This window comes from Streptomyces vinaceus, assembly GCF_008704935.1.
GTDB lineage: Bacteria > Actinomycetota > Actinomycetes > Streptomycetales > Streptomycetaceae > Streptomyces > Streptomyces vinaceus.
The window spans coordinates 6,801,295-6,914,617 of the sequence record NZ_CP023692.1; the positions used below are offsets into that span (position 1 = coordinate 6,801,295).

Consider the following 113,323-nt stretch of genomic DNA (forward strand, 5'->3'; position numbering starts at 1 on the left):
GTCGGCGACGTGATGGGGCACGGCGTGCCCGCCGCCGCGGCCATGGGGCGGCTGCGGATCACCGCCAAGACGCTCGCCCGGCACACCGCCGAGCCCGCGGCACTCCTCGACGAGCTCGACGCCTGCGCGCAGGAGGCCGGCATCGAGTGGGCGACCTTCTTGTACCTGCTGTACGACCCCCGCACGGGGCGCGCCCGCATCGCCAACGCCGGCCATCCGCCGCCGCTGGTACGGCACCGGGACGGAAGCGTGCATTCCGTCGGCGAGGTCCTCGGGGTCCCGCTCGGGGTGGGCGGCGTACCGTACCGGTCGGTCGAGATCGAGATCCCCGAGGGCGCCGTCGTGGCCCTGTACACCGACGGGCTCATCGAGGCCCGCGGCCAGGACATCGACACCGGCATCGACGCACTGCGCGAGCAACTGCGCGCGCCGCTCGGTTCGTTGGAGGAGGGCGCCGACCGGATCCTCGCCAACCTGCTGCCCGACACGGCGACCGACGACACGGTCCTGGTCCTCGCCCGCGTCAGCGGGGCCCCCGGCCGGCCGCCGGCCCGGGGAACCGGATCACCGCGCAGGGCGTCGTCGTAACGGACGGGGCGGCAAGCGAGCGCGGCACGGGGAAGCGGGGCCGGCGGGGGAGCGGGGCGCGTGGACGAGCAGGGGGCGGGGCGGGGGGCCGGGCTACGGCGCCCGCGACGGCCGCAGCGGTGGAGGTGGCGCGGGCGCGGGTACGTCCTCGCGGGGTTCGCGGTCCTCCTCGGCTGCCTGCTCGCCTTCCACGGCGCGGTGCCCGACGCGCTGCCCGGCCGTCCCGGCAGCCTGCTCGAAACGTTCCTGCCCTGGCTGGGCCTCGCCGTCCCGCTCCTCGCCGCCCTGGCGGTGCTGCGCCGCTCGGCCGTGGCCGGCCTCGCCGCCCTGCTGCCCGCGGCCGCCTGGCTCGCCCTCTTCGGCGGCCACCTGCTGCCCGGCACCGACCGGGCGCCCGACCTCCTCGCCGTCCAGCACAACGTCAGCGACGAGAACCCCGACCCGGCCGGTACCGCGCGGGCCCTGGCCGCCACCGGCGCGGACCTGCTCGCGCTGGAGGAGCTGACGCCGGCCGCGCTGCCCGCGTACGCGGAGGTGCTCGCGCCGCAGTACCCGTACCACGCGGTGGCGGGAACGGTCGGGCTCTGGTCGAAGCACCCGCTGGCGGACGCGCGGCCGGTGGACATCCGGCCGGACGGCGTCGGGGAGGGCTGGAACCGCGGACTGCGGGCCACCGCCCGTACGCCGCGGGGGGAGGTGGCCGTGTACGTGGCCCACCTGCCCTCCGTACGTCTGGGCCCGGCGCACGGCTTCGGTTCGGTACGCCGGGACGAGAGCGCCGTACTGCTCGGCGCCGCGATCGCCGCCGAGCCGGCGGATCCGCTGATCCTGCTCGGGGACCTCAACAGCACCGTGGACGACCGCGGGCTGGCCCCGGTCACCTCGCGCATGGAGCCGCCGAGCCGGGACTTCGCCTTCAGCTGGCCCGCGTCCCTGCCGCTGGCCCGGATCGACCAGGTCCTGACCCGCTCGGCGAGCGTCACGCGGATCCGGTCACTGCCCGCGACGGGCAGCGACCACCTGCCCGTCGCCGCTCACCTCACGTGGCGCGCCCCCGCACGAGGTCGGTGAAGCGCGACAGCGCGTGCTCGCCGTGGCCCATGAAGAGGTTGGGCTCGACGAGTTCGAGCTCCATCACGACCGGCGCCCCGTCGTCCCCCGTGGCGATGTCCACCCGCGCGTGCAGCAGCTCGGGCGAACCGGGCACCGCCGCCAGCGCGGCCTCGGCCAGCGCGAGTTCGGCGGGGGAGGCCAGGTGCGGCACCAGATCCGGGTGCGGTACGCGGTCGTTGTCGACGGTCCCGATGTCGGTCAGCACCGGGCCCTTGCGTATCGCGTGGCTGAAGGAGCCGCCGAGGAAGACGAGGGCCCGTTCGCCCTCGGCCATCCGGGTCAGGTACGGCTGCACCATCGCGGTCGATCCGGCCGCGTGGAGGGCCGCGATGTGGCCGGCCGCCGTCTCGTGGTGGTCCTGCGTGTAGCGCGCGGCGCCGCGCGAGCCGGCCGACACGGTCGGCTTGACGACGAACTGGCCGTGCCCGGGCAGCGCGACGGACTCGCCCGGGGCGATGAAGCGCGTCGGCACGACGGGGACACCGCGGCCGGCGAGCTCCCCGAGATACCGCTTGTCGGTGTTCCAGCGGACCAGCCAGGCCGGATTGTCGAGCCGGGTCACGCCCTCCACCGCGTCGGCCCAGGACAGGTACTCCGCCAGGCGCCGCTCGTAACCCCAAGTGGAGCGGATGACCACCGCGGCGCAGCGCGACCAGTCGAAGTCCGGGGCGTCCCAGACCGCGGCCACGGCGTCGAGACCGCGGGCGCGCAGCGCTTCGAGCATCAGCGGCAGGTCGGTGTCCCAGGCCAGGCCCAGGTCCGAGGTGGCCAGGGCCACTCTGGCGGTAGCGGACATCGACGACTCCCCATCTCCTCGGCCGGCCGGCCATCGGCAGCTTAGGGGGTGCTCGTGGCCGGAACGGGGGCCGGGGCCAGTCCGTCGGCGACCAGCCCGGCGACGACCGCCTCGCCCAGCGCGTGCACCGCGGACTGCGGCCTGACCATCACCGTGAACTCCTTGATCCGGCCGTCCTCGGCGTAGTGGACCAGGTCGATGCCGTGGATCGCCTTGCCGTTCACCGTCGCCCGGAAGAGCAGGATCTCCGACGGCGCGACCGAGCCGTCGGCGCTCGTCTCGGCGCTGCCGTCGTACCGGCCGACGTAACGGAAGTCCTCGAAGGTGCGCAGCAGCACTCCGAAGAGCCCGAGCACCATCGGCCGGCCCTCGAACGGGGTGAACTTCACCGGGCTGTACAGGCGCACGTCCGGCGTGAACAGGTCCTCCAGGGCCCCGAGGTCCCGGCTCTCCACGGCGGCGCGGAAACGGTCTGCTGCGTTCACGGCTTCTCCCTGAGGATCTGATAATCACGAATGTGATTAGTCAGTTTCTTGAGTATCATGCCGGGGGTGTCCGTGCACAGGGGCGACACCGTGGGCAAGGGCGAGAGGGAGGCGGTCCGATGGCTTTGCGCCATGCCGTACTGGCGGCGCTGCTGGACGAGGAGCTGAGCGGGTACCAGCTGGCGAAGGCCTTCGACCTCGGCGTCGCGAACTTCTGGCACGCGCTCCCGCAGCAGCTCTACGCCGAGCTGACCCGGCTGGAGAAGGACGGGCTGATCGCGGGCCGCGAGGTGGTCCAGGACACCCGGCCCAACAAGCGCCTGTTCACCGTCACCGAGGCCGGCCTCGCCGAGCTGGAGGCGTTCACCGCCTCCGTCGCCAAGCCCTCCTCCATCCGCGACGACCTCATCGTGAAGGTCCAGGCCGCCGACCACGTGGACCCGCAGACGCTCATCGCGCAGCTGACCGAGCGCGCCGCCTTCGCGCGGGCCAAGGTCGACCTGTTCGGCGGTCTGCTGGACAGGATGCGGGGCGAGCGCTCCGAGGAGGAGTTCCTGCGGTACGGCGAGCGCATCGGCCCGTACCTGACCTGCCTGCGCGGGCTCGCCTTCGAGCGGGGCAACCGCGACTGGTGCGAGCGGACGGTCGCGGTCCTGCGAGAGCGGGAGGCGGCTCGTGCCACCCGCTGAACGCGCTGAGCCCGGCGAACGCGCTGAGCCTGCCGGGCGCGTCGGGCGCGTTGGGCACGCGTATCTGAGGTACGTGGCCCTCGGCGACAGCCAGACCGAGGGTCTGGGGGACGGAGACGACACCACCGGCCTGCGGGGTCTGGCCGACCGGCTCGCCGAGCAGCTCGCGCTCCACAGCCCGGGCCTGACCTACGCCAACCTGGCCGTCCGCGGCCGGCTCGCCGGCCAGGTCCGCGCCGAGCAGCTCGCACCCGCCCTCGCCCTGAAGCCCGACCTGGCCACCGTCGTCGCCGGGGTGAACGACGTGCTGCGGCCGCGGTTCGACGCGGACGAGGTCGCCGGCCACCTGGAGGCGATGTTCGCCGCGCTCACCGCGCACGGCGCGCAGGTCATGACGCTGACCTTCCCGGACCTCGGGCGGATCACCCCGCTCGCCCGCCCCCTCGCCGCGCGCGTGAGCGCACTGAACGACCGGATCCGGTCCGCCGGGGATCGGCACGGGGTGGTCGTCGTCGAGACGGGGCACCATCCGGTGGTCACCGACCCCCGGCTGTGGAGTGCGGACCGGCTGCACGCGAGCCCGCTCGGTCACGAGCGGATCGCCGCCTCGCTCGCGTACGCCCTCCGCCTTCCCGGCAGTGACGATTCGTGGACGCACCCGCTGCCCCCGGCCGGGATGCCCCGGACCACCCTCGCCGCCGAACTGCGCTGGGCCGCCGCGTTCCTGGGACCCTGGCTGGGCCGGCGCCTGCGCGGCCGCTCCTCGGGCGACGCCCGCACGGCCAAACGCCCGGAGCTCCTCCCGGTGCGGCCGTAGCCACCGCCCACCGCCCGTTCTAACGGGGGGTGTTGTCGTCGGCCTTGAACGGGCTGCCGTGGCCGGGCACGATCAGGTCCGCCGCGGCCAGTACGCGCACCCGGGAGGCGCGGTGCACGGCGCGGTCCGGGGCCACCGGGTCCTCCGCGGGGCCGTCCGCGTGCCACCACAGGTCCCCGGCGAAGGCGACCACGCCCGCTTCGGTGCCGGCGAGCAGGGTGATGTCCTCGGCGCTGTGGCCGGGAGTACGGATCAGGCGCAGGGACGGGGTGAGTTCGTAGCCCTCCGCGTCGCGGTTGGTCCACTGGTCGCCCCGGTACTCCACCTCGTGGTCGTGCACCCGGGCACGGCCGAAGAGGCCCGCGTTCATCGTGTTGTCCGGGTGGTGGTGGCTGAGCACCACGTCGGTGATGTCGTCGGGGCCGAGGCCCAGTTCCGCGAGCGGGGCGAGGATGTCCTCATGGCTCGCGACCATGCCCGGATCGAAGATCACGTGCCGTCCCGCGTCGTGGACGTACGAGACGGTGGCGGCGACTCCGGGGCCGGTCGAACCCACGTAGCCGGTGGTCAGGACCTCGTATACGGCGCTGCGGCCGAGCGGTGCGTCTGTCATGGCCCCATCCTGGCGAGGGCGGCGGGAGTGCACGAGTGGCACTCCTGCCCCTGATCGCAGGATTCGTGCCAGCCGTGTGCCAGACTGCGCCCGTGCCCCCGTTCAAGACCGTCGCCGCGTACGCCCCTCCCGGCGTCGGCATGCTCGCCGCCGGCATCGTCTGCGAGGTGTTCGGCCCCCACGGAGCCGCGCTGCCCGGCTTCGACTTCGCCCTGTGCACCGAGCGGCCCGGTCCGGTGGCCACGGACTGCGGCGTACCGCTCTCCGTCGCGCACGGCCTGGACCGGCTCGCCGAAGCCGATCTGCTGCTCGCCCTGCCGGGCGCGCAGTTCCGTACCCCGCCCGCTCCCGCGGTGCTCGACGCGCTCAGGGCCGCGCACGGGCGCGGGGCCGTGCTCGCGGCCCACTGCGTGGGCACGTTCACGCTCGCCGCGGCAGGACTCCTCGACGGCCGCCGGGCGACCACCCACTGGCGGTTCGCGGAACTCCTCGCCGACCGCCACCCGCGGGTCACCGTGGAACCCGACGCCCTCTACGTCGACGAAGGCGACATCGTCACGGGCGCGGGAGCAGCGGCCGGCTTCGACCTGTGCCTGCACCTGCTGCGGCGCGAACACGGCGCGGCGCTGGCCAACGCCGTCGCGCGGGACATGGTGCTGCCCTCCCACCGGGACGGCGGCCAGGCCCAGTACCTCGCCGCGCCCGTCCCCGAGGACGGACAGGACGAGCGGCTCGCCGCCGTCCTCGGCTGGGCCCGCGCACACCTCCACGAGCCACTGCCCGTCACGGAACTCGCCCGCCGCGCCATGATGAGCAAACGGTCCTTCGCCCGCCGCTTCACCGCCGCCACCGGCACCACCCCGCACGCCTGGCTGCGGAGCCTGCGCCTGAGCAGGGCCGAGGAGCTCCTGGAGACCACCGGCCTCCCCGTCGAGGAGATCGCCCGCCAGGTCGGCTACGGCAGCGCCGCCGTACTGCGCGAACAGTTCGTGCGCCGCCGCGGAATCCCACCCCGCGCCTACCGCAGCGCCTTCACCCGCACCCCCTAGCAACCGGGCCCCCGCATAGGTGCCGCTGCGGGTGGGGGTCGGTTCCGTGAAACCACGCGCCGCCGGCCCCGGAGGTCCCGGCGCCGGCGGCGGCTCGTGGTTCGCTGATGTGGGTCACCCCCAAGGGTCAGGACTCCGCGGAGCCCTCGCGCATGACGTCCTGGAAGGCCGTCATGCACGGCATGCAGTGGTGGTCCGTTTCGGCGTTGCCCCCCGGCTGGAGGGGACGGCCGCACAGAGTGGCCCGGCGGTCACGGGCGACGACGTGCCATACGAGGCCAGGCCCTGTGGCCGCCTCACCGACCTGCATTTCATACATGAGAGTGCTCCATGTGGTGGACAGCTCTGTGTACCCACCAAAGCAGTGCGCGGCGCCGAAAGCCTGACGGGTGAGCCGTCCGGGTGACATCCGCCCCTCCGCCTCGTTCACCTGTGCGATGTGTGCGGCGCGGGTCCGGGTAGGGGTCCGGGTTCGGGTCCGCGCGATACAAAAAATACCCCGGGCCAATTGACGGCCGGGGTATTCGTCTGCGTATATTTGATGTTTCACGCCATGATGACAGCAGGGCGTGAAGAAGCTTTACGAAGACATCGTATCGGGTCGGGAGTGGAATTGTCAAGCGTGGAATTCCGTAATGAGCAGCAATTCATCGACGAGCTCTATGCGCGCCTGGACGACCTGCGTGACCAGGCCGAACAGGCCGTGGGGCAGGCCCTGTCCGCTGCGGGATCCGGGTTTCAGGCGCGGCTGGAGCGCGACGTGCTCGTGGCCGAGCAGTCCGGTCTGCTTTCCGCGCTGAACGCCGGCGAGAACGGCCTGTGTTTCGGCAGGCTGGAGTTCTCCGACGGACAGGACCACCACATCGGCCGTATCGGAATCCGGCAGGACGACGCCGACCGCACCCCCCTCGTCCTGGACTGGCGGGCCGAAGTCGCGCGGCCGTTCTACCTCGCCACCGGGCATTTCCCCATGGGTCTGCGCCGGCGCCGCCACATCACCACCCGCGGCCGCGAGGTCACCGCCCTGCACGACGAGATCCTCGACCTCGCCGACACCGAGCGCACCGGCCACGAGGGGGCCGACGCCGACGCCGTGCTGCTGGCCGCGCTGGACGCCGCCCGCACCGGCCGCATGCACGACATCGTGCGGACCATCCAGGCCGAGCAGGACCGCATCATCCGCTCGCCGCACCGGGGCGTACTGGTGGTGGAGGGCGGTCCGGGCACCGGCAAGACCGCTGTCGCCCTGCACCGCGCCGCCTACCTCCTCTACGCCCACCGCGAGCTGCTCGCCAAGCGCGGTGTGCTGATCGTCGGACCCAACCCCGCGTTCCTCGGCTACATCGGGGAGGTGCTCCCCTCCCTCGGTGAGACCGGCGTCCTGCTCTCCACCCTCGGCGAGCTGTTCCCGGGCGTCCGGGCGACCGGCACCGACCGGCCCGGCGCCGCCGCGGTGAAGGGCCGCGCCGCGATGGCGGAGGTCCTCGCGCAGGTCGTACGCGACCGGCAGGCGCTCCCGGAGACCGTCCCCGCGGGCAGCGGCGAGGAGAGCGCCGTGCTGCCCGAACCGGCCCTGGAGATCGACCACGACGACTACGGCACGCTGCTGCTCGACCGGACGATGGCCCACGAGGCCCGCGACCGGGCCCGCGCCACCGGACTGCCGCACAACCTGGCCCGCCCCTACTTCGCGTTCCGCCTCATCGACTCCCTGACGCAGCAACTCGCCGACCGGCTCGGCGCGGACCCGTACGGCGGGCCCAACCTGCTGGGCGCCGACGACGTCGCGCAGCTCGGCAAGGAGATCGCGATGAGCGCCGAGGTGCACGCCGCGATCGACAGCCTCTGGCCTCCGCTCACGCCGCAGCAGCTCATCGCCGACTTCCTCGCCGACCCCACCCACCTCCCGCCGCACGAGGCCGAGTTGATCCGTCGCGCGACAGACGACTGGACGCCCGCCGACATCCCGCTGCTCGACGAGGCCGCCGAGCTCCTCGGTTTCGACGACAGCGCGCAGCGGGCCGCGCAGGAGCGCGAACGGCAGCAGCGCATCGCGTACGCGCAGGGCGTCCTGGACCTGTCCCAGGGCTCGGAGTCGTACGAGTTCGAGGACATGGAGAACGAGTTCCTCGCCGCGCACGACATCATCGACGCGGAGCGGATGGCGGAGCGGCAGGAGGAGGCCGACCACCGCGGCGCGGCCGAGCGGGCCGCCGCCGACCGCACCTGGGCCTTCGGTCACGTCATCGTCGACGAGGCGCAGGAACTGTCCGAGATGGCCTGGCGGTTGCTGATGCGGCGCTGCCCCACCCGGTCCATGACGCTGGTGGGCGACCCAGCCCAGACCGGCGACGAGGCGGGCTGCGGATCGTGGAAACGGATCCTGGAACCGTACGTCGGGGACCGCTTCGAACTGGTCCGCCTCGGCGTCAACTACCGTACGCCCGCCGAGATCATGGAGCTGGCGGCCGCGGTGCTCCGGGCCCGCCACCCCGGATTCGAGCCGCCGAGCTCGGTACGGTCCACGGGGCGGCGGCCCTGGGTGCGGGAGACGGACGACCTGGCCGCGGCGGTCGCGCAGGCGGTGCGCGAAGGCGCCCCGGCCCAGGCCGAGGGGCCGGGCGGGCGGCTGGCGGTGATCGCGCCGCGCCCGCTGCACGGGGCGCTGGCCGCCGCGCTGCCCGGCGTACGGGCGGGGGAGGAGCCGGACCTCACCCGCGCGGTCGTCCTGCTGGACCCGCGCCAGGCCAAGGGACTGGAGTTCGACTCGGTCATCGTCGTGGAGCCCGCCGACCACGAGCCGAGCGACCTGTACGTCGCCCTGACCCGGGCCACCCAGACCCTCGGGGTGCTGCACACGGGCCGGCTGCCACAGGGACTGGCCGAACGGCCGTAGGGCCGGCGGGAGGGGCGGGGTGCGTGGGGGCGTCGGACGCGTCGGGCGGCGATACGCGTCAGACCGCGGCCGGCGCGCGGTGCGCCGGCGGCTGCGCCCGCACCCGCCGGTCCGGGAGCTCCAGCTGCGCCAGCCGCTCCAGACCCGCCCGGCTCTCCTCGTCGACCGGCACCATCGCCACCAGGCGCGGGCCCGACGCCGGCCCGAGCCACAGATTGGTGTGCTCCAGGTGCAGCAGTCCGACGTGCGCATTGCGCACGTACTTCGTCTTGGCACCCAGCCCCAGCACCTCGTGACGCGCCCACAGCTCCCGGAACTCCGCCGACTCTGCCTCCAGCCGCGCCAGCAGCGCCTTCCAGGCGGGCTCGGCGAGGTGCTCCGCCATGGCCGCCCGGAACTTGGCCACGATGGTGCGGTTCACCTCGGCGACATCGGCCATCGAGGCCCGCCAGTCGGCGTTGGTGAACGCCAGCCACAGGCAGTTGCGGTCCTCGGGCGCCAGCGCGTCGAGGTCGCACAGCAGCCGTCCGTACGCGGCGTTGTATGCCAGGATGTCGTAGCGGCTGTTCTGGACGCAGGCGGGGATCGGCCCGAGCTGGTCGAGCATGGCCCGCAGGGCCGGGGTCACGCTCGGGCACGGCGCGTGCGGGGCCGGGTCGAGGCTGCCGGCCAGCGCGAACAGGTGCGTACGCTCACTGGCGTCCAGCAGCAGGGCGCGCGCCAGCGCGTCCAGGACCTGCGGGGACACCTGGATCTCGCGGGCCTGCTCCAGCCACGTGTACCAGGTGACGCCGACGGCGGAGAGCTGGGCGACCTCCTCGCGGCGCAGCCCGGGGGTGCGCCGGCGGCGGCCGCGCACCAGCCCCACCTGCTCGGGCGTGATCCGTTCCCGGCGGCTGCGCAGGAAATCGGCCAGCTCGTGCCGGCGTACGTCGCTGTCGGGGGCAACTGTGGTCATGGAACCAGGGTGCCGTACCGCTCATCCCGTTGCCAGGTATTCGTTGTACCAGGACAAGAACACTCTGGTACCAGGCTGAGCGGGCGACGATCGTTTCCGTTGTGAGCCAAGCAACCGTACGTACCACCCGCCCCTCCCCGCCGATCCCCGCCGCGCCGGCCGTGCCCCTCCCGCCGGGCCGCGCGCCCGCCGCGATCGGTCCCCTCGGGCTGTTCACCGTGCTGCTCGGCGCGGCCCTGCCCCTGATCGACTTCTTCATCGTCAACGTGGCGCTGCCCGCCATCGACAGCGACCTCGCGGCCGGTCCCGCCACGCTGGAGCTGATCGTCGGCGGCTACGGCGTCGCCTACGCCGTGCTCCTCGTCCTGGGCGGCCGCCTCGGCGACACGGCCGGGCGCCGTCGGCTCTTCCTGATCGGCATGGCCGCGTTCGGCGTCACCTCGCTCCTGTGCGGGCTGGCGCCCACCGCCTGGAGCCTGGTCGGGGCACGGGTGGCGCAGGGCGCGGCGGCCGCACTGATGCTGCCCCAGGTGCTCGCCACCATCCAGGCGACCACCCAGGGGCCGCGCCGCGCCCGGGCGATGAGCCTGTACGGGGCCACGGCCGGCCTGTCCATGGTCGCCGGGCAGATCCTGGGCGGCGTCCTGGTCGCCGCCGACGTGGCCGGCTCCGGCTGGCGCTCGGTCTTCCTGGTCAACGTCCCCGTGGTGGTCCTCGGCCTGGTCCTCGCCACCCGCGCCGTGCCCGAGACCCGCTCCGACCGGCCCGCCTCGGTCGACGTACCGGGGACGCTGCTGCTCGCCGTCTCCCTGGTCTCGCTGCTGCTCCCGCTGACCGAGGGCCGGGCGGCCGGCTGGCCGCTGTGGACGTGGGTCTCGCTCGCGGTCTTCCCGTTCGCCGCCACGGCCTTCTACCGGACCGAGCGCCGCGCCGACCGGCTCGGGCGCACGCCGCTGGTGCCGCCCAGCCTGCTGCGGCTGCAGTCGCTGCGGCGGGGACTCGCCCTGCTGGTACCGTTCTCGATCGGCTTCAGCGGCTTCATGTTCGTCATCGCGGTGGTCCTCCAGCAGGGCCTGCGGATGGGCCCGGTGGAGGCGGGGCTGGCCCTCGTCCCGATGGCGGTCGCCTTCTTCGGGGCCTCGCTCGCCGGGCCGCGGCTGGTCGGCCGGTTCGGCAGCCGCGTGGTCACGGCGGGCGGCGTCCTGCAGGCCGTCGGTGTCGTCCTGCTCGTCCTGGCGGTCCTGGGCGGCTGGCCGGACCTCGGACTGGCCGCGCTCGCCCCGGGCGTGGCCGTCGCCGGCCTCGGCCAGGGGCTCCAACTGCCCGTCCTGATGCGGCTGATGCTGTCCGACGTACCGGCCGACCGGGCGGGCGTGGGCGGCGGGGTCATGGTCACCACCCAGCAGTCCGCGCTCGCCCTCGGCGTCGCCACGCTGGGCAGCCTGTTCCTGGCCCTGGTCCCGTCGACGGGCATGCGGGACGCCCTCGTCGTCACCCTGCTCGTCCAGCTGGGCATGATCGCGCTGACGGTGCTCCTGAGCCTGCGTCTGCCGCGGGTCATGCGGTAGCGCGGCCGGCCGGGCGGGGTGTCACGAGGCGCGTCCGCTCCCGTACAGTCCGTGATGCCCGCGCTCCGCCAGGGGCAGGACCAGCGCCGAACAGGAGAAGATCCGTGGCCACTGACGCCGGCTTCGACCCCCGTCCGCCCGCTGCACCTGAGGGGGAGCCGGTCCCCGAGCTGGACCCGGCGCTCGTGGAGCGGTGGCGCTCCGGCGGGGCCGAGCTGGTCGATCTGATGGCCTTGGCGCGCGAACGGCTCGGCGGGGTCGCCGCGTTCCGCCTCGGGCCGGCCCCCACGGTCCTGGTCACCGACCCCGGGGCGGTCCAGCACGTACTGGCGCTGCGTCCCGACCGGTACGTCAAACGCTCCCACCGCGCCCGCCTGTTGATCGGCGACGGTGTACTCGCCGCGACCGGCGAGGCGTGGAGGAGCCAACGGCGTCTGCTGCAGTCCCAGTTCACGGGCACCGGCATGCGCCGCTACGAGCGGCGCATCGCGGAGGCCGCCCGGGTCACCGCCGGGCGCTGGGCGGCGTACGCCCGTACCGGGCAGCTGCTCGACGTCGGCCTGGAGATGCGCCGCTTCGCGCTGGACACCATCTGGCGCTCCCTCACCGGGCACCCCCTGGACGACGGCACCGAGCGCGAACTGAACGCCGTCGCCTCCGTGGTGGCCGCGATGCCGACCCTGCCGGCCGACACCGCCGACGCCCGCGAGGCCGTCGCCGCCGACCTCGCCAGGATCGACGCCGTCGCCCACCACGCCATCGAGGCCGCGCGGGGCGGGGCGGCCGGGCCCGACGGGCCCGGCCTGCTGCACCTCCTGCTCGGCGCGGCCGCCGAACGCCCCGAGTACACCGACCGGCTGATCCGCGACGAGCTGATCACGCTGCTCGTCGCCGGCCACGAGACCACCGCCACCACCCTGACCTGGCTCTACCTCCTGCTCGACCGGCACCCCCAGGCCCGCGACGAAGCCCTCGCGGCGGGCGCCCCCGGCTCGGCGGAACGCCGCCGCGCCGTCCAGGCCCTGGTCCACGAGACGCTCCGGCTCTACCCGTCGGCGTGGATCCTGCCCCGGTACGCCGTCGAGGCGGACGTCCTGGCCGGGCGCACCGTCGAGGCGGGCTCCGACGTGGTGGTCTGCCCGTACCTCACCCACCGCGACCCCGAACTGTGGCCGGACCCCGAGCGGTTCGACCCCCGCCGCTTCACCGCCGCGGACGGCCGCCCCGCCCACCCGGGCGCCTACTTCCCCTTCGGTATCGGCCCGCGCGCCTGCCTCGGCCTCCAGTTCGCCCTCCGCGAGTCGACCGTCCTGCTCGAACACCTGCTGCCGGCCCACGTCCCGGCCTTCCACTCCGTCCCGGCGAAGGCCGCGTACAGCATCACCGTCCGCCCCGACGGCCCCACCCCGGCGACGCTGTTGCACTGAGGCGCGTCCCCCGGATCGCGCCGGGCCCGGGGAAGGTCTGGCGTGAAGCGCTGAATCGGTGCTTCAATCCTTCCATGCCCTACCGTCGTCCGCCCTCCGTCCAGGCCCGTCTCGACGCCCGCCGGGACCAGGTGCTCGAAGCCGCCGTGCGTCTCCTCTCCCGGGAGGGGTACGGCGGCTGCTCGGTCGCCGCCATCGCGGCCGAGGCCGGGATCTCCACCGGCAGCGTGTACCAGTCCTTCGCCGGCAAGTCCGAGCTGGCCGCCGCGCTCTTCCGGACCCTGGTGGCCCGGGAGCTGGACGCGGTGGCCGCGGCGACGCGGCGCCCGGGCGGCGCGTCGCAGCGGGTGGCCGCCGCCGTCGAGACCTTCGCGTACCGGGCGCTGCAGGCCCCGCGCCGCGCCTTCGCCCTGCTGGCGGAGCCCGCCGACGCGGCCGTCGACGCCGAACGCCTGGTCTTCCGGAGGGCGTTCCGCGACGTGTACGCGCGGCAGATCGCCGCGGGCGTGGCCTCCGGGGAACTCCCCGCCCAGTCGCCCGAGTTGACGGCCGCGGCCCTCGTCGGCGCGATCGCCGAGGCACTCGTCGGACCGCTGGCCGACGGCGACGCGGCCCCGGGGGACGTCATCCCCGGCCTGATCACCTTCACCCTGCGTGCCCTTGGAGGACACGATGCCGCAGACGCATGAGGTCACCAACCAGGTGCCGCCGCACCACGGTTACGACGCGGCCGCCGACCCGGCCCTGCTGGAGGCCGTCACCCGCGAGGGCGCCGAGTGGGCGATACCCGAGCTGCACCGCCTCGGCGCCCTCGCCGGCGGCGAACAGGCCGCGGAGTGGGGCCGCGTGGTCAACGAGAACCCCCCGGTGCTGCGCACCCACGACCGCTACGGCCACCGGATCGACGAGGTGGAGTTCCACCCGTACTGGCACGAACTGATGGGCACCGCCGTCTCCCACGGGCTGCACGCCGCGCCCTGGGCGCAGGACCGGGCCGGGGCGCACGTGGCGCGGGCCGCGAAGTTCCTCGTGTGGGGCCAGGTCGAGGCGGGCCACTCCTGCCCGGTCTCCATGACGTACGCCGCCGTACCCGCCCTGCGCGCGAACCCGGAGCTCGCCGGGTGGCTGGAGCCGCTGCTCGCTTCCCGCACGTACGACTACGGCCTGCGCCGGCCGGACACCAAGCAGGGCCTGATCGCGGGCATGTCGATGACCGAGAAACAGGGCGGCTCCGACGTACGCGCCAACACCACGACCGCCGTCCCGGCCCCGGACGGCACCTACCGTCTGACCGGGCACAAGTGGTTCACCTCCGCGCCCATGTCGGACGTCTTCCTGACGCTGGCCCAGGCCCCGGGCGGACTGTCCTGCTTCCTGCTGCCGCGGGTGCTCCCCGACGGCAGCCGCAACCGGCTGCTGCTCCAGCGGCTCAAGGACAAGCTGGGCAACCGGTCCAACGCCTCCGCCGAGATCGAGTACGACGAGGCCTTCGGCTGGCTGGTGGGGGAGGAGGGGCGCGGCGTCGCGACCATCATCGAGATGGTCAACATGACCCGCCTCGACTGCGTGCTCGGCGGGGCCTCCGGCATGCGGCTCGGCACCATCCGCGCCGTCCACCACGCCACGCACCGGCGGGCGTTCGGCAAGGCGCTCGTCGACCAGCCCCTGATGCGCAACGTCCTCGCCGACCTCGCCCTCGAATCGGAGGCGGCGACCGCCGTGGCCCTGCGCCTCGCGGGCGCCACGGACCGGGTCGCGCGGGGCAGCCAGGACGAGGCACTGCTGCGCCGGCTGGGGCTGGCCGTGACCAAGTACTGGGTGTGCAAGCGGGCCCCGGGGCACGCCGCCGAAGCCCTCGAATGTCTGGGCGGCAACGGTTACATCGAGGACTCCGGCATGCCGCGCCTCTACCGGGAGGCCCCGCTGTCGTCGATCTGGGAGGGCTCCGGGAACGTGGCCGCCCTGGACTCGCTGCGGGCCATGGCCCGGCAGCCGGAGACCGTCGAGGCCTTCTTCGAGGAGGTCGGTCGGGCCGCGGGCGCCGACCGGCACCTGGACGCGGCGGTGGCCGGGCTCCACAAGCAGCTGGCCGATCCGGCCGAGGCCGAGTACCGGGCCCGGCAGCTCACCGAGACGATGGCGCTCGCCTTCCAGGCGTCGCTCCTGCTGCGCCACGCCCCGGGCGCGGTGGCGGAGGCTTTCTGCGCCTCCCGCCTGGGCGGCGAGCACGGCGGCGCGTACGGCACGCTCCCGACGGGCGTGGACACGGAAGCCATCCTGGCCCGGGCCCGTACCACGACGCCCGCCTGACGCCGCCACGCCGCCTGAGGCCGCCGGCCGCCCGCCGCGGCCGCGCGGGCCGCTCTCGCGGCGCCCGAAGCCCGGGCGCGAGGGGCGGCCCGAAGCCGTCCGGGGCACCCGTCAGGGGGTGTCCCGGGGCGGCGGTGCGGTGATGCGGCGTACGGCCTCCACCACCGCGGTACGGTGACGGGCCAGCCGCTCGGGCGTCCAGCCGGTGCCCGCGCCGCCCGCGGCCGGGCCGCCCACCGCTCCGAACCAGGCCTGGGACAGGCCCAGCACGAGCGTGAGGACGTCGGCCGGGTCCAGCGCGGGGTCGACGCGCCCCGCCCGCTGGGCCTCCTCCACCACGGCGATCTTGCCGCGGTAGGACGCCGCCTCCGTGTCCGTGGCGCCGGGCCGTTCCAGTTGCTTCCACACCACGAGCCGCATCAGGGACGGCTGCGCGACGAGGTGGTCGAAGACGGCGCCCGCGTACCCCGGCAGGTCGTCCGCGTCGAACGGGACGGACTCCGAACCCGTCTCCAGCGCCCGCTGGAGCACGGCGTCGAAGAGCTGCTCCTTGTTGCCGTAGTAGACGTAGATGAGCCGTTTGTTCGCCTGTGCGGCCTCGGCGATGCGGTCGATCCGCGCGCCGGCGATGCCGTACGCGGCGAACTCGGAGAAGGCCGCGTCGAGCAGACGTGCCTTGGTCGCGCTGGAATCCCTTGCCATGGCCGAAGCCTAGCAAGTAACTATCTGGTTATTGACATGCGGCGGGATCGAGGTGCATAGTCGAACTATCCAGTTAGTTACTTACCGAGGAGAGCACCATGATGGAGATCCGCGCACTGGGCGGTCAGGGCCTTGAGGTCGGCGCCGAAGGCCTCGGGCTGATGGGCATGAGCGCCCACTACGGAGCCACCGACGAGACCGAGTCCCTGGCCACCATCGACCGCGCGCTGGAACTGGGCGTCACCCTGCTCGACACCGCCGAGGGCTACGGCCCCTTCCTGAACGAGCAGCTCCTCGGCAAGGCGCTGGCCGGCCGCCGCGACGCCGCCGTGGTCGCCACCAAGACGGGCGTGGAGTTCACCGACGAGGGCGCCTTCCGCGGCCACAACGGGACCCCCGAGTACATCCGCCGCTCGGCCGACCGCTCCCTGCGCCACCTCGGCACGGACCACATCGACCTGTACTACCTGCACCGCGTCGACCCGGGCGTACCGATCGAGGAGAGCGTCGGGGCCATGGCCGAACTGGTCGCCGCGGGCAAGGTCCGCCACATCGGCCTGTGCGAGGCGGCCCCGGCCACCATCGCCCGCGCCCACGCCGTGCACCCGCTGGCCGCCGTGCAGACCGAGTACAGCCTCTTCGAGCGCGGCATCGAGTACGACGGCGTCCTCGACACCCTGCGCGACCTGGGGATCGGGCTGGTCGCGTACTCGCCGCTCGGCCGGGGCTTCCTGTCGGGCGCGATCACCACCCCGGACGATTTCGCGCCGGACGACTTCCGCCGTACGGACCCCCGGTTCCTGGGCGAGAACTTCGACCGCAACCTGGCCGTCGTCGACCAGGTCCGCCGCCTCGCCGCCGAGAAGGGGGTCACCCCCTCACAGCTGGCCCTCGCCTGGACCCTGAGGCAGGGCGCGGTGCCGATCCCGGGCACCAAGCGCCGCCGGTACCTGGAGGAGAACGTCGCCGCGACCGCCGTGACGATCTCGGAGGCGGACCTGGCCGCCATCGACGCGGTCGCCCCGCACGGGGTCGTCTCGGGCGACCGCTACGCCCCGGAGCTGATGAAGTCCCTGAACGGGTGAGCACCCGCCGTCACCCGCGGGGATCCGCCGGGGTGAGGACGCCCAGCGGTCCTCGACCGCCTGGGCGGCGTCCAGGCACAGGTCCTCGCGGAAGGCGCGCCCCACGAGCCGGACCCCGCAGGGGAGGCCGCCCGCCAGACCCGTCGGCACGGCCACGGCTGGCACGCCGACGAAGCTGGTCACCGCGCAACAGGCGCATCCCTGCCGCGACCCGGTCGCGGCCGGCCCCGTCTCGGGACTCCAGACCCGGCTCGACCGGCGGTTCGGTGAACACCGGGCCCAGCAACAGCGGGTACTCGTCCAGGAATTGCGCCCAGGACCGGCGGATGCCCAGCCATGTGCCCATCAGCCGGACGAGTTCCCCGGCGCTCGCCGGCGGCGTCCGCTCCATCGCCCTCGCGATGTACCGGTCCCCGCCCGGGCCGAGCAGGATGCGCACCACCGGCCGGCTCGGGGCGAACTCCGTCACGGTGATCCCGCCGTAGGCGTCGAGTGCCTCGGCCGTGCGCGGTACGTCCGCCACCTCGCGCACGTCGTACCCGGCGTCCCGGAGCGCGTCGGCCGCGGCCGCCACGGCCGCACCCACCACCGGGTGGATGCCCTGCCCGCCGGGGTCCGCCGCCACGGCGACCTTCGCCGGACCGGGCGACGGCTTCCCGTACAGGGGGGCCGGAAGGGCCCGCGGGTCACGCGGGTCGGTCCCGGCCGGTACCTCGTACGCCAGTCGCAGGTCGCCCACCGACCGCGCCGGCGGCCCGTCGGTGACGAGCATCCGGGAGGCCGGGCCGCGGTCGTCGCCTGTGGGCGCACTCCGGGTGACGGTCGTCGCGGATGCGGGAAAACGTCCGGCGCGCCGTGGCCGTGGTGCACCTTTCGCCCTCTAATGTCGCCGCATGGCTGACATGTTCGATCACAATCCGCAGGTGTGGACCGCTGGCCGGCTCCGCGAGGTGCTGGCGACGCTGCCCGACGAGACCCCGATCCACATCGGCGTCGCGGACGGCCCCGGGGACTTCGAGGGCTACGGGGACTACGTCCTCGTGGACGCCGAGCCCGTAGAGGTGGACGTCGACTGCGACGCCGAGGGCGACCACGACGGCGAGCCGGGCCACCGCGTCCAGTTCACGCTGTTCGCCGACGCCGCCGCCGGGGCCTATCACCTCGACCTGGACTGACCCTCGCGGTCGGCCCGGTCGGCCCGGTCGGCTTCGAGGAACGCGCAGACCATACGGTTCGTCTCCGCCGGCGCCGCCGTGGGCAGCGCGTAGTGGGTGAGGCGCGGGAGCACCTCGATCCGGGCGTGCGGTACGGAGGCGCGGGCGCGGGCCGCCACCTCCTCCGGATCGTGGGCGCCGCTGCGGCCCGCGAGCAGGACCAGCAGCGGGGCGCGCAGGGCCCCCGCGTCAGGGCGGCGGCCGAGGACGAGCTTGCGTCCGGCGAAGCCCGCGGCCGCCAGCGCGAAGAGCCGCTTCCAGTCCGGGTCGGTGTCGGTGCCCGCCGTCTCGCGGTCGAGGTAGGCGAGCACACGGGCCGCCCTCGGCCGCACCAGCACGGGCAGCGAGCGCAGCAGGAATCCGGGGCGGAAGCCGGCGAAGCACTGCGTCGGGTCGAGGAGCACCAGCCGGTCGACCCGGTCCGGCGCGTGCAGGGCGTACGTCAGGGCGATCCAGGCGCCGTACGAATGCCCCAGCAGTGCGGCGCTGCGGACGCCGAGCCCGTCGAGGAGCGCGTCCAGCCAGCCCATCAGGTCGGCGCTCGCGCGCAGCGGGCGACCCCCTCGCACGCTGCGGCCGGCGTCACCGAGGATGTCGGCGGCGAGCACGCGGTGGTGCGCGCCGAGCGCCGCCGCGTTGGCGAACCACACGGCGCCGGTGGAGCCGCCGCCGTGCAGGAGCAGCACCGCAGGGGCCCCGACGGGCCCGTACGCGTGGACCCGGGTCGTTCCGTACGGGGTCGGTACGTCGATCTCGGTGGTGCCGGCCGGCCAGCGCGCGAGCAGCGCGTCGTAGGCGGCGAAGAATTCTTGCGATGCGGGTGCGGATGCGGATGCGGATGCCGATGCGGATCCAGATCCGGACGCGGACTCGGTCATGGCGGCCCCCCGGATATCGTCTCGTTGACCGATTATCTCGCTCGGCGAGAGAATAGTCGAGTGAGCGATGACGACACCCCCGCCATGGGACTGGTCCACCTGCTGCGCGCGGTCACCGTGGAACTCCACCTGCGCGGCGCCGAGTTCGCGGAGCGGGGCGGCCTGCATCCGACCGATCTGCGCGCCCTGATCCGGCTGCTGGACGCGGAGCGCGCGGGCGAGGCGCTCACACCCGGGCGGCTCGGCGACGCCCTGCGGCTCAACTCGGCGGGCACCACCGCACTCCTCGACCGGCTGGAACGCAAGGGCCTGGTCCGCCGCAGCCGCGACCCGCGGGACCGGCGCCGGGTCCTGGTGGCGGTGGAGCCGAAGGCCGTGGAACTGGGCCGGTCCTTCTTCGGCCCGCTGATCGGCGGGCTGGTCGACGCGGCCGAGGAGTTCACCGCCGACGAACTGGAGGTCGTACGGCGCTACTTGGCCGCGGCCCTGCATGCCGCCGAAACCGCCGGCCCGGGTGCGTGACGGCGGCCCGAGCCCCCTGCGGGGGGCGCTGACGGCCCACGCCGCCGCGCCCCGCGTCCATGCTCCGCGTCCGCGCCCCGCGGACCCGCGCGAGCCCCTGACCGACGCCCGGGGAAAACCCGGTTGCCGGGGGCCGGGGCCGCTGGCAGGGTCTGCGGCATGCCTGCCTTCGCCGCGCCCGACGGGACCCTGCTCGCCTACCGCCTCCTCGGCGGGGACGGGCCGCCGCTCATCTGCCTGCCCGGCGGGCCGATGCGGGACTCCGCCTACCTCGGCGAGCTCGGCGGCCTCTCCGCGCGACGGCAGCTGATCATGCTCGACCTGCGCGGGACGGGCCGGTCCCACACACCCGCCGACACCGGCTCCTACCGCTGCGACCGACAGGTCGAGGACGTCGAGGCCCTGCGCGCCCACCTCGGCCTCGACCGCGTCGACCTGCTCGCGCACTCCGCCGGCGCGAACCTGGCCACCCTGTACGCGGCCCGGCACCCCGACCGCATCGGCAAGCTGGTCCTGCTCACCCCGAGCGTCTTCGGCGTCGGCATCACCATCACCGGCGAGAGCAGGCTCGCCGCCGCCCGCCTCCGGCAGGACGAGCCCTGGTACCCGGACGCTTACGAGGCCCTGGAGGACCTCGTGGCCGGCCGGGCCACCGCCGGGACATGGCAGGCGATCGCCCCCTTCCTCCACGGCCGCTGGGACGACGCCGCCCGGGCCTACGACGCCTCCGACGAGGCCCAGAAGAACGCCGGGGCAGCGGCCGCCTACGCCGCCGAAGGCGCCTTCGACCCCGAGGCCACCCGTGCGGCACTCGCGCGTCTCGACGTCCCGGTGCTCCTCCTCGCGGGCGGGTTCGACGTATCGCTGCCGCACTCCGCGGCCACCGAGTACGCCGCCCTGTTCCCGCGCGGGCGGCTCGTCGTCCAGCCCGGAGCCGGGCACGCGCCCTGGCTTGACGACCCGGAGCGGTTCACCGCGGCCGTCGCCGATTTCCTGGGCACCGCGCAGGTCCCAAACCCGGCGTAGCCTGGTCTGACCGTCGTATCCGCCTGTGACCAGGGAGGCGGCGTATGACCGACCCGTACGGGTTCCTCCGGACCCCCCGGAACCCCGTTCCGCCGCGCCCCGCGGAGCTGCGGCTCGGCGACTGGCGCGAGGTGCACGCCGGGCAGACGCTGCTGCCCCTGGTGTCCGAGCAGGCGAACCGCTGCATGGACTGCGGAGTCGCCTTCTGCCACGGCGGCTGCCCGCTCGGCAACCTCATCCCCGAGTGGAACGCGTACGCCGCGCACGGCGACTGGCGCGCCGCGGCCGAGCGGCTGCACGCCACGAACAATTTCCCCGAGTTCACCGGCCGGCTCTGCCCGGCCCCGTGCGAGGACTCCTGCGTCCTCGCGATCAACGCCGACCCGGTGACCATCAAGAACGTCGAGCAGACCATCGCCGACCAGGCCTGGGAGCTCGGCTACGCCCCGCCGGCGCCGCCCGGCCGGCTCAGCGGGCAGACCGTCGCCGTCATCGGCTCCGGCCCCGCCGGGCTCGCCACGGCCCAGCAGCTGACCCGCGCGGGCCACACCGTCGTGGTCTACGAGCGGTCCGACCGCATCGGCGGCCTGCTCCGCTACGGGATACCCGCCTTCAAGATGGAGAAGTCCCACCTGGAGCGGCGGATCGCCCAGATGCGGGCCGAGGGCACGGTCTTCCGTACGGACGCCGACATCGGCGGCCGCGTGGACGCCGCCGATCTGCGCCGGCGCCATGACGCGGTGGTCGTGGCCGTCGGGGCCGAGGAGCGCCGGGAACTGGCCGCGCCGGGCCGCGAGCTGAACGGCATCCACCAGGCCATGGAGTACCTGACCTGCGCCAACCGGGTCGGCGAGGGCGACTGCGCGGCTCCCGCGCTCACCGCCGAAGGCCGGCACGTGGTGATCGTGGGCGGCGGGGACACCGGCTCGGACTGCCTGGGTACCGCCCTGCGGCAGGGAGCGCTGTCGGTGGTGCAGCTCGACATCCGCCCGGAGCCGGGACCCGAGCGGCCCGAGGGAGAACCGTGGCCGCTGGTGCACCCGCAGGTGTACCGGATCTCCCACGCCCACGAGGAGGCGCGCGGACGCCACGGCGGAGATCCCCGCCTCTTCTCCAGCGCGACGGTGCACTTCGAAGGCGGCGCGGACGGTCGCGTACGGGCCCTGCACCTGACGGCGGTCGAGGCCGTGGGGCGCAGGCCCATGCCGGGCACCGAGCGGGTCATCGAGGCGGAGCTGGTCCTGCTGGCGCTCGGCTTCTGCGGACCCGAGCGCGCTTCCCGGCTCGGCGAACAGCTCGGCCTCACCCGGGACGACCGGGGCAACTTCGCCCGGGACGCGCAGTACGCGGCCCTGGGCGAGCCGGGTGGCCCGGGTGCGCCGGGTAGCCGCGCGCCGTCAGGAGGCCGTCCCACCGCGGCCGAGGCACCGCCCTGGGCCGCGGCCCCGGCGGCGGGCGCGCCGCCGACCTGGGGACCGCCGAGGAAGCGGCGCCACCGCCGCCCCGACGGGGTCTTCGTGGCGGGCGACGCGGGCCGCGGCCAGTCCCTCGTGGTGTGGGCCATCGCGGAGGGCCGGGCGGCGGCCGCCGCCGTGGACCGCTACCTCACCGGCTCGACCGCGCTGCCCGCCCCCGTCGGCGCCCACGACCGGCCGCTCTCCGCCTGACCGGCCGCCCCCGGAACCGGCACCCGCAGGCCCGCTCCACCCGACGCGGCTCCGGCACCTCCCGCGGGGCTGCACAATCGTGGGGTGACTGTTGAAGATCGTTTCCTGTGGCTGGAAGACGTCGAGGGCGAGGCCGCGCTGGCCTGGGTGGGGGAGCGGAACGCGGAGACGGCCGCCGCGCTCGCCGCCGACCCGCGCTTCGCGGCGCTGCGCGACGAACTGCGCGAGGTCCTCGACGACGCCGACCGCATCCCGTACACCGTCCGCCGCGGGGCGTACCTCTACAACTTCTGGCGGGACGCGGACCGCCCGAAGGGCGTGTGGCGCCGTACCACCCTGGAGCAGTACCGCAAGGACGACCCGGTCTGGGACGTGCTCCTCGACATCGACGAGCTGGCGGCGCGCGAGGGCGAGGAGTGGGTGTGGGCGGGCGCCCGGGTGCGCTACCCGGACCGTCGCCGCGCCCTGGTCCAGCTGTCCCGGGACGGCTCCGACGCCGTGGTGGTCCGCGAGTTCGACCTCGACGCCCTGGCCTTCGTACCCGGGGAGGAGGGCGGTTTCCAGGTCGCGGAGGCGAAGACCCGCATCGGCTGGATCGACGAGGACACCGTCTTCCTCGGCACCGACTCCGGACCGGGCTCGCTGACCGACTCCGGCTATCCCCGTACGGTCCGGCGCTGGCGCCGGGGCACCGCGGTGACGGACGCCGAGCTCGTCTTCGAGGCCGAGGCCGGCGACGTGTCCGCCTCCGGCTGGCACGACCCGACCCCGGGACACGAGCGCGACTTCGTCTCCCGCCACACCGACTTCTTCCACGACGAGCTCCACCTCCTCACCGACGGCGACCGGCTCGTGAAGGTCGAAGCCCCGGACGACGCGGGGAAGTACGCGTACCGGCAGTGGCTGATCGTCACCCCGAAATCGCCGTGGCTCGGACATCCGGCCGGCTCGCTCCTCGCCTTCGACTTCGACGCCTTCCTCGCCGGGGACCGCACCGCCCACGTGCTGTTCGCGCCCGACGAGCACACCGCCCTGGCCGGCCACGGCTGGACCCGCCACCACCTGATCCTGGAGACGCTGGCCGACGTCGCCACCCGTATCGAGGTCCTCACCCCCGGACCGGACGGGTGGAGCCGCCGGCCCCTCGCCGACGTGCCGCCGCTGTCCTCGGCGACCGTCACCGACACCGACCCGGACGTCAGCGACGAGTACTTCCTCAACGTCGACGGCTTCCTCCAGCCCTCCACGCTCGCGTACGGACACATCGGCGCCGACTCCGAGCCGCTCAAGCGGGCCCCCGCCCGCTTCGATGCCGGCGGTCTGTCGGTCCGCCAGTTCTTCGCGACCTCCGCGGACGGTACGCGGGTCCCGTACTTCGTCGTCGGCCCCGCGGCGCAGGAGGAGCCCGGACCCGCGCTCCTCTACGGGTACGGGGGCTTCCGCGACCAGCAGACCCCCGGCTACAGCCCGCTCACCGGCCGGGCCTGGCTCGCCCGGGGCGGTACGTACGCCGTCGCCAACATCCGCGGCGGCTCCGAGTACGGCCCGGCCTGGCACCAGGCGGCCCTCGGTGCGAACCGGGTACGAGCCTTCGAGGACTTCGCCGCCGTCGCCGCCGACCTCACCGCCCGGGGCATCACCACCCCCGCCCGGCTCGGCATCACCGGGGCCAGCAACGGAGGCCTCCTCATGGGCGCCATGCTCGTCCGGTACCCGGAGCTGTTCGGGGCGGTCGTGGCGAAGGTGCCGCTCCTGGACATGCTCCGCTACCACCGCCTGCTCGCCGGGGCCTCCTGGATCGCCGAGTACGGGGACCCCGACAGCGAGGCCGACCGCGCCCACCTCGAAGACCTCTCCCCGTACCACAACCTCCGCGCGGACCGGCCCTACCCGCCGCTGCTCCTGATGACCTCCACCCGCGACGACCGCGTCCACCCGGGCCACGCCCGCAAGGCGGCCGCCCGGCTGCGGGAACTGGGACACCGGGTCCTCTTCCACGAGAACACCGGCGGCGGCCACGGCGGAGCCAGCGACAACGAACAGGCCGCCGTCAACCACGCCCTCGCGTACACGTTCCTGTGGCAGCACCTGGGAGGCGGGGCGGGCTGAGCGCCCCGCCGGCCGGAGCTCCTGCCGGCGCTCCCGCCCGCGTGCCCGGGCCCGGAAAATCCGTTGCCCGGGCACCGGCGGTTCCCTCACGATGATCCGTCGTGAGTACCACCCGTGCGTCCAGTTTCCTGCCCGACCTCTCCCCGTGGCGGTCCAGCCGCGACTTCCGGCTGCTCTTCTTCCAGGGCGCCGTCACGTTCTTCACCTCGTTCATGGCGATGATCGCCCTCCCGCTCCAGATCAAGCACCTCACGGACTCGCCGCTCGCGGTCGGTGCGATGGGCGCGGTGGAACTCGTCCCGCTCGTGGTCTTCGGCCTCTACGGCGGGGCCCTGGCCGACGCGATCGACCGGCGGCGGATGATCCTGCTGAGCGAGGCCGGGCTCGGGGTCCTGGCCCTGGTGCTGCTCGTGAACTCCCTGCTGCCGAACCCGCTGCTGTGGCCCCTGTACGTGGTCGCGGCCGGCGTCTCGGCGCTGGCCGGTCTGCAGCGCCCGGCGCTGGACTCGATGATGGCGCGGATCGTGCCCCACGAGCAGATGACCGCCGCCGCCGCGCTCAACGCGCTGCGCTACCAGATCGGCGCGATCGCCGGTCCGGCGATCGCGGGCGTGGTCGTCGCCTACGCCGGCTATCCGGCCGCCTACGGCATCACCCTCGCCGGCTTCCTGCTGTCCGTGCTGCTGTGTACGCGGCTGGCCCCGGCCCCGCCCTCGCCCGACGCGGAACGGCCCTCACTGCGCGGGATCGCCGAGGGGGCGCGCTACGCGTGGAGCCGGCCGGTGCTGCTCGGCACGTACGCGGTGGACCTGGCGGCCATGTTCTTCGCCTTCCCGAACACGATCTTCCCCTTCCTCGCGGACGAGCTCGACGCCGTGTGGGCGCTGGGTCTGATGTATTCGGCGGGCGCGGTGGGCTCCCTGGTCCTCGGGATGACCAGCGGATGGACCTCGCGCGTGCGGCGGCACGGCCTGTTCGTGGTGTTCGGGGCCGCGGTCTGGGGCATGGCGATCGCGGCGACCGGCTGGTTCACGAACATCTGGGTGGTGCTGGCCTGCCTGGCCGTCGCGGGCGCCGGCGACATGCTGAGCGGACTGGGCCGGGCGACGATCTGGAACCAGACCATTTCCGAGGAGCTGCGCGGGCGGCTCGCGGGCATCGAGGTGCTCTCGTACAGCGTGGGTCCGCAGCTGGGCCAGGTCCGCGCGGGCACGGTCGCGGGCTGGACGGGCACGCGGTCGGCGTTCTGGAGCGGCGGCCTGCTGTGCGTGGCGGCGGTCGCGGCCCTGTCCGTGACGCTGCCCAAGCTGGTGACGTACGACGCGGACACGGACGAGGACGCGCTCAAGCGCCGCGCGGAGAAGGAGAAGGCGGCCGAGCCGCTCCCCACGCCCGCCCCGTGACGAAACGGTCGCATTCCCGTCATTCCCCGCGCACACCCGCGACGGAGGGTGAGGGAGACCGGAACACACACGTGGCAGGTGAGGAGAACGAGATGAAGCGGGGTGCGCAGCGAGCAGCCATCACCGCGGCCGTGGCCCTGGCCGCCGGGGCACTGTCCGCCTGGATCGCCATCGCGGGCGACGGCGACGGGAGGAACGTGACCGAGGCGAGCCGCTTCGCCTCCGGGTACGTGCCGTACGCGGCCGTCGTGCTGCTGGTCTCGGCCACGGCGCCCAGCGCGGTGCACGCGGTCCTGCGCGCCGTGATCTCCCAGCTGCTCATGATCTGGGGCTACTACACCTGGGGCCCGATGATCACCTTCGAACGGACGCCCACCCAGGCCGGGCACTACGCACGGCAATGGGCGGAGGTGGCCGTGACGGCGGTCCCGGTGGCGGCGCTAGCCACGTACGGCCTGGTCCGAGGAGCCCGCAGGCTCGCCACCGGGCGCCCCGGGCTGATCCGCCCTGATCCGAAAGACACGGCCTAGTCCTGCGGTGCGGATCCGCTCCCCGGCTTCGGGGCCTTGCGGGGCGGTAGGCGGTCGCCGGGCGCGGGCCGGGGGGCCACGACGTACTCGTTCTCGACGAGGTGCTCGTACACCTCGAAGTCGACGGCCTGCCACCGGTCCATGTCGCCGTGGACGGCCCGGAACTGGGCCGGAGTCGGACTGGCCACCCTGCTCACCTCCACGTCCTCACCTCCGTACGGGCACCTCATACGACGCTAGAACACTTCGGCTGCGCATGCACTACCTGGTGACGGGCTCGCCCGCGAGGCCGGCCGGGCCCAGTGCGCGGTGCATGGCGGGCAGGTCCCACGCCTCGTCCCGGTCCTCGTCGCCGGTCCCCGCGACCAGGGCGTCGAGGGCCTCGGGCCTCAGCCGGTACGCCTCGGCGTCCGCCAGCAGCTCCTGCGCCGCCGGGCCGTGGTCGGCCAGCAGGCCGAGGACCTCGCCGCGGTCCACGAAACGGCCCATCCCGCAGTCCAGGCCGTCGTCCCCGAGTCCCTGCGGGTAGGGGGCTCGGGCCCAGACCCCGTTCTCGTACCAGTAGACGCAGCCCAGCTCCCAGCCTTGGAGCAGATCGCGCAGCTTCTCGTACGGGAGCCAGTCCGGGGCCTGCGCCAGCATGTCGATCGCGGGCTTGTGCCACTTGACGCCGCTCGACTCGTCCTCGCCGTACAGCACGAAGCGGCCCTGGCCCATCCGGGCCAGGGTCCACCACGTGCTGCCGCAGTCGTCGAGATGGAGCCCGCCGCGGTCGATCCAGTGGCCGGTGCGGTGGACCCCCCGCCCCTCAGCCGCGGTGGTCGCCTCCATGACGGCGACGAACGCCCAGCGGGCCCAGAGCAGTTCCGCCGCGGGCAGGTCTTCGGGCCGGCCCGGCCGGTGAATCGTCATGCTGTCCCTGCTCCTCGTGCCGGTGGCGTACGCGTACCGGCACGAGGGTATCCGGCCGGCCGTCAGTACCTCGCCTGGCGGGAGTTGTCGGTGCACAGGGCCCAGATGACGAACACGCCGACGAGGATGGCGACGATCGACCAGAGCGGCTGGTACGGCAGCCACATGAAGTGCACGATCACGTACAGGCAGGTCAGAGCGATGCCGGCGATCCGGCCTGCCTCCGAGCCCTTGAGGATCGCCGCGCCGGCGACGAGGACCAGGATGCCGACGATGAGATGGATCCAGCCCCAGGCCGTGAGGTCGAACTTGAAGGTGTAGTCGCCCAGGTGCGTGTACACCTCGTCGTTGGCGAGGGCGACGATGCCCTCGATGATGCCGAAGACGCCGCTGACGATCATCAGGACGCCCGCGAACGTCGTGCCGCCCGCGGCCCATGCGTTGCCGGTGCCGGTCGGTGTGCCGCTACCGGTCGTTCCACTCGGCGTGCTGCTCATCGCGCCGCCTCTCTCTCGGTTGCGGGACCCGGATCTTCGTGACGGTTGGGTCCCGCCCTCCATCGTGCGGACCGAGGGCGCGGGGCGCACGTCGAGGCGTGTTCGTGCTGGTCGCAGAGCGTGAGCGGGCGGGCGAGCGGGACGGTCGCTTCGCCCGCTACTACACCGGCGCGGACCTCGACCCGGACGAGCCGTACGGGTACGCGTACGGCGGGAGGAGTTCCACCGGCCGCTGGACGAGGTGCGGGCCGAGGCGCCGCGCATCCTGCCCGGCGGGCAGGACCCCTGGGTGGTACTGGCCCGGCCGGGCGACCTCGCTCGGCTCGCTCGGCCTGAGGGACCGGAGTGACGAACTCGGCTCCCTGCGGGCGGTGTTCAGGGACGGGCGGCGGTGTGTTCCAGGACGGCGCGGACCTCGGCGGTGATCGCGGTCTCGTTGCGCTCGAACTCGGGGCCCGTCAGCAGGCCGGGATCCGCCGGGAGGCCGGTGAGTACGGGGGTGTGCAGATGGCCGCCGGGCAGCCGCGGGGCGAGTTCGCCGCGCAGACGGTTCGAGCGGTAGGCCACCTCGTTGGAGAGGTAGCCGCCCCCGCCGCCCTCCACCGCCCGGGAGCCCGGGGTCGGGCCGTCCTCGCGGTCCTCCGGCACGGTGGCGCCCGCCGGGATCTCGGTGACGGCCGTGTTGAGCAGCACCGGGTACGGGCTCTGGACGGAGCCCGTCGCCGCGTCGGTCGGCAGCGTGGTCCGGATGAACTCGGGCCCGGGGCCCATGCCGGGGGCGGTCACCGGATGCTCGCGGGAACCTCCGGAGAGGGAGCCGGTGTTGTCGGGATACGGATCCGCCGACCGGGCCCGGCCCGCCCAGGCCTCCAGGGTGAAGATGCCCGGGTAGCCCTGGCTGATGGTGGTGATGACGTCCGCCGCGCCGGCGCCGCCGGCCAGGCGCGGGGCGAAGGCGCGCTCCACGATGCCGGCGTCGAAGTCGGCGTAGCGCACGGGCAGGACGACGGCCCGGACCTCGGCGCGGCTGCCGTCGGCCAGGGTGATGCGGCGCCCGTTGAGCTGGAGGGCGGCGGAACCGGAGGGGTTGGCGCGGCGCAGTTCGGCGTCGAGCCCGAACGGGTCGAAGCCGCTGATGAAGACGCGCCGTACGCCCGCAGGAGTCCGGAAGTCGTTGTCGGCGAGGCCGCGGGAGGCGTCTTCGAAGCGGGCGCGCAGCGCGGGGCGGTCGACGGGGAATCCGGGCTCCCAGCGGGCGAGCGCGGTGGTCATGGCGAGCCGGGTCCAGTACAGCGGGCGGTCGTCCCCGGCCGGGAGGTCGCCGCCGGGGCGCTGCCCCTGGGCGCGTCGTACGGCGGACTGCCAGAGCGCCTCGCCCCAGCTGTCGAGCAGCGGCCCGGCCTCGGCGGGGGTGCGGACCGAGCACAGCGCGGCGGGGAAGCGCCGTACGAAATCGCCGAAGCCGGCGCGTTCGACGAGGGCGGTGGTCCGGGCGTCCGCGAGCCGCGCCTGCTCGGTGTCGAGGGGCGCGGAGGGGGTCGTACGGCAGGAGGAGGCGTCGGCCGCGTGCGCGGGCGCGGTGACGGTCAGGGGGAGGACGGTGGCAAGTAGGGCTGCGAGGGAGGCGGTACGCCGTAAGAGCTTCATGCGATGTGACATTACATAGACGGCGCAGCCCCCCACCAGGCACCTTCGGCGGACTCTGGCCGGTTCCCGTCACCCCGCGTCGGAAGGGTCGCGCCGGCGCCGGGGCAAGGTGGAGTCCAAGGCCGCGGAGAGCTCGGGAACCGACGGCCTGTCCGCCGGATCGGGGCGCAGACAGCCGTCGACGGCGGCCGCCAGGGCCGCGGGCAGGCGCCGGCGCGCGCAGACGGGCGGAGCGGTCTCTTCGAGCTGCGGATACCAGTACGGGGCGGCTCCGTCCGTGGTCCCGTCCACGGTGTCCCCGGGGTCGAACGGGAGCTCTCCGGTGGCGAGTTCGTACAAGATGACGCCGATGCCCCAGACGTCGGCCGCAGCCGACAGGAGGCCGCCGCGCGCCTGCTCGGGGGCCATGTACCCGAACGTGCCGACACCTGCCGGGGCGGCGCCGGGTGGGCGCGCGACGCTGAGGTCGAGCACCTTCGCGTGACCGCACTCCACCACGACGTTGGCCGGCTTCAGGTCCAGGTGCAGCAGTCCCCGGCCGTGCAGGTAGTGCAGCGCGGAGCACAACTGCCCGCCCAGGACGGCCACGTCCGCGGCCGACGCCCGCCGGGGCAGCCGTTCGATGAGGTGGGACAGTGTCTCGCCCGTCAGCGTTTCGAGTACGACGAGCGGCTCGGGGGACTCGAAGGTCTCGTAGGCGCGGACCAGGTGCGGATGCGTGAAGCGCTGGAGCCACCGGCCCTCCCGGACCAGCCGCCCGGCCGAGCGCGCCCTTTCGCGGTGGTCGGGGCGCAGCACCTTCACCACGCACCGGCAGTCCCGCTCCTCGCTCCACGCGTCGTACAGGTCGAGCCACCCGGTGCGGTCCAGGTGGGCCAGGACCTCGTACCCCGGCGCGAGGACCGCCCCGGGCGGGAGGGGCGGAGCCAGGGGGCGGGCGGCGCTCGCGAGGCTCATGACAGGACCTTCAACGGGGAGGCGGGACCGGATCCGGGTCCCGTTCCGGACTCGGGTCCGGGTCGGGGTCCGGGATCCCGTCCGGGCGGGCCGCCGTTGACCCGGTGCAGGCGGGCGTAGGCGCCGCCCCGTACGAGCAGTTCCTCGTGGGTGCCGCACTCGACGACCCGGCCCCGGTCCAGCACCACCGTGGACGTGGCGTCGCGGACGGTCAGCAGGTTGTGGGAGATCACGACCGTGGTCCGCCCGGCCATCAGCCGGCGCAGCGGTTCCATGATCCGGCGGGCCGACTCGGCGTCCAGGCCGGTGGTCGGTTCGTCCAGGAGCAGGACGGGTGCGTCCCGGACCATCGCGCGGGCGATCGCCAGGCGCTGGGCCTGCCCGCCGGACAGCGTCCGGCCCCGCTGGCCCACGACGGTGTCGTAGCCCTCGGGCAGGGACCGGATGAACCCGTCGGCATCGGCCGCGCGCGCCGCGGCGACGATGTCGGACTCGGTCGCGCCGGGCCGCCCGTACGCGATGTTCTCCCGTACGGTGCCGTGGAAGACGAGCGTCTCCTGGAGCACCACCGCGACGTTCTCGCGCAGTTCGGACAGCCGCAGCTCCCGCAGATCGGTGCCGTCGAGGAGGACGGCCCCCTCGTCCGGGTCGTAGAAGCGCAGTTGGAGTTTGCCGACCGTGGACTTGCCGGCGCCGCTCGTCCCGACCAGCGCCAGCGTCGTACCGGGCCGTACGCGGAAGGACACCTCGCGCAGGGCCCATCGCTCCGTGCCCGGATAGCGGAACGAGACGCCGCGGAACTCGACATCGCCCCGGGCGCGCCCGATCCTCCGGGCACGGGCGGCCTCGACCTCGGCGACCTGCGGGTGCTGGTCGAGCAGTTCGATGATGCGCTCGGCCGACGCGGACGCCGCGTAGAAGGTGTTCGTGAGTTGGGACAGATCGCGGATGGGACTGTAGAGCCGGCCCAGCAGGGCGACGAAGACCAGCAGCCCGCCCAGGGTGAGCTGGCCCTGGGCCAGCTTCCAGGTGCCCAGGCCCATCACGGCCAGTGCGCCGGTCAGTTCGATGACCTCGACGAGGGGGCCGTACACGGAGCGGATCCGCGCCGAGACCATCGCGGCGCGGAAGCGGCCCACGCTCTCGCGGGCGAACCGGCTCTCCTCCGTGTCCTGCCGGTTGTACGCCTGCACCAGCGCGATGTTGCCGAGCGACTCCTCGGCTATCGCGCTGATCGACCCGCTGCGACGGCGCCGCTCGCGCGAGGCGTCCTTGATGAGCCGGGAGAAGCGCCGGGCCGCGCCAAAGAAGAGCGGCACGATCACGAGCGCGAGGAGGGTGAGGTCCCAGCTCAGGTAGAAGAGCAGGCCGAGGAAGACGCCCAACTGGACGACGTAGTAGAGGGCGTTGGCCACGCCGGAGAGGAGGAACGTCTCGATCGCGTCGACGTCGCCGGTGATGCGGGACAGTACGTCACCCAGCCGCCGCCGTTCGAAGAACCCGAGGGAGAGCCCCTGGACGTGCCGGTAGACGTCCGAGCGCAGGGCCAGCAGAAAACGTTCGCCGACCCACGTGGAGAGCACGTCGTCGGCGAATTCGAGGATGCCGGAGGCGAGGACGAGGCCCAGGTAGGCCAACGCGATCCACAGGAACGGGCGAAGATCGCGCGGAACGAGGACCTCGTCCACCACGACCTTGAAGAGCCAGATCTCGGCCGCGTCGAGCAACGGGCCGATCATGCTGAAGAGCAGGATCGGGACGAGCCAGCGCCGGCCGCCCCGGGTATAGGGCCAGAAGCGGCGGAACGCCTCGCGCGGAGTGACGGGCGGCGCGGCGGCGACGACCGCGTCGGGGTCTTCTGCCACCGACAGCAGCCGCCGCAGTGCATGCCGCGCGACCCGTCGCATCGTGCTTACCAGTTGTTCCCGTGGGTGCCGTGGTGGCCCTGGTTGCCGTGGTCGTTGTCGCAGTCGCGGCGACGGTGACGGCGCCTGCCGTTGTCTTCGTTACGGCCCGAGGTCATGTCCCTCTTTCCACGACGGCGGTGCTTTGCGGGAATGAGGTGAGTGAAGATCGCCATGAGTTCTCCTCCATGAGTCGTGTCTCCTGGAGACGCTTCCACAGAGGCATACGCACCAGAGGGCCGGGGGGATTGCCCTTTCCGGAAAAATTCACCTTCCGGAACGGCGGACGGGGCCGACGACCGGTGAAGCGGACGGGGCCCACGACCGGGTGAATCGGCCGGGTTCGGGCCGGGCTGGTATGGGATGGCCCCCGCACACCCTCATGCGATGGGAGACCCACATGAAGATCCGTACTCTGGCCGTCGGGGCCGCTCTGGTGATCGGCGCGACGCTGGGCGGTATCGGCAGCGCGTCCGCCGACGCCGCGGCCGAGGGCTACGCCATCGGTTCGCCGGGCGTCCTCTCGGGCAACGTCGTCCAGATCCCGGTCCACATCCCGATCAACATCTGCGGCAACAGCATCAACATCCTCGGGGCGCTGAACCCGGCCGCCGGCAACACCTGCATCAACACCTGATCCACCGCACCGCGCGGTGCCACCGGTCCCTGCCGGTGGCACCGCGCGGTGCGCCGGCGCCACGTGCCTCGGCTGCGGAACCCCGTGGCTGCGGGACCCCGTGGCTACGCGACCCAGCGTCTACGCGACCCCGCGGATACGGCGGACCAGCACCGACCCCGCCAGCGCCAGGGCGCCCGCGAGCGCGTACAGCGCCGTGTACCCGCCGAGGTGCGTGACCACCGGCGCGGCGATCACCGGAGCCAGTACCTGGGGCAGCGCGTTGGCGATGTTGATGACGCCGAGGTCGCGGCCGCGGTCCTGCGCCGTCGGCAGCACGTCCGTCAGCAGGGCGAAGTCCACCGACGTGTAGACGCCGAAGCCCACCCCGAGGACCAGTGAGGCGACGACCGCCCCGGTCCAGGTCTGCCAGACGGCGAGCAGCAGGGTGGCCGCCGCGATGACCAGCCCCGCCCCGATGACGTAGACCTTCCGGCGGCCCGTACGGTCCGAGCGGACGCCGCTGACCACCACCGTGGCGAGCAGGGTGAGCGCGTTGAGCGCCGTCAGGACCAGGACGCCGGTGTCCGCGTCGCCCTCGTAGCGCACCGCGTCGGTCAGGTAGTACAGCAGGTACATCGTGCTGACGGAGTACGACAGGTTCATCAGGAAACGCGTCAACCAGGCCCAGCCGAAGTCGGGATGGCGGCGGGGATCGATCCAGAAGCCGGTGAGGAAGGACCGCCACCGGAACGCGGGCCGTTCGGCGGGCCACAGCCGCGCGTCGCGCCGCATCACCACGTACGGGACGGCCGCGAGCACCGAGAAGGCGGCGCACGCGAGGTACCCGGCGCCGATGCCGCCCGCGGCCGTGGCCAGCGCCGTGCCGGCCAGGATCCCGCCTACCTGGGAGACCCCCAGCCAGCCGCCGACCAGCCCCCGCTGCCGCGGCGGGACCTGGTCGGGGACGGCGGCGGTCAGGGCGGCGAAGGCCGCGTTGAGGGCCAGTTGGACCAGGCACCAGCCCGCGATCACCACGGTCACGCTCGAAGCCCGGGCAAGGACGAGCAGTCCGGCCGCCCCGCCCAGGACCCCCGCCACCACCCAGGGGATCCGCCGCCCGACCGGGGCCGTCGTACGGTCCGACAGGGCTCCGAACACCGGATTGGCGACCATCGAGACGGCCGCGCCCACCCCCGTCACCAACGCGAGCGTCGCCGCCTTGTGGTCCGGGGTGAGCTGCTCCGCCTGGCGGGCCAGAAGGAGCTGGAGCGGGCCGAACCAGCCCACCCAGACCCCCAGGTTGGCGAGGGACAGCGCGCCCACCCACCGGCCGCCGACCGGGCCGGCGGACTTCGCGGCCGTCCCCCCGACGGTCATCTGCCGCCCTTGATCACGTCGCGGTACCAGGCGTACGACTCCTTCGGCGTCCGCTCCAGCGTCTCGTAGTCGACGTGGACCAGCCCGAACCGCTGCCGGTACCCCTCGGCCCACTCGAAGTTGTCGAGGATCGACCAGATGAAGTAGCCGCGGACGTCGACCCCCTGCGCCATCGCCCGGTGCAGGGCGCCGAGATGGCCCGCGTGGTACGCGATGCGGCGCGTGTCGGCGATCCGTCCCGTCACGGGATCGGGCCCGTCCCCGTACGAGCAGCCGTTCTCGGTGATGTACAGCGGCGGCAGCCGGTCACCGTAGCGCTCGCGCAGGGAGACGAGCAGTTCGCGCAGGCCCTCCGGGACCACCGGCCAGCCGAAGTCGGTGTGTTCGTACCCCTCCATCGGCCGGAGGGCGAAGGGGAGGTCGGCCGGTATCTCGATGCCGCCGAACTCGCTCGCGGAGGCGGCCGGTTGCGGGGCGCCGACGAGCATCGGGTTGTAGTAGTTGATCCCGTACCAGTCCAGGGGGGCGGAGATGGCCTTCAGGTCCTCGGCCACCGGGCCGGGCAGCATCGAGGCGAGGCCCTCGTCGGGATAGGCGCCCGTCAGGACCGGGTCGGCGAAGAGCCGGTTGGTGAGCAGGTCGTACAGTTCGGCCGCGCCGCGGTCCTCCGCGCTCCCGCTCGCCGGGCGGACCGGGCTGTGCGAGGCGGCGATGCCGATCTGCCGGGCGCCCGCGGCGCGCAGCGCCTGTACGCCCAGGCCGTGGGCCAGCAGCTGGTGGTGGGCGGCGGGCAGGGCGTCGAAGACGAGGCTCCTGCCGGGGGCGTGCTCGCCGATGCCGTACCCCAGGAGGGTGACCTCGGCGGGTTCGTTGATGGTGATCCACATCGGGACGCGGTCGGCGAGCCGCTCGGCGACCACCGAGGCGTACGCCGCGAACCGCTCGGCGGTGTCGCGGCTGAGCCAGCCGCCCTTCTCCTCCAGGGCGAGCGGGGTGTCCCAGTGGAACAGGGTGGGCACCGGCGCGATGCCGGCCGTGCACAGCGCGTCGACCAGGCGGTCGTAGAAGTCCAGCCCCGCGCGGTTGACCCGCCCGTGGCCGTCCGGCAGGACCCGGGACCAGGAGACCGAGAACCGGTAGGCGCCGACGCCGAGTCCGGCCATCAGGGCCACGTCCTCGCGGTAGCGGCGGTAGTGGTCGGTGGCCACCTCCGCGTGCGAGCCGTCCTTGACGCGCCCGGGCTCCTTGGTGAACGCGTCCCACGAGGAGGGACCCCGCCCGTCGGCGGTGGTCGAGCCTTCGATCTGGAACGCCGAGGCGGAGACGCCCCAGAGGAAATCGGCGGGGAACGCGGGTACGGACGCGGTCATACGGGCTCACTTCGATCGAGGCGGGCGAGGGCGCTGACGGCACACTGTTGGCCCGCGGCGCCCGCCCTGTCAATGGAAAGTGAACAATCCTCAACTTCTTCTCCGGGGCGGTGGCCGGGCGCGCCGCCCGCACCGGCGGGCCGGGCCCCGGAACACGAGGCACCCTGGATGCATGGCCAGGGCCAACGAGAAGGTCGAGGCGCTGCTCCAGGAGTACGCCGACCTGATCGCGATCAGCGGCGGCGACTCCTTCAAGGCGCGCGCGTACGAGAAGGCGGCCCGCGCCATCGGCGGCCACCCCGCCGATGTCGCCGGGCTCGACGTCAAGGGCCTGCGGGAGATCCCGAACGTGGGCAAGTCGATCGCCGAGAAGATCGTCGAGTACCTCGGCACCGGGCACGTCCCGGACATCGAGGCGCGCCGGGCCGCCGTCCCGGCCGGCGTGCGGGCCCTGACCGCGATCCCCGGCCTCGGCCCCCGCAAGGCCCTCGTCCTGTACGAGGAGCTGGGCGTCTCCTCCGTCGAGCAGCTGGAGCAGGCCATCCACGAGGAGCGGCTGCGCGACCTGAAGGGCTTCGGCGAGCAGACCGAGCAGAACATCCTCCACGGCATCTCCGTACTGAAAAAAGCCGACGGGCGGATCCTGCTCGGCGCCGCGATGGACATCGCCGAGCAGATCGTCGCCGAGATGGAGCGCGTCCCGGGGTGCGTACGGTGCACGTACGCGGGCTCGCTGCGCCGGATGCGCGAGAGCATCGGCGACGTCGACGTCCTGGTCGCGGCCGACAGGTCCGCACCCTTCATGACGGCGCTGGCCGAGCTCCCGCTCGTGGCCGACGTCATCGCGCACGGCGCGAAGAAGACCTCCGTCCGCACCGGCACCGGCCTCCAGGTGGACCTGCGCGTCCTGCCGCCCGCCTCCTGGGGGGCGGGGCTCCAGTACTTCACCGGATCCAAGGCGCACAACATCCGCACCCGCGCCCTCGCCGTGCGCCAAGGGCTCAAGCTCTCCGAGTACGGGGTCTTCGACGCGGAGAGCGGCAAGAGCCTCGCCTCGGAGACGGAGGAGGAGGTCTACGCCCGGCTCGGCCTGCCCTGGATCCCGCCGACCCTGCGCGAGGACCGCGGGGAGGTCGCGGCCGGGCTGAAGGGCGAACTCCCCGTGCTCGTGGCGGAGGGCGACATCCGCGGCGACCTGCACACCCACACCGACCTCACCGACGGGCTCGCGTCGCTGGAGGACATGGTCGCGGCGGCCGCCGCGCGCGGGTACGCGTACTACGCGGTCACCGACCACGCACCGGACCTCGCCATGCAGCGCATGACCGAGGAGAAGATCCTGGCGCAGCGCGAGCAGCTGCGGGCGCTGGACCGCACGGTGCGCGGGATGCGGCTGCTGCACGGCACGGAACTCAACATCGGCCCGGACGGCGGCCTGGACTGGCCGGACGGCTTCCTCGCCGGCTTCGACGTGTGCGTGGCCTCCGTCCACTCCCACTTCGGCCAGAGCCGGGCCGCGATGACCCGGCGCTTCATCCGGGCCTGCGAGAACCCGCACGTGGCCGTCATCGGCCACCCCACCACCCGGCGGATCGGCCGGCGCCCCGGCGTGGACGCGGACTTCGACGCCGTCTTCGAGGCCTGCGCGCGGACGGGGACCGCCCTGGAGATCAACGCGCATCCGGAGCGGCTCGACCTGGGCGACGAGGACATCCTGCGGGCGAAACGGTACGGGGTGAAGTTCGCGGTGAACTCGGACGCGCACGCCACCACGCATCTGCCGTACCTGCGCTACGGGGTGGGGACGGCGCAACGCGGCTGGCTCACGAAGGACGACGTCATCAACGCCTGGCCGTGGACCCGCCTGCACCGCTTCCTGCGGGACAAGCGGGCCCGGGCCTGAGCCGGGTGGTTCAGTTGTCCTGGGTGGCGTTGGAATCCGCCTGCGCCGCCGCGCTCTCGGCGTCGTCCAGCTTCTGCTGCATGTCCTTGACCGTGGCCTCGTCGGAGCCGCTCACGGACCGGGTGCCGCCGGCGGGCCCGGCGCTCGCACCGGGCCCGCAGCCGGTGAGCAGCAGCGCCGTTGCCGAGGCCAGGGCGGCGAGGGCGCATGCGGCGCGGCGGCGGCCGGTCACCCGGTCCGCGCCGGCCGTGCGGCTCGCCCCGGCCGTGCGGGTCGCCCGGCTCACTTGGAATCCTGCGCGGAGCACCAGGCGCTGACGGCCTTCAGGTCTTCCTGGCGCTTCTGGAGGGTGGGCAGCAGGCTCTTGCGGAAGGTCAGGCGGTCGTTCAGGTAGGCGTGGACCTGGGTGTGTCCGGCGCTCTGGGCGTTGGCGACGCGCTGCTCCAGTCGCGCGACGGAGCCGAGCACGGTGGGATCGCCCTTGAGCCGGTCGATGGCCGTGTCGACGCGCGTCTGCGCCTTGGGCAGGCGCCTGCAGATCGCCTTGGCGCCGTCGCCCTTCGGTGCGGACTTGGCCGCCTTGGAGGCGGCCGGGGCGGGGCTCGCCGACTCGGCCTGCGCGGGGGCGGCGGAGATCAAGGCGCCGGCCAGCGCGACGGCGCCGATCGCGGCGGCGGTGGTCCTACGGATCGGGAGCATGGCTGTATCCCCTTCGGTGCGAACGGGCCGGCTCACAGGCGGCCGACCGGTCAGGACGGTAGGGGGCGTCTTTGTGGAAACTTTGTGAGTCGGCGCAGGCCCGGTCGGCGTCCTCAGCCGCCCCGCGTGGAGATCCAGTCGCGCCGCTTCGGCAGCCGAAGGGTCGGGGCGTCCGCAGCCGACAGCGGCAGGCGCACCTCGAAGCGGGTGCCCGCACCGCCGGGCGGCGTCCCGATCACCACGGAGCCCTGGTGCAGGGCGACCTGCTGGGCGACGAGCGTCAGACCGAGCCCGGAGCCGGGGCTGCCGGGGCGGTGGTGGAACCGCCGGAACACGGCCTCCCGCTCACCGGGCGCGATGCCCGGCCCCGCGTCGTCCACGGTGAGCACCGCGTACCCGCCCTCCGCGTGCACCCGTACCGTGATCCTGGCCGGCTCGCCCGGCAGGTGGCCGTGCACCACCGCGTTGCCCAGCAGGTTGGCGAGCAGGATGGTCAGCCCGGCGTCCCATCCGAACACCCTGAGTTCGGGCGGGAGTTCCACGTCCAGCAGCGCGCCGGGGTGGCGGCGGGCGCACTCCGCGGCCGCCGAGTCCACCAGCTCGGACAGATCGAGCGGGGTGAAGGCGGACACCTCCACCAGATCGCCCCTCGCCAGCATCCGCAGCGCCGTGAGCAGGTCCAGCAGCCGGGCGTGGTCACGCTGCAAGTCCCGTACGATCTCGGCCCGTTCGGCGGCCGGGAGGTCGGGATGGGCGGCCAGGACGTCCAGGTCGGTCCGCATGCTCATCAGCGGGGTGCGCAGCTCGTGGGAGGCGGCGGAGGAGAACGAGCGGGCCGTCTCCAGCGCCTGGGCGGTGCGGGCGGCCTGCTCCTCGTACCGGGCGAGCAACTGGCCGATGGCGGACGACAGTTCGTCCACCTCGGCGATGTTCACGGGAGCGCTGGCGAAGGCCGCCGCGCCCGCGCCCGGGTCGAGCTCGGCGGCCCGGCGGCTCAGCCTCCGTACGGAGGCGGTGGCGCGGCCGGCCAGCCCGTACGCGAGCAGCCCCGAGACCGGCGCCGCCAGCAGGGCCACCAGGAGGACCCGTCGGCGTACGGCCACGACCTGCGGGTCGGCCGCCGAGGCCGGGGTGAACAGCCAGAGCGTGCCCGGCGCCGGACCGGCCACCGGGACGGTCAGCACCCGCCAGGCGCGCCCCTTGGCCCGCACGGTGACGGGGCCGTCCGCGGTCCGCTCGGGCAGCCGCACCGGGTCGGCGGGCTGCGGGCCGCCCTCCAGGACGACCGCTCCGTCCGCCGTCCGGACACGGATGCCGGCGTCGAGGACGTCGCCGAGCACCTTGCGGTGCTGGTTCTGCTCCACCTTCGGCTTGCCGTTGCGGTCGGCCGCGAGCAGCGTCTTGACGTCCGGGAGGACGGCGGAGGCCCGGTCCTGGAGCCGGGTGTCCTGCTGCTGGTGCAGATCGCGGCTGACCAGTCCGAGCACCAGCAGGCCCGCGGCGAGCACCAGCAGGGGCACCACCACGGTCACCGAGAGGGCGATGCGGGTGGCGAGCTTCACGGCCCGCCCTCCCGTGCCCCGGGGGCGCGCAGCACGAAGCCGACGCCGCGCACGGTGTGGATCAGGCGCGGGCGCCCGCCCTCCTCCAGCTTCCGGCGCAGATAGCTGACGAAGGTGTCGACGGCGTCGCTGCGGACCTCGAAGTCGTAGCCCCACACCCGGTCCAGCAACTGGTCCCGGGTCAGGACGATCCCCGCGTTGCGCACCAGCTGGAGCAGGAGCTCGAACTCGCGGCGGGTGAGGTGGAGTTCGTCCTCCCCGTGCCGCACCTGGCGGCGGGCCTCGTCGATCACGAGCGGACCGGCGCGCAGTACGTCGGGGGCGGGCTCCGGGGTCGGGCGGCGCCGCAGGAGGGCGTGCAGGCGCAGGACGAGCTCTTCCAGGGCGAAGGGTTTGACCAGGTAGTCGTCCGCCCCGGCCTGGAGCCCCGCGATCCGGTCCGTCACCTCGTCGAGGGCCGACAGCATCAGGACGGGGGTCTCGTCGCCGCGGGCGCGCAGACCGCGGCAGACCTCGGTACCGGTGAGGCCGGGCATCGAGACGTCCAGTACGAGGACGTCCGGGCTCTGGTCGGCGAGGACGGCGAGCGCGCCGGGCCCGTCCTCGGCGAGCAGGACCGTGAAGCCGCTCAGCCGCAGCCCGCGCTCCAGGGACCGGCGGATGGCGGCGTCGTCGTCGGCCACCAGTACCCGCCCGTTGGACGTACTGCCGGTGGTACGGCCGGTGCCGGTCACAGTGCTCTCCTCCTCGCGCGCGGCTCCTCGCGCGGGCCCGGCCGCGCAAGGCCGGCCGCGCAGGTCCGGCCGACCCTCTCATGGCCGCCGCAGCCCGCGGAAGGCGGGGTGCGCGGGCGGGCCTGCGCCCGGAGGGCCTCGGCGAGGTACCCGCTCGTGTCCCGCAGGGCGCGGGGTACGCGAGGGCCGCGCCCGATGGTGCGGAGCGTGCGCGCCAGCGCGGCCAGGGCGCGGACGGAGCCGATGTCCGGGACGGCCTCGACCAGGCCGGACAGCCGGGCGTCCGTATCGCGCCAGGCTCCGGCCCGGGCGAGCACGCAGGCCTGCTCGGCGGCGAAGAGCGACCGGTAGGCGGGTGCGTCGCCCGCCGCCGTCGCCTCGTGCAGCAGGGCCGCGGCGGCGTCCAGGTCCCCCAGCTCGGCGAGGGCGAGCCCGTGGTGCCCGTCGAGCTCAGACCGGTCGAACCACCAGGTCCAGGAGGGATCCCGCCCGGACGGCCCGTCCGCCAGGAGTTCCCGGGCGGCGGCCAGGGAGCGCAGCGCCCGCCGGCCCTGCCGGAGCCGGGCACGCGCGCGTGCCTCCCGTACGTGGAAGATGGCGGCCACCCGCGCCGGCAGGTCCCGGCCGGCCAGGACGGACGAGGAGATGCGCAGCGACTCCCGGGGGCGCCCCAGGTGCTCTTCCTGGAGGCACAGTACGGACAGGACGAGCAGTTCGACGGAGCGGGACCCGTCGGGGAGGGTCTGGGCCAGGGCGAGCGCGCGGTGGCTGAGCCGCCGGGAGGTCCGGTGCCGCTCGGCGTCGAAGAGGATCCAGGCGGCGACCTGTAAGAGTTCCATCAGCGCGGACCGTTCGGCCGCAGGGAGATTCCGGGGCGCGGGCCGGCCGACCGACGCGGATGCGCGCAGCGCCGCCGGGGCGGCCCGGCGGGCCCCGGCCGTCCGGTCCGTTTCGAGGAGTTCCGCGGTCAGCGCGGCCATGCGTTCCATGCGTTCCATGCTCCAAGCCTGCGGCCTCGCGTACGCGGGGGAAGACGGCCCGCGCGCACCCGGCATGATGGGGGCCGAAACGCCGCCCCGCGGCACCCCCCCACCCGAGGAGGAGCGGCATGTCCGCCCGGCCCACGCCGTATCCCGAACGCCCCGCGCAGGCCCCGGTCACCGGGGGCGGCCTCGCGGAGCTCCTGCGCAGGGTCCGCTACGAGGTCCTGCCGGCGAAGGCCACCGAGGACAAGGTGCTGGCGCACGTCCCGGCCGAGGTGCCGGTCACCGTCACCGCCTCCCCGGCCAAGGGCATAGGTCCGACGCTGGACCTCGCCACCCGCCTGGCCGGGCACGGCTACCGGGTCGTCCCGCACATCCCGGCCCGGCAGATCGCCGACGCCGGTCACCTGTCGGACATCGTGGACCGGCTGGTCGCGGCCGGGATCGAGGACGTCTTCGTACCGGCCGGGGACGCCGACCCGCCGGCCGGGGCGTACGACGCGGCCCTGCCCGTGCTGCGGCGGCTCGGCGAGCTGGGCAGCCCGTTCGCGCACGTGGGCATCACCGGCTACCCGGAGAGCCATCCCCTCATCGCCGACGAGGTCGCCGTACGGGCGATGTCGGACAAGCAGCCGCACGCGACGTACATCGTCAGCAACCTCTGCTTCGACCCGGCGACCCTGCGGCAGTGGCTCGGGCAGGTGCGGCGCCGGCGGATCGTGCTGCCCGTGCACGTCGGGGTGGCCGGTCCCGTCGAGCGGGCGAAGCTGCTGTCCATGGCCACGAAGATCGGCGTGGGGGAATCGGCCAAGTTCCTGACCCGGCACCCCTCGTGGTTCCTGCGCTTCGCCGCCCCCGGCGGCTACTCCCCGGACCGGCTGCTGCGCCGTGCCGCACCCGTGCTGGGCGCGCCCGAGTCCGCGGTGGCCGGGCTGCACCTGTTCACGTTCAACCAGATCGCCGAGACGGAGCGCTGGCGCCGCGCGATGCTGGAGCGCACGGGCGGCTGAGGGGGAGGGACGTACATCTGGAATTCGCCTGACTCGACCCGGACTTGAACGCTGCCCGGCTAGCGTTCGCCTCGATGCCCGGAGCGACATGTACAGGTCAGGAGATGATGTGCGCAGCCTGCTGGCACCGACGAGGACGATGAACGAAGAGGCCCGGGAGGCGGCCTCCCGCCCGAGGCGGTGGCGGGCGGGACTGCGCCGCACCGCGACCACCGCCGGGCTGGGGGCCGCGGCGCTGGTGATGGCCCTTCCGGCCGTGGCCGTCGCCGACGTGATACCGGCCCTGCCGCAGAACGCGGACGGCCTGGAACAGACCTTCTCACCCGCCTTCGACTACGACGGGGACGGCTGCTACGCCACAGCCGCGATCAGCAGCAGTGGCGTGCTCAACCCCGGACTGAAGCCCGGCGGAGCGGTGAACGGGCACTGCCGGGACCTCGTACAGCTGCAGAACTCCAACACCTACTCCCGCGCCAAGTGCAACAACGGCTGGTGCGCCGTCATGTACGCGGGCTACTTCGAGAAGGACCAGGCCACGCTCGGGCCCGCGGCCATCGGGCACCGGCACGACTTCGAGCACGTGGTGGTCTGGATCAAGGACAACGCGGTCCAGTACGTGTCGACTTCGCAGCACAGCGGCTGGAAGTGGTACCCGCGCTCGCAGGTCCGCTTCGACGGGACCCACGCGAAGGTCGTCTACCACAAGGACGGTGTCTCGACGCACTTCTACCGCCTCGCGAACGGCAACGACGAGCCCGCCGAGAACCACACCGGCAACTGGTTCTACCCGCGCCTCGTCGGCTGGAACGGCTACCCGGCGGGCCTGCGCGACAAGCTCATGAACGCCGACTTCGGCTCGGCAACGATCAAGATCACCGACGGCCGCTTCAGCGACGCCCTGAACGCCTCGAAGCCGCCGATCCCCTTCGACCCCTACGCCTGATCTGGGCGGGCAACGCGCGCGGCCCGTTCCTCCGCCGGTTTGGGCGGTGGAACGGGCCGTGGGCGGAGCGGTGGGGATACGGGATCAGACCGCCGGGGCCGGGTACGTCGGGTACTCGACGCCGGAGACGTGCTGGACGACCCGGATGACCTGGCACGAGTAGCCGAACTCGTTGTCGTACCAGAGGTAGAGGATCGCGTTGTCGCCGTCGACCTTGGTGGCACCGGCGTCGACGATCGACGAGTGGCGCGAGCCCACGAAGTCCATCGACACCGCGTCGGGAGCGGTCGTGAAGTCGATCTGGCGCTTCAGCGGGGAGTTCAGCGAGACGTCACGGAGGTAGTCGAGGACCTCCTCGCGGGTGGTCTCGCGGCCCAGGCGCAGGCTCAGGATCGCGATCGAGACGTCCGGGACGGGGACGCGGATCGAGCTGCCGGTGATCGGCGCCTTGAGGTCGGGCAGCGCCTTGGCCACGGCCGAGGCGGCACCGGTCTCGGTGATCACCATGTTCAGCGGCGCGGAGCGGCCGCGGCGGTCGGCCTTGTGGTAGTTGTCCAGCAGGTTCTGGTCGTTGGTGAACGAGTGGACGGTCTCCACGTGACCGCGCAGCACGCCGTACTCGTCGTCCATGGCCTTGAGCGGCGGGACGATCGCGTTGGTGGTGCAGGAGGCGCAGGACAGGATCTGCTCGTCCGGCTTGATCGTGTCGTGGTTGACGCCGTGCACGATGTTCGGGACGTCGCCCTTGCCCGGAGCGGTCAGGACGACCTTGTCGATACCGGGGCGCAGGTGCTTGGAGAGGCCCTCGCGGTCGCGCCACTTGCCGGTGTTGTCGATGAGGATGGCGTCCTTGATGCCGTACGCCGTGTAGTCGACCTCGCTCGGGTCGTTGGCGTAGATCACCTTGATCGCGTTGCCGTTGGCGACGATGGTGCTGCTCGCCTCGTCGACCGTGATCGTGCCCTGGAACTGGCCGTGGATGGAGTCCCGGCGCAGCAGCGAGGCGCGCTTGACGAGGTCGGCCTCGCCGCCCCCGCGGACGACGACGGCACGCAGGCGCAGCCCGTTGCCGGAGCCGGCCTTCTCGATCAGGAGGCGGGCGACGAGGCGGCCGATGCGGCCGAAGCCGTACAGGACCACGTCGCGGCCCTCGCCGCGCTCGATCTTGTTGGCGCCGGTGGCGCCGGCGACGGCCTCGGCGGTGAAGCGCTCCACGGACAGGCCGCGGTCGTCGGCCTCGTACGTGGCGGCGAGCATGCCGATGTCGATCTGGGAGGGGCCCAGGTCCAGCGTGGTGAGCGCCTGCAGGAACGGCAGGGTCTCCGTGACGGAGAGCTCCTCGCCGGCTATCTGACGGGCGAATCGGTGGGTCTTCAGGATGCTGACCACCGACTTGTTCACCAAGGAGCGGCTGTGCAGCAGGATCGTCACGTCCCGCTCACGGTGCAGCTTCCCGATGATCGGGATCATCGACTCCGCGATCTCCTCGCGGTTCTTCCAGTTGGTGAACGAGTCGTCATTGACAGTCACAGGTTTATCTTTCGAGCTAGGCGGCGCTCACATGCTAACCCCACACCACTTTGACCACTCAAGGGGTACCGCCAGGACGGCGTTCCGATGCGATATGCCGGATTTGCTCCTGTGTGATCCTCCGAGTAGCCGTCGGCCGGGGTGTCCGGACCGGCCTCACGGCCGCTCCGGACCCGGTCAGCCGGCGATCGGGTACATCGTTCCCCGGCGCCCCTCCGCCGAGGTCAGCCACTCCAGCTTCTCCGCCGTGTCGGTGGCCGGCAGCGGGGTGTGCAGCACGATCGACAGGTCGGGCCGCGCCGGTACGCGCAGCTGCGTGGACTCCACGTACAGCGTGCCCACGACCGGGTGCTCGATCTCCTTGCGGACCTGGCCGCCGGGCCGGATGTCCCGCTGGTCCCACAGCTGCGCGAACTCGGGGCTGAGCTCCCGCGCCTCCTCGATGACGGCCTGGAACCCCTCGTCCTCGGGCCATTCCGAGCTCGCCGCCCGGTACTGGGCGACCACGACGCACGCGATGTCCTCCCAGTGCGGCGAACGGGCCTTGTAGATGGGGTCGGTGAAGAACGCGATGAGGCAGTTCTGCACGATCTCCGGGCGCATGCCGAGCACGAGCGCGGCGGCGTCGTTGTAGAGGACCGTGTTCCAGTACGCGTCCATGATGTGGGCGGGGAACGGCATCCAGGCGTCGATCAGCCGCTTCAGCCCGTCGCACATGTCCCGGTCGGCCGGGGCCACTTCGAGCGCGGGCGGGTTGAGCCCCGCCAGTACGTACAGGTGCCGGCGCTCGGCGCTGGACAGCTTGAGGACCCGGCCCACCGAGTCGAGCACTTGCGGGGACACCGTGATGTCGCGGCCCTGTTCCAGCCACTGGTACCAGGAGACCCCGACCCCCGCGAGCACGGCGACCTCCTCGCGGCGCAGGCCCGGGGTGCGTCGGCGGGCCCCGCCGTCCGGCAGACCCGCCTCCGTGGGGGTGACCCGGGCCCGTCTGCTCATCAGGAACTCGCGCAGCTCGGAACGGCGGTGCTTGTCGATCGGTGTAGCCACTCACTCCCCCTGTCGGCTGCCTGGTGGTGCCACCAACAGGATAAGTTCCCACTCTCCACGGCCATTCCCGGGCGGCGAGGGTGTGGCCATGGCGATCGACTCCCAGACAACGACGACAACGACAACGGCAACGACGACGGCAACGGCAACGACGACCGCGACGGCGACCGCGACGGCGACCGCGACGGCGACCGCGACGGCGACGGCGGCCCCCGTGGCCGAACGGCTCAGCGGCCGGGCCAAGCTGGTCCTCTTCGTGCTCTGCGCCGCCCAGTTCATGGTGGCGCTCGACTTCTCCGTACTGAACGTGGCCCTGCCCGTGCTCGGCAAGGACCTGGGCCTGAGCCGGTCGGCCCTCCAGTGGGCGGTCACCGCCTTCGCACTGCCCTCCGGCGGCTTCCTCCTCCTCTTCGGCCGGATCGCCGACCTGTACGGCAGGAAGAAGCTGTTCCTGACCGGCCTCGCCCTCTTCGGCGTCGCCTCGCTGCTGGCCACCCTGGCCTGGGGCCCGGCGTCCTTCCTGGCCGGTCGCGCCCTCCAGGGCCTCGGTGCGGCGGTCATCGTGCCCACCGGCATGTCCCTGCTGACCACGACGTTCCCCGAGGGCCCGCTGCGCGACAAGGCCCTCGGCATCTCCGGCACCCTGCTCTCCCTCGGCTTCACCATCGGCATGGTCCTGGGCGGAGTCATGACCGACACCCTCGGCTGGCGCTCGACCATGGGGCTGCTCGCGGTCACCGCAGTGATCGTGCTCGCCCTCGCCCCCGGACTGCTGCCCGAGTCGCGCACCCCCGACCGGCCGCGCCTGGACGTACCCGGCGCCGTCACCGTCACCGGCGGCCTGCTCGCGCTGATCTACTCCCTGTCCACGGCGGCCCAGCGCGGCTTCGGCGGCGCGGACGTATGGGGCACGCTGCTCGCCGGACTGGCCCTGCTCGCCGCCTTCGCCGTGGTGGAGTCGAAGAGCCCGGCGCCGCTGGTCTCGCTGCCGATGCTGAAGCGGCCCACCGTCGCCTGGGGCAACGTCGGCGGCCTGGTGACCTTCTCGATGATGTCGACGGTCGTCTTCGTCCTGACCCTGTACCTCCAGGAGACGCTGGAGCTGTCCCCCTTCCGGACGGGTCTGGTCTTCGGCGTCCAGGGCGTCGCCTCCGCCTTCGCGGGCTCGTACGCACCCAAGGTCATCGGCCGCTTCGGCGCCCGGCGCACGCTGACCGGATCGCTGCTCGGCCAGGGCCTGTTCACCGCCGCGCTGCTCGCCGTGGGCACCGGGTCGGGCGCGCTGCTGGCGACGGTCGCCGTGTCGGTGGCCAGCATGTTCCACCTCGGAGCGATCATCTCGTACGGGCTCACCGTGACCAGCGGCGTGCCCGACGGGGAACAGGGGCTGGCGACCGGCCTGGTCACCACGACGCAGCAGGTGGGCCTGACGATCGGAATCCCGCTGCTCGGGGTGCTCGCCACCACGCAGGCCTCGCTCTTCGGCGGGGTGCGCACGGTCCTGGCGATCGACGCGGCGCTGGTGGTCGCGGCGGCGGTGCTGGTGGGAGCGGGCCTGGGCGGCGGCCGTACGCGCAAGGCCTGATCGCCGTCGCCGCCGCCATCGGCATCGGCATCGGCATCGGCATCGGCGGTCGGGACCGGGGACCGGGAGCGGGGGGCATCCCCCGCGGACCGGTCCCCGTCCGCGTCCACCCGGGGCGACTCCTGCGCGGCGATCCCGGGGAGCCGGCCGCCCGTACCGGATGATCGGGCCGGACGGTCGGGCCGCAGGTACGGCGCGCGCAGGCGTACGAGGACACGAAGAAGGGAGCGCCGATGCGAGGGCGGACCCCGCTCCTGACCGCCTCGCTGGTCGCGACGGCACTGGCCGTGCTGCCCGGGTGCGGCAGCCCGCCGGCGCTCCGGGGCGCCCCGGCCGCGTCCGCCACCGGCCCGAGCCGGGACCCGGGGGAGTTCTCCCGCGAAGTCGACGTGGGCGACGGCCGCAGGCTCTGGCTGAGCTGCAAGGGGAGCGGCGCCCCGACGGTCGTCCTGGAGTCCGGGCTGCACGACTCCTCCGACACCTGGACCCTCACCGACACCCGGCCGCCCGTTCCGAAGGCACCTGCGGTGTTCCCCGGCGTCGCGGCCTTCGCGCGGGTGTGCACGTACGACCGGCCCGGGACCGTCCGCTACACGAACCCGCCCGCGCTCACGACCCGCAGCACGCGACAGAGCGGCAAGCGCTCCCTCGGCGCGATGGCCGACGACCTCGACCGGCTGCTGACGGCGGCGCACGTACCCGGCCCCTACCTGCTCGTCGGCCACTCCTTCGGCGGGATGATCACGAGGCTGTATGCGCAACGGCATCCGCGGAAGACGGCCGGCCTCGTCTTCGTCGACGCCTTCGGCACCGACATGCAGCCGTACTTCGGCGCGCGGTGGCCGGCGTACCTGAAGCTGCTCGACAACCCCGGTACGCCCTTCGATTCCGACCCGGCGTTCGAGAAGGTGGACATCGACGGCGCCGTCGGCGCGGTGCGGGCGGCGAAACCGCTGCCGAAGGTACCCATGGCCGTACTCAGCAAGACGGAACCCTTCGCGGCTCCGGCCGGCACGGCGAAGGCCCTCCTGGCACCGCTGGAGCGGTCCTGGCCCGCGGTCCAGCAGACCCTGGTGGAGCTGGGGGAGCAGACCCCACACCTCCTGGCCACGGGAAGCGACCACTACGTACAGCTGCACGACCCGGACCTGACGATCAGTGCCATCCGCCTGGTCGCGGGCCGGATCCGTTTCGGCCGCTGACCGTCGGGCCGGGCACGGCGCTCTCAGGCCCGCGTCCACCGGGGCTGGTTCCCCGGGGAGGCGGGCACGGGGACGGGTACGGGGACCGGTTCCGGGCCGCGCAGGTGCAGGTCGCGGACCGTGGCGGCGGTCTCCCGTTCGAAGTGCTCCCAGGAGATCAGCTCCCGCCAGATCGGATCCGGCCGTCCCGGCACGGTGGCCCCCCGAGCCGCCCACTCCCGGGCGAGCTGCTCGAACAGCGGGGCGGCCGCGGCCGCGTGGGCCGGCGGCCGGGGCGCGGGGACGTACGGGGGGCGACCGCCCTCGTCCGAGGCCGCCCGGTGCCGCGCCGTGGGGGTGAGCGTGGAGCGCGTCGTCGTCATGCCCGGCCAAACGATTCCCCGGGCGGCGGGGACACGGACGGCGGTGCGCACGGGCCGCGGTGCCCGGTCGGACCGGCTACTCCTCCTGGTAGGAGTGGCGCTGCTCCGTCCAGGGATCGGCGATGTTGTGGTAGCCGCGCTCCTCCCAGAACCCGCGCCGGTCGGCGGTCATGTACTCGATCGCGCGCAGCCATTTCGGCCCCTTGTAGCCGTACAGGTGCGGTACGACCAGGCACAGCGGGAAGCCGTGCTCGACGGTGAGGGGCTCGCCGCCGTGGTGGGTGGCCAGCACGGTCCGCTCCGAGGTGAAGTCGGCGAGGCGCAGGTTGGCGCTGTACCCGTACTCCGCCCAGGCCATGACGTGCGTGACCTCGGGGGCCGGGGGAGCGAGATCCAGGATCGTGCCGGCGGCGATCCCGAAGAATTCGTGGTCCGTGGAGGTGGTACCCGAGGCGCAGTGCAGGTCGGTCTCGACGGTGACGCCGGGCAGCGCCGACAATTCGTCGAACGACCGGCGGTGAGCGCACCGCCACGGGAAGATCTCGCCAGCCCCGTCACCGATTCCGAATCGGACTCCGCATTACCGCGGGCGCGCCGAATCTCTCCCATGAAACCCGGGCTGTTCGGTTTCGGCCCCGGAGGCCTGAAGTCCGTGGTGCCGCCATCGATCGATTTGGCGGTGCGTTCCACTTGTCTCATGATGTGAACAGACATCAGGTTGAGCCCGCGCTCGCCAACTGTGCTCGACGTACGCATTGTTGACTGATCAACGGATGAGAGTGGTGTGAGTTCCACCACTCCCCGACGCGCGCGCCGCCTGTATCCCACCCATTTCAACTTTCATCTTTCATCTTTCGAGGTAAAGGCAGCATGCCCGTCCAGCAGTTTTCAGACCTCGTGCGTTTCGCCCGCGACCGTTCCCCTTTCTATGCCGGGCTCTACGCGGACCTGCCACCGCACGTGAGCCGCGTCACCGACGTGCCCGTCGTGGACCAGGACGCGTTCTGGGCCGCCAACACCGTGAACGACAACCGCGTCCTGACCGCCCCCCTCGGGGAAGCCGTCGTGTTCAAGACCGGCGGTACGACCGGGACGCCGCGGTTCTCCTGCTACACCCGGGAGGAATGGCGGGAGTTCGTCACCGCCTTCGGCTCCGGCATGGTCGACGCGGGCCTGCGGCCCGGCCACCGGGTCGCCGACCTCTTCTACGCGGGTGAGCTCTACGCCAGCTTCCTTTTCATCCTGGACTCGCTCGCCCACGCCCCCGTCGCCAACGTCCGCCTCCCCATAGGCGGCGCCGCACCCGTCGACTCGACGCTCACCACGATCGAGGACTTCGGCGCCGACGTGCTCGCCGGGACCCCGACCACGCTGTGCCGCATCGCCGAGCACCTGGTCTGCGCCGGCCGTGAACTGCCGGGCGTGGAATTCCTGTTCTTCGGCGGTGAAGCACTCTTCGAGGACCAGCGCCGGCTCCTCGCGGCCGCCTTCCCCCGGGCCACGCCCCGTTCGCTCGGCTACGCCAGCGTCGACGGCGGGCTCCTGGGGCGGCCGGTGCCCGGAACGGACGAAGACAGCCGTACGCACCGCCCGTTCGCCCCGCACACCCTCGTCGAGATCCTCGACGAGACGACCGGCGAGCCGATCCGCGAGCCGGGCCGCCCCGGCCGGGTCGTCGTCACCCAGCTCTACCGCCGCCTCATGCCCGTCATCCGCTACCCCGCCGGCGACCGCGCCGAGTGGACCGGTGCCGAGGGCGGGGCCTTCCGCATCCTCGGCCGCGCGGAGGAAGGCGTCCGCGTCGGACCCGTCTCGCTGTACGCGCAGGACGTCATGAACGCCGTGGCGGAGGCCGACGTCCACGGCCTCGTCACCGGCACGCAGCTCGTCGTACGCCGCTGGGAGGGCCGCGACGGCCTCGTACTGCGCCTGGCCACCGCCCCCGGCCAGGACCCGGCCGACCTGGAGGCCCTGGCCAAGGCGGTCGTCACCGGGCTCGACGCCGCCCGGCCGCTCTACCCCGACAGCGTCGGCGCCGGGTTCGTGCACCCGCTCCGCGTCGAATGGGCCGGCCACCGCGACCTGGTGGTCAACCCCCGCACCGGCAAGCTGGTCCGCGTCCTCGACGAGAGGCCGACCTCGTGACGACGACACCCACACCGGCGCAGACGCCTGCCCCGCCCCCGCCCACGGGCCGCGCACTTCCCCTCGTCCTGCGCAACCGCGCCTTCGGCACCGTATGGCTCGGCCAGGTCCTCACCCAGGCCGGTGTGCGCATGTTCCAGGTGGGCATCTCCTGGTGGCTCATCAGCGAGGCCGTATCCGGCGACGGGGGCTTCGCGGCCGGGCTGTTCATGGCCGTCAGCACGCTGCCCGCCGTGGTCCTGGCCCCGCTCGTCGCCCGCGCCGTCGCGCGCTTCGCCCACCGCTCGCTGCTGCGCACCGCCGCTGCGGGAGCGGGAGCGGCCGCCGCGGCACTGGCCGTCTGGGCCGGCGCGAGCGACCTCCCGGTCGCCGCGGCCTACTGCGCCGCCCTCGCCCTGGCGACCTGCCAGGCCTTCTTCGACCCCTGCCTGACCACCTCCGTGCCCGAACTGGTCGACGACGCGGACATCGAGGCCGCCACCGGTTTCGAACTGTCCACCCAGTCACTGGCGAGCCTCGGCGGAGCTCTTCTCGGCGCCCTGGTCGTGGACGCGGCCGGAGTGGCCGGTCTCGCCGTGGGCTGCGCCGCCGCCTACACGACGGCCGCCCTGCTCATCGCGACCGTACGGTTCCGCATCGCCGGCGCCGACGCCGCCGGGCAGCCGGACACCGCCGACGGGGCGCAGGCGGCGCCGCGCCGGACACTGCGCGGGCTGCTCGGCTCCCTGCCGTACGTCCGGGGCGTCCTGCTCTGCTTCACCGCGGCCAACCTCTTCACCACGGCCGTCTTCGTCGTCATGCCGCTCTACACCGCCTCGGTCCTGCACGGCGACGGCGCCACCGTCGCCCTCTTGGAGGCCTCGCTGGGCGTGGGCACGCTCGTCGGCTCCTTCACCGGCGCCCGGGTCCCCGGCCGGCCCGCCGTGGTCGGCACCGCGTGCCTGGGCGCGATGGCCGCGGCCCTCGCCCTCCCCGGCCTGATCGCGGCGCGGCCCGTCATCGCCGGCTCGCTGCTGCTGACCGGCTGGTGCGTCGGGGTGATCGGGGTCCGCTTCGTGGCCCTGTTCCAGCGGCTGGTCCCGGCCGCCGACAAGCCCGCGTTCTTCGCCGTCATGCAGGCCGTCCTCGGCGCGACGTTCCCGGTCGCCTCGCTGCTCTTCGGCTTCCTCGGCGACCACTTCTCCGCCCGGACGCTGTGCCTGATCCAGGCGGCCGGACTGCTGCCCGCCGCCCTCGCCCTGGCCCTGCTGCCCGGCCACGCCCGCCCGGCCGGCACACCCGACCCGGCTCCCGAGCTGGATCCCGTACCGGAACCCGAACCGGCTCCCGACCAGGCCCCCGCCCCGGAGGCCGTCCCCGCAGGAGGCCTGCGATGACCGCCGCGATCGAGCAGGCCACCCCGGCCGACATCGCCGATCTCCGCCAGCTCTACTACGCCGTCTACGGACCGCACTACCCCACGGCCCTCGGCACCGACCCCGCCGAGATGTCCCGGCTGATCCAGGACCCGCACACCCTCTGGCTCGTCGCCCGCTGCCCCCGTACCGGCGCCCTCGCCGGATCGGCCGCGGTCCACAGCGAACCCGGCAGCCGCGTGGGCCGCCTCGAAGGGCTCGCCGTCCACCCCGACCAGCGCGGATCCGGACTCGCCGGGCAGCTGACCGAGGCCGTCTGCGCCGGCACGCTCGACGCGGGGAAGCTGGACTCCGTGTACGCCACCGTCCGCACCGTCAGCGCCGGTCCCCAGCGCGTCGTGGCCCGCAACGGCTTCCGCCCGCTCGGCATCCTGCCCAACGCCGTGGATCTCAGCAGCCGCGAAAGCCTGGCACTCTACGCGCGTCACTCGCCCGGGGTGCTGGACCGCCGCGTCCCCGTCGCCGAGGTCCCCGCCGCCCTCCTGCCGCTGCTGCGCACCGCCGAGGCCAGCCTCGGCATCAGCTACGCGGACGCCCGGCCGACGCCCCCGCTGCCGGTGGTCCCCGGACCGGCGCCGCGCCGACTGGAGATGATCGAGGCGCCGGCCTTCGTCCGCCGCCGCTTCCAGCAGCACTTCCCCGACACCGGCCGCTGGTTCTACCCGCTGCACACCCCCAACATCCTGCTCACCCCCGACGACGGCGGGTTCGAGGTGTACGCCTACCTCAACCGCACCGGCGGCTACTGCGCCCTGGTCACCGCCCACCCCGACCCGGCGGCCGCCGCCGGCTGGCTGGAGCCGGTCACCCGTACCCTGACCCGCGCCGGCGCCGGCTACGTCGAGGCCCTCGTACCACTGGAACACCACGCGGCGCTCTCCGCCTTCGCCGCCCAGGGGTTCATCGCCGGGGCCCTGTATCCGGCCATGCGCCGCGACGGGGACGGCTTCCACGACTACGTGGTGATGTCCCGGACCGCCGAACACATCGATTTCCGCGGGCTCGTCGTCGACCCGCCGCTCCGGCCCTTCCTCGATTCCTATGTGTCGGCCTGGGCGTCGACGCATCTGCCCGTACGTGAGGTTGCTTCATGACCCCCTCGAACCCCCATCTCGCCCCCGTCGACGTCCCCGACGCCGCCGCCCTCGGCCGGGTGCAGCAGCTCTGCGACCTGGCCGACCCCTACACCTGCGGCCCCGCCGAGGAGGAGCTGTTCGCCGCCGCCATGGCGCAGACCAACGCCTGGCACCGCGAACGCTCCCCGTTCTTCCGCAGCCTGTACGACGACGGCGCGCGGCCGGACACCCCGTACCGGGCGCCCCTGGTGCACGCGAACTTCTTCAAGCGCCACGAGGTCCTGTCCATACCCGAGGACGAGGTCCACCTCCATCTGACCTCCTCCGGTACCACCGGGCAGAAGTCGCAGATGTTCTTCGACGAGTGGACCATCCGCTCCGCCCAGCGCATGGTCGCCCGCATCTTCGACCACAACGGGTGGATCACCCCCGACCAGCCGGTCAACTACCTGCTCTACAGCTACGAGCCCGCCCGCGACCTCAACCTGGGCACCTCGTTCACCGACAACTACCTGTGCGACTTCGCCCCGGCCCGGCAGGTCGAGTACGCCCTGCGCGACACCGGCAACGGACACGAGTTCGACCCCTTCGGCTGCGTCGCCGCGCTGCGCCGCTTCGCCGAGGACGACGTACCCGTGCGCATCCTCGGCTTCCCGGCCTTCCTCTGGTTCACGCTGGAGCGGATGCGGGCCATGGGGCTGGCGCCGCTGGAGCTGCCGGAGGGCTCCCTGATCATCCTCGGGGGCGGCTGGAAGGGCCATACCGACCGGCAGATCGGCAAGGACGAGCTGTACGCCCGCGTGACCGAGCAGCTGGGCGTCCCCTCGGAGCGGATCCGGGACACCTTCGGCTCGGTCGAGCACTGCATCCCCTACATCGAGTGCTCCCACCACAACCTCCACGCACCCGTCTGGTCCCGCGTCTTCATCCGTTCGACCCGCACCCTCGAACCCCTCCCGTACGGCGAACGCGGCTACCTGCACCTGGTGTCCCCGTACATCACCTCCGTACCGGCGCAGAGCGTGGTCATGGGCGACCTCGCCTCGCTCCACCCGGGCGAGGAGTGCGGCTGCGAGCTGACCACCCCGTGGTTCACGATCCACGGCCGCGCCGGCGTCAGCCGCAACCGCAGCTGTGCCGTGGCCGCCGCCGAACTGATGAAGGGAATGTCATGACCGACACCATCAACCTCAACCACCACTACTGGCAGGGCACCTTCATCGGGGACGAGGAGGCGGGCCGCCGGCTGGCCACCCTGCCCGCGGCCGTCGAGGCCGCGCTCGCCACGCCGTTGGACACCGAGACCGTCCTGGCCGCCTGCGACGCGCTCTCCCGCGCCCTGCGGAACCCGGCCCACCGGGTACAGGAGCGGCTCGGCCCCCACCTGCCCGAGGGCACGGACGCCGACCGGGAGCAACTCCTCGCCGAGCTGGCCGAGTTCCTCGGCCGCGCTTCCCTCACCCGCAAACTCCGCCGCGAGCTGGGCGGCACCGCACCGCAGCGGCTCAGCCGCCCCGACGCCAAGGAGACGGTGTACGAGGCCTGGGCGCCCGTCGGCCTGGTGGCGCACATAGCCCCCGGCAACGCCGCGACCGTCGCCCCGCTCAGCGTGATCGAAGGACTCCTCGCCGGGAACGTCAACGTCCTCAAGACCAGCAGCGCCGACACCTTCCTCGCCCAGCACCTCCTCGCCGAACTCGCCGCGCAGGACCCGACCGGCGCCCTCGCCGAGCGCATCATCGTGCTCCGCTTCCCCTCCTCCCGCCAGGAGTGGCTGCGCCTGATGTGCGCGCCCGCCGACGCCGTCGCCGTCTGGGGCGGGGAGAGCGCCGTCGAGGGCGTCGCCGCCCACGTCCCGCCGGGTTGCCGCCTGGTGGAGTGGGGGCACAAGATCTCCTTCGCGTACGTCACCCGGGACGCCTTCACCGACGAGGAGACGCTGAGCGCCCTGGCGCGGGACGTCTGCCTCTTCGAACAGCAGGCCTGCTCCAGTCCCCAGGTCGTCTACCTCGACACCGATCCCGGGGACACCGAGGCGCTCCACGCCTTCGCCGAGCGCCTCGCCGCCGCCCTGGCCGCGCAGCCGGCACCCGCCGCCGCGGACCGCGCCCTCGACCCGGCCGAGTACGCCGAACTGACCACCACCGAGCACCTCGCCCGCCTCGAAGAGCACCTCGGCCTCACCCGCGTCCTGGCCGCCCCCGACGGCACCTGGCGGGTCATGGCCGACAGCCGCCCGGCGCTCACCGCATCCCCGCTGCACCGCAGCGTCTGGGTCAAGCCGCTGCCCCGCAAGGACCTCATCGCCACGCTGCGCCCGATGCGCCGCTACCTCCAGACGGCCGCCGTCGCGGGCAGCCGCACCGACATCGCCGAGCTCTGCGCCCTGGTGCTGGCCGCGGGCGCCACCCGCGTCACCCCCGTCGGGGCCATGACGGCGGGCTACGCCGGCGAACCCCACGACGGGGTCTACGCCCTCCAGCGCTACAGCCGCCGCGTCGCCGTCCAGGCCGACGCGCGCTTCGCCACCACCGCCTGCCTCGACGACCTCGCCCGTCCGGCCCTCTTCCCGCCGCCCACCGGGCCGCTGCTGGACAAGGCCGCCGTCCAGGACCTCAACCGCGGGGTGGAGCGGAGCGACGCCGAGCTGTACTTCCGCAGCGGGGGCAGTACCGGTAAGCCCGCCCTGTCGCTGTTCACGTACGAGGACTACGACACGCAGATGCACGCCGCCGCCCGCGGCCTGCTCGCCGCCGGCTACGACCCGGCCCGCGACCGCACCGCCAACCTCTTCTACTGCGGCGGCATGTACGGCGGGTTCATCAGTTTCTTCTCCATCCTGGAGCGGCTCGGCGGGGTCCAGATGCCGATGGCCGCCGGCTCCGACCACCGGGCCACCGCGGAGATGATCGCCGCCTACGAGGTGGACACGCTGTTCGGCATGCCCTCGTACCTGTGGCAGCTCCTGCACGAGGAAGCCGATCTGCTGCGTTCGTACGGGGGCCTGCGCAAGATCTACTACGGCGGCGAGCACTTCACCGAGGAACAGCGCAGGACGCTGACCGAGACGTTCGGCATCGAGGTCGTCCACTCGATCACCTACGGCAGCACGGACCTCGGCCCGCTCGGCTACCAGTGCACGGAGAGCGGCGGAAGCATCCACCACCTCCACGCCGACCTGCACACCCTGGAGATCGTCGACGTCGACGAGGACCGGCCCGTGGCACCGGGGGAGACCGGCCGGCTCGTCTTCACCACCCGGGCCCGGCGCGGCCAGCACCTCGACCGGTACGTGATCGGGGACCTCGGGCGCGCGCTGCCCGGGCGCTGCCCCTGCGGCAGCCACGCCCCGCGCTTCGAACTGCTGGGCCGGCTGGGCGAGGTGATGCGGGTGGCGACGTACTTCCTCAACTACCGCCGCTTCGTGGCCATCGCGGGGGAGCGGCTGGGCCACGGCGGTGAGCTCCAAGCCGTCCTGACGTCCGGGGCGTCCCGCGAGGGCCTCACCGTACGGCTGGAGCGCGGCCATGCCCCGGATCCGGACCGGGCGAGGGAGGCCTTCCTGGCCGCGTACCCCGAGGTGCGGTCGGCGGTGGCGGAGAAACTCCTCGACTTCCGGGTCGAGTGGGTGGACGGCGCCGATCTGGACCGTACGGCGACCAGCGGGAAGCTGCTGGCGGTGGTGGACCGCAGGCGCTAGTCCCGGCGGGGCCGCGGCGGCGTGAGTCCCGGCGGGGCCGCGGCGGCGTGCCCCTACCCGCCCTCGGGGGCGGGGCCTGGGTCGGGCCCGGGAGCCGGGTCGGCGAAGGCGCCCGCCCGCGCCGCCGCGGCCGCGGCGCGGGCGGCCCGGCGCGGGAGCGCGGGGTCCGGTGCGGTCCGCAGCAGCAGGAGCTCGTGGTAGAGCGGGGCCGTCGCGGTGACCAGCACGGCGCGCGGGTCGGTGGCCGCGGGGACTTCACCCCGGGCCGCGGCCCGCGTGACGACCGGCGCCGAGCGGGCGTGGCGGTCGTCCCAGAAGTGGCCCAGGGCCCGGGCGGCGTCGTCGAACCGGAAGGAGGCCTCGATCAGCACCGTCGTCAGGCTCGGGCCGTCGGCGAGGGCGGCGAACACCTCGTGGTTCAAGGCGAGGAGGTCCTCCTCCAGCGAGCCCGTGTCCGGCGGGCCCCAGGAGTCGTCCGCCGCGGAGTCGAGCAGATCGGCGAGCAGCCCGCCCACGTCCCGCCACCTGCGGTAGACGCTCGTGCGGTGCACGCCGGCGCGGGCCGCGACGGCGTCCACGGTGAGCCGGTCGAAACCGTCCTCGACCAGCAACTCGCCCACCGCCGCGAGGACCTGGCCGCGCACGCGGGCGCCGCGGCCGCCGGTGCGCCTGCGGACGGCCGGTTCGGGAAGATCGCTTGCGGAGGAAGGAGAGCCCATGCCAGGATCCTAACGCAACCAATGTCGCTTTAAGGGGTTGTTCCGACGTGTCCGTACCCACTCCGACGCCTCCCGGCTCCCCCGGACGAGGCGCCTCGACCGCGTTCCCCGTCCCGGATCCGGCCTCGGGCCCGTACGCGCTCACCGCCGGCCCCGACGGCGCGCTGTGGTGCACCCTCGTCCACGCGGGCGCCGTCGCCCGCCTGGATCCCGACGGCCGACTCACCACGTACGCCCTGGACTCGCCCTCCTGCGGCCCCTCGCTCATCACCGCCGGCCCGGACGGCGCCCTGTGGTTCACCCGCGCCCGGGACCACCGGATCGGCCGCATCACGACCGCCGGCGAGGCCCGCTCGTACGCCCTCCCCGGCGACGCCCCCGGTCCGTACGGGATCACCGCCGGCCCGGACGGCGCCCTGTGGTTCACGCAGTTGTACGCCGACCGGATCGGCCGGATCACCGAGGACGGCGAGGTCCGGGAGTTCCCGCTGCCCGTGGCCGGGGCGTTCGCCGGGATGATCACGGCGGGGGAGGACGGCGCGCTGTGGTTCACGCTCAACCAGGCGAACGCGGTGGGGCGGATCACCACGGACGGGGACGTCACCCTGCATCCGCTGCCCACCGAGGGGGCCGCTCCCGTGGGGATCTGCGCGGGCCCCGACGGGGCGCTGTGGTTCACCGAGATCGGGGCCGGGCGGATCGGCCGGATCACCCCCCTCGGTGAGATCACCGAGTTCCCGCTCGCCGACGCGGCCTGCCGGCCCCACGCGATCGCCGCCGGCCCGGACGGACGCCTCTGGTTCACCGAGTGGGGCTCGGGCCGGATCGGGAGCGTCACCCCGGCGGGCCAGGTCGGTTCGTACCCGCTCGACCCGCCCGGGAGCGAGCCCCACGGTCTGGCCTTCGGCCCGGACGGCGCCCTGTACGTGGCGCTGGAGCACGGCGCGATCACGCGGGTGCCGGGCGGATCTTAGACGGCAGATGGGAGGTTTTCCGTCAAATCTCCCGTTCTCCTCACGTTTCCGCGCACGCTCAGTAGCGTCGGCCCCACAAGTGGTCCGGTGTGCCGCGGAAACGGGCGCCGGCCGTGAACGCGTAGATGAGGGAGCGGACGCCGATGGCGAATGTGGAAGTCTCGTTGAAGGAGACGATGACCTCGATCGAGGGGACCCTGGGGGTCGCCCTCGTCGACTACGGCAGCGGAATGGCACTGGGAACGCTCGGCGGCGGCAAGGACCTCGACCTCGCGGTCGCCGCGGCGGGAAACACGGACGTGATCCGGGCCAAGGTCCGCACCATGGAAATGCTGGGCCTGAACGACGAGATCGAGGACCTGCTGATCACCCTCGGGAACCAGTACCACCTGATTCGGCTGCTCCGGGGCCGGGGAACCAGCGGGCTGTTCCTCTACGTGGTGCTGAACAAGGCGAACTCCAATCTGGCCATGGCGCGGCACCAGCTCAAGCGCATCGAATCCGAGCTGGAGATCTAGCGAGTGTCCGCTCGTCCGGGCCCACGCACGCCCATGAATTGAAGAAATCTTCAATCCGGCACATCCGAAATTGGTCAAGCGGGGGCGTGCGTGGGCCCGTCGGGCGGAATGATGGAGCCGTAAGCACGGGTCCGGGTGAGGGCGGGAGCGTTGGTGGGCATGCAGGTACCCCTGTACCAGGCGAAAGCCGAGTTCTTCCGCATGCTGGGACACCCCGTCCGGATCCGTGTCCTGGAGCTCCTCCAGGACGGTCCGATGCCCGTGCGCGATCTGCTCACCGAGATCGACGTCGAGCCGTCGAACCTGTCCCAGCAACTGGCGGTCCTGCGCCGCTCCGGCATCGTCGTCTCCACGCGGGACGGCGCGACCGTCACCTACGCCCTCGCCGGCGGCGACGTGGCCGAGCTCCTGCGCGCGGCCCGCCGCATCCTCACCGAACTCCTGGCGGGACAGAGCGAACTCCTGGCCGAACTCCGCCAGGTCGACCCCGTCGCCGGCCCGGGCCGGGGCAGCGGTGAGAGCCGCGGGACGCGGACGGGCCACGAGCCCGGGATACCGGCCCGGCGGCCGGTCGGTGGCTAGCCTGGAGCGCATGGAACCCTCCCCCGCGTCCCACCCCGCCAACTACACCGTCGTCGTGCGTCCGGGCCTCGCCGAGCCCGGTGATCCGGCCCGGCGGGGAGTGCTGCGCACCGCCCTGGTCGAGGCCACCGGTGAATTCGGTGCCTCGGGCTATCCGCGGTACGCGGGGGAGGGCGTACAAGCCGACATCGACCCCGAGACGCGCACCGTCGAGGCGGTCACGCTCGACGGCGCGGAGCTCCCGTACGGCTGGGTGGCCCAGCTCGCCGAAGGCTAGGACGCCCCGCGCCAGGCCGTCGTCGAAGACATGGCGCGGGTCCGCCTCGTGATCCGCCGGCCCGGCAGGCGCGCGGCGCACGTGCGGGGGGCCGGTGGTGCTGGTGGAATGGCTTCTTCGGCTGCCAGGGGCCGGGGAGGTGTCTTGTCCGAGCACGACGGGAGGTCCGCCGGACCACCGGGGGAGTACGAGGCGCTGCGCGCGCGGCTGCGCGCCATGGAGGCCGCGGCCGAGCAGATCGGGACCAGGCTCGACGAGAACGCCACATGCGAGGAGCTCGCCGGCTTCCTGTTCCGCAACCTGTGCGACGCCGTCGCGGTGGACCTGCGGGCCGAGGACGGCGGGCTCGACCGGGTCGCCGTGGCCGGGGCCGTCGGGCTGCTGGCCACCCGGGCCGAGAAGTCGCCGTCGGTACGCGCGCTCGACGGCGGGCACCCCCTCTCCGAGTGGGTGGTGGCCTCCGGCGGTACCCGGGTGCACCTGGTATCGGTGCCGTTGCTGGCCCACGACCGGGTCTACGGCGCGGTGCTGGCCGTACGGGCTCACGGCGGCTTCAGCGACCACGAGGCGGCGACCCTCCACTTCACGGCCCGGCTGGCGGCGGTGCACCTCGGCCACGCCCGGGAGATGGCCGCCACCGAGGACACGGCGATGAACCTGCAGCGGGCGCTGGTGTCGGAGCCGGGGCGCCCGCACCCCAACCTGGAGATGGCCAGCCGCTACCTGCCGGTCGGCACCAGGGCGCTCGTGGGCGGGGACTGGTTCGAGACGGTCCGGCTCCATTTCGGCCGCACGCTGCTGGTGGTCGGGGACGTCATGGGCCACGGGCTCGATGCCGCCGTCGACATGAACGCCTACCGCTCCACCCTGCGCGACGTGGCCTCCACCGACCTCGCCCCGCACCGCGTGCTGCGCCAGCTGGACGCGCTGGTGGCCGAGGACCCGGCCCGGCGGCCGGCGACCTGTCTGCTCGTACGGGTCGACCCCACGCGCGGGGTCGCGGACTTCGCCAGCGCCGGCCACCTGCCGCCGGCGGTCTTCGGGGAGGACAGCACGGCGGTCCTGGTCGACGTGCCGGTGGGTCCGCCGCTGGGCACCGGCGTGGGCGGCTACGAGGGCATGACCCGGCGGATCACCCCCGAGGAGACCCTGCTGATGTTCACGGACGGACTGGTGGAACGGCGCGGCGAGGACATCGACGTCTCACTGGCCCGGCTGGCGGGGCTGCGGCTGCCGGTCGGGGAGACGGTGGAGGAGATGGTGGACGCGGTGGTCGCGGCCCTGGACGCCCGCCACGCGGAGGACGACGTCGCCGTACTCGCCGCCCGCGTCCGCCCCCGCAGACCTTAGAACTCGTAACACGACTTGGTGATCGTTGCTGGTGGGGCGTCACCGATGCGACGATTCGTCCGTTCGTGATGGAGTGAGCAACAAGCCGTGGATCGTGGACGACGAGCTGTGGGCCCGGGTCGAGCCGCTGCTGCCGGCCTGGCCGGAGCGGTCGCCGGGCCCTCGCCCGGTAGATGACCGGCGTTGCCTGCAGGGCACCCTGTTCGTGCTCTGCACTGGCAGCCCGCGCCGCGCGCGCCGGGCGTCCCCGACCGGGCCTCAGCGCAGCGGCAGGCTCTCGATGGTGAAGGCCGGGCTGGTCAGCGGTTCGCCGTAGAGGTAGGTGTCCATCTGGGAGTTGGTCACCAGCAGCCGGCCCCCGCTCACGGCGACGCCGGTGGTGGTGTCGGCGCCTGGGAAGGTGCGTTCGGAGACGACGACTGCCCGCGTGCTCCCGGCGGACAGTCGCAGTTCGGTGACCTCGTTGTTCACCGAACGCGCGACGTACAGGGTGTTTCCTTGCCGGACGATGCCGTCGGCGCTGGGCAGCGGCGGTGCGTCGATCCTGCGGACACCGCCGGTGGTGAGGTCGAGCCGGTAGAGGGCGCCGCTGTACCAGTAGCCGATGATCAGCGACGTGCCGTCGGGGGCGGTGGTGATGCCGTTGCCGTTGGACTGGCCGGCCACGTAGTCCGGCAGGTGGTAGGCCACCCGCAGAGTCCGGTGGGCGCCGGTGGCGGGGCCGTCCACCTCGGCGGCCGGAATCCGGTAGACCACGGCGCGCAGCGAGTCGGTGATGTAGACGTCACCGTTGGGAGCCACGGCCGCGTCGTTGACGAGGGTCTGTTCGCCGGTCTCAGGAACGGTGTAGGCCGCGACGAGCCTCCCGGAAGTGCTGTAGACGAAGAAGCGCCCGCTGAACGCGCCGGCGACCAGCAAGCGGTTGCCTGTGATCTTGATGCCGGCGGCCTGGGTGCGGCCGTCCTGGCCGGCCGGCAGGAAGGGTTCGAGCGTGGTCGCCCCGGGGCGTCCCCGGTAGACGGTGCCGTCGCCGATGCTGCTGGCGTAGACGAAGTGGCGGTCGGCCGCCACGCTTTCGGGGAACGCGCGGCTGCCGTCGAGGGTGATCGCCTGGTCGCCGTTCCCGCCCTGCAAGGCGTGGGCGGGGGCGGGGCCACCGGGGGAGGCGGCGGTCGCGGGAAGCGTGAACGCGGTCAGGGCCGCGGAGGTGGCGGTAAGGGTGACGAGCGCACGCCGCCCCATGACGCGGACGGTCGTACGGGTGGACGCGGCGCAGGTGGACGCGGTGTGCGGGGGAACTGTGCGGGAGGACATGGTCGGCAACTTTCCGGGTGATGACAGGGTCGTACACGGTCATGGAACGAGGGGTGAGCGCCCCCGCGGCGGTCCGGGCGCGACGGCCGCGGGGGCGAGCGGACGGTCAGCGCAGCGCGGCGGCGATAGCGTCGGACAGGGCAGTGGCCGGCCGGCCGATCAGGCGGCTGAGGTCGCCGGATCCCGTGTACAGCTCGCCGCGGCTCATCCCGAGGTCGGCGTCGGCGAGGACGTGCGCCAGTTCGGCGGGCAGGCCGACCCCGGTCAGCGCCTCGGTGAGCCGGTCCCCGGGCAGATCGGTGTAGGCGATCGGCTCCCCGGTGGCCGCCGAGACCGCCTCCGCCAGCTCGGCCAGGGTGAACGCCTCGTCCGCACCCAGCTCGTACACCGCGCCCGCGTGGCCCTCGGTGGTCAGCACGACGGCGGCGGCCTCCGCGTAGTCGGCGCGTGACGCGGCGCTGATCCTGCCGGTGCCCGCGGCTCCGATCACCGTCCCGCTCCGGCGGAACAGGGGCAGTTGGGCGGTGTAGTTCTCCAGGTACCAGCTGTTGCGCAGCAGTGTGCTGGGGACCTCGCGTTCGCGCAGGTACTCCTCGGTGGCGCGGTGGGTGCGGGAAAGGATGCTGTTCGCCGTGTCGGCCTGCGTCATGCTTGTGTACGCCACCAGCGACACGCCGGCCGCCACTGCCGCGTCGACGGCCCGGCGGTGGTTGGCCGACCGCTCATCTACGGTGGTGGTGGACACCAGCAGCAGCCGGTCCGCTCCCTGGAACGCCGCCGCGAGGCTGTCCGGCTCCGCGAAGTCCGCCCGGCGCACCACGACGCCGCGGTGGCCGAGGTCTTCGATGCGTGCGGTGTCCCGTCCGGTCGCGACGATGTCCGCGGCCAGGACTCCGCGCCGCAGCAGCGCCTCGACGGTGAGCCTGCCCAACTGGCCTGAGGCTCCGGTGACGACGATGGACATGAGATCGCCCCTTCCTGCCGCGAACTCTCCTCGCGGCGTGACGAACCCCAGAGTGACCTGCTCACTCTCCATCGGTAAGTAGCCACTTGCTGGTAAGGTGACCACCTGCGGGAAAGTATCGAGGTGAGTGGATTGGCGACCGCCGAGAATGTGACGGAGCCCATGGCGTCATGGGACCCGTACACGCGCGGCTGCCCCTCGCGCGACCTGCTCGACCAGATCGGCAGCAAGTGGGCGGTGCTCGTGCTGGGAGAACTCGGCAAGCACGGAGCCTGCCGGTTCACCCGGTTGCGGCAGCGGCTGGCCGGAGTGAGCGAGAAGATGCTCACCCAGACGCTGCGCACGCTCGAACGCGACGGACTGGTCCGGCGGACCGTGTATCCCGAGGTGCCGCCCCACGTCGAGTACGACCTGACCCCCCTCGGTCAGACCCTGCGGGGACCACTGCGCGTACTCACCCAGTGGTCGGTGGAGCACGTCGGCGAAGTCCTTGCCGCACGTCAGGAGTACGACGTCCGCGCCGAGGGCACCGCCTGAGCCCCGCGCCCTACGGCCGCAACCACGCCGCGCAAGTCGCCGACATGACCTGCTCGCGGCCCGAACTCCTGGCGAATACACGACGTGGAGCGTCCCTACGACCGCTGGCTGCATCGACAACCAGGCGGGCATCCAGTGGACCGCGACCGACGCGTGGGTACCAGTGACGACGCCCGCCGCACCGGAAGTCGCCCGCGGCAACAACATCAACTTCACCAACGACATCGTCACCCCATACCCGTAGCACCGGCGCTGACTTCGGCGACGGCACCCAGAACTCGAAGCTGTCCGGCGGCACCGTCACGCAAACCGCCGCCTACGGCGTCAACATCGGCGAGGCGGACGACTACCACCAGTCGCCGACGGCTCTGGTGACCCTGAACGACACGGTCGCCCAGAACAGGATCACTATGAGGGCAGCGAGATCCTGGTCAATGCCGTGAAAGCCAGGGACGGTAGACGTCTGGCGGTCACGGTCTGCGAGTCGGCTGAGCAGGCCGCCTGAGGCGCCGCCAGCAGATGGTCGCGCAGGCGAGTGATACGAGGGCTTCGTGCAGGTCGAGGCGGCGTTCCCAGCGGACGGCGAGGCGTTTGAACTGGTGGAGCTGGGCGAAGGTCTGCTCGACGACGTAGCGGAGCTTGCCGAGGCCGATGATGTCGGGCTCGCCGCGGCGGGAGATGACGGGCAGGATCCGGCGTTTGCGCAGCTCGCGGCGGTTGGGGTTGCTGTCGTAGCCCTTGTCGCCGAGCAGGGCGTCGGGGCGTTTGCGGGGGCGGCCGACAACGGCCGGCGACCTGTGGGATGCCGTCGACCAGGGCGAGGGTCTGGGTGACGTCGTTGACGTTGGCGGCGGTGGTGATCACGTGGAACGGGATGCCGCCGCCGTCGCTGATCAGGTGGTGTTTGCTGCCGGTCTTGCGGCGGTCGACCGATGACGGGCCGGTGGCCTCGCCCCCATTTTTCGCGCGCACGTGGGAGGCATCCACGCACGCGCGCGTCCAGTCGATCAGCCCGGCCACGTTCGACTCGGCCAGGAGTATGCGGTGCAGGGCCTCGAACACCCCTGTCTCCTGCCAGCGGCCGAGCCGCCGCCAGCAGGTCTGCCCGGAACCGAAGCCCAACTCCAGCGGCAACTGCCGCCAGGCGATGCCGGTGCAGAGCACGAACAGGGTGCCCTGCAGGCAACGCCGGTCATCTACCGGGCGAGGGCCCGGCGACCGCTCCGGCCAGGCCGGCAGCAGCGGCTCGACCCGGGCCCACAGCTCGTCGTCCACGATCCACGGCTTGTTGCTCACTCCATCACGAACGGACGAAAAAAATCGTCACATCGGTCACGCCCCACCAGCAACGATCACCAAGATCGTGTTACGAGTTCTTAGGACCTTAGGTCCTTGGGACCTTAGGTCCCCGTATGCCGCTGGAGTGGGAGCAGACGATCATCGAGGGCCGGGACCCCGCCGCGCTGACCCTCGGCGGCGGTGGTCAGGGTTCGAAGCGGTAGCCCATGCCCGGTTCGGTGATCAGGTACCGGGGGTGCGAGGGGTCCGCCTCCAGCTTGCGCCGGAGCTGGGCCATGTACACGCGCAGGTAGTTGGTGTGCTCGGCGTACGTGGGGCCCCACACCTCCAGCAACAGCCTGCGCTGGGAGACGAGATGACCCGGGCGGGCGATCAGCAGCTCCAGCAGGTGCCATTCGGTGGGCGTCAGACGTACCGTCCGCTCGCCGCGCACCACCTTCCGGGCCACGAGATCGACGGTGAACTCGTCGGTCGTGATCCCCGAGGAGCCGGCCGGGGAGGCCGGGTCCTCCTGCCGCCGGGTGGCGGCCCGCAGGCGGGCCAGGAGCTCGTCCATGCTGAACGGCTTGGTCACGTAGTCGTCCGCGCCGGCGTCCAGGGCGCGGATCTTCTCCTCGGAGGTGTGGCGCGCGGAGAGGACGAGGATCGGCACCCGGCTCCAGCCGCGGACGCTCTTGATCACTTCGATGCCGTCGATGTCCGGGAGGCCGAGGTCCAGGAGGATGACGTCCGGTTTCCGGTCGGCGGCGAGCCGGATGGCCGCGCGGCCGTCACCGGCCTCGGCGACCTCGAACTTGCGCGCCTGGAGGTTGATCTTCAGTGCGCGGACGAGCTGCGGATCGTCCTCCACCACCAGCACCCGGGTCATGGGGTCTACGGCCTTTCTTCGGTTCGGGCGGATTGCGGGCGGACAGGGAACCGGTGGGGCGCGGAGCCGGCGCGCCCCACCGGATTCCCGTCCGGGCGGGCGGGACGGCCATCAGCTCTTGGTCAGTGCCTTGAGGGCGGTGTTCAGTTCGAGGACGCTGACGCGGGGTTCGCCGATGAAGCCGAGGGTGCGGCCGGTGGTGTGGTCGGCGACGAGTTTCTCGACCTGTTCGACGTCGAGGTTGTTCTGCTCGGCGATCCGGTGGGTCTGGATGTGGGCGTAGGCGGGGGAGATGTCCGGGTCGAGGCCGGAGCCGGAGGAGGTGACGGCGTCGGCCGGGACGTCTTCGGGCTTGACCTTGTAGGTGGCGGTGGAGTTGTCCGCGATGACGGCTGCTTTGGCGTCGGTGACGAGCCTGATCAGGTCCGGGTTGTCGGCGGCCTTGTTGGTGGCGCCGGAGAGGATCAGGGAGTACTGGGTGTTGATGCTGTTGGTGCCGAGGCCGTTGGAGGGGCGCGGCTGGAACCACTTCAGGTCGGGTTTGGCGGCTTCTTCGGGGTCGTCGGGGTTCTGCTTGGGGAGGTTGTAGGTCTGGCCGATGAGGGAGGAGCCGACGACCTGGCCGCTGTTGTCCTTGATCTCGGAGCCGTTGGCCTTGTCGCTGAAGGCGACTTGGGCGATCCCGGTGACGGCGAGGGGGTAGATGACGCCGCAGACGATCGTGAGAACCAGCAGCGCGCGCAGACCCGCCCACAGCAGACGAGCGGTGTTTCCTACGGAGTTGTTCATGGCTCAGCCGATTCCGGGGATGAGGGTGAGGAGCAGGTCGATGAGCTTGATGCCGATGAACGGGGCGATCAGGCCGCCGAGTCCGTAGAGGCCGAGGTTGCGCCGGAGCATTTTGTCGGCGCTGGTGGGCTTGTATTGCACGCCCTTGAGGGCGAGCGGGACGAGGGCGATGATGATCAGCGCGTTGAAGATGACCGCGGAGAGGATCGCCGACTCGGGCGAGGACAGGCCCATGATGTTGAGCTTGTCCAGGCCGGGGTAGACCACGGCGAACATGGCGGGGATGATCGCGAAGTACTTCGCGACGTCGTTGGCGATGGAGAACGTCGTCAGGGCACCGCGCGTGATCAGCAACTGCTTGCCGATCTCGACGATCTCGATGAGCTTGGTGGGGTTGGAGTCCAGGTCCACCATGTTCCCGGCCTCCTTGGCGGCCGAGGTTCCGGTGTTCATCGCCACGCCGACGTCGGCCTGGGCGAGGGCGGGGGCGTCGTTGGTGCCGTCGCCGGTCATCGCGACGAGCTTGCCGCCGGCCTGCTCCCGCTTGATGAGGGCCATCTTGTCCTCGGGGGTGGCCTCGGCGAGGAAGTCGTCGACGCCCGCTTCCTCGGCGATGGCCTTGGCGGTCAGCGGGTTGTCGCCCGTGATCATGATGGTTTTGATGCCCATGCGGCGCAGTTCGTCGAACCGCTCCCGCATGCCCTCCTTGACGACGTCCTTGAGGTGGATGACCCCCAGGACGCGGGCGCCCTTCTCGTCGTCGACGGCCACGAGGAGCGGCGTGCCGCCGGCTTCGGAGATCTTGTTGGCGAGGAGGTCGGCGTCGTCGGCGACCTGTCCGCCCTGCTCGGTCACCCATGCGATGACGGAGCCGGCTGCGCCCTTGCGGGTCTTCTTGCCGTCGACGTCCACGCCCGACATGCGGGTCTGGGCGGTGAAGGCGATCCACTCGGCGTTCGACAGTTCGCCCTGGTGGCGCTCGCGCAGCCCGTACTTCTCCTTCGCCAGGACCACGATGGAGCGGCCCTCGGGGGTCTCGTCCGCGAGGGAGGACAGCTGGGCGGCGTCGGCCAGTTCGGCCTCCGTGGTGCCCTTGACGGGGACGAACTCGGCGGCCTGGCGGTTGCCGAGGGTGATCGTGCCCGTCTTGTCGAGGAGCAGCGTGGAGACGTCACCGGCGGCCTCGACCGCACGACCGCTCATCGCGAGGACGTTGCGCTGGACGAGCCGGTCCATGCCGGCGATGCCGATCGCCGAGAGCAGCGCGCCGATGGTGGTCGGGATCAGGCAGACCAGCAGCGCGGTCAGCACGATCATCGACTGCTCGGCGCCCGCGTAGATCGCGAACGGCTGCAAGGTGACCACGGCCAGCAGGAAGACGATCGTCAACGACGCGAGAAGAATGTTCAGCGCGATCTCGTTGGGTGTCTTCTGGCGTGCGGCGCCTTCGACGAGGGCGATCATGCGGTCGATGAAGGTCTCACCGGGCTTCGTCGTGATCTTGATGACGATCCGGTCGGAGAGGACCTTCGTGCCACCGGTGACGGCCGATCGGTCGCCGCCGGACTCCCGGATGACGGGCGCGGATTCGCCGGTGATGGCGGACTCGTCGACCGAGGCGACGCCTTCGACGACGTCACCGTCGCCGGGGATGATGTCGCCCGCCTCGCAGACCACCAGATCACCGATGCGCAGGTCGGTGCCCGGGACCTGTTCTTCCGTTGCGCCGTTGAGTCGGCGGGCGACGGTGTCGGTCTTGGCCTTGCGCAGGGTGTCGGCCTGGGCCTTGCCGCGGCCCTCGGCGACGGCCTCCGCCAGGTTGGCGAAGATCGTGGTCAGCCAGAGCCAGGCGGTGATCGCCCAGCCGAACCAGTCCGTCGGGTCCTTGATGGCCAGAACGGTGGTGACGACAGAGCCGATCAGGACCACGAACATGACCGGCGACTTGACCATGATCCGGGGGTCGAGCTTCTTCACCGCGTCGGGGAAGGACTTCAGCAGCTGCTTGGGGTCGAACAGGCCGCCGCCGACGCGTCCTGCCGGGGGTTTGTGGCCGGTGGGCAGGTCTTCGTGTGGAGCACGGGTGGGAGTGATGGTGCTCATGATGCGAGCCCTTCGGCGAGCGGTCCCAGCGCGAGGGCGGGGAAGTAGGTCAGACCGGTGATGATGAGGATCGTGCCGACGAGCAGGCCCGCGTAGAGCGGCTTGTCGGTACGGAGGGTGCCTGCGGTCTCCGGTACGGGTTTCTGTTCGGCGAGCGAGCCGGCCAGCGCGAGGACGAACACGATGGGCAGGAAACGGCCCAGCAGCATGGCGATGCCGATGGTGCTGTTGAACCACTGGGTGTCGGCGTTCAGGCCGGCGAAGGCGGAGCCGTTGTTGTTGGCGCCCGAGGTGTAGGCGTAGAGCACCTCGGAGAAGCCGTGCGCACCCGGGTTGGCCATCGAGTTGCCGGGGGTGGGCAGGGCCATGGCCGCGGCGGTGAAGCACAGCACCAGGGCGGGGGTGATGAGGATGTAGCAGGCGGCGAGTTTGATCTGGCGGGTGCCGATCTTCTTCCCCAGGTATTCGGGGGTGCGCCCGACCATCAGGCCGGCGATGAACACCGCGATGATCGCCATGATCAGCATGCCGTAGAGGCCGGAGCCGACACCGCCGGGCGCGATCTCGCCGAGCTGCATGCCCAGCAGCTGGATACCGCCGCCCAGCCCGGTGAAGGAGGAGTGGAAGGAGTTGACCGCACCGGTCGACGTCAGCGTCGTCGCGACCGAGAAGATCGCGGAGGCGCCGATCCCGAAGCGGGTCTCCTTGCCCTCCATCGCCCCGCCCGCGACCTCGAACGCCGGGCCGTGGTGGGCGAACTCGGTCCACATCATCAGCGCGGTGAAGCCGAGCCAGATCGTCGCCATCGTCGCCAGGAGCGCGTAGCCCTGGCGCAGGCTGCCGACCATACGGCCGAACGTACGCGTCAGCGCGAACGGGATGACGAGGATGAGGAAGATCTCGAAGAGGTTCGAGAAGGGGGTGGGGTTCTCGAAGGGGTGGGCGGAGTTGGCGTTGAAGTAGCCGCCGCCGTTGGTGCCCAGCTCCTTGATGACCTCCTGCGAGGCCACCGCCCCGCCGTTCCACTGCTGGCTGCCGCCCGCGAACTGGCCGACCTCGTGGATGGCAGCGAAGTTCTGGATCGCACCGCACGCGACCAGCACGACCGCGCCGATGACGGAGATCGGCAGCAGGATGCGGACGGTGCCGCGGACCAGGTCGGACCAGAAGTTGCCGAGTTCGCCGGTGCGCGAGCGGGCGAAGCCCCGGACGAGGGCGACCGCGACGGCCATGCCGACCGCCGCGGAGACGAAGTTCTGCACCGCCAGGCCGCCGCTCTGCACGAGGTGGCCCATCGCCTGCTCACCCGCGTAGGACTGCCAGTTCGTGTTCGCAACGAAGGAGGCGGCGGTGTTGAAGGCCTGGTCGGGGTCGATCGCGGCGAAGCCGAGCGAGCCGGGCAGGACGCCCTGGGCGCGCTGGAGGGCGTAGAGGAAGAGGACGCTGACCGCGGAGAAGGCCAGGACGCCGCGCAGGTAGGCGGGCCAGCGCATCTGGGCCGACGGGTTGGCGCCGATGGCCTTGTAGATCCACTTCTCCGGGCGGTAGTGCTTTTCGGAGGAGTAGACGCGGGCCATGTAGTCGCCGAGCGGGCGGTAGGCGAGTGCGAGCGCGGCCGTCAGTGCGAGGAGCTGGAGCACACCAGCGAGAACGGGACTCATCGGTGGCTAGAACCTCTCCGGGTACACGAGGGCGAGGACGAGGTATCCGAGCAGGGAGACGGCCACGACGAGGCCGACGATGTTTTCGGCGTTCACAGCTTGGTCACCCCTCGGGCGATGAGAGCCACCAGCGCGAACACCGCGACTGTGGTGACGACGAAGGCCAGATCGGCCACCGCGAGCTCCTGGATGAAGTGATGAAGTGGATTTCGGCCAGACGGCCGATCTAGAGCAAACCGCGAGCTCACGCCTGCGTTAAGACGTCTTGACGGCCTTCATACGGGCAGCCCGGATCTCTTGATGCCACCCTGACGCGAAGCCGCTCCCGCCGGTGATCGCGAAGCGTCGGCAGGGCCGAGTACGCCAGGAAGAGGTACCGGCGGTACCGGCGGTTTCGCTCTGGCTCGCTCCGCTACAGGCGGTCCAGCGGTACGGCCGCGTAGGACTCCCGCAGCGCGCCGATCGCCGGGTCGTCGGTGCGGAACGCGATGTCGTCGACGGCTGCCAGCGCCCGTACGCCGAAGCCCGTGCTGGTCGCGAACGCCGCCCGCATCGAGCGCAGCCGGACGTCCGGCATCGCAGCCGTGACGTGCCCGCCGCCGGCGGTGCGGAGCAGCCGCATCGTCGTCCCCCGCAGGACCTCGGCCTCCGGCCAGAGCACGGCCCCGGCCTCGTCGATGAATCCCGCGTTCCAGGTGCAGCCCTCGGAGACCAGCCCGTCCGGGCCGGTGAACAGCACGTCGTCGAACCCGGCGAGCCGCGCCGCCCGCCGCAGCCGCAGCTGCCCGAACAGTGCCACGTGCTTCACCGACGGCGCGTCGCGGCAGTAGGCGAGCCGCTGTACGCGCAGCGCCGGCAGCGGCCGGTCGGCGGAGCCGGCGGCGGGCCGGGTCGTCACCAGCACGCCCGGCCGCCCCGCCCGGTCGGGGGCCGTCAGATCCAGCTCGGGGTCGAAGACCGTGACCCGCACCATGAAAGCCCCCGCCCGTCCGCCCCCGGCCTCCCTGCGTACGCACTCCCGCACCCACTCGGGGTCCAGGTCCGCCCCGAACACCGCACGGCAGTCCGAGACCAGCCGGTCGAGGTGCAGCGCCAGCCCTCGTACTCCGCCGTCCTCCACCCGCATGGTGGTGAAATGCCCGTAATTGGTCAGGGCGAGGGCCTGCAGGGCGGCAGGGGAGGCGGGGGAGCCGTTCAGAGAAGCCATACCCCGCAGTCTGCACGCGCCCGAGCGACCGCGCGGGCCCTAGGTCGTGTCGTCAAAGTCCCGTCTGGTCGGCGGGGTCTGGCACGCACGCTCGCCGCGTTGTCGTCGGTCACCGACGTCCCCCAGCTACCGCTGGGAGGTGCCCCCACCGCGTCGATTCCCTCCTCCGCCTTGCGATCGCACGCACCAGACCCCGCCGACCACCGCCCTGACGGGCGGCCGACGCCACTTTGACGACACTCCCTAGTGCGCCGGCGGCGCGGCGGCGGGCATGCGGCCGACGGGCGGGATGGCCGGGCCGGGGGGCAGCAGCTCGATGGTCACGAAGGCCACGACGGCGGAGAGGATCGCCACCGGGATCATGTCGGTGCTGCCCAGTACGAGCACCACCATCACCACGCTGCTGACCGGCAGCCGCATCGAGCTCACGGTGGCGGCGGCCATGCCGGCCGCCAGCCCGGCGCCGACACCCAGCCCCGGCAGCGGGGCGCAGAGGACGCCCGCGGCGGCGCCGAGGAACAGCGACGGGAAGATGGGACCGCCCCGCAGGCTGCCCAGGCACAGGGAGAAGGCGGCGCCCTTGCAGAGGAGTACGGCGACCAGCGCGCCCACGCCCCAGGCGTGCGGGTCGGCGGCGAGCTGGCCCAGCGTGGCCTGGCCCGAGGAGGCCACGTCCTCGGGGGAGCGGCCCGTGCCCAGGGCGTAGGCGGCTGCGCAGACGCCCGCGGCGAGCCCGCAGAGGGCGGTGACGGTCAGCGGCCGTGCGGCGACGTGGACGGCGGTCAGCCGTCCGCCGTACTGGATCAGGTACACGCCGACCGCCAGGGCCGCGCCGATGAGGACCGACCAGAGCACGTCACCCGTGTCGAGCCGGGGGAAGTGCAGGCCCGCCCCCTTCAGCGACAGGTCGCCGGTCTTCAGTCCGGTCCAGCGGCCGAATCCGGTGAACACGAACGAGCCGATGCCGCTCGCCAGCAGCGCCGGCAGCATCACGGCGAACAGCCGGGGCCCACCCACCCCCACGACCTCCATCAGCAGCACGGCGGCGATGAGCGGGTTGCCGAAGATGGCGGCGATGGCCGCGGCCGCACCGGCCGCGCCCAGCAGTACGGTACTCATCGGTGTTTCCGGGGTTCCCGTGAGGTGCCGCAGGGCGATCGCCAGTCCGCCGCCGAGGGCGATGAGCGGGGCCTCGGGGCCGAGCGTGGCGCCGAGCGGGAGGCTGAAGACGGCCGCGAGGACCACGCCCGGCAGGGCCGCCGCACCCGGACCCCCGGCGTGCAGACCGGAGGCGGGGATGTGCCCGCCCGCCCCGGGGAAGCGGGTGACGATCTGCCCGACGCAGACGCCCGAGACGAGCAGCAGAGGGAGCGGCCACCACCACGGCGGCGCGTCGAAACCGGCGGCGTGCGGGAGGTCCGTCCAGACCAGGTGCTCCAGTTCGTGGAGCCCGGCGAGGAACCAGAAGGCGGCCAGCGAGACCGGGATGCCGACGAGTCCGCAGAACAGCAGCGTTTTGAGGTACCCCGGACTCCGCAGCAATTCGCTGAGCTTCGTGCCTTCCGCAGGCTGCGACTGCGGCTGGGGTCGTTGCGGCTGCGATGGCGGGTTCGGCTGCGATTGCGGACTCGGCTGAGTCGGCTGCGTCATGGGGCCGTTCCTTCCCGTCCCCCGTCCCTCACCGGTGCGTCCGGTGCCGGGTGCTCGTTCAGCCGAGGAGCCGGCGCTTCTGCTCGGCGAATTCCTCCTCGGTCAGGACTCCCTGATCCTTGAGGGTGCTGAGCTGCTTGAGCTGGTCGATCTTGGCGGTCATGTCGTCGGCGGGAGGTGCCGCGGGGGCGGGAGGGGGCGGCGGCGCGGCTGCGGCCGGCGGAGCCTCCTGCGGTGCCTCCTGCTGCGCCCAGCGGCCGGCCTGCCGCCGCGACACCCGGTTGGACACGGCGGTGGCGGTGCCGGCGACGACGGCGGTGCGGGCGATCCCGCGAAGGAGTCCGGGCATGGTGCTCATCTCCAGGAGTGCGATGGAGCGGGGGCGGGGCTGTGGGGCGGGGCAGCGGGCGGGCTCACGCGTCGCCGGGCGGTGCCTCCATGGCCTCCAGTGACGCGAGCAGCGCCTGGACGGGAATCCGGCCGGCGGCCACGAGCTGTGCGCCTCCGCGCCGCAGTTCGCGGGCGAAGGGCGCCGCCCACGTGTTCTCGTACACGATGATCCCCGCGGAGTTGCCGGGTTCCAGGGCGGTGCCGGCGTCGTCGATGTCGCTCTGGTCCAGCAGGCCGGACGAGGCGCCTTCGAAGACGGAGAGGTCGACCTCGTCGCCGAAGTCCTGCAGCTCCACCGCCGTCACCGATCCGTCCAGGTCCTTGCGGACGAAGACCAGGTCGAAGATGCGGATGATGCCGCGATCGACGAGATCGACGAGCATCGGCAGCCCCTCGCCCGTCATCCGGTTGCCCGGAAACTCGATCACGGCGTAGTCCACGGGACCCATGTCGTCGATGCCGCCGAACCCGCCTGATTCGACCTCGCTGCTCATGGCTGCTCCTGTCGTGCTGGGGGAGGGAAGACGTCGCGTCGGCCGCTGGTCCGCGGGCTGGGGGCTCCGGCACGTGAGGGGCAGGAGGGACGGTCGCCTAAGCCCATTCCAGCACCGGGCGGGCACCTTCGCACATTCGGGAAGTCACCTGCTGAACGCCGGACAAGCCGATCGGCCGATCGCCGACCGGGCAGCGGGTCAGCGGGTCAGCGGGTCAGCGGTTCAGCCGGTCAGCTGGTCAGCTGGTAGAGGCTCTTGGCGGTCAGCCACAGGCCGAGCACCAGGCAAAGGACCACGATCGCCTGCTGGGCGTGCTCCTTCAGCCATCCGCGCAGACGCAGCAGCCGGGCCTGGGCGACCTCGGGGGCGAACACGATGTACAGCTCGGCGGCCAGCAGGCTCGCGCTCGCGAGCAGGCAGAACCCGAACAGGGCCACGAAGGTGGCCGGCTGCGAGGTGTTCGCTTCGAGTACGGTCGTCGCGCCCGCCGCCACCATGCCCCACGGCTGGACGAGTACGGCCAGGCCCGCCGAGGCCCAGAACGAGCCCTCGCCGCGATCACCGGCCGACTCGCCCGTCCCCTCGCCCGTCGCCCCGCCGGAAGGGCCGCCCCGGACCTCGGGAACCTGCCCCGCTGAGGCATCCGCCGCCGAGGCGTCCCCCGGGGCGGCGCCCGCCCGCATGAGGCGGCGGCGGTGGAGGCCGTAGAACACGAGTCCCACGCCGATGGCCAGCTTGGCCGCCAGCCCGGCCACGCCGGGAGGGGAGCGCGGCGGTGGGGGCTGGCCGTCCGTCACCGCCAGGACGACGGCGATCACCGCGACGAGGCAGGCCAGCCAGGCCAGAATGAAGACGAGGCCCTTCCACACACCCCTGGCGGTCGACACCACGAGTGCGAACGCCATCAGGGGCAGCGGGTAGAGCGTGATGGCCAGCGCGATGAGCATGAGGTCGAGAACCATGGCGCCCCCATCGTGTGATGGCGTACGACTCGTGTGATGGCGTACGACGACGACCTGCCACTTCGACCCTACGCAGGGAACCCGTCCTCGACACCTTCGCCCGCCGCCCGACGGGCCCGGCTGAAGATGCCGCCGTCGACCGCATCCTCCAACCTGGACGCAGACGAAGGAGGGCCCATGACGACGACCGCCCCACCGGTGCAGTCGTGGGCGTACGGCCGTCCGCCTTCCTCTGCGCCGACCCCCTCCCCGGTGGGCTGATGCAGCCCCGCAAGCGCGCGGCTTCCGGGAAGCCCACCCGCGCCGCCTCGCGCGCCACGCGGTGGCGGACCCGCTCGCGCAACGCCACGGTCGCCGCCCGGCGGCTCCAGCGCCGGGCGGAGACCCGGTTCCCGGTGATCACCCACATCGCGGAGCGCATGGTGTCGGTGAACATCTTCGACTCCGCGACGCGGCTCGCCGCGCAGTGCTTCCTGACCGCCGTCCCCCTGGTCTTCGTCGTCGCGTCGCTCGCCCCGGAGGGCGTACGGAAGCAGATGGCGGCGTCGATCCGCGCCGTGTTCGGGCTCAGCGGCGCGGCGAGCGACCAGGTGCAGGCGGTCTTCAACAGCTCCGACAAGGAACTCCAGAGCGCGGTGAGCGTCGTGGGCTCCGTCATGGTGCTGCTGTCGGCCACCGCCGTGAGCCGCGCCATGCAGAGACTGTGCAAACGCGCCTGGGAGATACCGAGGAGCGGGGTGCGGATCGCCGTCTGGCGCTGGCTCGCGTGGATCGCCGGATGGATCTGTCTGCTCGTCGTCCAGGAACCGGTGCGCAGCGGGTTCGGCGTCGGCCTCTGGCTGGGCATCCCCCTCACGTTCGCCTTCCAGGCGGTGGTGTGGTGGTGGACCCAGCACCTCCTGCTGGGCCGCCTCGTCCCCTGGCTGCCCCTGCTGCCGGGTGCCCTGCTCACCGCCGGTGCGATGAGCGCCCTGTCGGTCACCGCCGTCTTCTACATGCCGCGCGCCCTCAACCGGGCCCTCGGCGAATACGGTTCGGCCGGCTCGGTCTTCGTCCTGTTGTCGTGGCTCATCGTGCTGTGCGTGGCCGTCGCCTGCGGTATCACCATCGGCGCCGTCCTGGCGCAGGAGCCGTTCCTGGCCCGTCGGCTGGGCAGCCCGCTCCCGGACCCGCAGGCGCCCCGGCCGGACTGAACGCCGGCCCCGGGCGCGCCGTCCCGCCGTACGGCAGCGCCCGGCCAGGAGTGTCATGCTGGGCAGCAGGGGGTGCGGCCTGGAGGTGCACCGCGATGGCAAGGCATGCCGCGAGCACGGAGAAGGACATACGCCGACTGTCCGCCGAGGAGCGTGCCGAACGCGGCCGGGCCGCCCGGCGCAAAGCCCCCCGATCAAGCCACGGGGAGTTCGAGCCGCCCGCGAAGCGGCAGGATCCGGTGGACGTACTCGAAGGGCAGTCGGCCGGCCGGGTGGCCGACCTGGTGCCGATCCGCTACGGGCGGATGGTGGAGTCGCCGTTCCGGTTCTACCGGGGCGCGGCCGCCGTCATGGCCGCCGACCTGGCCCGCACACCCGACTCGGGCCTGCGGGTCCAACTGTGCGGCGACGCCCACATGTTGAACTACGGCCTGCTCGGCTCCCCTGAGCGGAACCTGCTGTTCGACGTCAACGACTTCGACGAGACGCTCCCCGGACCGTGGGAATGGGACGTCAAACGGCTGACCGTGAGCCTCGCCGTCGCGGGCAGGGAGAACGGGTTCAGCGAGCGCGAGCGCGCCGTCATCGTCCAGTCCGCGGGCAGGTCCTACCGCGAGCAGATGCGCCTCTACGCGACGATGGGCAACCTCGACGTCTGGTACGCGCGGATCGACGCGGAGCAGCTGCGCGCGCTGGCATCCACCGAACTGCGCTCGCGCGGCCGCAAGCAGCTGGCCGAGGTGCTGGAGAAGGCGCGCGGCCGCGACAGCGTCCAGGCCGCCGGGAAGCTCACCGAGACGGTCGCCGGGGAGCGCCGGTTCACGTCACTGCCGCCGCTGGTCACGCCGCTCTCGGAGCTGCTGCCGGACGAGGAGCGCAGCGCGCTGGAGGAGCAGATCCGCGATCTGGTCGCCCAGTACGGGCAGACCCTGTCGACCGACCGGCGCCATCTGCTGCGGGAGTTCACCGTCGTCGACATGGCGCGCAAGGTGGTCGGCGTCGGCAGCGTCGGCACCCGGTGCTGGATCATCCTGCTCCTGGGACGGGACGACGGCGACCCGCTGATCCTCCAGGCCAAGGAGGCGGGGGAGTCGGTCCTCGCCCCGTACGCCGGGCCCTGCGAGCAGGTCACGCAGGGCGAGCGGGTGGTGGCCGGGCAGCGTCTCATGCAGGCCGCCAGCGACATCTTCCTCGGCTGGCACCGGGTGCAGGGGATCGACGGGCGGGAACGGGACTTCTACCTGAGGCAGTTGCGGGACTGGAAGGGCAGCCTTGAGCCGGCGCTCATGCTTCCGCGCGGGATGAAGGTGTTCGGCGACGTGTGCGCCCGCACGCTGGCCCGGGCGCACGCCCGCTCCGGGGACCGGATCGCCATCGCCGCCTACCTGGGCAGGAGCGAGGTCTTCGACCGGGCCCTGGTGCGGTTCGCGGAGGCCTACGCCGACCGCAACGAGCGCGACCACGGGGCGCTGGTGGAGGCGGTGGCCTCCGGCCGGGTGGCCGCCGAGTCGGCGTGAGTGCCTACGGGGGAGTCCGGTGGTCCGCGCCGCTCGTCCGCGCGTGGCGACGTAGCGCGTGCCCCACGCGATCCCGGTTCGGGTTCCCCGGCGAGCCGGGGAACCCGAACGGGTGAGCGCCGCGGACCGCGGCGTACGGGGGCAGGACCTCGGTGGGGGCGCCGTACGGGCGGGCAACGGGGAGGCCCTGCGGGGCCGCTCGACATGCGGAAGCCGGTGGGCGAGCCAATACTGCTGATCGCGGGCATGGGGCCCGTCTGAAGGAGGCGTCCATGGACGACTACCCGGCACTGAATGTCTTCTGGAGCATGCTCTGGTTCTTCCTGTGGATCATGTGGCTGTTCCTGCTGTTCAAGATCGTCACGGACATCTTCCGGGACCACGAGATGAGCGGCTGGGGCAAGGCGGGCTGGCTGATCTTCGTCATCCTGCTGCCCTTCCTCGGCGTACTGGTCTACGTCATCGCCCGCGGCAAGGGCATGACCCAGCGGGACGTCAAGGCGGCCAAGGAGAACGAGGCCGCCCTCCAGGACTACATCCGCAAGACGGCCGCCACGCCCGCCGCCGGCGGATCGCACGTGGACGAACTGGCCCGGCTCGTCGAGCTGAAGGACAAGGGCGCCCTCTCCGAGGCCGAGTTCCAGCAGGCCAAGGCGAAGCTCCTCACCTGACCCGGGCGGAGGTAGCCTCGGTGACGGGTCCGCAGGGGGCGGACCCGGGGGAGCGGGTCAGAGATCATGATCACCGAAGTGTCTTCGGCCGTGGCTGTGGCCTTGGCCGTGCTGCTGGCGACCGCCGCCGCGTTACGTTTCCCGCCCGGTCGGCGGCCGCTGCGCGATCCGGCCCGGCAGCCGCTGACGCCCGTGGAGACGGCGCTGCTGCGCGGGGGCGTACGGGGAGCGGTGCAGACCGCGTCGGTGGAGCTGTACCTCGTCGGCTCGGTGGAGCCGGCCTGGCGGCAGGCGCTCCGCCGCGATCCCACCAAGCCCCCCACGGGGTGCTCGGACGTGGCCAGGGCCCTGTACCGGGTGCTTCAAGGGCGGCTGCACCCCCGGCGGCTGGAACGCAATGACCGGGTGCGGGAGGCGACGGCGGCCTTGGCGGGGCGCCTCGCGCTCGACGGGCTGCTGCTGACGTGCGGGCGCCGGCTGGCGGCGGGGGCGGCGCTGCTCCCGGTGTTCGCCGCCGCGCCGGTGGCGGCTTCGGCCGGCGCGGGGACGCCGCTCGGGCCGTTGCTGCTGCTCGGGCTGCTCGCGGACGCGGTGGCCCTGCTGCTGTGGCCGTGGACCCGGCGCACCGGCCGGGGCGCCGCACTCCTCGCCCAGCTGCGCGGGGAGCAGCAGGGAACCCGCCGGCCGACGGAAGCGGAGCCGGCGCGCCTGCTGCTGCACGTCGCCTTGTTCGGCGCTCCGGCGCTCCGCGAGGGCCTCCCCCGTTTCACCGCGGAGAGCGGCATGCTGAGCCGCCCGCCGAGGGAGCCCATGGACCGGGGCGGCGGTGGCAGGTCCCAGGAGGCCCTCACCTGCGGGGGCTGAGGGCTGTCCCGTAGCCCCCGGCGGGCGCGCTTGCCCCCCGGCCCGTCGCAGGGATCAGAGGGTCGTGATGAGCCCGCCGTCGATGGTGTGGTCGGAGCCCGTGGTGTTGCCGGCCCGGTCGGAAGCCAGGAAGAGGACGAGATCGGCGACTTCCTCCGGGCGGGTGAAGCGGCCCGTGACGGACCGGGCCGCCGCGCCCGCGACGACGTCGTCCGGCGAACTCCCCGTACCGCCCGCCACGGTGGCGGCGACCCCCTGGTCCCCGAGCCAGAGCGCCGTCTCGACCGGGCCGGGGCTGACCGTGTTGACGCGTACGCCGCGCGGACCGACCTCCTTGGACAGCGCCTTGCAGAAGTTGGCGAGCGCCGCCTTCGCCGCGCCGTAGTCGATCACCCCGGGGTCGGGCAGGAAGGCGTTGACCGAGCTGACGGTGACGATCGACCCCGCACCGCGTTCCAGCAGGTGCGGGAGGGCGGCCCTGGTGGTGCGTACGGCGGTCAGGAAGTTGATGTCCAGGGCCCAGGCCCAGTCCTCGTCGGTCAGCGACAGGAACCCGCCGAGCCGCGGCCGGACGGCGCCGACGTTGTTGACGAGTACGTCCAGCCCGCCGAAGGCGGCGACCGCCTCCCGTACCGCGTGCCCGGGCCCGTCCGCGGTGGCCAGGTCGACCGCCACGGGACGGACCCGCCCGCCGGCGGCCAGTTCCGTCAGAGGGCCGTCCACCGTACGGGCGGCGGCCACCACCAGCGCGCCCTCGCCGGCGAGCGCCCGGGTCACCGCGAGGCCGATTCCCTTGCTGGCTCCGGTGACCAGCGCCACCTTGTCCTTGAGATGCAGGTCCACGAGCAGGGAGTCTGGGCGAGCAGTGGCCTTCCGCGGTCCTGACAGGGCCGCGGCGCCGGGCGGTGGCCCCTGTTCAGCCCAGGCGGGTCGGAGAGGAAGCCGCGGGGGTGAGGAGGCGGGGGGCGCCCGAGCCGTCCGCCGGGACCGTCCACAGGTCGGTGGTGTCCGGCGCGCCCTCGGCGGGCAGGGCGTAGGCCACGGTGCGGTCGTCGAGCCAGAGCGCCTGGTCGTCCACGCTGCGCTTCTCCGCGAGCGGCTGCTCCCGCAGTGTCCGCAGGTCCAGTACGTGCTCGCGCCACAGCGAGGCCCCGCGCATGACGCGCTTCTTGTACACGACCCGGGTCTCGTCCGGGGAGAGCGAGGGGCACTCGACGTTCTGGGCGAGGGTGGTGACGCTGCGCCGCGAGATGGAGCCCTTCACCAGGTACGTTTGTCCGGCCGTGCCGAGGGTGGCGTAGAAGGTGTCGTCGTCCTTCGAGAAGGTCACGCCCCAGAAGTTCACGTCCCCCGAGGAGTAGGGGCGGCCGTCCAGCTCGATGGAGAACTTCTCCAGGTCCGGCTCGACGGCCCACGTACGGGTGTCCACGATCGTCGTACGGGTGGAGAAGAACGCGGCGCCGTAGGACTCCCCGGCGACGAACACCGTCCAGGCCGCGAAATGGCCGCTCGGCGCCACCCGGGCCCGTGACGGGGTGCCCGCGAGCGGGAAGCTGTGCAGCGGGCGCAGCGCGGAGTCGACGATCACGGCCTTGTTGTCCTGGGCGAGCGCGCCCGGCGAGGAGTTCAGGCACACTCCGGTGCCGGCGGCGGCGTGGAAGCGCCGGCAGACGAGGCCCGAGGCGGTCCGCTCTGCCTCCGGTGCCTGGGCCGGGACCGAGACGAGGGCCCCGCGGTGCGGCCCCTTGGCGCCGTTGACGAAGGCCAGCCGGTCCTGTCGGCCCAGCGTGACGGGGCCCTGGGCGACGGCCGGGTCCCCCTCGTGCGTCTGCTCGGCGCGGGCGGCCGAGCGCAGTACGAGCGCGGCGGCGAGGCCCCCGAGGAGCAGCACGGCCACGGCGAGTACGAGCAGCCGGCGGGAGCGGGTCATCGGGTTCCTCGGGGGAGTCGGGCCGGGTCGGGTGCGGGGTCCGCAGCCGCCGGGCGGAGTACGAAGCCGGCGACGGCCGCGCAGCAGCACAGGCCGGCCGCCGCGGCGGCGAGCGCCGGACCGGCGCCCCACACGGTCCAGGCGGCCCCGAACGCGAGCGAGCAGCCGAAGCGGGCCAGCGCCTGGCTGGTCCCCACGACGGCGAGGCCGGTGGCCCGCAGCTTCGCCGGGACCGTCGCGCCGACCGCGGCCGGCAGGACCCCGTCGGTGGCCGCGTAGAACAGGCCGTGCAGGACGAGGACCAGGTACGGCAGGGCCGGCCAGTGCGGGGCCCACAGCAGCAGCCCGTACCCCGCCAGCAGGAGGGCGTGCCCGGCGAGGAAGACGCTGCGGCGGCCGATCCGGTCGGCGAGCGCACCGGCGGGCACGGCCAGCAGCAGGAACACGGCGGCGGTGCCCAGCGGGAGCAGCGGGAACCACTGCTCGTGGATGCCGGTGCGGTCCTGGAGCAGCAGGTAGAGGAAGGCGTCGCTGACGGTGGTCAGGCCCAGCAGGGCGGCGCAGAGCGCGAGGGCGCGCAGCCGGGGCAGGCGCAGCAGGGCCGCCGCCTCGCGGAGGCTCGCCCCGGAGGGCTTCCCTTCGCCCGGTCTCGCGTCGTGCGGTCGCGCGGCGTCCGGTCGCGCGGCGTCCGGTTCCGCGGAGGGGACGAACAGCATCAGCACCACCACACCCAGCACGGCGATGCACGCGCTGACCCCGAAGACGGCGTCGTACCCCCCCACCGCCATGTTCAGGATGAAGAAGGCGGCGAGCGGGCCGAGCAGCGCCCCGGTGGTGTCCATGGCGCGGTGCACGCCGAAGGCGCGCCCCTGTGACTCGGCAGGTGTGGAAAGGGAGATGAGCGCGTCGCGCGGTGCGGTGCGCAGGCCCTTGCCGGTGCGCTCCAGCGCGAGGACCACGCCCACCGGGCCCAGGCTGTGCGCGAGCAGCAGCAGGGGTTTGCACAGGGCGGACAGTCCGTACCCGATGCCCGCGACCAGCTTGTGGTTGCGGACGCGGTCGGCGAGGTGGCCGCCGGTCAGCTGCACCAGGGCGCTGACCCCGTTGTAGACGCCGTCGAGCGCTCCGAAGCCGAGCGGGCTCAGCCCGAGTCCCGCGACCAGGTACAGCGGCAGCACCGCGGTGACCATCTCCGAGGAGACGTCCGTGATCAGGCTGACCGCGCCCAGCGCGAGGACGGTCGAGGCGACCGCGGGGGCCCGGACGGAGGCGCCGTCCGGTGCGGTCTTCGCGCCGGCGGGCGCGGAGCGGTCCGCGAGGTACATGCTCTGGAGCTCCCGGTGCCGACGGTCTGGTCCCTCGTACGTACGAGTGGAACCCTAATGCTTGTACGGGCCAACTGGGCGGCGTGCGTAGGGATTCGGCGGTACGCCGCTGTTCAGCCCTGCCTGCTGCTCTCGTCGCGCAGCCACGTCGAGAAGTCCCCGGACCGGATGGCCTTGCGGGCCCCCCGCCGAGCGGCCAGCGCCGCCACCACGAACACGACCACCCCCGGAAGCAGGCTGGGCTGGGCCCTCAGCAGGGCGCGCAGATCATCCGTACCGGTGCGCGCGGACGGCGCGTGCGCCCCCTGCGCGCTTCCGCGCGCCTGTGAGGCCTGGAAGCGCTCCAGCTCGGCGGAGGAGGTCGCCGCCCTGACGCGGCGCCGGATCAAGTCCCCCCAGGCGCGCGGCGGATGCACCACCACCCGGGCCGTGTCGACCACGCTCCGCTCCTGCGGGGCGAAGGCCAGCGACGCGGCCAGGTCGTCGGCCATCAGCGGCGGCAGGGCGGCGATCCGGGCGTGCCCCGGCTCCGTCACGGCGATGACCCCGCGCCCGAACAGCCCCTCGCGGACGGCGGGCAGCCGCTGCCAGACCCGGTAGTACGCGCGGACCGGCCAGGCGCACCCGGCCAGGGGGATGTCCCGGCCGGGGGCCGCGGCGAGCAGGTCCGGATCGGCCGCGAGGGCGCCGGACAGCGCCCGTACGTCGGCCGCCCCGACCTCCACGTCGGCGTCCACGTACAGGCGCGGGAAACCGCGCACGTGCTCGTCCCCGACCCGGAGTGCCGTGTGTTTGGAGGGAGTCGGTATCTCCACCACCCGTACGCGGGGCCCCCGCGCGCCCGCCACGGCCGCGGTGTCGTCCGTACAGCCGTTGCACACCACGACGATGTCGAGGCCGTCCGCGGGGGCGTCGGCCAGGAGCGCGTCGAGGAGTCGGCCGATGACCCGGCCCTCGTTGTGGGCCGGGATCACGATGCTGGTCACCCCGGAAGTATGCACGCTCGAACACCCGCGCCGACCGTTTCCTCCAACTCTCCCCGGGGGTAGTCCCGGTGGTCTAGATTGAACGCAGCCGACCGGATTCGGCGTGCTTCGGCGGCGCGGAAATCCAGTGGCAGCAGGGCAGTTGGGGAAATGCGGGCAGGACGGCTTGGGGGAACAGGCCGCCTGCCCGTGGCCGGACCGGTGCGAGGGGCGCCGGGCGGCCGGGGGGCGTGAGTACGTCGCAACACGTAGGGCATCGGTCGTGGGGGGCCATCACCGTTGGGCAGTCACGCACGGGTCGCGCACGCGCCCCGGCGCAGGCCGTCGGCGGCACCCCCTTCCTTCGCACGCGTCCCGGCCATGGGTTGTCGATAGCGCCCGAGGGCGTGCGCGGAAGGAAAGGTGAACGCTGTGAAGGAATCCGAGAAGGAACCCGAGAAGGACGCCGCCAAGGGTGCGGGGCGCGAGGCCACGATCGCAGGTGCCTGGCCGGCCAAGCCGTTAGGCGTCGCCGTCGTCGGAGCGGGCTACTGGGGACCCAACCTCGTCCGCAACTTCCAGTCCAGCCCCGGGTTCCGGCTCCGCTGGCTCTGCGATCTGAACGTCGACCGGGCGCGGCAGGTGCTCGGCCACTACTCCACCGTCCAGGCGACCTCCGACTACGCGGCCGTCCTGGCCGACCCGGCCGTCGACGCCGTCGCCGTGGCCACCCCGGCCGGCACCCACCTCGACGTCGCCCTGGCCGCCCTGCGCGCCGGCAAGCACGTCCTCGTCGAGAAGCCGCTGGCCGCCACGTACGAGGACGGCCTGAAGCTGGTGACCGAGGCCGAGGAACGCGGCCTGACCCTCATGTGCGACCACACCTACTGCTACACCCCGGCCGTGGCCCGCATCCGCGACATGGTCCGCTCCGGCGAACTCGGCGACATCCAGTTCTTCGACTCGGTGAGGATCAACCTGGGGCTCGTCCAGAAGGACGTCGACGTCCTGTGGGACCTCGCCCCCCACGACCTCTCCGTCCTCGACTTCATCCTCCCGGACAACGTCCACCCCGTCGCCGTCGCCGCCCACGGCGCCGACCCGATCGGCGCCGGCCAGTCCTGCGTGGCCTATCTGACCCTCACGCTCAACACCGGCGCCATCGCCCACGTCCACGTCAACTGGCTGTCCCCGGTGAAGGTCCGCACGACGATGGTCGGCGGCTCCAAGCGCACCCTGGTCTGGGACGACCTCAACCCCACGCAGCGCGTCGCCGTGTTCGACCGCGGGGTGGACATGACGGCCCCGCAGGAGATCGGCGCGGACGAGCGCCGCGACGTGCTCGCCTCCTACCGGACCGGCGACATGGTGGCGCCCGCGCTCGGCGAGAAGGAGGCCCTGCGCAGCATGGTCGAGGAGTTCGCCGCCGCGATCCGGACCCGGCGTCCGGCGCTGACCGACGGCCGGGCGGGCCTTCAGGTGCTCGACATCCTCGAAGCCGCCTCCCGCAGCCTGGAGTTCCGCGGCGCGGTCGTCGGACTGCGCACCGGGCGCTGACCCCGGCACCGGCCGTCGCCGGATCGGCCACCCGCACCACCTCGCCCGGCGTGCACACCGCGCCGGGCGCACCAGCACGGAACACCACGACCGACTCAGTAGGGGCAGGGCGTTGAGCAGCGTACGAGGCAAGAGGATTCTGGTCACCGGCGGGGCGGGCACGATCGGCTCGCACGTCGTCGACCAGCTGGTGGACAACGGGGCGCGCGAGGTCGTCGTGCTCGACAACTTCGTCCGGGGGCGGCTCGGCAACCTGGCCCGCGCCCTGAAGAGCGGAGCGGTGAACGTCGTCGAGGGCGACATCCGCGACCGGGAGACCGTACGCAAGGCGACCGAGGGCGCCGAGCTGGTCTTCCACCTCGCCGCCATCCGGATCACCCAGTGCGCGGAGGAGCCGCGGCTGGCCAACGAGGTCCTGGTGGACGGCACGTTCAACGTGCTGGAGGCGGCCGTCGCCGCCGGGGTGGGCAAGGTGGTCGCCTCCTCCTCCGCCTCGGTCTACGGGCTCGCGGAGACCTTCCCGACCACCGAGCGCCACCACCCGTACAACAACGACACCTTCTACGGGGCCGCGAAGGCCTTCAACGAGGGGATGCTGCGCAGCTTCCACGCCATGTACGGGCTGGACTACATCGCGCTGCGCTACTTCAACGTCTACGGGCCCCGGATGGACATCCACGGGCTCTACACCGAGGTGCTGATCCGCTGGATGGAGCGGATCACCGCGGGGGAGCCGCCCCTGATCCTCGGCGACGGCACCCAGACCATGGACTTCGCCGACGTACGCGACATCGCGCGCGCCAATCTGCTCGCCGCCGAATCGGACCTGACCGACGAGGTGTTCAACGTCGCGAGCGGTACCGAGACCAGCCTGCGCGACCTGGCCGTCGGACTGCTGGAGGCCATGGGCGCGGAGGCGATGGCGCCGGAGCACGGGCCGGCCCGCGCCGTGAACGGGGTCACCCGGCGCCTCGCGGACACCTCGCAGGCCTCGGAACGCCTCGGCTTCACCGCCGAGATCGACATGCGCCGCGGGCTGCGGGACCTGGTGGAGTGGTGGCGCGGCGAGCGCGCGGCGGACGCGGCCGCGCGGGCCGCCGTCGCCGAGGAGGCCGGCCGATGAGCGCCGCGACCACCCCCGTCCCCGCGACCACCCCCGTCCCCGCGACCACCCCCGTCCCCGCGACCACCCCCGCACCCGCCCCCGCCCGCATCCCGGTCATGGTCCCGTGGCTCGGCGAGGAGGAGGCGCAGGCGGCCGCCGCCGCCGTGCTCTCGGGCTGGGTCGCCCAGGGCCCCCGCGTCGCCGCGTTCGAGCGGGCCTTCGCCGAGCGGGTGGGCGCCGAACACGGCATCGCCGTCAGCTCGTGCACCACCGCGCTGCACCTGGCGCTGATCGCCCTGGAGCTCGGCCCCGGCGACGAGGTGATCGTCCCCTCGCTGTCCTTCATCGCCACCGCCAACGCGGTGCGCTACGTCGGCGCGCACCCCGTGTTCGCCGACGTCGAGGAGGCCACCGGGAACCTGACCCCCGAGACCGTGGACGCCGTACGGACCCCGCGCACCAAGGCCGTCCTCGCCGTCCACCAGGGCGGGGTGCCGGCGGACGTGCACGCCCTGCGCGCGGCCTGCGCCGACTGGGGCCTCCCGCTGGTGGAGGACGCGGCCTGCGGGATCGGCGCCACCGTCGGCGGCAAGTCCGTCGGCCACGGCGCCCTGCTCGCCGCCTGGTCCTTCCACCCCCGCAAGGTGATCACCACCGGCGAAGGCGGCATGGTGACCACCGACGACGCCGGATGGGCCGAGCGCCTGCGCCGGCTGCGCGAGCACGGGATGAACGTGTCCGCGGCGCAGCGGCACGCCAGCAGCAAGCCGATCGCCGAGGCCTATCTGGAGGTCGGCTACAACTACCGGATGACCGACATCCAGGCCGCAGTCGGCCTGGTGCAGCTCGGCAAGCTGGACGCGATCGTGGCCCGCCGCCGTGAACTGGCCGCCCGGTACGAGCAGTCGCTCGCCGGTGTCCCGGGCCTGCGGCCGGTCCGCGACCCCCGTCACGGCGAGGGCAACTTCCAGTCGTACTGGGTGCTGCTCACCGAGGACTACCCCGTCGGCCGCGACGAACTGCTCGCGGTGCTGGCCGAGGCCGGGATCTCGGCCCGGCGCGGGATCATGGCCTCGCACCTGGAACCGGCGTACGCCGGGCACGGTGCGGCGCCGCTGCCGGTGACCGAGCGGATCAGCCGCGACTCGCTGATCCTGCCGCTGTTCCACACCATGACCCGGGACCAGCAGGACCGGGTGGTCGCGGTGCTCCGCGGACGGGCGGGCGGATGACCGCCCCCACCGAAAGCCTGCTCATCGTGGGCGCGGGCGGATTCGCCCGCGAGACCGCCCAGGCCGTACGGGACACGGCCGCCGCCGACCGGGAGCGCGGCCGCGCCCCGCGCTGGCGGCTGGCCGGCCACCTGGACGACGACTCGGCCCTGCACGGCCGGGACGTCGACGGGGTGCCGGTGCTGGGCGGCAGCGAGCTGGTGCACCGCAGCCCGGACGCCCGGGTCGTGGTCTGCGTGGGCAGCCCGCGCGACTACGCGGTACGGGCCCGTCTCGTGCGGCGCCTGGCCCTGCCCGAGGACCGGTACGCGACCGTGGTCCACCCCACGGCCGCCGTCTCCGCCTCCTCGGTGCTCGGCCCGGGATCGGTACTGCTCGCGCACTGCGTGCTGACCGCGGCCGTACGGGTCGGGGCGCACGTGGCGGTGATGCCGCACGCGGTCCTCACCCACGACGACACGGTCGGGGACTTCGCGACGATCGCCTCCGGGGTGCGCCTCGGCGGCGGGGTCCGGCTGGGGCGCGGGGCGTACGTGGGCGCGGGCGCCCTCGTACGGGAGAACACCACGGTCGGCGCCTGGTCGCTGACCGGGATGGGAAGCACGGTCCTGGCCGACGTGCCGCCCGGCGAGGTGTGGGCCGGCAGCCCCGCCCGCCGGCTGCGCGCGGCGGGGGGCCCGGCCCTCGACGAGCTGCGGGCCGACGGCGCGCAGCCCGGCCAGGTGCCGGGGAGACGGACGGGGCCGGGGACCGGCACCGGTCCCGAGACGGCCATGAGCACGAAGACACGGATGGGGAGCACAGTCGGATGAACCAGATACCGCTCGTGGACCTGAAGGCGGCGCACGCCGAGGTCGCGCAGGAATTACGCGCAGGATTCGACCGGGTGCTGGCCGACACCGCCTTCATCGGCGGTGAGGAGGTCCGCGCCTTCGAGCGGGAGTACGCCGCCTTCGCCGGCGTCGGCCACTGCGTCGGCGTGGCCAACGGCACCGACGCGCTCGAACTCGCCCTGCGCGCCAGCGGGGTGGGCGTCGGCGACGAGGTGGTGCTGCCCGCCAACACCTTCATCGCCACCGCCGGAGCCGTCGCCCGGATCGGCGCCCGCCCGGTCCTCGTCGACTGCCTCCCCGACACCCTGCTCATGGACCCGCAGGCCGCGCTCGACGCGGTAGGCAAGGCCACGCGCGCCGTGGTCCCCGTCCACCTGTACGGGCAGTGCGCCCCCGCGGCGGAGCTGGCCGCGCAGCTCCCCGCGCACGCCAAGGTCGTCGAGGACGCCGCGCAGAGCCAGGGCGCCGACCGCGAGGGCCGCACCCCCGGCAGCGGCGGGATCGCGGCCACCAGCTTCTACCCGGGCAAGAACCTGGGCGCCTACGGGGACGCGGGCGCCGTGGTGACCGACGACGAGGAGAAGGCCGACCTCGTACGGGCCCTGGCCAACCACGGTGGCATCGCCAAGTACCGTCACGACGTCGCCGGGTTCAACAGCCGGCTCGACGGCCTCCAGGCCGTGGTGCTGCGGGCCAAGCTGGCCCGCCTCGCCGACGGCAACGCGGCCCGCCGCGCCGCCGCGGCCCGCTACGACGCCCTCCTCGCCGATCTGGCGGCCGCCGGACGCCTGATCCTCCCGGTCACGGCCGAGGGCAACGTGCACGTATGGCACCTGTACGTCGTCCGGGTCGGCGGCGCAGACCGCGACGCGGTCGTCGGCAAGCTCAACGCGGAGGGCATCGGCGCGGGAGTGCACTACCCGGCACCCGTCCACCTCACCCCGGCCTTCGCCCACCTCGGCCACGGCCGGGGGGACTTCCCGCAGGCCGAGCGGGCCGCGGACCGGATGCTGTCGCTCCCGCTCTTCCCGCAGATCACCGCCGCCCAACAGCAGCGGGTCGTGGACGCGCTCACCGACGCGCTGCGCTGACGCCCAGCGCAGCGCCGACGCACAAAAAAGAGGTACAGATGAACAGACGGACAAGGTTGCTCCGGTACGGCCTCTTCACCGTGGTCGCCGCCCTGATGGCCACGGTCTTACCCCCGTCCTCGGTGGCGGGTGCGGCAGACCCCTGCGGTCCCGGCACGAACGCGATCGTGTGCGAGAACTCCAAGCCGGGCACGCCGATGTCCGACTGGTTCGCGCCCAGCGCCTACGGGGACATCAAGGGCTTCAGCGCCCAGATGAGCGTCCAGGCGGGCGAGACGGTGCAGTTCAAGGTGCAGTCGCCGACCCCCTACCGGGTGTCGGTCTACCGGCTGGGCCACTACGGGGGTGACGGGGCCCGCCTGATGTCGACCGCGGCGCAGGCGGCCCAGACCTACCCGGCGAACTTCCCGGCCGGCGGGAACCCGCGCAGCTGCACCACCAAGGCCGCCACCGGCCTGGTGGACTGCGGGAACTGGCCCGTGACCGCCACGTGGACCGTACCGGCCGATGCCGTGTCCGGCCTCTACATCGCCAACCTCGACCAGGCGGACGGCAACGGGGTGATGCCGTATCCGTTCGTCGTGCGCAACGACTCCGGCCACTCCGACATCGTCGTGCAGACCAGCGACCAGACCTGGCAGGCGTACAACAACTACGGCGGCCAGGACCTGTACGACGGCGGGGGACCCGCCCCGGACGGCCGGGCCTACGAGGTCAGCTACAACCGGCCGATGGACATCGGCGGTGAGAACGGGATCTACGGGTCCGAATACCAGATGATCTCCTGGCTGGAGCGCAACGGGTACGACGTGAGCTACATGTCCGGCATCGACATGTCGACCCGCGGCGCCACCCAGCTCGGCAACCACAAGGTCTTCATGTCCTCGGGCCACGACGAGTACTGGACCCAGGACCAGTTCACCAATGCGCTGAACGCACGCCGGGCCGGGGTCCACCAGACCTACTTCAGCGGCAACGAGGTCTTCTGGAAGACCCGGCTCGCGCCCAGCATCGACGGCGCGGCCACGGCCAACCGGACGCTGGTCTGCTACAAGGAGACCAAGCTCTCCTTTCCCCAGCCCAACGGCATCCCCGACCCGAGCGGGATCTGGACGGGCACCTTCATGGACCCGGCCAGCTCCACGAACGGGCGGCCCTACCAGCCGCAGAACCAGCTGACCGGCTCGCTGTTCAGTGTGAACGGCTACCGCAGCGACGCGATCACCGTGCCGGGCGCCTTCGCCAAGATGCGGCTGTGGCGGGGCACCACCGTCGCGAACCTGAGCCCCTCCCAGACCGCCACCTTCCCGGCCGGCACGCTCGGCTACGAGTGGGACAGCGACGTGGAGGACGCGGCGCGCCCGCCCGGGCAGATCGCGATGTCCTCCACGACGGTCGACATCAACGACGGCAAACTCCGCCTCGACTACGGAAACACGTACGGCAACGGCACCGCGACGCACAGCCTGGTGGCCTTCCGCGACCCGACCTCGCGCGCCCTGGTCTTCGGCGCGGGCACCGTGCAGTGGTCCTGGGGCCTGACCAACATGCCGACGGGCAATCCCGACGACACGGTGGTCACCGAGGACAAGCGCATGCAGCAGGCCACGGTGAACGTCTTCGCGGACATGGGCGTCCAGCCCAAGTCCCTGCAGACCAACCTGGTCGCCGCGGCCGCCTCCACGGACACCACGGGACCCGCCATCACCGTCACCAGCCCGGCGGCGGGCGCCACCGTCCCCGCACTGCGCCCGGTGACCATCACCGGCACGGCGACCGACAGCGGCGGCGGCGTGGTGGCCCGCGTGGAGGTCTCCACCGACGGCGGCACCACCTGGAAGGCGGCCACCGGCGTCGGTTCCTGGAACTACAAGTGGACCCCGACCGCCCCCGGATCCGTACAGATCAAGGTCCGCGCGGTGGACGACAGCGTCAACATCGGCGCCACCACCACCGTGCCGCTGACCGTGGGACCCCAGCAGTGCCCCTGCACCGTCTGGCCGGCCGCGGCCGTACCGGGCACCGTCAACGCCGGTGACGGCAGCGCCGTCGAACTCGGCGTGAAGATCCGCTCCTCGGCGCCCGGCTCGATCACCGGAGTCCGCTTCTACAAGTCGCCGGCCAACACCGGAACGCACACCGGCAGCCTGTGGAGCAGCTCGGGCCAGCGCCTGGCCACCGGCGCCTTCACCAACGAGACGGCGTCCGGCTGGCAGCAGCTCAACTTCTCCTCACCGGTCCCGATCAAGGCCAACACCACCTACGTCGCCTCCTACTTCGCCCCGAACGGCGGGTACTCCTTCGACAACACCTTCGCCTCCGCCGACGCGGGCCTCGCCCCGCTGACGGCGCTGCGCAGCGGTACCGACGGGGGCAACGGCGTCTACCGGTACAGCGCCACCGGCGGGTTCCCGTCCACGGCTGCCTCCGGCAGCAACTACTGGGTCGACGCGGTCCTGGACACCTCCACCGCGAGCACCGTCCCGCCCACCGTCACCACGATCAGCCCGCAGTCCGCCGCCACGGGCACCGCGATCACCTCCGCGGTCAAGGCCACCTTCAGCGAGGGCATCGACTCCGACACCCTCGCCTTCACCCTGAAGGACCCGGGTGGCGCCGCCGTCCCGGGCAGCAAGGTCCTCACCGCATCCAACAGCGCCACCTTCACCCCGTCCACCGAGCTCGTGCTGAACACCACCTACACCGCCTCCGTGCAGGCGGCGGACCTGTGGGGCAACACCATGGCCGCACCGGTCACCTGGACCTTCACCACCAGCGCGAGCCCGCCCACGGTGAACTGCCCGTGCACGCTGTGGGGGGCGACCGCGGAGCCCAGCACCGCCAACGTCAACGACGACACCAACTCCGTGGAACTGGGCACCCGCTTCCAGTCCGCGGTCAGCGGCTACGTCACCGGCATCACCTTCTACAAGGGACCCGGCAACACCGGCACGCACACCGGCAGCCTCTGGTCGGCCACCGGCACCCTCCTCGCCACCGGCACCTTCGGCAGCGAGACCCTGTCCGGCTGGCAGCAGCTCCACTTCACCACCCCGGTACCCATCACCGCGGGCACCAGCTACATCGCCTCCTACCACGCCCCGAACGGCAAGTACTCGGTGGACGGCGGCTACTTCACGGCCGCGCACCGCTCCTACCCGCTGGTCGCCCCGGCCGACGGCAGCGGCGGCGCCAACGGCCTCTACAAGTACGGTGCTTCCAACGCCTTCCCGACCAACACCTTCGGCTCCGTGAACTACTGGGTCGGCCCGGTCTTCACCACCACCGTGCCGAACGGGCTCGCGGCGGAGGGCTCGACGGAGGTGAGCGGCCAGTGAGCACCGTCAGCGTGGTCATCCCCTGCTACAAGTACGGCCACTTCCTGGCCGACTGCGTCAAGAGCGTCCTGGACGAGCAGCCGGGCGTCGACGTCCGCGTACTGATCATCGACGACGCCTCGCCCGACGACTCCGCGGACGTGGCACGGGCCCTGGCCGCCGCCGACCCGCGGATCGAGGTACGGGTCCACGAGAAGAACCAGGGCCACATCGTCACCTACAACGAGGGCCTGCTGGAATGGGCCGACGGGGACTACGTCGCCCTCCTGTCGGCCGACGACCGGCTGGTCCCCGGAGCCCTGGTGCGCGCCGCGGCCCTGCTCGACGCCCACCCCGAGGCCGGATTCGCCTACGGCCGGCCGCTGCGGTTCCGGCACGGCGGGCCGCTGCCCGCGGCCCGCACCCGCAGCACCGGCTCGGTGGTCTACCCCGGACGGTGGTGGCTGGAGCGGCGGTTCCGGGAGGGCACCGGCTGCATCACCTCGCCCGAGGTGGTCGTCCGTACCAGCCTCCAGCGCAAGGTCGGCGGCTACGACCCGGAGCTCCCGCACGCCGGCGACATCGAGATGTGGATGCGGCTCGCGGCGCACGCCGACGTGGGCTACGTGCGCGGGGCCGACCAGGCCTTCTACCGGGTCCACGGCAACAACATGTCCACCACCGACTTCGGCGGTCAGCTCGATGACCTGCGCCAGCGCCTCGTCGCCTTCGACTCGGTCCTGGACAAGTGCGCCGGCCTGCTCCCCGACGCCGGCCGGCTGTCGGCCCTGGCGCGGACCCGGCTCGCCCGGTACGCGCTGCGGCGCGCCTACCGGGCGTACGACCGTGGGCGCACCGGGGTGGTCCCGGTCGAGGAGCTGGAGGCGTTCGCCGCCACCTGTCTGCCGCAGTACACCGGGCTCCCCGAGTACCGGGCGCTGCGCAGGCGGCGGCGGATCGGAGCCCGTGCGATGCCGTACCTCCAGCCGCTCGTGCTCTCGGCCGTCGCCGACCGGGGGCGCGAGTGGCTCTGGTGGCAGTCCTGGAAACGCCGAGGGATTTGATGAACCAGCAGCACCACAAGCACCAACTGCACCACCGGCCCCGTTGCGGGGGCTCGACGGCCCGGCGGCCCGCTTCCTCAGCGGGCCCCCGCGGCCACGGGGATCAGGCTCCGCGCCCCGTGTTCGTCCACCGGACCGGCGCCGGCGCTCTCGCGCCGGCGCCGGTTCCGGCGCATCACGAGCCGATCGGTCCACAGCGCCGCGGCCACCGCGCAGACCCCGGCCAGCAGCGCCGTCCCGGCCAGCGCCCGGCTCTTGGTGCCCGTCCGGGCCACCGCGGTCGGCGGCACGAGCAGGGTCACGCTCATCCGCGCCTTCTCCGGGATCTGCTGCTCGGCCTGCATGGCCGCGATGCGCTTCGTGTACGCCTCGACGACCTTCAGCACGGCCAGGTTGGCGGAGGCCGGATCCGCGTGCTCCGCCTGCACCTGGAGCGAGGGGATCAGATAGCGGGGGGTAACGCTGGTGCCGCTGTTGCGGGGCATCAGCCGGTAGGTGCCGGCCACCCCCGCGGCGCGCAACTCGGCCGCCCCGGCAGGCGATTCCAGCTGCTGCACCGCCGCGTACGAGACGGCGGCCAGCGGGGGCTGGAGATTGGCCAGCTGATTGGGCTGGCTGCCGGTCACCGGCGGCTTGAGCACGACGATGGCCGAGCTCACGTACGTCTGGCCGGGGCGGAGGACCTGCAGGGCGCCGGCGGCCGCCACCGCCGCCACCAGGACCAGGACGTACCAGCGGCGGCGAAGCGTGCGGAACAACTCACCAGGCGACACAGGATTCCTTCCGTCGCGTTCGATCTTTCCAGGACGCCGGTCGGCCCGCCATCGGTTCCGGCAGGCGCAAGGGGGCATTCGTGAGCATCGGTGAGATAGCCGCCGTGCTGCGGCGCCGCTGGTACGTGATGGTGCCCCTGACGGTCATCGGACTCCTCGCGGGCCTGCACCTGTACCGCTCGGTGCCCGTGGCGTACCAGTCGCAGAGCTCGGTGGCACTGCTCGACTCCACGGCCGTGGCCGAACTGGCCCCCGCCTTCGGCAACCCCATCTCGAACGCGGGCGGTTCGCTCGTGGTGACCGCCGACGTGCTGATCCGGACCCTGTCCGGGGCCGACGCGGCGCGTGACCTGCACGGCCTCGGCGTGAGCGACCCCTATACGGTCGGCTTCGCCGCGAACACCTCCGGCCCGATGCTCACGCTGACCGTCACCGGCACCGACCGGGCGAAGGTGCTCAAGGAGACCAGTACGCTCACCGCCTTCGCCGGCGAACAGCTCAACGCGCTCCAGGCGGCGGCCAAGGTGCAGCCCGCGTACTTCGTCCAGACGGCCCCCGTGGTGCTGCCGCAGACCCCGGTGCCCCAGCTCAAGAGCCGCTACCAGCAGGTGCTGGCGGTGGTCATCGCGGGAGTGACCGCGGGCTTCACCCTCTCCTTCGTGGCCGAGACCCTGCTGGTGGCCCGCCGCCGCAGGCGCGAGGCCGCCGCCGAGGCCGGGGCGCGCGCCCGCAGGAGGAGGCTGCCGGGCCGCCGGCCCGACGCGACGGCGCTGCTCAGCGGCTACCTGGGGCTGGCCTTCTTCATCCCCTCGAACCTGACCCTGCCGGGCATGGGCGGGGTCGGCACCCCGGCCAACGTGTTCGCGCTCCTGTGCCTGTTCTGGTACCTGGCGACCTGGCTGACCGGCCGGATCCGCCCGGCCCCGGGCACCCGGCTGCCCCGGGTCGTGATGTGGCTGCTGGCCGTCTCCGTACTGGCCTCGTACCTCGGGAACGCCACCCGGGGCAGCACCCACAAGGAGGTGCTCGGCGCGGACCGCGGGCTGATCGGACTGCTCGTCTGGGTGTCGATCGTGGTGCTGGTCTCCGCCGGCGTCCAGGACCGGGCCCGCCTCGACGTGCTGCTGCGGCGGGCCGTGGTGATGGGCTCGGTGGTGGCCGCCATCGGCTACTACGACTTCTTCACCGCGACCAACATCGCCGAACACATCAGCATCCCCGGACTCCAGTCCAGCGTCGCGCAGATCACCACCCTCGACCGCGGGGCGTTCACCCGGCCGCGTTCCACCACCGCCCAGCCCCTGGAGTTCGGCGGCATGCTCGCCCTGATGCTGCCCTTCGCCGTCCAGCAGGCCTTCGACCCCGTCCGTGCCCACCTCAGCCGCCGGCGGCGCTGGGGGCCGGTGGTCCTGATGGGCGGGGCGCTGCCGCTGACCGTGTCCCGGACCTCCATCATCGGGGCGCTCATCGTGGTCCTGGTGATGGTCCCGCGGTGGAAGCCGCAGCGCCGCTGGACCGCGATCGGCCTGCTGCTGGGTTCCGTGGCCTGCTTCAAGGTCGCCGTACCCGGGCTGATCGGCACCATCACCACCCTCTTCAGCTCCTTCCTGTCGAACTCCGACAGCAGCACCCAGGCCCGGACCGTCAAGTACAGCGCGATCGTCCCCTACTTGGAGGAGCGCCCGCTGTTCGGGCGGGGCCTGGGGACCTTCACGCCCGACCTCTACTTCTTCACCGACAACCAGTACATGCTCACCCTGGCGGAGATGGGCCTGCTCGGCCTGCTCGCCCTGCTGGCGCTGTTCCTCACCGGAATCCACCAGGGCGGCGCCATCCGCCGCCTCGCCGCCGACGAGTCCGAACGGGAGCTCGGCCAGGCGTTCTTCGCCTCCGCCCTCGTCGCCCTCGTCAGCAGCGCCACCTTCGACGCCCTCAGCTTCCCGATGTTCGCGGGGATGTTCTTCCTGACGATCGCCGCCGGAGGCAGTTACCTCGGCTTCATCCGGCGCGGCGCGCCGCAGGAGCCCCGAACCGTGGAGTCCCCATGTCCTCCCGCCGAGACCCGGACCGAGCTCGCGCAGCCGGTCCCGTAGCCGGTCCCGTAGCCGTCCTCGTCGTCACCTGGAACAGCGCCCGGGTGCTGCCCGAGTTCCTCGCGTCCCTGCCCGAGGGCATGGCCGGGCTCGACTGGCGCCTGGTCGTCGCCGACAACGACTCCGCCGACGGCACCGTCGACGTCGTCCGCTCGCTGGCACCCGGGGCCGCGGTCGTCCAGACCGGCCGCAACGCCGGGTACGCGGCCGGGGTGAACGCCGCCCTGGAGGCCGCCGCCGGCTGGGAGGGCGGCTTCCGCGCCGCCCTCGTGTGCAACCCGGACGTACGGATGCGACGCGGCTGCGCCGCGCTCCTCGTCGACGCGCTCGACGCCCCCCTGTCCGGCGGCCGCCGCGTCGGGATCAGCGTCCCCCTGCTGTACGAGGAGGACGGCACCCTCCAGCACTCGCTGCGCCGCGAATCGCGCGTGACCCGGGCCCTGGGTGAGGCGGTGATCGGCAACCGCCGGGCCGGGCGCTTCCCGCGCTGGAGCGAGCTGGTCACCGACCCGGCCGCCTACGAGCGGGCGACCGTCGCCGACTGGGCGACCGGCGCTCTCATGGCCCTCTCCCGGGACTGCCTGGACGCCTGCGGGGCCTGGGACGAGTCCTTCTTCCTCTACTCGGAGGAGACCGAGTACTGCCTGCGCGCCGGGGACCGCGGCTTCGCCACCCGGCTCGAACCCGCCGCCCGCGCCGTCCACCTCGGCGGGGACTCGCAGGTGTCGCCCCGGCTGTGGACCCTGCTCACCCTCAACCGCGTACGGCTCTACGGCCGCCGGCACGGAGCCGCGGCGACCGCGGCCTTCCGCGGGGCGGTACTGCTGCGCGAGACCTCCCGGGCCGCCCTCGGCAGGCCCGCGAGCCGGGCGGCGGCGAGGGCCCTGGCCACCCCGTCCGCCCTGCGCGCGACACCCGGCCCCTGAACGGGGCCCGGACCGGGCCCGGGCCGGCCTTCCACCGGAGGCCGGCTCACCCGGTGGGCGCGTGCCCGTCCCAGGCGGTGTAGAAGCTCTCCGGGTTGACCAGGTAGCGGACCGTGGCCCGGGGGACGTGGCGGACCTCGTGGCGGCGCGCGTAGCGCCGTACGAGCTCCCAGTCCTCGCGCGGCAGCACCTCGGGGGTGCGCCGCAGCCGGCTGAAGTACAGGGACCGGGTGCGGCGCGCCACGAAGGCGTTGGTGTCGAGGAAGGCCTCGTGAGCGGCCCGGCGACGGTCGAACGGCACGGACAGCACGTCCCGTTCGGAGCCGTCGGGCAGCACCCGGCGCAGCGCCGTGTACACCGCCTCCGGCCCGCCGGGCGGCTCCAGCACCGCGACGGCCTGCTCCAGGTGGTCGGGCTCCCACAGGTTGTCGTCGTCCAGGAAGGCCACGTACCGCGAGCGGGTCAGCCGTATCCCCACGTTGCGCACGACGCCGGCGGTGGCCGTGTTCCGTGCCAGCGACACCGCGAACAGCCTTGGATCCTGCGGGAGCTCCGGCAGCCCCGCGCCGTCGTCGACCACGATGACCACCTGGTCGGCGACGCTCTGCGCCAGGGTCGAGCGGACCGCCGCGCGCAGCGCCTCGGGCCGCCGGTGCGTGGCGATCACCGTGGCGACCAAGGCGCTCGGCGGACTGCCCAGAACGGCGGCGAGCCGGGCGGTCTCGGCGTCCTCGAAACGCTTCAACCGCAGGGCGGAGGGGGCGAGCAGGACCTTGTTCCTGGCCTCGAAGAGCACCAGCCAGCCGAAGGTCCGCTTCAGCAGCTCCCAGGGGGCCCGCGCGATGCGGCGCATGACGTCCTCTCGGTTCGATCGTCAGGGGGACGGCTCGGGGACGACGGGCCGGCCGTCGGCCGTGCGGTTGCCACGCCACACGTTCCCGGCGCCGCCCGCGTTCCAGGCGGTGACCAGCCCGTAGGCGCCGGCGTTCGGGTGGTACTCGGCGGAGAACACGTTGTCCGTGACCTGGATGCCGGTGGCGCCCGGCCCGCCGCCGTACAGCGCGTAGGCCCCGCCCGCCAGCCAGTTGCCGTCCACCACCACGGAGGACACGGTGCCGGTGTCCGCGAAGAGCCCGATCGCGGCGCTGGCGCCCTGATGGACGGGGACGGGGTTCAGGAGGGTGTTGTGGCGGACGGTGAGGCGGCCCTTGTTGCCCCCGCCGCTGATGACGGCGTCGGTGTGCTGCCATTCGCCGCCCTGGTTGCGGAAGGGGACGATGTCGTGGACGTAGTTGTCGTGGAGGTCGCCCTGGCCCATCGAGAGGGCGTTGCCGAACACGGAGACGTCGCACCAGCCGACCTCGATCGAGCTGCCGCCCATGTTGGAGACCGCGTAGTCGACGCCGCCGTTGTCGGGGCCCTTGCCCGGCACGGCCGTGATGGTGGTGTGCAGGACGCGCAGACCGCTGAAGCCGGGCCGCAGGTTGATCCCCCACCAGTTGGCGGAGGTGATCCGGCTGTCGATGACGGTGACGTCGTTGGCGTAGACGTCCAGCGAACCGCGGATGTCCCAGCCCTTGATGACCGTGCCGTCGGTCTTCACCGACATGTCGCCCGTGTCGTGCCGCTCCAGCGCGATCCGCGGGCCGGTGGTCCGGGCGTCGGGGAATCCGCAGGCGCCGGGCGAGGAGCAGAGGCCGCCGGCGGGGGCCGTGCTCGTCCCCGGCGAGGGCGCGCCCGAGGGCGTGGCCGTACCGGCGGACGGGCTCGGAGCGCCCGACGCGGACGGATCGGCCGACGGGTCGGCGGAGGGCGAGGGCGTGGACCCCGGCCGGGGGCCGCCGCCGGGGCACTGGAGGGCGCTGTCGGGGCAGGGCCCGGCCGAGGGCTCGCTCACCCCGGTCCGGTCGGCGTCGTACAGGGCCAGTACGACGGCCAGGACGGCCCCGGCCAGCAGCCAGGCCAGAAGACGCCTGCGGTCGCGTACCACGCGGCTACCCCGCGGCCCGCGCCGAGCCGCGCAGGAAGCCGCGGCTCGGCAGGACGCACACGACGTACACGAGCGTGCCCGCGGCGCCGGTGGCGAGGAGCGCGAGGACGCCGTCACCCACGAGGCGCTCCAGGCCGAGGACCACGGCGGCCATCACGGCCCCGCCGAGGAAGGGCCAGGCGCAGGCCCGCGCCACGGTCCCCAGGCCCACCCCACCGCGGTGCAGCGCGAAGAGGAACACGGGCACCACGACGACGCAGGCGACCAGGACGTGCCCCTGGGCCACGCCCACGATCCCGCCCGCGCCGGCGCCGATCACCAGGGCCGGGACCAGGACGACCAGCCAGAGCCCCTGCACGCCGATGAGCGAGCGGCGCCGGCCGATGGCCACCAGGCAGTCATACGCCAGCTCGCAGCCGATCCGTACGAGACCGAGCGCCATCAGCCAGGGCAGCGCGGCGGCCGCGGGCAGCCAGCGGTCCCCGTAGACCAGCCCGACGATCGGCGAGGCCAGGGCGGCCAGCAGCACGCACAGCGGCACGGTCCCGGTCATCACCACGCCCAGGGCTCGGCCGAACCCCCCGGCCAGCGCCCCCGGCGAGTCCGCCAGCCGGGAGAACCCGGCGAAGGAGACCCTGCGGGCCGCCTCGGAGATGATGCGCACCGGCCAGCCGGAGATGTTGAAGGCGAGCACGTAGAACCCGAGGGCCAGTTGGTCCAGGGCGGAACCCACCACCATGGTGTCCACGTTGACGACACCGAGGGCGAGCATGCTGGCCCCGGCGAGCGGCAGCCCGAAGCGCAGCAGCGCCTTCGCCTGCTCCCGGTCCCAGCCGAACCGCAGGGTGCCGGGCGCGGCGAGGCAGCATCCCAGCAGGGCGGCGGCGTTGCCGGCCACGGAACCCCAGGCGAAGCTCATCGCGCCCCACCCCTGTACGGCCAGCAGCAGGGTCACCCCGGTGCTCAGCACGAAGTTGACGGCGTCGATGGCCATCCGCCTGCCCTGCGCGAACTCCCGGGTCAGGAACCCGGCGGGCACCTGCGAGAGCCCGTCGAGGACCACGCACACGCACATCACCCGCAGGATCCCGGAGGCCTCGGGGGAGCCGAGCACCCGGGCCACGGCGGGGGCCGCCGCGAACAGGACGGCGTACAGCAGGCAGCTGGAGGCCACGCTCAGGGTCAGCACGGTCGGGGCGAAGCGGCGCGGATCGCCCTCCCAGCGCACGATGGCCAGGGAGACGCCGAGCTCGTTCGCGGAGAGCAGCACCAGCAGCACCGTCTGGGCGATCCCGTACACGCCCCAGGCCTCGGGGCCCAGGAAGAAGCGGGCCAGGACGATGCCGGTGGCGAAGTTGCCGAGGCGCATGACCACGGTGTTGACCAGGCTCCACCGGGCGGCGGAGCCGACCTTGCGCCCCAGCGACGGCGCCTCGGGCGCAGGCTCGGGCGGGGTTCCGGCCGGAGTCCGGACCCCGGCGCCGGTCCCGGTCACGGCGAGGCTCCGGCGGACGCGCGGGCGGTACGGGAGCCACTCGCCCCGGAGCCGGCGGCGTCGGGCTCCCCGTCGGAACCGGCGCTCTCGGCGGCCGCGGGCCGGTGCCGGCCCGGCTTGTCGGACCTGCGGCGCCGGGCCTCCACGAAGAACGTGGCCACCAGACTCAGGACGAAGCCCAGCGCCCCCGCCATGATCAGGTACTGGAGCCGGGTCTTGGTCTGCGCCTCCGGCTTCTGGGGCGGGACGATCGTCGCCATGCGGATCATGGCCTCGGGCGTCACCGACTGCTGGACCTGGAACTCCTGGAGCCGCTTCTCGGCGTACGCGGTGAAGACCTGGTCCGACTTCAGGACGGCGGCCGGATCGGTACCGGTGACGCTCAGCCACATGAAGGGCCCCTGCGCGTTGTCGGCGATCTTCGCCTCGTACTCCCCGGTGACGCCCCGGGCCTTGAGGTCGGCCCGGGAGTCGTCGGAGTTCAGGTTGCGGGCCAGGCCGTCGGCCATGCCGGTGAGCGAGGCCTGGGTGCTCAGGAAGGGGTTGCCGTCGAAGGCCACCGTGGCCTTCTTCGAGTTCAGGAGCGTCACCGTGCTCTGCGACCGGTACTCCACCGGGACGAGCACGTACACCCCTGCCACGAGTGCGGCCGTGAGCAGCAGTCCGGGCAGCAGCACGTACCAGCGCCTGCGCATGACCCGCCAGATCTCCGCGAGATCCATGGTCTTCCCCCTCGCGGCGGCGCCGTGTCGGCCACGCGCCGCCGCTGTCTTCATGTGCGGATTACGGTTCTTGCTCTTCTTCGGTGCCTGCGGTTCCTGCGGTTCCTGCGGTTCCTGAGGTTCCGCCGTGGCTACGGGGCGAGGTCGGTGGGCCGCAGCCGCTTCCCCGCGGCCCCGCCCTCCAGCAGGACCCGCGCGATGCGATCGCTCGCCCGGCCGTCCCAGAGTTCGGGACAGCGTGGGGCGGGCGGATCGTCGAGCACCCGGTCCACCACGGCCGTGATGCGCGCCGGGTCGGTCCCCGCGAGGACATTGGTGCCCTCCTCGACGGTGATCGGCCGTTCGGTGTTGTCCCGCAGCGTCACGCAGGGCACGCCGAGGGCGGTGGTCTCCTCCTGGACGCCGCCGGAGTCGGTGAGCACGACCCGTGCTCCGTCCTGGAGTGCGATGAAGTCCAGGTATCCGGCGGCCGGGACCAGCCGGATCCCGCCGGGCACCCCGATCTCCTCCAGCCGCTGCGCCGACCGCGGGTGCACGGGAAGCAGCAGCGGGCAGCGCTCCGCGATCTCGCCCAGCGCCTTCAACAGGCCGCGCAGGGCGACGGGGTCGTCCACGTTGGCCGGCCGGTGCAGGGTGACCAGGCCGTACCCGCCCCGGGTGAGCCCGTACCGGTCCAGGACGTCCGAGGCCCGGGCCCGGTCCAGGTTGGCGAGCAGGGTGTCGATCATGACGTTGCCGACGACGTGGATCTGGTCCTCCCGGTACCCCTCCGCCCGCAGGTTCGCGGCCGCGTCGGGGGAGGGGGCCAGCAGGTAGTCGCTGACGCGGTCGGTGGCGACCCGGTTGACCTCCTCCGGCATGCTCCAGTCCCGGCTGCGCAGTCCCGCCTCCACGTGGGCCAGCAGCGGGCCGGCCTTCGCGGTGACCAGGGCGCAGGCGAGGGTGGAGTTGATGTCGCCGACCACCACCACGGCGTCCGGGGCCAGTTCCTCGACCAGCGGCTCGAAGGCCGCCATGACGCGGCCGGTCTGCTGGGCGTGCGTACCCGATCCGGCACCGAGGTACCGGTCGGGCGGACGGATGCCCAGGTCGCGGAAGAAGACGTCGTTCATGGACTCGTCGTAGTGCTGCCCGGTGTGGACGAGGACCACTTCGGCGCCGCGGCGCTCCAGCGCGTCCATCACCGGTTTGATCTTCATGTAGTTGGGCCGCGCTCCGGCCACGCAGATGATCCTGGGCTTGGGCATGGTGTCAGAGCACCTCCACGGTGGGTCCGGAGAGCCGGTTGCGGCAGTCGAGCACGAACGAGGCGTGCTCGGTGACCATCGCGTAGTCGAAGGCGTCGTGGTCGGTGAGCAGGACGACCACGTCGGCCGCGGCCAGCTCCTTGCGCGTCGGCTCGACCCGTACGAGCCGGGAGTCGACCTTGAGGCCCTCCACCACGTGGGGGTCGGCCGCCCGCACCCTGGCCCCCATGTCCAGGAGCAGCTGGGAGACGCGCACCGCGGGTGATTCGCGCGCGTCGCCGGTGTTCTTCTTGTACGCGAGCCCCAGCAGGAGGACCTTCGAGCCGTTGACGGAGCGGCGCTTGGTGTTGAGCGCGTCCATGACGCGGCGCGCCACGTACTCGGGCATGTGGCTGTTGATGTCGTTGGCGAGCTCGACGAAGCGGAAGCTCTGGCCCAGCTCGCGCTGGACCCGCCAGGACAGGTACGAGGGGTCGATCGGCAGGCAGTGGCCGCCGACCCCGGGTCCGGGGGTGAACTTCATGAAGCCGAAGGGCTTGCTGGAGGCCGCCTCGATGGCCTGCCACACGTCGATGTCGAGGTGGCGGGCGAACATCGCTATCTCGTTGACCAGGGCGATGTTCACGTGCCGGAAGGTGTTCTCCAGCAGCTTGGCCAGCTCGGCCTCCTTGGGCGAGCTCACCGGCACCGTCTGGTCGACGAGGTCCGCGTAGAAGGTCTCGACGGCCTTGAGGGAGCGGGCGTCCACGCCGGAGACGACCTTGGGCGTCTGCTGGAAGCCCCAGACGGTGTTGCCGGGGTCGATGCGCTCGGGGCTGTAGCCGAGGTGGAAGTCGGCGCCGGCGGTGAGGCCCGAACCGTCCTCCAGGATCGGTCCGAACAGTTCCTCGGTGGTGCCCGGGTAGGTGGTGGATTCGAGGACCACGGTCGCGCCGGGCCGCAGGAAGCGGGCCAGCGTGTGCGCCGACTCCTCGATGTAGCGCAGGTCGGGTGCACCGTCCTGTAACGGGGTCGGAACGGTGACGACCGCGACGTCGAAGCCGCCGCAGTCGCGCGCGAGTTCACTGGGCTGGTACGCACCGCGCTCCAGCGCGCGGGTCAGCCGTTCGGAGGAGACGTCCTCCACGTACGATTCGCCGGCGGCGAGGCTCTTGACCCGCCGGGCGTCCACGTCGTACCCGATCACTTGGTGTCCGACCTCGGCGGCCCTGATGGCCAGCGGCAGGCCGACGTATCCCTGTCCCACGACGACGACGCGCATCAGTGACTCCTGTTCGCGGAACCGGCAGACGATGTGGCGGGCGGCAGTACGGACGGCGTACGGCGGACGAGCTCGCGGACCGTCATGACGAGGAAGGCGGTGTTGGTGGTGAGGTAGCGCTTGCCGAGGCGGCGCGGCTCCTGGAGGGCGCGGTAGAACCATTCGAGGCCCATGCGCTGCCAGACCACGGGCGCCCGCTTGGTGATGCCGGCCAGGATGTCGAAGGAGCCGCCGACGCCGTGCACGACGTGGGCGCCGGTGCGCTTGCCGTACCCGGCGGTGAAGATCTCCTTCTTGGGCGAGGTCATGCCGAGGAAGAGCAGGTGGGCCCCGCTGGCCGCGACGGCGTCGGCGATCTCCGGCTGTTCGGCGTCGTCGAAGTAGCCGTTGCGGCTGCCGGCGACGCGCAGCGCCGGGAAGCGCTCCGCGATGCGGCCGAGCATCAGGTCGAGTACGTCCTGCCGGGCGCCGAGCAGGTACACGGGTACGTCCGCGCTCTCGGCGGCGGCCAGCAGCCGCATGAACAGGTCGATCCCCGCGACCCGTTCGGGCAGCCGGACACCGAGGACGCGGCCGGCCCAGACCACGGCCTGGCCGTCGGCCAGGACGAGGTCGCAGCCGGAGACGGCGGCCGCGAGGCGGGGGTCGCGGCGCATGTTGACCAGCTTGGCGGCGTTGACCATGCCGATCTCGATCTGCTCGCCGCGCTTCACCGCGTCGAGGCAGCGCTGCACGGTCTCGTCCATGGTCAGGGCGTCGAGCGTGACCCCGAAGAGGGTGCGGCGGGAAGGGAGGCCGTGGCGGTTCTGCCGTCGGGTCATCTCTCCAGCCCCCCGAGCCACGCGTGGAGCAGCCAGCCGAACTCGTACGGCCGGCACTCGCGGTCGATGACATCGGGGCGGAAGGCCCGGTCGAGCGGGGCCAGCCGCGCGTTCGGGGCCACCTTGGTGGTGAGCCCGCGGGCGGCCCGGACGGCCTTCGCGGGGTCGCCGCGGTAGACCTTGCGCCAGGTGACCCCGTACTTCTCGACGATCATGGGCTCACGCGGGGTGCCGTCGGGCCCGCTGATCTCGGGCACGTCCGTCATCCAGCGCAGCCCCCTGCGGATGGCGGCGCCGAAGTCGGTGCCGCCCGCCTCGGCGAGGTCGAACAGGGCGGTCGGCGCCATGGCGTGCTGGTGCACGCTGTAGACGGGATAGCCCTCCACCACGCCGCCCGTGCGGGCGTCGTAGTGCCACCACCACTGTCCGCCGTCGCCCTGGAGCGCGCAGATCCGGGCGGCGCAGGCATCGGCGGCCGCGAGGGCCTCCGGGTCCGGGCCGCTCGCGTGCAGCCGGGCCAGCGCCTGGAGCGGGTACGTCTGGTCGGCGAAGCAGGCCACGTGCGAGCGGTACCCCGGGACGAGGCCCGGAGCGGTGGCGTGCGGGAACAGCGGGCTGCCGGGGGCCCTGGCCGCCAGCAGCCGGTCGCGGGCGACCGAGATCCGGTCCTCCACGTCCGCCGCGGTGCGGGCCGCGGCCAGGGCGGAGAGCACCCAGGCCGCCTCGACCGTGTACCGGGGCCGTCCGGGGACGTCCAGTACGGCCACCCGCGCGAGGGCGTCGGCCAGCTTCGGGTGGCCGGTCTCCGCGGCCACCCAGGCGATGAGCGCCGCGTCGCCGAGGTTCGTGACCTCGGGCAGCCGCTCCACCAGCAGCCCCGCGTACTCCTCCACGGCGTGGCCGCCGAACAGCGCGCGCTGCCGGTCCTCGGGCAGGAACCGCGCCCCCAGTGCGGTGATGGCCGCGTACCGGGTGCTCGTCCCGCGCGCCTCCATCCGGCGGACGCCGGCGGTGGTGACGGTGCCGACCCGGGTGAACACGAAGGTCTCGGCGCCCGGTACGTACATCTGGGGCAGTCCCGCCTCGGCCAGCGCGAGCAGCCGCTCGGCGAGGGCGTGCAGCGCAGGGTCCTCGTGGGCCAGTGCTCCTAATCGTGCTGCTCGTGCTGCGGTCACCGGGTCCCCACCCCGGCTTCCCGTGTGCTGCGCGCACTTCGCATGTCCGAGCTGTTCGGCTCCAACACACCTACCCCCTCTGATTCGTTCCTCGGACAGACCCGGCGGCCGTCGTTCGGAGGGGTTCGCGCATGACGGCGCACGTGCCGGCGGTCTGTTTCCCCCCGATGGCACGAACCGTCCGGGGCCGCCCACTGGATCCCCCCAGCGATGCCCCGGACCGGAGCACGCGCGGACGGCAGCGCCGGGCGGGCGCGTTGCGCGCCGTCCGTCGTCACTTGGTCCGCGATGCCCTCGTCGTGTACAACCCCCCACTGAACAAAGCCTGTTGCCTGCTCAGATCCCGTGTACAGGGACAAGGTATGCCCATGGATGTTCGTTGATTGCGGTTTTGCGGAAATGCCACTGACCTAAATTGCCGACGTGCCGTCAGTTCCGCTTGTGCGGGGTTTCGACCAGCGTTCCGTCCCGCTCCTCGTGCAGCACGCCGGTGCGCGGGCACTCCCACACGCCCGGCTCGCCCTCGCGTTCCACCAGCCGGACCCCGGCCCGGCCCACCCAGCCGATGCGGCGGGCCGGTACCCCTGCGACCAGTGCGAAGTCCGGTACGTCCCGGGACACGACGGCACCGGCCGCGACCAGCGCCCACCGCCCGATCCGCACCCCGGCCACACACACCGACCTGGCTCCCAGCGAGGCCCCTTCGGCGACCACGACACCGGCGGCCTCCCAGTCGCCGCCGCGCTTCTGTTTGCCGTCGGGGTCGACGGCGCGCGGGTAGAAATCGTTGGTGAGCACGGCCGCCGGGCCGATGAACACCCCGTCGCCGAGAACGGCGGGTTCGTAGACGAGTGCGTAGTTCTGGAGCTTCACGCTGTCGCCGATCCGTACGCCGGGTCCGACGTAGGCCCCCCGCCCGACGATGCAGTCGCGCCCGAGCCGGGCGTCCTCCCGTACCTGCGCCAGATCCCAGATCGTGGTCCCGTCCCCGAGTTCTGCGCTGTCGTCGACCTGGGAGGAGGGTTGGATACGGACGCTCACGACGCGGCCCCTTACGGTTCGAAGTGCGTACGGGGGGAGCATATGCAGCCCTCGTACGGCTCGCCCCGAAGTTCAACCGACTGTTCACGCAGCGGACTTGGGACGTCAGGGCCCGGCCGGGCGGTGGACCGCGAGGGTGCCGTACGCCGACAGGGCCGCGGCCGGATCCCCCGCGCCGGGGCGCAGGACGGCGTCGAGGAAGGCGAGGCTCGCCGCGGCGGTGACGCGCGGGCCCCCGGTCCGGCCGAGGGACCCGGCCAGCGACGGGAGGGGCGGCAGGTACAGCGGGGCGTCGGTGAACGTGAGGTGGCCGGTCCCGGGGACGGTGAGGCGGTAGCTCGTCGCACCGCTGAGGCCGAGGACACGGGTGAGCTGCGGGAGGTAGTCCGGATCGGTGTCCGGGCCGATGGCCTGGGTGAGGGCGAGCACGGGCTGGCGGTAGGGCTGCGGGGACGGGTCGTGGGGGTAGCCGTCCAGGTCGATGACGGCCGCGAACTCCGGATCCTGGCGGGCGGCTTGGAGGGCGGCGCCGCCGCCGAGGGAGTGGCCGGCCGCCACGACGCGGGCGGTGTCGAGGCGCCCGGTGAGCGGGCCGGCGATCGCACCGCTGTGGATGCGGCCCAACTGGGCCCGTACGAAACTCAGATCGGCGGCGCGGACCGCCGTCCACCCGGCCGCCCGCCGCTCGTCCTCGGCGTCGTCGCCCGTCGCCGAGACCTTCGTACGGACCGTGCGGCCGTCGGTGAGGACCACCGCGGCCGAGTCGTAGGGGTGGTCGAGGCCGACGACGACGTAGCCGTGGCTCGCCAACTCCTGCGCCCAGGCGGTGTTCTGGGCGCGCACCCCGCCCAGGCCGGGGGAGAACAGGACGACGGGGAACCGCTCCGCCCCGTCGGCGGCGGGCACGTCGTACGCCGCGTGGGTGCGGGCGCGCGGGAGGCCGTCCAGCAGGAAGCCGGGGAGGCCCGAGTAGTCCGCCAGCGCGTCGGAGACCACCCGCGCCTCGTGTTCCGTACGTCCGAGGTACGGGGCGGGGCGAGCGCCCGCGGCGCTCTTGCGTGCGGGATACCAGAACTGGGTGACCACCGTACGGCGGTCCTCGGGTGCGGGGGTGGCGGTCTCGGGGCGCTCGGGGTCGGTCAGCTCCAGTACGGCGGTACCGACCGCGAAGCGGCCGGTCGGCTCGGGGAACACCGGCGTGGGCAGCGCCCAGACGGCCCCCGGACCGGCGGCGACCAGCGCGAGGCACAGCGCCGCCCCCGGCAGCGCCAGCCACCACGGAGCCCTGCGCGCCCCGCGCCGCAGCAGCGGCGATACGGCGAACGGCAGCGCGAGGGCGGCACCGGCCACCACCGGCAGCATCTGCCAGCGCGGCCCGAGCACGCCGAGCACGACCCCCGACAGCACGGTCACCGCCGCCGCGCCGAAGGTGACCGGCCGCCGGGGCCGGGGCGGAAGCCACCGCGCGAGCACCAGGACGACGGCGCCCAGCACCAGAAGGACTTCCCACAGGGAGAACAACACGTCCGCATTCATCGCATCCACGTCGCCATGGTCGGCGCCCACCAGAAGCCCGGCGTCCCCCTCGGGTCTGGTGCACCCTGCGACCTGAGTCGCACCCGCCGCGCACGGCGGCGCCGCAAAACGCCTGGCAGAGCGGGTCGGCAGGGATTATGGTCATCGCGATGACCACTCAATCCACTCTCAGATCGGGGGTCCCGTCCGCGCAAGGTGAGTGCTGATGCACACTCACACCGCAGACGGTTCCATCCGATCCCCCCGCCTTTCCCTCTGGCTGCGCGTGCGCGAGTTCGCCGTGCCGCCCTCCATGATCGAGACCTCCACCACCCGCCGCCTCGCCGGGGACTGGGCCGGGGCGTGCTCCGCAGCGGGCGTCGACGTCGAGTTCCGGCTGGGCTCCGCGGCGCGCACCCACGGGCGTGAACTCGCCGACCGGCTCCGTGCCGATCTGCGCCACCTGGCTCCCGACCTGCTGCGCTGGCACATGCCGAGGATCGCCCCCGACGGGCTGCTGCGCCCCGGCCTGACCCTCACCCTGGCCCGGTACGGCCGCGCCGAGGGGGCGGGTCCGCTGCACCTCGTGGCCCGCACCCCGCCTGCCTGGGCGGACGCGGGCCAGCGGATCAGCCTCGGGCTGTGGGACGGATCCCGGGACGAGCCCGGCGCCCGCCGGCATCCGCACCCCCGCCCCGACCCGCGGTTCCGCCTCGACCTGCACCGCCACCTCTGGGACGCCCGCCGGGCCGATGGGCTGCGGGCCCGGTCCGGGGCCGATCTCCCGCCAAGTGACCTGCACGCAGAGGGATTCGTGCCGCAGGGCTATCGCTGCGCCACCGACCGCTGGGCGGCCGAGGCCGCCCTGCTGCTCGACGCCGAAGGGCGCTCCACACGCACCGTCTCCGTACGGCTCGGGTCCCGGCGCAGGCTGGTCCTGCACCTCGCGCAGGAGGGCGACGGCGCCGTGCCGCCCGCCATGCGGATCTCGGCAGCCGCGACGGTTCCCGGTGCGCCCGTACCGCCGGTCCTGCCCGATGCGGCGACCTGGGTCCTGCCGGACCTGGACCTGCTGCGCACCCGATCGGTCGAGCCCGGGCGGCTGCACCCGCTCGTCGCCTCGGCGCTCGTCCCCGGCCACGCGCCGGCCGGAGCGTCCCGGACCCCGGACCCGGCGGGGCAGCCGCACCTCGTGGACTGCCGGGGCTCCCGTCACCGGATCGGCCTCGTGGACGGGGTCCTCTCCCCACTCGACCACGACCGGGCCGAGATCCGGCGGGAGGAACTGCTCGCCGCCCTCACCGGCACCCCGCTGCCCTGCCTCCGGGCGATCGACACGGCGCACCGCAGGCCGGACTCCCTGACCGGCGTACGCGAGCGCCTCGACCACGGCGACACCGCCGGTGCGCTGGCCGTCGTCGAAAGCCTGCTCGGCCCGGACGCACTGCTGCGCGACGGAGCCCTCCGGGACGAACTGGAGGCGGCCGCGCGGCGCCGGATCGCGTACGGGCTGTTCAGGGCGGACCTCACCGGTCCCCGGCCCCGGCCCCGACCCGGCGACCTGCTCCCGGGTATCCGCCCGCCCCGGCAGCGCCCCTCACACCCCCGCCGCTGACCCGGCGCACACAACGAACCGCACAAGGTGATCGACATGTCCTCATACGCCCCGCCCGCCGCCACCGAAACCCCCGCCGACCCGATGTCCGTCCCCCGACTCGAAGTCGCCGCAGCCCTGTTGTCCCTGCTGCGCGAAAGCACCACCGAACCGCGCCCCGACACCCAACTGGAGGCCCTCACCCTGGCGGTCTCCGCCGACCTGCCCGTACTCCTGTGGGGTGAGCCGGGCATCGGCAAGACCGCGGCGCTGACCCAGCTCGCGGCCTCGCTTGACCTGCCGCTCACCACCGTGATCGCCAGCGTGCACGAGCCGTCCGACTTCTCGGGCCTGCCCGTCATCGGGGACGATCCCGCGCAGCAGGGTGTCCCGATGGCCCCGCCCGAGTGGGCCGTGCGCCTGGTACGGGCCGGCCGCGGGCTGCTGTTCCTGGACGAACTGTCCACCGCCCCGCCCGCCGTCCAGGCCGCCCTGCTCCGCCTCGTGCTCGAACGGCGCATCGGCGCCCTCCGACTACCGCCCGCGGTAAGAATCGTGGCCGCCGCGAACCCGCGGTCCTCGGCCGCCGACGGCTGGGAGCTGAGCCCGCCCCTGGCCAACCGGTTCGTCCACCTCCAGTGGACCCACGACCACGACGTCGTCGTACGCGGGCTCGGCGGGACCTGGCCCCGGGCCACGCTGCCGCGGCTCGACCCCTCGAAGCTGCCGCGGGCCGTGGACCACGCACGCCGCGCCGTCTGCGGACTGCTCGCCGCCCGACCCGCACTCGTACACCGGCTGCCCAGCGGGGAAGGCCGCCGCGGCGGCCCCTGGCCGTCACCGCGCAGCTGGGAGATGACCCTGCACCTGCTCGCCTTCGCGACCGCGGCAGGCTCCTCCCGGGAAGTGCTCTCCCTCCTGGTCAGGGGCGCGGTGGGGGACGGCCCCGGGCTGGAGCTGCTGGCGAGCCTGGACCGGATGGACCTCCCCGACCCCGAAGCGCTCCTCGCCGATCCGGACGCGGCCCTGCTGCCGGAGCGGGGCGATCTGCGGCAGGCCGTGCTCGACGGCGTGGTGGAGGCGGTCCGCAACCGCCCCGACAAGGCGCGCTGGGACGCGGCCTGGGCGCTCATGGCCCGGGCTCTGGAGACGGGTGCCCCGGACCTGGTGGTCGTCCCGGCGACCGGGCTGGCCGCGCTGCGCCGCGAGGAGTGGGACGTACCGGAGTCGATCGAGCGGCTCGCCGGTGCGGTGACCCTGTCCCGGCGGGCGGACCGCGCGACGGCGCGTGCCGCGCTGGCCACGGAGGGCGTCCGATGAGCGCGGCCGCGAGAACCCTGGACCGCGACAAGCTGTTCGCCGCACGCCTGCACGCGGCCCGGGTCCGGCCCTACCTCGCGACGGCGCTGTTCGCCCTGCACACGGTGGAGTCCCGGCAGGTGCCGACGATGGCCGTCGACCGGCACTGGCGGTGCTACGTCTCGCCGTCGTTCGTGGACCGCACGCCGGAGGAAGAACTCGCCGCCGTATGGGTGCACGAGGTCTCGCACCTGCTGCGCGACCACCACGGGCGCGGCGACCGGGTCGCGCGGGAGCGCGGGCTGCACGGCCCGGGGGAACGGCTGCGCATGAACATCGCGGCGGACTTCGAGATCAACGACGACGCCTACGGCGACGGGCTGGTCCGGCCCGAGGGCGTCGCGCAGCCGGCCGACGCAGGC

Annotated in this window: 104 protein-coding genes and 2 pseudogenes (2 of these 106 running past the window's edge); 52 read left to right on the plus strand and 54 right to left on the minus strand. The window is 73.1% G+C overall.

Going from position 1 to position 113,323, the window contains the following annotated elements; genetic code table 11:
- Positions 1-588, plus strand: the 3' portion of a protein-coding gene (locus CP980_RS30645; protein WP_150529572.1) for a SpoIIE family protein phosphatase. Its footprint begins 1,527 nt before the window's first position; only the last 588 of its 2,115 coding nucleotides appear in the window; its start codon lies beyond the left edge, outside the window; its stop codon occupies positions 586-588.
- A gap of 60 nt (positions 589-648) precedes the next feature.
- Positions 649-1,659: an endonuclease/exonuclease/phosphatase family protein gene (locus CP980_RS30650; protein WP_150529573.1), complete on the plus strand. Its 1,011-nt coding sequence runs from the start codon at positions 649-651 to the stop codon at positions 1,657-1,659.
- Here CP980_RS30650 and CP980_RS30655 read toward each other — a convergent pair.
- Both CP980_RS30655 and CP980_RS30660 read right to left on the minus strand, forming a co-directional pair.
- The gene (locus CP980_RS30655; RefSeq protein WP_132759934.1) at positions 1,628-2,497 is read right to left on the minus strand and encodes an ATP-grasp domain-containing protein; all 870 of its coding nucleotides are present in this window, start codon (positions 2,495-2,497) and stop codon (positions 1,628-1,630) included. The genes CP980_RS30650 and CP980_RS30655 overlap by 32 nt on opposite strands.
- Positions 2,498-2,538: 41 nt before the next feature.
- Complete coding sequence (locus CP980_RS30660) at positions 2,539-2,982, minus strand: nuclear transport factor 2 family protein (RefSeq protein ID WP_150529574.1); 444 nt, start codon at positions 2,980-2,982, stop codon at positions 2,539-2,541.
- A 119-nt stretch (positions 2,983-3,101) separates the two neighbouring features.
- On the opposite strand from CP980_RS30660, the gene CP980_RS30665 reads away from it, so the two are divergent.
- Both CP980_RS30665 and CP980_RS30670 read left to right on the plus strand, forming a co-directional pair.
- Positions 3,102-3,671: a PadR family transcriptional regulator gene (locus CP980_RS30665; protein WP_132759936.1), complete on the plus strand. Its 570-nt coding sequence runs from the start codon at positions 3,102-3,104 to the stop codon at positions 3,669-3,671.
- 64 nt (positions 3,672-3,735) lie between these two features.
- Positions 3,736-4,488, plus strand: a complete 753-nt coding sequence (locus CP980_RS30670; RefSeq protein ID WP_189998552.1) for an SGNH/GDSL hydrolase family protein — start codon at positions 3,736-3,738, stop codon at positions 4,486-4,488.
- Between the two features lie 19 nt (positions 4,489-4,507).
- Here the strand turns inward: CP980_RS30670 and CP980_RS30675 are convergent, their stop codons facing one another.
- Positions 4,508-5,101 (minus strand): MBL fold metallo-hydrolase, encoded by a 594-nt coding sequence (locus CP980_RS30675; RefSeq protein ID WP_150529576.1) that lies wholly within the window; start codon positions 5,099-5,101, stop codon positions 4,508-4,510.
- 140 nt (positions 5,102-5,241) lie between these two features.
- Between CP980_RS30675 and CP980_RS30680 the strand changes: the two genes are divergently transcribed.
- Positions 5,242-6,150: a GlxA family transcriptional regulator gene (locus CP980_RS30680; protein WP_132760109.1), complete on the plus strand. Its 909-nt coding sequence runs from the start codon at positions 5,242-5,244 to the stop codon at positions 6,148-6,150.
- Positions 6,151-6,277: 127 nt separating this feature from the next.
- Here CP980_RS30680 and CP980_RS30685 read toward each other — a convergent pair whose 3' ends face one another.
- Positions 6,278-6,469, minus strand: a complete 192-nt coding sequence (locus CP980_RS30685; RefSeq protein WP_037845637.1) for a hypothetical protein — start codon at positions 6,467-6,469, stop codon at positions 6,278-6,280.
- A gap of 237 nt (positions 6,470-6,706) precedes the next feature.
- On the opposite strand from CP980_RS30685, the gene CP980_RS30690 reads away from it, so the two are divergent.
- Positions 6,707-9,046, plus strand: a complete 2,340-nt coding sequence (locus CP980_RS30690) for a HelD family protein (RefSeq protein ID WP_150530413.1) — start codon at positions 6,707-6,709, stop codon at positions 9,044-9,046.
- A 58-nt stretch (positions 9,047-9,104) separates the two neighbouring features.
- Here CP980_RS30690 and CP980_RS30695 read toward each other — a convergent pair whose 3' ends face one another.
- Positions 9,105-10,004, minus strand: coding sequence for an MmyB family transcriptional regulator (locus tag CP980_RS30695; RefSeq protein ID WP_150529577.1), 900 nt, complete (start codon positions 10,002-10,004; stop codon positions 9,105-9,107).
- A 161-nt stretch (positions 10,005-10,165) separates the two neighbouring features.
- Between CP980_RS30695 and CP980_RS30700 the strand changes: the two genes are divergently transcribed.
- The 4 genes from CP980_RS30700 (at position 10,166) to CP980_RS30715 (ending at position 15,309) form a co-directional block, all read left to right on the plus strand.
- Positions 10,166-11,572, plus strand: coding sequence for an MFS transporter (locus tag CP980_RS30700; protein WP_150530414.1), 1,407 nt, complete (start codon positions 10,166-10,168; stop codon positions 11,570-11,572).
- Between the two features lie 104 nt (positions 11,573-11,676).
- Positions 11,677-12,999, plus strand: a complete 1,323-nt coding sequence (locus tag CP980_RS30705; protein ID WP_150529578.1) for a cytochrome P450 — start codon at positions 11,677-11,679, stop codon at positions 12,997-12,999.
- Positions 13,000-13,073: 74 nt separating this feature from the next.
- Positions 13,074-13,688, plus strand: coding sequence for a TetR/AcrR family transcriptional regulator (locus CP980_RS30710; protein WP_150529579.1), 615 nt, complete (start codon positions 13,074-13,076; stop codon positions 13,686-13,688).
- Positions 13,672-15,309: an isovaleryl-CoA dehydrogenase gene (locus CP980_RS30715; protein ID WP_132759943.1), complete on the plus strand. Its 1,638-nt coding sequence runs from the start codon at positions 13,672-13,674 to the stop codon at positions 15,307-15,309. The genes CP980_RS30710 and CP980_RS30715 overlap by 17 nt, the downstream gene beginning before the upstream one ends.
- Before the next feature lie 111 nt (positions 15,310-15,420).
- On the opposite strand, the gene CP980_RS30720 is transcribed toward CP980_RS30715, so the two are convergent.
- Positions 15,421-16,011 (minus strand): TetR/AcrR family transcriptional regulator, encoded by a 591-nt coding sequence (locus CP980_RS30720; protein WP_132759944.1) that lies wholly within the window; start codon positions 16,009-16,011, stop codon positions 15,421-15,423.
- 101 nt (positions 16,012-16,112) lie between these two features.
- On the opposite strand from CP980_RS30720, the gene CP980_RS30725 reads away from it, so the two are divergent.
- A complete protein-coding gene (locus CP980_RS30725) occupies positions 16,113-17,096 on the plus strand; it encodes an aldo/keto reductase (protein ID WP_150530415.1) in 984 nt (327 codons plus the stop codon).
- A gap of 10 nt (positions 17,097-17,106) precedes the next feature.
- Here the strand turns inward: CP980_RS30725 and CP980_RS30730 are convergent.
- Positions 17,107-17,943: pseudogene (locus tag CP980_RS30730) on the minus strand (amidase family protein); the annotation flags it as partial.
- A gap of 46 nt (positions 17,944-17,989) precedes the next feature.
- Here CP980_RS30730 and CP980_RS30735 point away from each other — a divergent pair.
- Positions 17,990-18,271, plus strand: a complete 282-nt coding sequence (locus CP980_RS30735; protein ID WP_099894402.1) for a DUF6225 family protein — start codon at positions 17,990-17,992, stop codon at positions 18,269-18,271.
- Here the strand turns inward: CP980_RS30735 and CP980_RS30740 are convergent.
- Positions 18,253-19,188 (minus strand): alpha/beta fold hydrolase, encoded by a 936-nt coding sequence (locus CP980_RS30740; protein WP_150529580.1) that lies wholly within the window; start codon positions 19,186-19,188, stop codon positions 18,253-18,255. The genes CP980_RS30735 and CP980_RS30740 overlap by 19 nt on opposite strands.
- A gap of 60 nt (positions 19,189-19,248) precedes the next feature.
- Between CP980_RS30740 and CP980_RS30745 the strand changes: the two genes are divergently transcribed.
- From CP980_RS30745 to CP980_RS30770, 6 genes are all read left to right on the plus strand, one after another.
- Positions 19,249-19,710, plus strand: coding sequence for a MarR family winged helix-turn-helix transcriptional regulator (locus tag CP980_RS30745; RefSeq protein WP_229907003.1), 462 nt, complete (start codon positions 19,249-19,251; stop codon positions 19,708-19,710).
- A 159-nt stretch (positions 19,711-19,869) separates the two neighbouring features.
- On the plus strand, positions 19,870-20,736 hold the full coding sequence (locus tag CP980_RS30750) for an alpha/beta fold hydrolase (protein ID WP_150529581.1): 867 nt from the start codon (positions 19,870-19,872) through the stop codon (positions 20,734-20,736).
- Positions 20,737-20,780: 44 nt separating this feature from the next.
- On the plus strand, positions 20,781-22,403 hold the full coding sequence (locus tag CP980_RS30755; RefSeq protein WP_150529582.1) for a glutamate synthase subunit beta: 1,623 nt from the start codon (positions 20,781-20,783) through the stop codon (positions 22,401-22,403).
- A gap of 84 nt (positions 22,404-22,487) precedes the next feature.
- Entirely contained in the window at positions 22,488-24,512 is a 2,025-nt protein-coding gene (locus CP980_RS30760) for a prolyl oligopeptidase family serine peptidase (RefSeq protein WP_132759948.1), read from the plus strand.
- A gap of 101 nt (positions 24,513-24,613) precedes the next feature.
- The gene (locus tag CP980_RS30765; RefSeq protein WP_150529583.1) at positions 24,614-25,915 is read left to right on the plus strand and encodes an MFS transporter; all 1,302 of its coding nucleotides are present in this window, start codon (positions 24,614-24,616) and stop codon (positions 25,913-25,915) included.
- A gap of 92 nt (positions 25,916-26,007) precedes the next feature.
- A complete protein-coding gene (locus CP980_RS30770) occupies positions 26,008-26,445 on the plus strand; it encodes a hypothetical protein (RefSeq protein ID WP_132759950.1) in 438 nt (145 codons plus the stop codon).
- On the opposite strand, the gene CP980_RS30775 is transcribed toward CP980_RS30770, so the two are convergent.
- The 6 genes from CP980_RS30775 to CP980_RS30800 form a co-directional block, all read right to left on the minus strand.
- Positions 26,442-26,633, minus strand: coding sequence for a hypothetical protein (locus tag CP980_RS30775; RefSeq protein ID WP_132759951.1), 192 nt, complete (start codon positions 26,631-26,633; stop codon positions 26,442-26,444). The genes CP980_RS30770 and CP980_RS30775 overlap by 4 nt on opposite strands.
- Positions 26,634-26,706: 73 nt before the next feature.
- On the minus strand, positions 26,707-27,357 hold the full coding sequence (locus CP980_RS30780) for a hypothetical protein (RefSeq protein WP_150529584.1): 651 nt from the start codon (positions 27,355-27,357) through the stop codon (positions 26,707-26,709).
- 62 nt (positions 27,358-27,419) lie between these two features.
- Positions 27,420-27,854 carry a DUF7144 family membrane protein gene (locus tag CP980_RS30785; RefSeq protein ID WP_132759953.1) on the minus strand — a complete coding sequence of 145 codons (435 nt, stop codon included), beginning with the start codon at positions 27,852-27,854 and terminating at the stop codon, positions 27,420-27,422.
- Positions 27,855-28,229: 375 nt separating this feature from the next.
- Entirely contained in the window at positions 28,230-29,501 is a 1,272-nt protein-coding gene (locus tag CP980_RS35310) for a C15 family peptidase (RefSeq protein ID WP_167535902.1), read from the minus strand.
- A gap of 69 nt (positions 29,502-29,570) precedes the next feature.
- Positions 29,571-30,458: a serine/threonine-protein kinase gene (locus CP980_RS30795; protein ID WP_150529585.1), complete on the minus strand. Its 888-nt coding sequence runs from the start codon at positions 30,456-30,458 to the stop codon at positions 29,571-29,573.
- The gene (locus CP980_RS30800) at positions 30,455-32,323 is read right to left on the minus strand and encodes an ABC transporter ATP-binding protein (protein ID WP_229907004.1); all 1,869 of its coding nucleotides are present in this window, start codon (positions 32,321-32,323) and stop codon (positions 30,455-30,457) included. Before CP980_RS30800 ends, CP980_RS30795 begins: the two co-directional genes overlap by 4 nt.
- Positions 32,324-32,762: 439 nt before the next feature.
- On the opposite strand from CP980_RS30800, the gene CP980_RS30805 reads away from it, so the two are divergent.
- A complete protein-coding gene (locus CP980_RS30805) occupies positions 32,763-32,999 on the plus strand; it encodes a chaplin (RefSeq protein ID WP_165937404.1) in 237 nt (78 codons plus the stop codon).
- Positions 33,000-33,119: 120 nt separating this feature from the next.
- Here CP980_RS30805 and CP980_RS30810 read toward each other — a convergent pair whose 3' ends face one another.
- Entirely contained in the window at positions 33,120-34,358 is a 1,239-nt protein-coding gene (locus CP980_RS30810; RefSeq protein WP_150529587.1) for an MFS transporter, read from the minus strand.
- A complete protein-coding gene (locus tag CP980_RS30815; RefSeq protein WP_150529588.1) occupies positions 34,355-35,728 on the minus strand; it encodes a GH1 family beta-glucosidase in 1,374 nt (457 codons plus the stop codon). Before CP980_RS30815 ends, CP980_RS30810 begins: the two co-directional genes overlap by 4 nt.
- 172 nt (positions 35,729-35,900) lie before the next feature.
- Between CP980_RS30815 and polX the strand changes: the two genes are divergently transcribed.
- Positions 35,901-37,631: a DNA polymerase/3'-5' exonuclease PolX gene (gene polX, locus CP980_RS30820; protein WP_150529589.1), complete on the plus strand. Its 1,731-nt coding sequence runs from the start codon at positions 35,901-35,903 to the stop codon at positions 37,629-37,631.
- A gap of 10 nt (positions 37,632-37,641) precedes the next feature.
- On the opposite strand, the gene CP980_RS30825 is transcribed toward polX, so the two are convergent.
- The 5 genes from CP980_RS30825 to CP980_RS30845 form a co-directional block, all read right to left on the minus strand.
- Complete coding sequence (locus CP980_RS30825) at positions 37,642-37,917, minus strand: hypothetical protein (RefSeq protein ID WP_229907005.1); 276 nt, start codon at positions 37,915-37,917, stop codon at positions 37,642-37,644.
- Complete coding sequence (locus CP980_RS30830; protein ID WP_150529590.1) at positions 37,914-38,330, minus strand: hypothetical protein; 417 nt, start codon at positions 38,328-38,330, stop codon at positions 37,914-37,916. Before CP980_RS30830 ends, CP980_RS30825 begins: the two co-directional genes overlap by 4 nt.
- A 113-nt stretch (positions 38,331-38,443) precedes the next feature.
- Complete coding sequence (locus CP980_RS30835; RefSeq protein ID WP_150529591.1) at positions 38,444-39,892, minus strand: sensor histidine kinase; 1,449 nt, start codon at positions 39,890-39,892, stop codon at positions 38,444-38,446.
- Positions 39,889-40,626 carry a response regulator transcription factor gene (locus CP980_RS30840; RefSeq protein WP_132759961.1) on the minus strand — a complete coding sequence of 246 codons (738 nt, stop codon included), beginning with the start codon at positions 40,624-40,626 and terminating at the stop codon, positions 39,889-39,891. Before CP980_RS30840 ends, CP980_RS30835 begins: the two co-directional genes overlap by 4 nt.
- On the minus strand, positions 40,623-41,681 hold the full coding sequence (locus CP980_RS30845; RefSeq protein WP_483028307.1) for an NsdA family TPR-like regulatory protein: 1,059 nt from the start codon (positions 41,679-41,681) through the stop codon (positions 40,623-40,625). The genes CP980_RS30840 and CP980_RS30845 overlap by 4 nt, the downstream gene beginning before the upstream one ends.
- Positions 41,682-41,734: 53 nt before the next feature.
- On the opposite strand from CP980_RS30845, the gene CP980_RS30850 reads away from it, so the two are divergent.
- Both CP980_RS30850 and CP980_RS30855 read left to right on the plus strand, forming a co-directional pair.
- Positions 41,735-42,619 carry a methylenetetrahydrofolate reductase gene (locus CP980_RS30850; RefSeq protein ID WP_132759963.1) on the plus strand — a complete coding sequence of 295 codons (885 nt, stop codon included), beginning with the start codon at positions 41,735-41,737 and terminating at the stop codon, positions 42,617-42,619.
- Between the two features lie 139 nt (positions 42,620-42,758).
- The gene (locus CP980_RS30855; RefSeq protein ID WP_189998555.1) at positions 42,759-43,562 is read left to right on the plus strand and encodes an NPP1 family protein; all 804 of its coding nucleotides are present in this window, start codon (positions 42,759-42,761) and stop codon (positions 43,560-43,562) included.
- 84 nt (positions 43,563-43,646) lie between these two features.
- Here CP980_RS30855 and CP980_RS30860 read toward each other — a convergent pair whose 3' ends face one another.
- The gene (locus CP980_RS30860; RefSeq protein ID WP_150529593.1) at positions 43,647-45,092 is read right to left on the minus strand and encodes a glyceraldehyde-3-phosphate dehydrogenase; all 1,446 of its coding nucleotides are present in this window, start codon (positions 45,090-45,092) and stop codon (positions 43,647-43,649) included.
- A gap of 177 nt (positions 45,093-45,269) precedes the next feature.
- Entirely contained in the window at positions 45,270-46,091 is an 822-nt protein-coding gene (locus CP980_RS30865; RefSeq protein WP_123517303.1) for a helix-turn-helix transcriptional regulator, read from the minus strand.
- Between the two features lie 139 nt (positions 46,092-46,230).
- Between CP980_RS30865 and CP980_RS30870 the strand changes: the two genes are divergently transcribed.
- Entirely contained in the window at positions 46,231-47,727 is a 1,497-nt protein-coding gene (locus tag CP980_RS30870; protein WP_150529594.1) for an MFS transporter, read from the plus strand.
- Positions 47,728-47,960: 233 nt separating this feature from the next.
- The gene (locus tag CP980_RS30875; protein ID WP_150529595.1) at positions 47,961-48,929 is read left to right on the plus strand and encodes an alpha/beta fold hydrolase; all 969 of its coding nucleotides are present in this window, start codon (positions 47,961-47,963) and stop codon (positions 48,927-48,929) included.
- A gap of 23 nt (positions 48,930-48,952) precedes the next feature.
- On the opposite strand, the gene CP980_RS30880 is transcribed toward CP980_RS30875, so the two are convergent.
- Both CP980_RS30880 and CP980_RS30885 read right to left on the minus strand, forming a co-directional pair.
- Positions 48,953-49,291, minus strand: coding sequence for a hypothetical protein (locus CP980_RS30880; protein WP_132759966.1), 339 nt, complete (start codon positions 49,289-49,291; stop codon positions 48,953-48,955).
- 76 nt (positions 49,292-49,367) lie between these two features.
- Positions 49,368-49,853: a molybdopterin-dependent oxidoreductase gene (locus CP980_RS30885; RefSeq protein ID WP_150529596.1), complete on the minus strand. Its 486-nt coding sequence runs from the start codon at positions 49,851-49,853 to the stop codon at positions 49,368-49,370.
- A 308-nt stretch (positions 49,854-50,161) separates the two neighbouring features.
- On the opposite strand from CP980_RS30885, the gene CP980_RS30890 reads away from it, so the two are divergent.
- Genes CP980_RS30890 through CP980_RS30910 form a run of 5 tightly spaced genes read left to right on the plus strand, consistent with a single transcriptional unit; the run spans position 50,162 to position 57,627 of the window.
- On the plus strand, positions 50,162-51,436 hold the full coding sequence (locus CP980_RS30890; RefSeq protein ID WP_150529597.1) for a phenylacetate--CoA ligase family protein: 1,275 nt from the start codon (positions 50,162-50,164) through the stop codon (positions 51,434-51,436).
- The gene (locus CP980_RS30895) at positions 51,433-52,812 is read left to right on the plus strand and encodes an MFS transporter (protein ID WP_229907006.1); all 1,380 of its coding nucleotides are present in this window, start codon (positions 51,433-51,435) and stop codon (positions 52,810-52,812) included. Before CP980_RS30890 ends, CP980_RS30895 begins: the two co-directional genes overlap by 4 nt.
- Positions 52,809-53,945, plus strand: a complete 1,137-nt coding sequence (locus CP980_RS30900) for a GNAT family N-acetyltransferase (protein WP_150529599.1) — start codon at positions 52,809-52,811, stop codon at positions 53,943-53,945. The genes CP980_RS30895 and CP980_RS30900 overlap by 4 nt, the downstream gene beginning before the upstream one ends.
- Positions 53,942-55,102 carry a LuxE/PaaK family acyltransferase gene (locus tag CP980_RS30905; RefSeq protein WP_132759971.1) on the plus strand — a complete coding sequence of 387 codons (1,161 nt, stop codon included), beginning with the start codon at positions 53,942-53,944 and terminating at the stop codon, positions 55,100-55,102. The genes CP980_RS30900 and CP980_RS30905 overlap by 4 nt, the downstream gene beginning before the upstream one ends.
- The gene (locus CP980_RS30910; protein WP_167535903.1) at positions 55,099-57,627 is read left to right on the plus strand and encodes an aldehyde dehydrogenase family protein; all 2,529 of its coding nucleotides are present in this window, start codon (positions 55,099-55,101) and stop codon (positions 57,625-57,627) included. The genes CP980_RS30905 and CP980_RS30910 overlap by 4 nt, the downstream gene beginning before the upstream one ends.
- A gap of 53 nt (positions 57,628-57,680) precedes the next feature.
- Here CP980_RS30910 and CP980_RS30915 read toward each other — a convergent pair whose 3' ends face one another.
- Positions 57,681-58,346, minus strand: a complete 666-nt coding sequence (locus tag CP980_RS30915) for a TetR/AcrR family transcriptional regulator (RefSeq protein WP_150529600.1) — start codon at positions 58,344-58,346, stop codon at positions 57,681-57,683.
- Positions 58,347-58,393: 47 nt separating this feature from the next.
- On the opposite strand from CP980_RS30915, the gene CP980_RS30920 reads away from it, so the two are divergent.
- From CP980_RS30920 to CP980_RS36770, 6 genes and pseudogenes are all read left to right on the plus strand, one after another.
- Positions 58,394-59,320 (plus strand): Vgb family protein, encoded by a 927-nt coding sequence (locus CP980_RS30920; protein ID WP_150529601.1) that lies wholly within the window; start codon positions 58,394-58,396, stop codon positions 59,318-59,320.
- A 143-nt stretch (positions 59,321-59,463) separates the two neighbouring features.
- Positions 59,464-59,838, plus strand: coding sequence for a hypothetical protein (locus CP980_RS30925; RefSeq protein WP_132759974.1), 375 nt, complete (start codon positions 59,464-59,466; stop codon positions 59,836-59,838).
- Positions 59,839-59,997: 159 nt separating this feature from the next.
- Positions 59,998-60,420 (plus strand): ArsR/SmtB family transcription factor, encoded by a 423-nt coding sequence (locus tag CP980_RS30930; protein ID WP_229907007.1) that lies wholly within the window; start codon positions 59,998-60,000, stop codon positions 60,418-60,420.
- 10 nt (positions 60,421-60,430) lie between these two features.
- Entirely contained in the window at positions 60,431-60,697 is a 267-nt protein-coding gene (locus CP980_RS30935; RefSeq protein ID WP_132759975.1) for a hypothetical protein, read from the plus strand.
- Between the two features lie 144 nt (positions 60,698-60,841).
- Complete coding sequence (locus CP980_RS30940; protein WP_150529602.1) at positions 60,842-62,047, plus strand: PP2C family protein-serine/threonine phosphatase; 1,206 nt, start codon at positions 60,842-60,844, stop codon at positions 62,045-62,047.
- Between the two features lie 73 nt (positions 62,048-62,120).
- Positions 62,121-62,267, plus strand: a pseudogene (locus CP980_RS36770) (transposase); the annotation flags it as partial.
- Between the two features lie 38 nt (positions 62,268-62,305).
- Here the strand turns inward: CP980_RS36770 and CP980_RS30950 are convergent.
- Together CP980_RS30950 and CP980_RS30955 are read right to left on the minus strand one after the other, a co-directional pair.
- Positions 62,306-63,361, minus strand: a complete 1,056-nt coding sequence (locus CP980_RS30950; RefSeq protein ID WP_150529604.1) for an SMP-30/gluconolactonase/LRE family protein — start codon at positions 63,359-63,361, stop codon at positions 62,306-62,308.
- A 106-nt stretch (positions 63,362-63,467) separates the two neighbouring features.
- Complete coding sequence (locus CP980_RS30955) at positions 63,468-64,325, minus strand: SDR family oxidoreductase (protein WP_150529605.1); 858 nt, start codon at positions 64,323-64,325, stop codon at positions 63,468-63,470.
- A 123-nt stretch (positions 64,326-64,448) separates the two neighbouring features.
- On the opposite strand from CP980_RS30955, the gene CP980_RS30960 reads away from it, so the two are divergent.
- On the plus strand, positions 64,449-64,862 hold the full coding sequence (locus tag CP980_RS30960) for a winged helix-turn-helix transcriptional regulator (RefSeq protein WP_229907008.1): 414 nt from the start codon (positions 64,449-64,451) through the stop codon (positions 64,860-64,862).
- Between the two features lie 470 nt (positions 64,863-65,332).
- On the opposite strand, the gene CP980_RS30965 is transcribed toward CP980_RS30960, so the two are convergent.
- The 11 genes from CP980_RS30965 to CP980_RS31015 form a co-directional block, all read right to left on the minus strand.
- Positions 65,333-66,158, minus strand: a protein-coding gene (locus CP980_RS30965) for an IS5 family transposase (protein ID WP_150529606.1) whose coding sequence is annotated in 2 segments (ribosomal slippage) — positions 65,333-65,647 and positions 65,649-66,158 — 825 coding nt in all. Because the reading frame shifts where the segments join, the coding sequence is not laid out codon by codon here.
- Positions 66,159-66,345: 187 nt separating this feature from the next.
- Complete coding sequence (locus CP980_RS30970) at positions 66,346-67,029, minus strand: response regulator (protein ID WP_150529607.1); 684 nt, start codon at positions 67,027-67,029, stop codon at positions 66,346-66,348.
- Positions 67,030-67,140: 111 nt separating this feature from the next.
- A complete protein-coding gene (locus CP980_RS30975) occupies positions 67,141-67,818 on the minus strand; it encodes a potassium-transporting ATPase subunit C (protein WP_150529608.1) in 678 nt (225 codons plus the stop codon).
- 3 nt (positions 67,819-67,821) lie between these two features.
- Entirely contained in the window at positions 67,822-69,921 is a 2,100-nt protein-coding gene (kdpB, locus tag CP980_RS30980) for a potassium-transporting ATPase subunit KdpB (protein WP_132759983.1), read from the minus strand.
- Positions 69,918-71,582: a potassium-transporting ATPase subunit KdpA gene (gene kdpA, locus CP980_RS30985; RefSeq protein ID WP_132759984.1), complete on the minus strand. Its 1,665-nt coding sequence runs from the start codon at positions 71,580-71,582 to the stop codon at positions 69,918-69,920. The genes kdpB and kdpA overlap by 4 nt, the downstream gene beginning before the upstream one ends.
- Before the next feature lie 6 nt (positions 71,583-71,588).
- Entirely contained in the window at positions 71,589-71,678 is a 90-nt protein-coding gene (gene kdpF / locus CP980_RS30990) for a K(+)-transporting ATPase subunit F (protein WP_037789535.1), read from the minus strand.
- Between the two features lie 316 nt (positions 71,679-71,994).
- Complete coding sequence (locus CP980_RS30995; RefSeq protein ID WP_150529609.1) at positions 71,995-72,789, minus strand: aminotransferase class IV; 795 nt, start codon at positions 72,787-72,789, stop codon at positions 71,995-71,997.
- 243 nt (positions 72,790-73,032) lie between these two features.
- Positions 73,033-74,439, minus strand: coding sequence for a chloride channel protein (locus CP980_RS31000; RefSeq protein WP_150529610.1), 1,407 nt, complete (start codon positions 74,437-74,439; stop codon positions 73,033-73,035).
- A gap of 58 nt (positions 74,440-74,497) precedes the next feature.
- The gene (locus CP980_RS31005) at positions 74,498-74,788 is read right to left on the minus strand and encodes an SHOCT domain-containing protein (RefSeq protein ID WP_099895216.1); all 291 of its coding nucleotides are present in this window, start codon (positions 74,786-74,788) and stop codon (positions 74,498-74,500) included.
- 64 nt (positions 74,789-74,852) lie between these two features.
- Positions 74,853-75,323 (minus strand): DUF6325 family protein, encoded by a 471-nt coding sequence (locus tag CP980_RS31010; RefSeq protein WP_229907010.1) that lies wholly within the window; start codon positions 75,321-75,323, stop codon positions 74,853-74,855.
- A 230-nt stretch (positions 75,324-75,553) separates the two neighbouring features.
- The gene (locus CP980_RS31015; protein ID WP_150529611.1) at positions 75,554-76,285 is read right to left on the minus strand and encodes a GAP family protein; all 732 of its coding nucleotides are present in this window, start codon (positions 76,283-76,285) and stop codon (positions 75,554-75,556) included.
- A 260-nt stretch (positions 76,286-76,545) separates the two neighbouring features.
- On the opposite strand from CP980_RS31015, the gene CP980_RS31020 reads away from it, so the two are divergent.
- The 4 genes from CP980_RS31020 (at position 76,546) to CP980_RS31035 (ending at position 80,530) form a co-directional block, all read left to right on the plus strand.
- Positions 76,546-77,478 carry a YhjD/YihY/BrkB family envelope integrity protein gene (locus CP980_RS31020; RefSeq protein WP_150529612.1) on the plus strand — a complete coding sequence of 311 codons (933 nt, stop codon included), beginning with the start codon at positions 76,546-76,548 and terminating at the stop codon, positions 77,476-77,478.
- Between the two features lie 95 nt (positions 77,479-77,573).
- The gene (locus tag CP980_RS31025) at positions 77,574-78,995 is read left to right on the plus strand and encodes a DUF2252 domain-containing protein (RefSeq protein ID WP_150529613.1); all 1,422 of its coding nucleotides are present in this window, start codon (positions 77,574-77,576) and stop codon (positions 78,993-78,995) included.
- A gap of 272 nt (positions 78,996-79,267) precedes the next feature.
- Positions 79,268-79,666 carry an SHOCT domain-containing protein gene (locus tag CP980_RS31030; RefSeq protein WP_132759990.1) on the plus strand — a complete coding sequence of 133 codons (399 nt, stop codon included), beginning with the start codon at positions 79,268-79,270 and terminating at the stop codon, positions 79,664-79,666.
- Between the two features lie 66 nt (positions 79,667-79,732).
- A complete protein-coding gene (locus CP980_RS31035; RefSeq protein WP_150529614.1) occupies positions 79,733-80,530 on the plus strand; it encodes a TIGR04222 domain-containing membrane protein in 798 nt (265 codons plus the stop codon).
- A gap of 54 nt (positions 80,531-80,584) precedes the next feature.
- Here the strand turns inward: CP980_RS31035 and CP980_RS31040 are convergent, their stop codons facing one another.
- The 4 genes from CP980_RS31040 to CP980_RS31055 form a co-directional block, all read right to left on the minus strand.
- Positions 80,585-81,373 (minus strand): SDR family NAD(P)-dependent oxidoreductase, encoded by a 789-nt coding sequence (locus CP980_RS31040; protein ID WP_132759992.1) that lies wholly within the window; start codon positions 81,371-81,373, stop codon positions 80,585-80,587.
- Positions 81,374-81,446: 73 nt separating this feature from the next.
- A complete protein-coding gene (locus CP980_RS31045) occupies positions 81,447-82,460 on the minus strand; it encodes a TolB-like translocation protein (protein ID WP_150529615.1) in 1,014 nt (337 codons plus the stop codon).
- Positions 82,457-83,785: an MFS transporter gene (locus tag CP980_RS31050; protein ID WP_132759994.1), complete on the minus strand. Its 1,329-nt coding sequence runs from the start codon at positions 83,783-83,785 to the stop codon at positions 82,457-82,459. Before CP980_RS31050 ends, CP980_RS31045 begins: the two co-directional genes overlap by 4 nt.
- A 113-nt stretch (positions 83,786-83,898) precedes the next feature.
- Positions 83,899-84,771, minus strand: coding sequence for a glycosyltransferase family 2 protein (locus CP980_RS31055; protein WP_150529616.1), 873 nt, complete (start codon positions 84,769-84,771; stop codon positions 83,899-83,901).
- A gap of 402 nt (positions 84,772-85,173) precedes the next feature.
- On the opposite strand from CP980_RS31055, the gene CP980_RS31060 reads away from it, so the two are divergent.
- From CP980_RS31060 to CP980_RS31095, 7 genes are all read left to right on the plus strand, one after another.
- Complete coding sequence (locus CP980_RS31060; RefSeq protein WP_229907011.1) at positions 85,174-86,307, plus strand: Gfo/Idh/MocA family protein; 1,134 nt, start codon at positions 85,174-85,176, stop codon at positions 86,305-86,307.
- A 112-nt stretch (positions 86,308-86,419) separates the two neighbouring features.
- On the plus strand, positions 86,420-87,430 hold the full coding sequence (locus CP980_RS31065) for an SDR family NAD(P)-dependent oxidoreductase (protein ID WP_132759996.1): 1,011 nt from the start codon (positions 86,420-86,422) through the stop codon (positions 87,428-87,430).
- Entirely contained in the window at positions 87,427-88,644 is a 1,218-nt protein-coding gene (locus CP980_RS31075; protein WP_208834792.1) for a DegT/DnrJ/EryC1/StrS family aminotransferase, read from the plus strand. Before CP980_RS31065 ends, CP980_RS31075 begins: the two co-directional genes overlap by 4 nt.
- A complete protein-coding gene (locus CP980_RS31080; protein ID WP_150529617.1) occupies positions 88,641-89,456 on the plus strand; it encodes a NeuD/PglB/VioB family sugar acetyltransferase in 816 nt (271 codons plus the stop codon). Before CP980_RS31075 ends, CP980_RS31080 begins: the two co-directional genes overlap by 4 nt.
- Positions 89,453-90,568, plus strand: coding sequence for a DegT/DnrJ/EryC1/StrS family aminotransferase (locus tag CP980_RS31085; RefSeq protein ID WP_150529618.1), 1,116 nt, complete (start codon positions 89,453-89,455; stop codon positions 90,566-90,568). The genes CP980_RS31080 and CP980_RS31085 overlap by 4 nt, the downstream gene beginning before the upstream one ends.
- A 38-nt stretch (positions 90,569-90,606) precedes the next feature.
- The gene (locus CP980_RS31090) at positions 90,607-93,906 is read left to right on the plus strand and encodes a DUF4082 domain-containing protein (RefSeq protein ID WP_150529619.1); all 3,300 of its coding nucleotides are present in this window, start codon (positions 90,607-90,609) and stop codon (positions 93,904-93,906) included.
- The gene (locus tag CP980_RS31095; protein ID WP_150529620.1) at positions 93,903-94,949 is read left to right on the plus strand and encodes a glycosyltransferase; all 1,047 of its coding nucleotides are present in this window, start codon (positions 93,903-93,905) and stop codon (positions 94,947-94,949) included. Before CP980_RS31090 ends, CP980_RS31095 begins: the two co-directional genes overlap by 4 nt.
- A gap of 77 nt (positions 94,950-95,026) precedes the next feature.
- Here CP980_RS31095 and CP980_RS31100 read toward each other — a convergent pair whose 3' ends face one another.
- Positions 95,027-95,707, minus strand: a complete 681-nt coding sequence (locus CP980_RS31100) for a hypothetical protein (protein ID WP_207917804.1) — start codon at positions 95,705-95,707, stop codon at positions 95,027-95,029.
- A 95-nt stretch (positions 95,708-95,802) separates the two neighbouring features.
- Between CP980_RS31100 and CP980_RS31105 the strand changes: the two genes are divergently transcribed.
- Both CP980_RS31105 and CP980_RS31110 read left to right on the plus strand, forming a co-directional pair.
- Positions 95,803-97,815 (plus strand): O-antigen ligase family protein, encoded by a 2,013-nt coding sequence (locus tag CP980_RS31105; RefSeq protein WP_150529621.1) that lies wholly within the window; start codon positions 95,803-95,805, stop codon positions 97,813-97,815.
- Entirely contained in the window at positions 97,767-98,741 is a 975-nt protein-coding gene (locus CP980_RS31110) for a glycosyltransferase (RefSeq protein WP_150529622.1), read from the plus strand. Before CP980_RS31105 ends, CP980_RS31110 begins: the two co-directional genes overlap by 49 nt.
- Positions 98,742-98,787: 46 nt before the next feature.
- Here the strand turns inward: CP980_RS31110 and CP980_RS31115 are convergent, their stop codons facing one another.
- The 10 genes from CP980_RS31115 to CP980_RS31160 form a co-directional block, all read right to left on the minus strand.
- On the minus strand, positions 98,788-99,594 hold the full coding sequence (locus tag CP980_RS31115; RefSeq protein WP_150529623.1) for a glycosyltransferase family 2 protein: 807 nt from the start codon (positions 99,592-99,594) through the stop codon (positions 98,788-98,790).
- Positions 99,595-99,615: 21 nt separating this feature from the next.
- Positions 99,616-100,731 (minus strand): hypothetical protein, encoded by a 1,116-nt coding sequence (locus CP980_RS31120; protein WP_150529624.1) that lies wholly within the window; start codon positions 100,729-100,731, stop codon positions 99,616-99,618.
- Positions 100,732-100,735: 4 nt separating this feature from the next.
- Complete coding sequence (locus CP980_RS31125) at positions 100,736-102,226, minus strand: oligosaccharide flippase family protein (protein WP_229907012.1); 1,491 nt, start codon at positions 102,224-102,226, stop codon at positions 100,736-100,738.
- Positions 102,223-102,948 (minus strand): YveK family protein, encoded by a 726-nt coding sequence (locus CP980_RS31130; protein ID WP_229907013.1) that lies wholly within the window; start codon positions 102,946-102,948, stop codon positions 102,223-102,225. The genes CP980_RS31125 and CP980_RS31130 overlap by 4 nt, the downstream gene beginning before the upstream one ends.
- 131 nt (positions 102,949-103,079) lie before the next feature.
- A complete protein-coding gene (gene wecB, locus CP980_RS31135) occupies positions 103,080-104,195 on the minus strand; it encodes a non-hydrolyzing UDP-N-acetylglucosamine 2-epimerase (protein WP_123510946.1) in 1,116 nt (371 codons plus the stop codon).
- Positions 104,196-104,199: 4 nt separating this feature from the next.
- Positions 104,200-105,456, minus strand: coding sequence for a nucleotide sugar dehydrogenase (locus CP980_RS31140; protein ID WP_150529625.1), 1,257 nt, complete (start codon positions 105,454-105,456; stop codon positions 104,200-104,202).
- Entirely contained in the window at positions 105,456-106,277 is an 822-nt protein-coding gene (locus CP980_RS31145) for a WecB/TagA/CpsF family glycosyltransferase (RefSeq protein ID WP_150529626.1), read from the minus strand. Before CP980_RS31145 ends, CP980_RS31140 begins: the two co-directional genes overlap by 1 nt.
- The gene (locus tag CP980_RS31150) at positions 106,274-107,452 is read right to left on the minus strand and encodes a hypothetical protein (protein WP_150529627.1); all 1,179 of its coding nucleotides are present in this window, start codon (positions 107,450-107,452) and stop codon (positions 106,274-106,276) included. The genes CP980_RS31145 and CP980_RS31150 overlap by 4 nt, the downstream gene beginning before the upstream one ends.
- 429 nt (positions 107,453-107,881) lie before the next feature.
- Positions 107,882-108,493: an acyltransferase gene (locus tag CP980_RS31155; RefSeq protein WP_099888193.1), complete on the minus strand. Its 612-nt coding sequence runs from the start codon at positions 108,491-108,493 to the stop codon at positions 107,882-107,884.
- Positions 108,494-108,598: 105 nt separating this feature from the next.
- On the minus strand, positions 108,599-110,029 hold the full coding sequence (locus CP980_RS31160; RefSeq protein ID WP_150530421.1) for an alpha/beta hydrolase family protein: 1,431 nt from the start codon (positions 110,027-110,029) through the stop codon (positions 108,599-108,601).
- A 205-nt stretch (positions 110,030-110,234) separates the two neighbouring features.
- Between CP980_RS31160 and CP980_RS31165 the strand changes: the two genes are divergently transcribed.
- The 3 genes in view from CP980_RS31165 to CP980_RS31175 are tightly spaced (at most 36 nt apart) and all read left to right on the plus strand, a layout consistent with a single transcriptional unit that may run on beyond the window.
- Positions 110,235-111,623 carry a hypothetical protein gene (locus tag CP980_RS31165; RefSeq protein WP_150529628.1) on the plus strand — a complete coding sequence of 463 codons (1,389 nt, stop codon included), beginning with the start codon at positions 110,235-110,237 and terminating at the stop codon, positions 111,621-111,623.
- 36 nt (positions 111,624-111,659) lie between these two features.
- Positions 111,660-112,922, plus strand: coding sequence for an AAA family ATPase (locus tag CP980_RS31170; protein ID WP_150529629.1), 1,263 nt, complete (start codon positions 111,660-111,662; stop codon positions 112,920-112,922).
- On the plus strand, positions 112,919-113,323 hold the 5' end (the start) of the coding sequence (locus CP980_RS31175; RefSeq protein ID WP_132760010.1) for a vWA domain-containing protein. 825 nt of this gene lie beyond the right edge of the window; only the first 405 of its 1,230 coding nucleotides appear in the window; it begins with the start codon at positions 112,919-112,921; its stop codon lies off the right edge, out of view. The genes CP980_RS31170 and CP980_RS31175 overlap by 4 nt, the downstream gene beginning before the upstream one ends.

Excerpts from the sequence above, each read along its gene's own strand:
- CP980_RS30695 (WP_150529577.1), bottom strand. The coding sequence starts at position 10,004 with ATGACCACAGTTGCCCCCGACAGCGACGTACGCCGGCACGAGCTGGCC.
- CP980_RS30725 (WP_150530415.1), top strand. The coding sequence starts at position 16,113 with ATGGAGATCCGCGCACTGGGCGGTCAGGGCCTTGAGGTCGGCGCCGAA.
- CP980_RS30715 (WP_132759943.1), top strand. The coding sequence starts at position 13,672 with ATGCCGCAGACGCATGAGGTCACCAACCAGGTGCCGCCGCACCACGGT.
- CP980_RS31035 (WP_150529614.1), top strand. The coding sequence starts at position 79,733 with ATGATCACCGAAGTGTCTTCGGCCGTGGCTGTGGCCTTGGCCGTGCTG.
- CP980_RS30955 (WP_150529605.1), bottom strand. The coding sequence starts at position 64,325 with ATGTCCATCGTCGTCACCGGAGCCTCAGGCCAGTTGGGCAGGCTCACC.
- CP980_RS30875 (WP_150529595.1), top strand. The coding sequence starts at position 47,961 with ATGCGAGGGCGGACCCCGCTCCTGACCGCCTCGCTGGTCGCGACGGCA.
- CP980_RS30685 (WP_037845637.1), bottom strand. The coding sequence starts at position 6,469 with ATGTATGAAATGCAGGTCGGTGAGGCGGCCACAGGGCCTGGCCTCGTA.
- CP980_RS30975 (WP_150529608.1), bottom strand. The coding sequence starts at position 67,818 with ATGAACAACTCCGTAGGAAACACCGCTCGTCTGCTGTGGGCGGGTCTG.
- CP980_RS30925 (WP_132759974.1), top strand. The coding sequence starts at position 59,464 with ATGGCGAATGTGGAAGTCTCGTTGAAGGAGACGATGACCTCGATCGAG.
- CP980_RS30690 (WP_150530413.1), top strand. The coding sequence starts at position 6,707 with ATGACAGCAGGGCGTGAAGAAGCTTTACGAAGACATCGTATCGGGTCG.
- CP980_RS30655 (WP_132759934.1), bottom strand. The coding sequence starts at position 2,497 with ATGTCCGCTACCGCCAGAGTGGCCCTGGCCACCTCGGACCTGGGCCTG.
- CP980_RS30935 (WP_132759975.1), top strand. The coding sequence starts at position 60,431 with ATGGAACCCTCCCCCGCGTCCCACCCCGCCAACTACACCGTCGTCGTG.
- CP980_RS30810 (WP_150529587.1), bottom strand. The coding sequence starts at position 34,358 with ATGACCGTCGGGGGGACGGCCGCGAAGTCCGCCGGCCCGGTCGGCGGC.
- CP980_RS30850 (WP_132759963.1), top strand. The coding sequence starts at position 41,735 with ATGTCCGCCCGGCCCACGCCGTATCCCGAACGCCCCGCGCAGGCCCCG.
- CP980_RS31160 (WP_150530421.1), bottom strand. The coding sequence starts at position 110,029 with ATGAATGCGGACGTGTTGTTCTCCCTGTGGGAAGTCCTTCTGGTGCTG.
- CP980_RS31080 (WP_150529617.1), top strand. The coding sequence starts at position 88,641 with ATGACCGCCCCCACCGAAAGCCTGCTCATCGTGGGCGCGGGCGGATTC.
- CP980_RS31110 (WP_150529622.1), top strand. The coding sequence starts at position 97,767 with ATGTCCTCCCGCCGAGACCCGGACCGAGCTCGCGCAGCCGGTCCCGTA.
- polX (WP_150529589.1), top strand. The coding sequence starts at position 35,901 with ATGGCCAGGGCCAACGAGAAGGTCGAGGCGCTGCTCCAGGAGTACGCC.
- CP980_RS30805 (WP_165937404.1), top strand. The coding sequence starts at position 32,763 with ATGAAGATCCGTACTCTGGCCGTCGGGGCCGCTCTGGTGATCGGCGCG.
- CP980_RS30900 (WP_150529599.1), top strand. The coding sequence starts at position 52,809 with ATGACCGCCGCGATCGAGCAGGCCACCCCGGCCGACATCGCCGATCTC.
- CP980_RS31015 (WP_150529611.1), bottom strand. The coding sequence starts at position 76,285 with ATGGTTCTCGACCTCATGCTCATCGCGCTGGCCATCACGCTCTACCCG.
- CP980_RS31085 (WP_150529618.1), top strand. The coding sequence starts at position 89,453 with ATGAACCAGATACCGCTCGTGGACCTGAAGGCGGCGCACGCCGAGGTC.
- CP980_RS31010 (WP_229907010.1), bottom strand. The coding sequence starts at position 75,323 with ATGAGCAGCGAGGTCGAATCAGGCGGGTTCGGCGGCATCGACGACATG.
- CP980_RS30785 (WP_132759953.1), bottom strand. The coding sequence starts at position 27,854 with ATGAGCAGCACGCCGAGTGGAACGACCGGTAGCGGCACACCGACCGGC.
- CP980_RS30830 (WP_150529590.1), bottom strand. The coding sequence starts at position 38,330 with ATGCTCCCGATCCGTAGGACCACCGCCGCCGCGATCGGCGCCGTCGCG.
- CP980_RS31025 (WP_150529613.1), top strand. The coding sequence starts at position 77,574 with ATGGCAAGGCATGCCGCGAGCACGGAGAAGGACATACGCCGACTGTCC.
- CP980_RS30845 (WP_483028307.1), bottom strand. The coding sequence starts at position 41,681 with ATGCCGGGTGCGCGCGGGCCGTCTTCCCCCGCGTACGCGAGGCCGCAG.
- CP980_RS31115 (WP_150529623.1), bottom strand. The coding sequence starts at position 99,594 with ATGCGCCGCATCGCGCGGGCCCCCTGGGAGCTGCTGAAGCGGACCTTC.
- CP980_RS31045 (WP_150529615.1), bottom strand. The coding sequence starts at position 82,460 with ATGACCCGCTCCCGCCGGCTGCTCGTACTCGCCGTGGCCGTGCTGCTC.
- CP980_RS30750 (WP_150529581.1), top strand. The coding sequence starts at position 19,870 with ATGCCTGCCTTCGCCGCGCCCGACGGGACCCTGCTCGCCTACCGCCTC.
- CP980_RS30720 (WP_132759944.1), bottom strand. The coding sequence starts at position 16,011 with ATGGCAAGGGATTCCAGCGCGACCAAGGCACGTCTGCTCGACGCGGCC.
- CP980_RS31165 (WP_150529628.1), top strand. The coding sequence starts at position 110,235 with ATGCACACTCACACCGCAGACGGTTCCATCCGATCCCCCCGCCTTTCC.
- CP980_RS30865 (WP_123517303.1), bottom strand. The coding sequence starts at position 46,091 with ATGAGCAGACGGGCCCGGGTCACCCCCACGGAGGCGGGTCTGCCGGAC.
- CP980_RS31050 (WP_132759994.1), bottom strand. The coding sequence starts at position 83,785 with ATGTACCTCGCGGACCGCTCCGCGCCCGCCGGCGCGAAGACCGCACCG.
- CP980_RS30795 (WP_150529585.1), bottom strand. The coding sequence starts at position 30,458 with ATGAGCCTCGCGAGCGCCGCCCGCCCCCTGGCTCCGCCCCTCCCGCCC.
- CP980_RS30680 (WP_132760109.1), top strand. The coding sequence starts at position 5,242 with ATGCTCGCCGCCGGCATCGTCTGCGAGGTGTTCGGCCCCCACGGAGCC.
- CP980_RS30815 (WP_150529588.1), bottom strand. The coding sequence starts at position 35,728 with ATGACCGCGTCCGTACCCGCGTTCCCCGCCGATTTCCTCTGGGGCGTC.
- CP980_RS31020 (WP_150529612.1), top strand. The coding sequence starts at position 76,546 with ATGCAGCCCCGCAAGCGCGCGGCTTCCGGGAAGCCCACCCGCGCCGCC.
- CP980_RS30780 (WP_150529584.1), bottom strand. The coding sequence starts at position 27,357 with ATGACGATTCACCGGCCGGGCCGGCCCGAAGACCTGCCCGCGGCGGAA.
- CP980_RS31130 (WP_229907013.1), bottom strand. The coding sequence starts at position 102,948 with ATGGATCTCGCGGAGATCTGGCGGGTCATGCGCAGGCGCTGGTACGTG.
- CP980_RS31000 (WP_150529610.1), bottom strand. The coding sequence starts at position 74,439 with ATGACGCAGCCGACTCAGCCGAGTCCGCAATCGCAGCCGAACCCGCCA.
- CP980_RS31030 (WP_132759990.1), top strand. The coding sequence starts at position 79,268 with ATGGACGACTACCCGGCACTGAATGTCTTCTGGAGCATGCTCTGGTTC.
- CP980_RS30995 (WP_150529609.1), bottom strand. The coding sequence starts at position 72,789 with ATGGCTTCTCTGAACGGCTCCCCCGCCTCCCCTGCCGCCCTGCAGGCC.
- CP980_RS30710 (WP_150529579.1), top strand. The coding sequence starts at position 13,074 with ATGCCCTACCGTCGTCCGCCCTCCGTCCAGGCCCGTCTCGACGCCCGC.
- CP980_RS30970 (WP_150529607.1), bottom strand. The coding sequence starts at position 67,029 with ATGACCCGGGTGCTGGTGGTGGAGGACGATCCGCAGCTCGTCCGCGCA.
- wecB (WP_123510946.1), bottom strand. The coding sequence starts at position 104,195 with ATGCCCAAGCCCAGGATCATCTGCGTGGCCGGAGCGCGGCCCAACTAC.
- CP980_RS30755 (WP_150529582.1), top strand. The coding sequence starts at position 20,781 with ATGACCGACCCGTACGGGTTCCTCCGGACCCCCCGGAACCCCGTTCCG.
- CP980_RS30950 (WP_150529604.1), bottom strand. The coding sequence starts at position 63,361 with ATGTCCTCCCGCACAGTTCCCCCGCACACCGCGTCCACCTGCGCCGCG.
- kdpA (WP_132759984.1), bottom strand. The coding sequence starts at position 71,582 with ATGAGTCCCGTTCTCGCTGGTGTGCTCCAGCTCCTCGCACTGACGGCC.
- CP980_RS31140 (WP_150529625.1), bottom strand. The coding sequence starts at position 105,456 with ATGCGCGTCGTCGTCGTGGGACAGGGATACGTCGGCCTGCCGCTGGCC.
- CP980_RS31170 (WP_150529629.1), top strand. The coding sequence starts at position 111,660 with ATGTCCTCATACGCCCCGCCCGCCGCCACCGAAACCCCCGCCGACCCG.
- CP980_RS30665 (WP_132759936.1), top strand. The coding sequence starts at position 3,102 with ATGGCTTTGCGCCATGCCGTACTGGCGGCGCTGCTGGACGAGGAGCTG.
- CP980_RS30930 (WP_229907007.1), top strand. The coding sequence starts at position 59,998 with ATGCAGGTACCCCTGTACCAGGCGAAAGCCGAGTTCTTCCGCATGCTG.
- CP980_RS30740 (WP_150529580.1), bottom strand. The coding sequence starts at position 19,188 with ATGACCGAGTCCGCGTCCGGATCTGGATCCGCATCGGCATCCGCATCC.
- kdpB (WP_132759983.1), bottom strand. The coding sequence starts at position 69,921 with ATGAGCACCATCACTCCCACCCGTGCTCCACACGAAGACCTGCCCACC.
- CP980_RS30905 (WP_132759971.1), top strand. The coding sequence starts at position 53,942 with ATGACCCCCTCGAACCCCCATCTCGCCCCCGTCGACGTCCCCGACGCC.
- CP980_RS30735 (WP_099894402.1), top strand. The coding sequence starts at position 17,990 with ATGGCTGACATGTTCGATCACAATCCGCAGGTGTGGACCGCTGGCCGG.
- CP980_RS30880 (WP_132759966.1), bottom strand. The coding sequence starts at position 49,291 with ATGACGACGACGCGCTCCACGCTCACCCCCACGGCGCGGCACCGGGCG.
- CP980_RS31005 (WP_099895216.1), bottom strand. The coding sequence starts at position 74,788 with ATGCCCGGACTCCTTCGCGGGATCGCCCGCACCGCCGTCGTCGCCGGC.
- CP980_RS30915 (WP_150529600.1), bottom strand. The coding sequence starts at position 58,346 with ATGGGCTCTCCTTCCTCCGCAAGCGATCTTCCCGAACCGGCCGTCCGC.
- CP980_RS30910 (WP_167535903.1), top strand. The coding sequence starts at position 55,099 with ATGACCGACACCATCAACCTCAACCACCACTACTGGCAGGGCACCTTC.
- CP980_RS30890 (WP_150529597.1), top strand. The coding sequence starts at position 50,162 with ATGCCCGTCCAGCAGTTTTCAGACCTCGTGCGTTTCGCCCGCGACCGT.
- CP980_RS31090 (WP_150529619.1), top strand. The coding sequence starts at position 90,607 with ATGAACAGACGGACAAGGTTGCTCCGGTACGGCCTCTTCACCGTGGTC.
- CP980_RS30855 (WP_189998555.1), top strand. The coding sequence starts at position 42,759 with ATGAACGAAGAGGCCCGGGAGGCGGCCTCCCGCCCGAGGCGGTGGCGG.
- CP980_RS30770 (WP_132759950.1), top strand. The coding sequence starts at position 26,008 with ATGAAGCGGGGTGCGCAGCGAGCAGCCATCACCGCGGCCGTGGCCCTG.
- CP980_RS31145 (WP_150529626.1), bottom strand. The coding sequence starts at position 106,277 with ATGACCCGACGGCAGAACCGCCACGGCCTCCCTTCCCGCCGCACCCTC.
- CP980_RS30675 (WP_150529576.1), bottom strand. The coding sequence starts at position 5,101 with ATGACAGACGCACCGCTCGGCCGCAGCGCCGTATACGAGGTCCTGACC.
- CP980_RS30870 (WP_150529594.1), top strand. The coding sequence starts at position 46,231 with ATGGCGATCGACTCCCAGACAACGACGACAACGACAACGGCAACGACG.
- CP980_RS31075 (WP_208834792.1), top strand. The coding sequence starts at position 87,427 with ATGAGCGCCGCGACCACCCCCGTCCCCGCGACCACCCCCGTCCCCGCG.
- CP980_RS35310 (WP_167535902.1), bottom strand. The coding sequence starts at position 29,501 with ATGAAGCTCTTACGGCGTACCGCCTCCCTCGCAGCCCTACTTGCCACC.